The 113180-nt window shown below is 58.5% G+C and carries 111 protein-coding genes, 2 tRNA genes and 1 riboswitch (2 of these 114 cut by a window edge); of the genes, 52 read left to right on the top strand and 61 right to left on the bottom strand.

Annotation, left to right across the window (positions count from 1 at the left end):
* On the top strand, window positions 1-200 hold the 3' end of the coding sequence (gene pmbA / locus ACWJKU_RS04490; RefSeq protein WP_454146178.1) for a metalloprotease PmbA. Its footprint begins 1153 nt before the window's first position; the window shows 200 of its 1353 coding nt (coding positions 1154-1353); its start codon lies off the left edge, out of view; it ends in the stop codon at window positions 198-200.
* A 69-nt stretch (window positions 201-269) separates the two neighbouring features.
* Here the strand turns inward: pmbA and ACWJKU_RS04485 are convergent, their stop codons facing one another.
* A complete protein-coding gene (locus ACWJKU_RS04485) occupies window positions 270-1394 on the bottom strand; it encodes a glycosyltransferase family 4 protein (RefSeq protein WP_454146176.1) in 1125 nt (374 codons plus the stop codon).
* Window positions 1395-1667: 273 nt separating this feature from the next.
* Here ACWJKU_RS04485 and ACWJKU_RS04480 point away from each other — a divergent pair, with 273 nt between their 5' ends.
* The 4 genes from ACWJKU_RS04480 to ACWJKU_RS04465 all read left to right on the top strand — a co-directional run bounded on the left by ACWJKU_RS04480 (window position 1668) and on the right by ACWJKU_RS04465 (window position 6106).
* Window positions 1668-2975 carry an oligosaccharide flippase family protein gene (locus ACWJKU_RS04480; protein WP_454146174.1) on the top strand — a complete coding sequence of 436 codons (1308 nt, stop codon included), beginning with the start codon at window positions 1668-1670 and terminating at the stop codon, window positions 2973-2975.
* Window positions 2976-3028: 53 nt separating this feature from the next.
* Complete coding sequence (locus ACWJKU_RS04475) at window positions 3029-3988, top strand: class I SAM-dependent methyltransferase (RefSeq protein WP_454146172.1); 960 nt, start codon at window positions 3029-3031, stop codon at window positions 3986-3988.
* The gene (locus ACWJKU_RS04470; protein ID WP_454146170.1) at window positions 3985-5055 is read left to right on the top strand and encodes a glycosyltransferase family 4 protein; all 1071 of its coding nucleotides are present in this window, start codon (window positions 3985-3987) and stop codon (window positions 5053-5055) included. The genes ACWJKU_RS04475 and ACWJKU_RS04470 overlap by 4 nt, the downstream gene beginning before the upstream one ends.
* Window positions 5056-5137: 82 nt before the next feature.
* Complete coding sequence (locus ACWJKU_RS04465) at window positions 5138-6106, top strand: ABC transporter substrate-binding protein (RefSeq protein WP_454146168.1); 969 nt, start codon at window positions 5138-5140, stop codon at window positions 6104-6106.
* Between the two features lie 196 nt (window positions 6107-6302).
* Here ACWJKU_RS04465 and ACWJKU_RS04460 read toward each other — a convergent pair whose 3' ends face one another.
* From ACWJKU_RS04460 to ACWJKU_RS04445, 4 genes are read right to left on the bottom strand one after another with little or no spacing between them, the layout of a single operon-like run.
* On the bottom strand, window positions 6303-7964 hold the full coding sequence (locus ACWJKU_RS04460; protein ID WP_454146166.1) for an ABC transporter ATP-binding protein: 1662 nt from the start codon (window positions 7962-7964) through the stop codon (window positions 6303-6305).
* A 46-nt stretch (window positions 7965-8010) separates the two neighbouring features.
* Complete coding sequence (locus ACWJKU_RS04455) at window positions 8011-9399, bottom strand: ABC transporter permease (protein ID WP_454146164.1); 1389 nt, start codon at window positions 9397-9399, stop codon at window positions 8011-8013.
* Between the two features lie 3 nt (window positions 9400-9402).
* The gene (locus tag ACWJKU_RS04450) at window positions 9403-10380 is read right to left on the bottom strand and encodes an ABC transporter permease (RefSeq protein ID WP_454146162.1); all 978 of its coding nucleotides are present in this window, start codon (window positions 10378-10380) and stop codon (window positions 9403-9405) included.
* Window positions 10377-12617 carry an ABC transporter substrate-binding protein gene (locus ACWJKU_RS04445; protein WP_454146160.1) on the bottom strand — a complete coding sequence of 747 codons (2241 nt, stop codon included), beginning with the start codon at window positions 12615-12617 and terminating at the stop codon, window positions 10377-10379. The genes ACWJKU_RS04450 and ACWJKU_RS04445 overlap by 4 nt, the downstream gene beginning before the upstream one ends.
* A gap of 150 nt (window positions 12618-12767) precedes the next feature.
* Between ACWJKU_RS04445 and ACWJKU_RS04440 the strand changes: the two genes are divergently transcribed.
* Together ACWJKU_RS04440 and ACWJKU_RS04435 are read left to right on the top strand one after the other, a co-directional pair.
* A complete protein-coding gene (locus ACWJKU_RS04440; RefSeq protein ID WP_454146158.1) occupies window positions 12768-13550 on the top strand; it encodes an enoyl-ACP reductase FabI in 783 nt (260 codons plus the stop codon).
* Window positions 13551-13777: 227 nt separating this feature from the next.
* Window positions 13778-15154 carry a cytochrome B6 gene (locus ACWJKU_RS04435; RefSeq protein ID WP_454146156.1) on the top strand — a complete coding sequence of 459 codons (1377 nt, stop codon included), beginning with the start codon at window positions 13778-13780 and terminating at the stop codon, window positions 15152-15154.
* A gap of 446 nt (window positions 15155-15600) precedes the next feature.
* Here the strand turns inward: ACWJKU_RS04435 and ACWJKU_RS04430 are convergent, their stop codons facing one another.
* From ACWJKU_RS04430 to ACWJKU_RS04370, 13 genes are all read right to left on the bottom strand, one after another.
* Entirely contained in the window at window positions 15601-15801 is a 201-nt protein-coding gene (locus tag ACWJKU_RS04430; protein WP_454146154.1) for a hypothetical protein, read from the bottom strand.
* 236 nt (window positions 15802-16037) lie between these two features.
* Window positions 16038-16673 carry a hypothetical protein gene (locus ACWJKU_RS04425; protein WP_454146152.1) on the bottom strand — a complete coding sequence of 212 codons (636 nt, stop codon included), beginning with the start codon at window positions 16671-16673 and terminating at the stop codon, window positions 16038-16040.
* A 461-nt stretch (window positions 16674-17134) separates the two neighbouring features.
* Window positions 17135-17698, bottom strand: coding sequence for an NUDIX domain-containing protein (locus ACWJKU_RS04420; protein ID WP_454146150.1), 564 nt, complete (start codon window positions 17696-17698; stop codon window positions 17135-17137).
* A 3-nt stretch (window positions 17699-17701) separates the two neighbouring features.
* The gene (hemE, locus tag ACWJKU_RS04415) at window positions 17702-18769 is read right to left on the bottom strand and encodes a uroporphyrinogen decarboxylase (protein ID WP_454146148.1); all 1068 of its coding nucleotides are present in this window, start codon (window positions 18767-18769) and stop codon (window positions 17702-17704) included.
* Window positions 18770-18891: 122 nt separating this feature from the next.
* On the bottom strand, window positions 18892-20472 hold the full coding sequence (locus tag ACWJKU_RS04410) for an AAA family ATPase (protein ID WP_454146146.1): 1581 nt from the start codon (window positions 20470-20472) through the stop codon (window positions 18892-18894).
* Between the two features lie 64 nt (window positions 20473-20536).
* Window positions 20537-21619, bottom strand: a complete 1083-nt coding sequence (gene aroB / locus ACWJKU_RS04405) for a 3-dehydroquinate synthase (protein WP_454146144.1) — start codon at window positions 21617-21619, stop codon at window positions 20537-20539.
* Window positions 21616-22146, bottom strand: coding sequence for a shikimate kinase AroK (gene aroK / locus ACWJKU_RS04400; protein ID WP_454148040.1), 531 nt, complete (start codon window positions 22144-22146; stop codon window positions 21616-21618). The genes aroB and aroK overlap by 4 nt, the downstream gene beginning before the upstream one ends.
* Before the next feature lie 99 nt (window positions 22147-22245).
* Window positions 22246-22938 (bottom strand): reverse transcriptase domain-containing protein, encoded by a 693-nt coding sequence (locus tag ACWJKU_RS04395; protein ID WP_454146142.1) that lies wholly within the window; start codon window positions 22936-22938, stop codon window positions 22246-22248.
* Window positions 22939-23493: 555 nt separating this feature from the next.
* Window positions 23494-25737 (bottom strand): type IV pilus secretin PilQ, encoded by a 2244-nt coding sequence (pilQ, locus tag ACWJKU_RS04390; protein WP_454146140.1) that lies wholly within the window; start codon window positions 25735-25737, stop codon window positions 23494-23496.
* Window positions 25734-26279, bottom strand: a complete 546-nt coding sequence (locus tag ACWJKU_RS04385) for a pilus assembly protein PilP (protein WP_454146138.1) — start codon at window positions 26277-26279, stop codon at window positions 25734-25736. The genes pilQ and ACWJKU_RS04385 overlap by 4 nt, the downstream gene beginning before the upstream one ends.
* A gap of 25 nt (window positions 26280-26304) precedes the next feature.
* Window positions 26305-26949, bottom strand: a complete 645-nt coding sequence (locus ACWJKU_RS04380; RefSeq protein ID WP_454146136.1) for a type 4a pilus biogenesis protein PilO — start codon at window positions 26947-26949, stop codon at window positions 26305-26307.
* Window positions 26946-27530 (bottom strand): PilN domain-containing protein, encoded by a 585-nt coding sequence (locus ACWJKU_RS04375; RefSeq protein ID WP_454146134.1) that lies wholly within the window; start codon window positions 27528-27530, stop codon window positions 26946-26948. The genes ACWJKU_RS04380 and ACWJKU_RS04375 overlap by 4 nt, the downstream gene beginning before the upstream one ends.
* Window positions 27530-28591 (bottom strand): pilus assembly protein PilM, encoded by a 1062-nt coding sequence (locus ACWJKU_RS04370; protein ID WP_454146132.1) that lies wholly within the window; start codon window positions 28589-28591, stop codon window positions 27530-27532. The genes ACWJKU_RS04375 and ACWJKU_RS04370 overlap by 1 nt, the downstream gene beginning before the upstream one ends.
* A 400-nt stretch (window positions 28592-28991) precedes the next feature.
* Here ACWJKU_RS04370 and ACWJKU_RS04365 point away from each other — a divergent pair, with 400 nt between their 5' ends.
* Both ACWJKU_RS04365 and ACWJKU_RS04360 read left to right on the top strand, forming a co-directional pair.
* A complete protein-coding gene (locus ACWJKU_RS04365; protein ID WP_454146130.1) occupies window positions 28992-31277 on the top strand; it encodes a penicillin-binding protein 1A in 2286 nt (761 codons plus the stop codon).
* An 8-nt stretch (window positions 31278-31285) separates the two neighbouring features.
* Window positions 31286-31900 (top strand): hypothetical protein, encoded by a 615-nt coding sequence (locus tag ACWJKU_RS04360; RefSeq protein ID WP_454146128.1) that lies wholly within the window; start codon window positions 31286-31288, stop codon window positions 31898-31900.
* Between the two features lie 334 nt (window positions 31901-32234).
* On the opposite strand, the gene rpmE is transcribed toward ACWJKU_RS04360, so the two are convergent.
* On the bottom strand, window positions 32235-32438 hold the full coding sequence (gene rpmE / locus ACWJKU_RS04355) for a 50S ribosomal protein L31 (protein WP_454146126.1): 204 nt from the start codon (window positions 32436-32438) through the stop codon (window positions 32235-32237).
* Between the two features lie 177 nt (window positions 32439-32615).
* Here rpmE and ACWJKU_RS04350 point away from each other — a divergent pair, with 177 nt between their 5' ends.
* Both ACWJKU_RS04350 and ACWJKU_RS04345 read left to right on the top strand, forming a co-directional pair.
* Window positions 32616-33395 carry an exodeoxyribonuclease III gene (locus ACWJKU_RS04350; protein ID WP_454146124.1) on the top strand — a complete coding sequence of 260 codons (780 nt, stop codon included), beginning with the start codon at window positions 32616-32618 and terminating at the stop codon, window positions 33393-33395.
* The gene (locus ACWJKU_RS04345; protein ID WP_454146122.1) at window positions 33373-34704 is read left to right on the top strand and encodes an AmpG family muropeptide MFS transporter; all 1332 of its coding nucleotides are present in this window, start codon (window positions 33373-33375) and stop codon (window positions 34702-34704) included. Before ACWJKU_RS04350 ends, ACWJKU_RS04345 begins: the two co-directional genes overlap by 23 nt.
* A gap of 69 nt (window positions 34705-34773) precedes the next feature.
* Here ACWJKU_RS04345 and lpdA read toward each other — a convergent pair whose 3' ends face one another.
* The 3 genes from lpdA to aceE all read right to left on the bottom strand — a co-directional run bounded on the left by lpdA (window position 34774) and on the right by aceE (window position 40331).
* Complete coding sequence (lpdA, locus tag ACWJKU_RS04340) at window positions 34774-36195, bottom strand: dihydrolipoyl dehydrogenase (RefSeq protein WP_454146120.1); 1422 nt, start codon at window positions 36193-36195, stop codon at window positions 34774-34776.
* A 94-nt stretch (window positions 36196-36289) separates the two neighbouring features.
* Window positions 36290-37633: a dihydrolipoyllysine-residue acetyltransferase gene (aceF, locus tag ACWJKU_RS04335; protein WP_454146118.1), complete on the bottom strand. Its 1344-nt coding sequence runs from the start codon at window positions 37631-37633 to the stop codon at window positions 36290-36292.
* 10 nt (window positions 37634-37643) lie between these two features.
* Window positions 37644-40331, bottom strand: coding sequence for a pyruvate dehydrogenase (acetyl-transferring), homodimeric type (gene aceE, locus ACWJKU_RS04330; RefSeq protein WP_454146116.1), 2688 nt, complete (start codon window positions 40329-40331; stop codon window positions 37644-37646).
* A gap of 427 nt (window positions 40332-40758) precedes the next feature.
* On the opposite strand from aceE, the gene ACWJKU_RS04325 reads away from it, so the two are divergent.
* Entirely contained in the window at window positions 40759-41082 is a 324-nt protein-coding gene (locus ACWJKU_RS04325) for a PilZ domain-containing protein (protein WP_454146114.1), read from the top strand.
* Window positions 41083-41177: 95 nt separating this feature from the next.
* Here ACWJKU_RS04325 and moeA read toward each other — a convergent pair whose 3' ends face one another.
* Window positions 41178-42488: a molybdopterin molybdotransferase MoeA gene (gene moeA, locus ACWJKU_RS04320; protein WP_454146112.1), complete on the bottom strand. Its 1311-nt coding sequence runs from the start codon at window positions 42486-42488 to the stop codon at window positions 41178-41180.
* A 23-nt stretch (window positions 42489-42511) separates the two neighbouring features.
* On the opposite strand from moeA, the gene ACWJKU_RS04315 reads away from it, so the two are divergent.
* Both ACWJKU_RS04315 and ACWJKU_RS04310 read left to right on the top strand, forming a co-directional pair.
* Window positions 42512-43603: a PA0069 family radical SAM protein gene (locus ACWJKU_RS04315; RefSeq protein ID WP_454146110.1), complete on the top strand. Its 1092-nt coding sequence runs from the start codon at window positions 42512-42514 to the stop codon at window positions 43601-43603.
* 60 nt (window positions 43604-43663) lie between these two features.
* Window positions 43664-44275 (top strand): GGDEF domain-containing protein, encoded by a 612-nt coding sequence (locus ACWJKU_RS04310; RefSeq protein ID WP_454146108.1) that lies wholly within the window; start codon window positions 43664-43666, stop codon window positions 44273-44275.
* 85 nt (window positions 44276-44360) lie between these two features.
* Here ACWJKU_RS04310 and ACWJKU_RS04305 read toward each other — a convergent pair whose 3' ends face one another.
* The 5 genes from ACWJKU_RS04305 to ACWJKU_RS04285 are packed head-to-tail and all read right to left on the bottom strand — an operon-like array spanning window position 44361 to window position 46923.
* Window positions 44361-45338, bottom strand: coding sequence for a peptidylprolyl isomerase (locus ACWJKU_RS04305; RefSeq protein ID WP_454146106.1), 978 nt, complete (start codon window positions 45336-45338; stop codon window positions 44361-44363).
* Window positions 45339-45377: 39 nt separating this feature from the next.
* Window positions 45378-45668, bottom strand: a complete 291-nt coding sequence (locus ACWJKU_RS04300; protein WP_454146104.1) for a BolA family protein — start codon at window positions 45666-45668, stop codon at window positions 45378-45380.
* The gene (locus ACWJKU_RS04295; protein ID WP_454146102.1) at window positions 45668-45967 is read right to left on the bottom strand and encodes a YciI family protein; all 300 of its coding nucleotides are present in this window, start codon (window positions 45965-45967) and stop codon (window positions 45668-45670) included. The genes ACWJKU_RS04300 and ACWJKU_RS04295 overlap by 1 nt, the downstream gene beginning before the upstream one ends.
* Window positions 45967-46509 carry a septation protein A gene (locus ACWJKU_RS04290; protein WP_454146100.1) on the bottom strand — a complete coding sequence of 181 codons (543 nt, stop codon included), beginning with the start codon at window positions 46507-46509 and terminating at the stop codon, window positions 45967-45969. Before ACWJKU_RS04290 ends, ACWJKU_RS04295 begins: the two co-directional genes overlap by 1 nt.
* 33 nt (window positions 46510-46542) lie before the next feature.
* Complete coding sequence (locus ACWJKU_RS04285; protein ID WP_454146098.1) at window positions 46543-46923, bottom strand: hypothetical protein; 381 nt, start codon at window positions 46921-46923, stop codon at window positions 46543-46545.
* A 355-nt stretch (window positions 46924-47278) separates the two neighbouring features.
* Between ACWJKU_RS04285 and ACWJKU_RS04280 the strand changes: the two genes are divergently transcribed.
* On the top strand, window positions 47279-47494 hold the full coding sequence (locus ACWJKU_RS04280; RefSeq protein ID WP_454146096.1) for a DUF1244 domain-containing protein: 216 nt from the start codon (window positions 47279-47281) through the stop codon (window positions 47492-47494).
* Window positions 47495-47511: 17 nt separating this feature from the next.
* Here ACWJKU_RS04280 and ACWJKU_RS04275 read toward each other — a convergent pair whose 3' ends face one another.
* Both ACWJKU_RS04275 and ACWJKU_RS04270 read right to left on the bottom strand, forming a co-directional pair.
* Entirely contained in the window at window positions 47512-47856 is a 345-nt protein-coding gene (locus ACWJKU_RS04275) for a phenylpyruvate tautomerase MIF-related protein (RefSeq protein WP_454146094.1), read from the bottom strand.
* Window positions 47857-47868: 12 nt separating this feature from the next.
* Complete coding sequence (locus ACWJKU_RS04270) at window positions 47869-48267, bottom strand: flagellar basal body-associated FliL family protein (protein WP_454146092.1); 399 nt, start codon at window positions 48265-48267, stop codon at window positions 47869-47871.
* 93 nt (window positions 48268-48360) lie between these two features.
* On the opposite strand from ACWJKU_RS04270, the gene nagZ reads away from it, so the two are divergent.
* Genes nagZ through ACWJKU_RS04255 form a run of 3 tightly spaced genes read left to right on the top strand, consistent with a single transcriptional unit; the run spans window position 48361 to window position 50707 of the window.
* Window positions 48361-49407 carry a beta-N-acetylhexosaminidase gene (gene nagZ / locus ACWJKU_RS04265; protein WP_454146090.1) on the top strand — a complete coding sequence of 349 codons (1047 nt, stop codon included), beginning with the start codon at window positions 48361-48363 and terminating at the stop codon, window positions 49405-49407.
* A complete protein-coding gene (locus tag ACWJKU_RS04260) occupies window positions 49404-49955 on the top strand; it encodes a hypoxanthine-guanine phosphoribosyltransferase (protein ID WP_454146088.1) in 552 nt (183 codons plus the stop codon). Before nagZ ends, ACWJKU_RS04260 begins: the two co-directional genes overlap by 4 nt.
* Window positions 49956-49969: 14 nt before the next feature.
* Window positions 49970-50707, top strand: coding sequence for an S-methyl-5'-thioinosine phosphorylase (locus tag ACWJKU_RS04255; protein ID WP_454146086.1), 738 nt, complete (start codon window positions 49970-49972; stop codon window positions 50705-50707).
* A 12-nt stretch (window positions 50708-50719) separates the two neighbouring features.
* Here the strand turns inward: ACWJKU_RS04255 and ACWJKU_RS04250 are convergent, their stop codons facing one another.
* A complete protein-coding gene (locus ACWJKU_RS04250) occupies window positions 50720-51172 on the bottom strand; it encodes a thiosulfate oxidation carrier protein SoxY (protein ID WP_454146084.1) in 453 nt (150 codons plus the stop codon).
* A gap of 76 nt (window positions 51173-51248) precedes the next feature.
* Between ACWJKU_RS04250 and soxZ the strand changes: the two genes are divergently transcribed.
* On the top strand, window positions 51249-51560 hold the full coding sequence (soxZ, locus tag ACWJKU_RS04245) for a thiosulfate oxidation carrier complex protein SoxZ (RefSeq protein WP_454146082.1): 312 nt from the start codon (window positions 51249-51251) through the stop codon (window positions 51558-51560).
* Window positions 51561-51565: 5 nt separating this feature from the next.
* Here soxZ and ACWJKU_RS04240 read toward each other — a convergent pair whose 3' ends face one another.
* Window positions 51566-53146, bottom strand: coding sequence for a peptide chain release factor 3 (locus ACWJKU_RS04240; RefSeq protein ID WP_454146080.1), 1581 nt, complete (start codon window positions 53144-53146; stop codon window positions 51566-51568).
* Between the two features lie 240 nt (window positions 53147-53386).
* Complete coding sequence (locus tag ACWJKU_RS04235) at window positions 53387-53551, bottom strand: entericidin A/B family lipoprotein (RefSeq protein ID WP_454146078.1); 165 nt, start codon at window positions 53549-53551, stop codon at window positions 53387-53389.
* 1212 nt (window positions 53552-54763) lie between these two features.
* Between ACWJKU_RS04235 and ACWJKU_RS04230 the strand changes: the two genes are divergently transcribed.
* Together ACWJKU_RS04230 and ACWJKU_RS04225 are read left to right on the top strand one after the other, a co-directional pair.
* Entirely contained in the window at window positions 54764-56407 is a 1644-nt protein-coding gene (locus ACWJKU_RS04230) for a M12 family metallo-peptidase (protein ID WP_454146076.1), read from the top strand.
* Between the two features lie 400 nt (window positions 56408-56807).
* Window positions 56808-56895: riboswitch (cyclic di-GMP riboswitch) on the top strand.
* 86 nt (window positions 56896-56981) lie between these two features.
* Window positions 56982-58829 carry a M12 family metallo-peptidase gene (locus ACWJKU_RS04225; RefSeq protein WP_454146074.1) on the top strand — a complete coding sequence of 616 codons (1848 nt, stop codon included), beginning with the start codon at window positions 56982-56984 and terminating at the stop codon, window positions 58827-58829.
* Window positions 58830-59069: 240 nt separating this feature from the next.
* On the opposite strand, the gene ACWJKU_RS04220 is transcribed toward ACWJKU_RS04225, so the two are convergent.
* Window positions 59070-59768 (bottom strand): cistern family PEP-CTERM protein, encoded by a 699-nt coding sequence (locus ACWJKU_RS04220; RefSeq protein WP_454146072.1) that lies wholly within the window; start codon window positions 59766-59768, stop codon window positions 59070-59072.
* Window positions 59769-60369: 601 nt separating this feature from the next.
* Here ACWJKU_RS04220 and ACWJKU_RS04215 point away from each other — a divergent pair.
* Together ACWJKU_RS04215 and ACWJKU_RS04210 are read left to right on the top strand one after the other, a co-directional pair.
* The gene (locus ACWJKU_RS04215) at window positions 60370-60747 is read left to right on the top strand and encodes a (2Fe-2S) ferredoxin domain-containing protein (RefSeq protein WP_454146070.1); all 378 of its coding nucleotides are present in this window, start codon (window positions 60370-60372) and stop codon (window positions 60745-60747) included.
* Window positions 60748-60888: 141 nt separating this feature from the next.
* The gene (locus ACWJKU_RS04210; RefSeq protein ID WP_454146068.1) at window positions 60889-61380 is read left to right on the top strand and encodes a septal ring lytic transglycosylase RlpA family protein; all 492 of its coding nucleotides are present in this window, start codon (window positions 60889-60891) and stop codon (window positions 61378-61380) included.
* Window positions 61381-61636: 256 nt separating this feature from the next.
* Here the strand turns inward: ACWJKU_RS04210 and rsfS are convergent, their stop codons facing one another.
* Together rsfS and ACWJKU_RS04200 are read right to left on the bottom strand one after the other, a co-directional pair.
* Window positions 61637-62008 (bottom strand): ribosome silencing factor, encoded by a 372-nt coding sequence (gene rsfS / locus ACWJKU_RS04205; protein ID WP_454146066.1) that lies wholly within the window; start codon window positions 62006-62008, stop codon window positions 61637-61639.
* 142 nt (window positions 62009-62150) lie between these two features.
* Complete coding sequence (locus ACWJKU_RS04200; RefSeq protein ID WP_454146064.1) at window positions 62151-63089, bottom strand: S1 family peptidase; 939 nt, start codon at window positions 63087-63089, stop codon at window positions 62151-62153.
* 95 nt (window positions 63090-63184) lie between these two features.
* On the opposite strand from ACWJKU_RS04200, the gene ACWJKU_RS04195 reads away from it, so the two are divergent.
* The gene (locus ACWJKU_RS04195) at window positions 63185-64561 is read left to right on the top strand and encodes a phenylacetate--CoA ligase family protein (RefSeq protein ID WP_454148038.1); all 1377 of its coding nucleotides are present in this window, start codon (window positions 63185-63187) and stop codon (window positions 64559-64561) included.
* Window positions 64562-64617: 56 nt separating this feature from the next.
* On the opposite strand, the gene ACWJKU_RS04190 is transcribed toward ACWJKU_RS04195, so the two are convergent.
* Window positions 64618-66324, bottom strand: coding sequence for a LysM peptidoglycan-binding domain-containing protein (locus ACWJKU_RS04190; RefSeq protein WP_454146062.1), 1707 nt, complete (start codon window positions 66322-66324; stop codon window positions 64618-64620).
* Window positions 66325-66382: 58 nt separating this feature from the next.
* Between ACWJKU_RS04190 and ACWJKU_RS04185 the strand changes: the two genes are divergently transcribed.
* The 7 genes from ACWJKU_RS04185 to ACWJKU_RS04155 all read left to right on the top strand — a co-directional run bounded on the left by ACWJKU_RS04185 (window position 66383) and on the right by ACWJKU_RS04155 (window position 71008).
* Window positions 66383-67114 carry a class I SAM-dependent methyltransferase gene (locus ACWJKU_RS04185; protein ID WP_454146060.1) on the top strand — a complete coding sequence of 244 codons (732 nt, stop codon included), beginning with the start codon at window positions 66383-66385 and terminating at the stop codon, window positions 67112-67114.
* A gap of 7 nt (window positions 67115-67121) precedes the next feature.
* Window positions 67122-67610, top strand: a complete 489-nt coding sequence (rnhA, locus tag ACWJKU_RS04180) for a ribonuclease HI (RefSeq protein WP_454146058.1) — start codon at window positions 67122-67124, stop codon at window positions 67608-67610.
* Entirely contained in the window at window positions 67591-68307 is a 717-nt protein-coding gene (gene dnaQ, locus ACWJKU_RS04175; protein ID WP_454146056.1) for a DNA polymerase III subunit epsilon, read from the top strand. The genes rnhA and dnaQ overlap by 20 nt, the downstream gene beginning before the upstream one ends.
* A gap of 58 nt (window positions 68308-68365) precedes the next feature.
* A tRNA-Ser gene (locus ACWJKU_RS04170) sits at window positions 68366-68455 on the top strand.
* A 46-nt stretch (window positions 68456-68501) separates the two neighbouring features.
* The gene (locus tag ACWJKU_RS04165) at window positions 68502-69149 is read left to right on the top strand and encodes a response regulator (RefSeq protein WP_454146054.1); all 648 of its coding nucleotides are present in this window, start codon (window positions 68502-68504) and stop codon (window positions 69147-69149) included.
* Window positions 69150-69165: 16 nt separating this feature from the next.
* Window positions 69166-69253: transfer RNA gene (locus tag ACWJKU_RS04160), tRNA-Leu, on the top strand.
* A gap of 297 nt (window positions 69254-69550) precedes the next feature.
* Window positions 69551-71008, top strand: coding sequence for a TrkH family potassium uptake protein (locus tag ACWJKU_RS04155; protein ID WP_454146052.1), 1458 nt, complete (start codon window positions 69551-69553; stop codon window positions 71006-71008).
* A gap of 18 nt (window positions 71009-71026) precedes the next feature.
* On the opposite strand, the gene ACWJKU_RS04150 is transcribed toward ACWJKU_RS04155, so the two are convergent.
* The 5 genes from ACWJKU_RS04150 to ACWJKU_RS04130 are packed head-to-tail and all read right to left on the bottom strand — an operon-like array spanning window position 71027 to window position 75106.
* On the bottom strand, window positions 71027-71602 hold the full coding sequence (locus ACWJKU_RS04150; protein ID WP_454146050.1) for a YbhB/YbcL family Raf kinase inhibitor-like protein: 576 nt from the start codon (window positions 71600-71602) through the stop codon (window positions 71027-71029).
* Between the two features lie 40 nt (window positions 71603-71642).
* On the bottom strand, window positions 71643-72080 hold the full coding sequence (locus tag ACWJKU_RS04145; RefSeq protein WP_454146048.1) for a universal stress protein: 438 nt from the start codon (window positions 72078-72080) through the stop codon (window positions 71643-71645).
* Between the two features lie 26 nt (window positions 72081-72106).
* Window positions 72107-72607: a hypothetical protein gene (locus ACWJKU_RS04140; protein ID WP_454146046.1), complete on the bottom strand. Its 501-nt coding sequence runs from the start codon at window positions 72605-72607 to the stop codon at window positions 72107-72109.
* A gap of 34 nt (window positions 72608-72641) precedes the next feature.
* Window positions 72642-74531 carry an ATP-binding cassette domain-containing protein gene (locus ACWJKU_RS04135; protein ID WP_454146044.1) on the bottom strand — a complete coding sequence of 630 codons (1890 nt, stop codon included), beginning with the start codon at window positions 74529-74531 and terminating at the stop codon, window positions 72642-72644.
* 53 nt (window positions 74532-74584) lie between these two features.
* Window positions 74585-75106 carry a YcxB family protein gene (locus ACWJKU_RS04130; protein WP_454146042.1) on the bottom strand — a complete coding sequence of 174 codons (522 nt, stop codon included), beginning with the start codon at window positions 75104-75106 and terminating at the stop codon, window positions 74585-74587.
* A 167-nt stretch (window positions 75107-75273) separates the two neighbouring features.
* Here ACWJKU_RS04130 and bfr point away from each other — a divergent pair, with 167 nt between their 5' ends.
* On the top strand, window positions 75274-75741 hold the full coding sequence (gene bfr / locus ACWJKU_RS04125; RefSeq protein ID WP_454148036.1) for a bacterioferritin: 468 nt from the start codon (window positions 75274-75276) through the stop codon (window positions 75739-75741).
* A gap of 127 nt (window positions 75742-75868) precedes the next feature.
* Entirely contained in the window at window positions 75869-76075 is a 207-nt protein-coding gene (locus tag ACWJKU_RS04120; RefSeq protein WP_454146040.1) for a (2Fe-2S)-binding protein, read from the top strand.
* A gap of 165 nt (window positions 76076-76240) precedes the next feature.
* On the opposite strand, the gene ACWJKU_RS04115 is transcribed toward ACWJKU_RS04120, so the two are convergent.
* The 3 genes from ACWJKU_RS04115 to ACWJKU_RS04105 form a co-directional block, all read right to left on the bottom strand.
* Window positions 76241-76543, bottom strand: a complete 303-nt coding sequence (locus ACWJKU_RS04115; protein ID WP_454148034.1) for an outer membrane beta-barrel protein — start codon at window positions 76541-76543, stop codon at window positions 76241-76243.
* Window positions 76540-77511 (bottom strand): porin, encoded by a 972-nt coding sequence (locus tag ACWJKU_RS04110; RefSeq protein WP_454146038.1) that lies wholly within the window; start codon window positions 77509-77511, stop codon window positions 76540-76542. The genes ACWJKU_RS04115 and ACWJKU_RS04110 overlap by 4 nt, the downstream gene beginning before the upstream one ends.
* A 246-nt stretch (window positions 77512-77757) precedes the next feature.
* Window positions 77758-78459 (bottom strand): DUF2959 domain-containing protein, encoded by a 702-nt coding sequence (locus ACWJKU_RS04105; RefSeq protein ID WP_454146036.1) that lies wholly within the window; start codon window positions 78457-78459, stop codon window positions 77758-77760.
* 301 nt (window positions 78460-78760) lie between these two features.
* Here ACWJKU_RS04105 and ACWJKU_RS04100 point away from each other — a divergent pair, with 301 nt between their 5' ends.
* Window positions 78761-78928, top strand: a complete 168-nt coding sequence (locus ACWJKU_RS04100; protein ID WP_454146034.1) for a hypothetical protein — start codon at window positions 78761-78763, stop codon at window positions 78926-78928.
* Here ACWJKU_RS04100 and uvrA read toward each other — a convergent pair.
* Window positions 78921-81791, bottom strand: a complete 2871-nt coding sequence (gene uvrA, locus ACWJKU_RS04095) for an excinuclease ABC subunit UvrA (protein ID WP_454146032.1) — start codon at window positions 81789-81791, stop codon at window positions 78921-78923. The two genes, ACWJKU_RS04100 and uvrA, sit on opposite strands and share 8 nt — an antisense overlap.
* A 71-nt stretch (window positions 81792-81862) precedes the next feature.
* On the opposite strand from uvrA, the gene ACWJKU_RS04090 reads away from it, so the two are divergent.
* The 4 genes from ACWJKU_RS04090 (at window position 81863) to ACWJKU_RS04075 (ending at window position 84954) form a co-directional block, all read left to right on the top strand.
* Window positions 81863-83254: an MFS transporter gene (locus ACWJKU_RS04090; RefSeq protein WP_454146031.1), complete on the top strand. Its 1392-nt coding sequence runs from the start codon at window positions 81863-81865 to the stop codon at window positions 83252-83254.
* 136 nt (window positions 83255-83390) lie between these two features.
* Window positions 83391-83867 carry a single-stranded DNA-binding protein gene (gene ssb / locus ACWJKU_RS04085; RefSeq protein ID WP_454146030.1) on the top strand — a complete coding sequence of 159 codons (477 nt, stop codon included), beginning with the start codon at window positions 83391-83393 and terminating at the stop codon, window positions 83865-83867.
* A 304-nt stretch (window positions 83868-84171) separates the two neighbouring features.
* Entirely contained in the window at window positions 84172-84450 is a 279-nt protein-coding gene (locus ACWJKU_RS04080; protein WP_454146028.1) for a hypothetical protein, read from the top strand.
* Between the two features lie 15 nt (window positions 84451-84465).
* Window positions 84466-84954 carry a hypothetical protein gene (locus ACWJKU_RS04075; protein ID WP_454146026.1) on the top strand — a complete coding sequence of 163 codons (489 nt, stop codon included), beginning with the start codon at window positions 84466-84468 and terminating at the stop codon, window positions 84952-84954.
* 48 nt (window positions 84955-85002) lie between these two features.
* Here ACWJKU_RS04075 and ACWJKU_RS04070 read toward each other — a convergent pair whose 3' ends face one another.
* A complete protein-coding gene (locus ACWJKU_RS04070; RefSeq protein ID WP_454146024.1) occupies window positions 85003-85734 on the bottom strand; it encodes a Crp/Fnr family transcriptional regulator in 732 nt (243 codons plus the stop codon).
* 378 nt (window positions 85735-86112) lie between these two features.
* On the opposite strand from ACWJKU_RS04070, the gene ACWJKU_RS04065 reads away from it, so the two are divergent.
* The 10 genes from ACWJKU_RS04065 (at window position 86113) to ACWJKU_RS04020 (ending at window position 96874) form a co-directional block, all read left to right on the top strand.
* A complete protein-coding gene (locus ACWJKU_RS04065; protein WP_454146022.1) occupies window positions 86113-86697 on the top strand; it encodes a uracil-DNA glycosylase in 585 nt (194 codons plus the stop codon).
* A gap of 144 nt (window positions 86698-86841) precedes the next feature.
* Window positions 86842-88131: a YihY/virulence factor BrkB family protein gene (locus ACWJKU_RS04060; RefSeq protein WP_454146020.1), complete on the top strand. Its 1290-nt coding sequence runs from the start codon at window positions 86842-86844 to the stop codon at window positions 88129-88131.
* Window positions 88132-88289: 158 nt separating this feature from the next.
* On the top strand, window positions 88290-89423 hold the full coding sequence (locus ACWJKU_RS04055; RefSeq protein ID WP_454146018.1) for a sensor histidine kinase: 1134 nt from the start codon (window positions 88290-88292) through the stop codon (window positions 89421-89423).
* A complete protein-coding gene (locus tag ACWJKU_RS04050) occupies window positions 89398-90159 on the top strand; it encodes a LytR/AlgR family response regulator transcription factor (RefSeq protein ID WP_454146016.1) in 762 nt (253 codons plus the stop codon). The genes ACWJKU_RS04055 and ACWJKU_RS04050 overlap by 26 nt, the downstream gene beginning before the upstream one ends.
* Window positions 90160-90197: 38 nt before the next feature.
* Window positions 90198-91121: a hydroxymethylbilane synthase gene (gene hemC / locus ACWJKU_RS04045; protein WP_454146014.1), complete on the top strand. Its 924-nt coding sequence runs from the start codon at window positions 90198-90200 to the stop codon at window positions 91119-91121.
* 3 nt (window positions 91122-91124) lie between these two features.
* On the top strand, window positions 91125-91934 hold the full coding sequence (locus tag ACWJKU_RS04040; RefSeq protein ID WP_454146012.1) for a uroporphyrinogen-III synthase: 810 nt from the start codon (window positions 91125-91127) through the stop codon (window positions 91932-91934).
* 71 nt (window positions 91935-92005) lie between these two features.
* Window positions 92006-93259, top strand: a complete 1254-nt coding sequence (locus ACWJKU_RS04035; RefSeq protein ID WP_454146010.1) for a uroporphyrinogen-III C-methyltransferase — start codon at window positions 92006-92008, stop codon at window positions 93257-93259.
* Window positions 93256-94542, top strand: a complete 1287-nt coding sequence (locus ACWJKU_RS04030) for a heme biosynthesis HemY N-terminal domain-containing protein (protein ID WP_454146008.1) — start codon at window positions 93256-93258, stop codon at window positions 94540-94542. Before ACWJKU_RS04035 ends, ACWJKU_RS04030 begins: the two co-directional genes overlap by 4 nt.
* A 162-nt stretch (window positions 94543-94704) precedes the next feature.
* A complete protein-coding gene (locus tag ACWJKU_RS04025; protein ID WP_454146006.1) occupies window positions 94705-95508 on the top strand; it encodes an FRG domain-containing protein in 804 nt (267 codons plus the stop codon).
* Between the two features lie 139 nt (window positions 95509-95647).
* Window positions 95648-96874, top strand: a complete 1227-nt coding sequence (locus ACWJKU_RS04020) for an ABC transporter ATP-binding protein (protein WP_454146003.1) — start codon at window positions 95648-95650, stop codon at window positions 96872-96874.
* A gap of 37 nt (window positions 96875-96911) precedes the next feature.
* On the opposite strand, the gene ACWJKU_RS04015 is transcribed toward ACWJKU_RS04020, so the two are convergent.
* From ACWJKU_RS04015 to ACWJKU_RS04005, 3 genes are all read right to left on the bottom strand, one after another.
* Window positions 96912-97721, bottom strand: a complete 810-nt coding sequence (locus tag ACWJKU_RS04015; protein WP_454146001.1) for an endonuclease/exonuclease/phosphatase family protein — start codon at window positions 97719-97721, stop codon at window positions 96912-96914.
* Between the two features lie 84 nt (window positions 97722-97805).
* Complete coding sequence (locus ACWJKU_RS04010; RefSeq protein ID WP_454145999.1) at window positions 97806-98453, bottom strand: thiol:disulfide interchange protein DsbA/DsbL; 648 nt, start codon at window positions 98451-98453, stop codon at window positions 97806-97808.
* A gap of 162 nt (window positions 98454-98615) precedes the next feature.
* The gene (locus ACWJKU_RS04005) at window positions 98616-99221 is read right to left on the bottom strand and encodes a c-type cytochrome (protein WP_454148032.1); all 606 of its coding nucleotides are present in this window, start codon (window positions 99219-99221) and stop codon (window positions 98616-98618) included.
* Between the two features lie 119 nt (window positions 99222-99340).
* Here ACWJKU_RS04005 and yihA point away from each other — a divergent pair, with 119 nt between their 5' ends.
* Window positions 99341-99958, top strand: a complete 618-nt coding sequence (gene yihA / locus ACWJKU_RS04000; RefSeq protein WP_454145997.1) for a ribosome biogenesis GTP-binding protein YihA/YsxC — start codon at window positions 99341-99343, stop codon at window positions 99956-99958.
* Between the two features lie 243 nt (window positions 99959-100201).
* On the opposite strand, the gene polX is transcribed toward yihA, so the two are convergent.
* On the bottom strand, window positions 100202-101926 hold the full coding sequence (gene polX, locus ACWJKU_RS03995; protein ID WP_454145995.1) for a DNA polymerase/3'-5' exonuclease PolX: 1725 nt from the start codon (window positions 101924-101926) through the stop codon (window positions 100202-100204).
* Window positions 101927-101935: 9 nt separating this feature from the next.
* Window positions 101936-103009 carry an RNA 3'-terminal phosphate cyclase gene (gene rtcA, locus ACWJKU_RS03990; RefSeq protein WP_454145993.1) on the bottom strand — a complete coding sequence of 358 codons (1074 nt, stop codon included), beginning with the start codon at window positions 103007-103009 and terminating at the stop codon, window positions 101936-101938.
* A gap of 223 nt (window positions 103010-103232) precedes the next feature.
* Here rtcA and ACWJKU_RS03985 point away from each other — a divergent pair, with 223 nt between their 5' ends.
* From ACWJKU_RS03985 to ACWJKU_RS03975, 3 genes are all read left to right on the top strand, one after another.
* Entirely contained in the window at window positions 103233-103577 is a 345-nt protein-coding gene (locus ACWJKU_RS03985) for a hypothetical protein (RefSeq protein ID WP_454145991.1), read from the top strand.
* A gap of 192 nt (window positions 103578-103769) precedes the next feature.
* Complete coding sequence (locus tag ACWJKU_RS03980) at window positions 103770-104453, top strand: TVP38/TMEM64 family protein (RefSeq protein ID WP_454145989.1); 684 nt, start codon at window positions 103770-103772, stop codon at window positions 104451-104453.
* Window positions 104454-104555: 102 nt separating this feature from the next.
* The gene (locus tag ACWJKU_RS03975; protein ID WP_454145987.1) at window positions 104556-104948 is read left to right on the top strand and encodes a hypothetical protein; all 393 of its coding nucleotides are present in this window, start codon (window positions 104556-104558) and stop codon (window positions 104946-104948) included.
* Between the two features lie 77 nt (window positions 104949-105025).
* On the opposite strand, the gene ACWJKU_RS03970 is transcribed toward ACWJKU_RS03975, so the two are convergent.
* The 9 genes in view from ACWJKU_RS03970 to ACWJKU_RS03930 are tightly spaced (at most 40 nt apart) and all read right to left on the bottom strand, a layout consistent with a single transcriptional unit that may run on beyond the window.
* On the bottom strand, window positions 105026-105823 hold the full coding sequence (locus tag ACWJKU_RS03970; protein WP_454145985.1) for a hypothetical protein: 798 nt from the start codon (window positions 105821-105823) through the stop codon (window positions 105026-105028).
* Complete coding sequence (locus ACWJKU_RS03965; protein ID WP_454145983.1) at window positions 105820-106575, bottom strand: type III pantothenate kinase; 756 nt, start codon at window positions 106573-106575, stop codon at window positions 105820-105822. Before ACWJKU_RS03965 ends, ACWJKU_RS03970 begins: the two co-directional genes overlap by 4 nt.
* Window positions 106576-107565, bottom strand: coding sequence for a biotin--[acetyl-CoA-carboxylase] ligase (locus ACWJKU_RS03960; protein ID WP_454145981.1), 990 nt, complete (start codon window positions 107563-107565; stop codon window positions 106576-106578).
* A gap of 24 nt (window positions 107566-107589) precedes the next feature.
* Entirely contained in the window at window positions 107590-108225 is a 636-nt protein-coding gene (locus ACWJKU_RS03955) for a PilZ domain-containing protein (protein ID WP_454145979.1), read from the bottom strand.
* Between the two features lie 20 nt (window positions 108226-108245).
* Window positions 108246-109523: a replication-associated recombination protein A gene (locus ACWJKU_RS03950; RefSeq protein WP_454148030.1), complete on the bottom strand. Its 1278-nt coding sequence runs from the start codon at window positions 109521-109523 to the stop codon at window positions 108246-108248.
* A 40-nt stretch (window positions 109524-109563) separates the two neighbouring features.
* Complete coding sequence (gene lolA / locus ACWJKU_RS03945; protein ID WP_454145977.1) at window positions 109564-110187, bottom strand: outer membrane lipoprotein chaperone LolA; 624 nt, start codon at window positions 110185-110187, stop codon at window positions 109564-109566.
* Window positions 110188-110201: 14 nt separating this feature from the next.
* Window positions 110202-111563, bottom strand: coding sequence for an adenylosuccinate lyase (gene purB, locus ACWJKU_RS03940; protein ID WP_454145975.1), 1362 nt, complete (start codon window positions 111561-111563; stop codon window positions 110202-110204).
* Window positions 111564-111598: 35 nt separating this feature from the next.
* Window positions 111599-112723, bottom strand: a complete 1125-nt coding sequence (gene mnmA / locus ACWJKU_RS03935; protein WP_454145973.1) for a tRNA 2-thiouridine(34) synthase MnmA — start codon at window positions 112721-112723, stop codon at window positions 111599-111601.
* Between the two features lie 4 nt (window positions 112724-112727).
* A protein-coding gene (locus ACWJKU_RS03930; protein ID WP_454145971.1) for an NUDIX hydrolase crosses the window boundary here: on the bottom strand, window positions 112728-113180 show its 3' portion. Its footprint extends 27 nt past the window's final position; the window shows 453 of its 480 coding nt (coding positions 28-480); its start codon lies beyond the right edge, outside the window; the stop codon is at window positions 112728-112730.

The raw sequence follows: 113180 nt of genomic DNA, 5'->3' as shown, positions 1-113180 counted from the left end.
CCGGCGATTACTCGCGCGGCGCGTCAGGTTTTTGGGTGGAGAACGGCGAGATCCGGTACCCGGTGGAGGAAATCACCATCGCCGGCAACCTGCGCGACATGTTCATGAACCTGCAGGCGGTCGGAAACGATGTCGACCTCCGGGGCAACACCCGGACCGGATCGATTCTGCTCGAAAAGATGACGGTGGCGGGGAATTGAACCCCGCCGGCGGACGGAGCGCCGATTTCGAAACGAGGTCGAGCCGCCCGCCATCGGCCGCCGCGACCTTCAGGCCAGAAGCGATCGATAGACGGCGAGCGTTTCCGTAACGACCTTTTCGATCCCGAACTCGGCCTCCGCGATTTCCCGGCCGCGGCGCCCCATTCTCTCCCGAAGCTTTTCATCCGCGATCAGGGTTTTCAGCGCCCGGGCCAGGGCCTCGGCATCCCGCGGCGGCACGAGCAGTCCGTTCTCTCCATGTCGAACCACTTCCCGGCAGCCGGGCGTGTCGGTCGTCACGATCGGCTTTCCGGCCGCGGCGGCTTCGAGCAATACTTTCGGCAATCCTTCGCGGTACGAGGGTAAACAGACGATGTGGGCGCCGGCCAAAATTTCCGGCATGTTCTCCCGCCTGCCCCACCACTCGATAGACCCCGAGCGGTTCCAGGATTCCAGTTGAGCCGCGGGAACGACTGCCGGATTCTCCTCGTCTCCGTCGCCGACCAAAACGAATCGGGCATTGATGCCTTCTTCGCCGAGCCGCTGCGCCGCCGTCACAAATTCTCCGACGCCCTTGTCCCACAGCATGCGCGACGCCAGCAAAACCAGCGGAACCCGGCCGGATTCGGGACGGGCGCGAAACTGCTCCAGATCGACCCCCGAGCCCTTGATCAACACTGCGGTATCCGGCCGCAACGATGCCGCCGTCACGAGCAAGCGGTAATCGTCCGGATTCTGCAAAATGACCCGCCCTCCCCGGCGGCTCAAAAGCGCCCGAAAAGCCAGCTTGGCAAAAGGGCGCATCAGCGCCGCCCGCCGGTCCGCCGAGGCGAACAGATAACCCAATCCGGCCAAGGCATTCACCACGCGCGGTATGCCGCACAACAGCGCCGCCAGGGTGCCGTAGAGGATGGGCTTCAAGGCCACGTGATGGACCAGGTCGGGCTTCTCCCGCCAATAAATGGCGCACAGCGTCCGGAACGAACGCCATTCCTTCCACGGATTCTTTCCCCGCCGCGACAGTTCCAAAGGAATCAGCCGAATGCCGCACGATTCGATGCGTTCGCCGTGCTCGCGCACCCGCGTGACGACCGCGACGTCGTAGCCTGCATGCTTGGCAGCCTTGGCGAGCGGCAGGCGATGAGAGCAGAAATACCAGTCTTCGGTAACGAAAAATAGAATTTTTTTGTTCACAACGCCCGGTCCGATAATTTGGAAAGATGGATTGGATGCCGTTTTTTCCGCCGCTCGACGCTCCGCCCATCCCGGCTCGCCCTTCCGCGCTTAGGGAGGCGCCGGCCGCCGGGCGTATATCTCGCGAACGGGGACTCGAGAAAATAGGCGGTATAATAACCGATGACGCCCATTTGATCGGTTCAGGATCGACGCCCGCCGCGTTCATGCCGCAACCGGAAAAATAACCGGTGGCCCGTTCGTTCAAACCTTATTCGAACCCTGTCGGAGTCGATGATCGCCAAGCTGGGTCTCGCCGGAGACCGGACCTTTTTTTATCTCATCCGCAGCGCGATAGGCAGCTTCGGCCTCCGACTGGCCGGCATCGGCCTATCGTTCGCGGCCCAAGCGACTACCGCGCGGTTCATGGGTTCCGACAATTACGGGCTGTTCGTGTATGCCTTCGCCTTCACCCCGATTTTGGCCTGGCTGGCCCAACTGGGCCTGGTGCAGACCTCGATACGGTACGTCTCGATTTACAACTCGCAGCAAGACTGGAGCGCCATCAGAGGCTTCATCGCCTTTGCCAACCGCAGCGCGCTTGCGGCCTGCCTGGCCGTCGGACTTGCGGTCGCGGCGGTCGGCTGGATAGCGGGCGACGCCCTGGACGGGCCGCGCCTCCAGGTCTTCGTCCTGACTCTGCTTCACGTGCCCTTTCTGGCGCTGTCCGAACTGCGCGTGGGCGTTCTCCGCGGCCTACTCAAGGTCAGTCTCGCCGAATTGCCGGAAAACCTCGTCCGGCCGATACTCCTGATCATTCTGCTGGCGACGGCCTATTTCGGGTTTCGAGACCTGGTCGATCCCGTCACGGCGATGCTGATCAGCCTCGCCGTGACGATGACCAATTTCGCACTGGGCAGCGCGTGGCTTCGACAATCCCTTCCGGAAGGCGTTTCCGCCAGTTCGCCGACATATCGGAAGCGGGAATGGCTGAGCATGGCCGTACCCATGTTCGTCGTCGTCGGCATCCAGCTGCTCATCGGCCAACTGGATATCCTGCTGGTCGGATCGATGGTGGGCACGCGGGAAGCCGGTTCTTACGCCGTGGCCGCCAGAGTCGCAAATTTCGCGGCGCTCGGCCTGGTGGTAGCCGCCGGCGTAACCTCGCCTCTATTCGCAGCCCACTGGAACAACCGGGCGATCCCGGAACTCCGGCGCCTGCTGAAAATCACCACGATGGGCAATGCCCTGTTCGTTCTGGCGGCCGCCTCGCTCATCACCGGAGCAGGGAAATACATACTCGGCATCTTCGGATCGTCATTCGTCGGCGCCTACCCGCTCCTGCTCGTGCTCCTGGCCGGAAAATCCCTGCATGCCGTGACCGGCATCGGAACCATCCTGCTGACGATGACAGGGCATCAAAAAGAGGCTACATGGCTCATGGGCAGCGGCTTGGCCGTGCAATTGCCCTTGACGCTGTATCTCGTCGGCGAATACGGATCCATGGGCGCGGCCCTCGCCAGCGTTCTTGCGATCGCCTGCATCAACGTATCGGCGCTGGTCGTCGTCAAAATCAGGTTAAAATTGAGCCTTATCGGCTGACCGCCGGACAGCGAAAATCACCCATCCTCGATACTCTCATCGGGCATTAAGCCATGACACCTGATATACCGGATTCCGTCGTCCTTGAAAGCAAATCCTGTCCAATGGGCTGCGACGACCGCGATGAGCGGGTGCTGCAAGGAAGGGACCGGCTGCACGATCTGGCCGGCACCTATTCCGTGGTCCGATGTTCCGGGTGCGGGCTATTGCGCACCGATCCGAGACCGACGGCGGACACCATCGGCTATTACTATCCCGAGGACTACGGGCCTTACGCCGGAACCCGTATTACCAATTCCGGCTTCAAAACCGTGGTAAATGCCGTCAAGACGTTCGCAAGAAGCCTGTTGAGGACTCGCAGTCTGTCCCTGCCCCCGCTGGAACCGGGACGAATGCTGGAAATCGGCTGCGCTTCGGGCGCTTTTCTGGCTCGTATGGCCGGCAAGGGCTGGCAAGTGGAAGGCATCGAATTTTCGCCCGCGGCCGCGAAGAATGCTCAGGACGCGGGCTTCTCGGTTCATTGCGGAAGCCTGGAATCGGCGCCGGACCCCGCGGAACAGCTCGATCTGGTGGTGGGCTGGATGGTTCTGGAACACCTGCACGACCCCGTGCTCGCGCTCGACAAGCTGCACCGCTGGACCCGAAAGGACGGCTGGCTGGCCATCTCGGTTCCCAACGCGGCCAGCTTTCAACTCGCCTTGTTCGGGCCGCGATGGTATCCCCTGCACTTGCCCGCTCATTTGTACCACTTTACCCCGGAGACTCTGAAAGCCCTGCTGAACGCCGCCGGCTGGCGCATCGAGAAAATCCATTACCAGCCGGTGATGACCGATTTCGTGGCGAGCACGGCCTATCTCCTCGAAGATAGATGGCCGAACGCCTTCGTTTCCCGCTTTCTCAAGCGGCATCCGGGGATTTTCAACCTGCCGCTTTATCCGGTTGCCCTGCTTCTGGGCCGGCTCGGCCAAACCGCGCGAATGACGGTCTGGGCCAGACGCGTCGATCGATCATGAAGGTCCTGCTTCTCAGCCGATACGGCCGGCTCGGAGCCAGCAGTCGGCTGCGCTCGTATCAATACCTGCCCTATCTCGAAAGCCAAGGGTTCCGGATCACGGTAGATCCTTTCTTCAAGGATGCCTATCTCGAACGGTTCTACGCCGGACGAGGAAAGCCCCTGCGCTACCTACTCGACGGCTACGGCAGGCGGATCGTCTCCCTGTCGGGATTGCGCGCATTCGATCTGGTCTGGATTCAGGCGGAAGCGTTCCCCTGGCTTCCGGCCTGGGTCGAAACCGTCATGGAGAAGACCGGAATCCCTTATGTCGTCGACTACGACGACGCCATCTTCCATCGCTACGATCGCCATGCCAATCCGGTCATCCGCAAAATCCTGGGCGACAAGATCGATCGCGTCATGCGCCATTCCAAAGCGGTCATCGCGGGAAGCGAATATCTGGCCGAGCGGGCGACTCAAGCCGGCGCCGCTCGCGTTGAACTCATTCCGACCTCGATCGATTTGAACCGTTATCCTCAACATCCGGCCGAACCCGGTGCGGTTTTCACCGTCGGCTGGATCGGTTCACCCACCACGGCGCAGTATTTGCGAAGCCTGAACGAGGTTTTTGCGGCGATAGCGCGGGATCATCCCATACGGGTAAAAGTGGTCGGAGCGGGAACTTCGCATGTGCAGCCCGCCGATTTCGAGATCGAGTACCGCGACTGGTCGGAACGAACCGAAGTGGACGACATCCTGAGTTTCGACGTCGGCATCATGCCTCTGTCCGATACGCCTTGGGAAAGGGGGAAATGCGGTTATAAACTCATCCAGTACATGGGTTGCTATAAGCCCGTGATCGCCTCGCCGGTCGGAGCCAATCTCAGGATCGTCGAACACGGCGTCAACGGCTTTCTCGCCTCCGCCGAATCGGAATGGAAAGCCGCCTTGTTGGAACTGCTGCACGACCCCGGACTGCGCGCGCGCCTGGGACAAGCGGGCCGCGCCGCGGTCGAGCGCGAATACTGTACCGACGTCAACGGCCCCAAACTGGCAAAAATCTTGAGCGAGGCGTCCGAACGATGACGCACAGCCGCTTCGCCCCGAAGTTATCGGCTCCCAATATTACGAATCGTTAAAGTCACTCTTTGGCAACGGATAAAACATCATGCGCAACCGAATCATCCTCTCGATTTGCCTCGTCCTGACCACCGTCGGCCACGCATGGGCCGAAACCGCCGATCGCAAGATCAGGATCGGCATGCTCGCCTTCGGCACGCTCAATTGGGAGCTTGCCGTGATTCAGGACGAAAAACTCGATCAAGCGCAGGGGATCACCGTTGAGACCACGCCTCTCGCCGGCTCCGAAGCCGGAAAAATCGCCCTGCGGGGAGGAAGCGTCGACCTGATCGTGTCCGATTGGATCTGGGTGGCCAATCAGCGCGGACAAGGCACGGACATCACTTTCCTGCCCTATTCCACCAACCACGGGGCGTTGATCGTGCCGGCCGACTCTCCCATCCGCGGGATCGCCGACCTCGAGGGAAAGCGGCTCGGCATCGCCGGAGGCGGCCTGGACAAAAACTGGCTGCTGCTGCGTGCCCTGGCTCAAAAAGAGCATGGCCTGGACCTCGACCGGTCGACCGACAAGGTTTTCGGAGCGCCGCCGCTGCTCAATCGACAGTTGCAGCAAGGCCAATTGGACGCCGTCCTGAACTACTGGAATTTCGCGGCGAAACTGGAAGCGCAGGGCTACCGCCGCCTGCTGGACGGGCGCGGCATACTCCAGGGTTTGGGCATAAACGCCGATGTGCCGAGTCTCGGTTATGTTTTTCGGGAAGGCTGGGCCAGGTCTCACGAAACGGCGCTTTTGGGATTTTTGAAAGCGGCGGACGCGGCCCAGAAATCGATCTGCGAGTCGGACGCCGTTTGGCGCAAAGTCGTCCCGCTGACGCAGGAGACGGACGAGCGGGTGCAGAACAATCTGCGGCGGCACTACTGCGACGGAAGAGTCAAAAGCTGGGGCGAAGCCGAGAAAAAGGCCGCCGCCGAAATTTATGCGCTGCTGCACCGATCGAGTGCCGGCCAACTGACCGGAAAATCCGGAAAATTGCCGGAAGGGGTGTTTTGGCACTGACCGGTTTCCGTCTTGCGAAGAAAAATATCGGATACAGGATTTTTCTGCATGAAACCCGATTCCGGCTTATCGACAACGCTTTTCTACAACCGCGGAACAGCATGGCCCGCCCGTCATCGCACGCCTTTCTTTAAGCCTCCGAATCCAAGGCAGAATCCCGCTTCCAGCCGCCGACGCCTGCCGGGGAAACCGTTTTTTACGCCTTTCTCAACGTGGGTACGGCCTCCAGCAGGCGTTTGGTGTAAGCATGAGCCGGCTTGAAAAGAACCTGCCGAGTCGGCCCCATCTCGACGATCTTGCCCTGGTGCATGACCGCCACCCGGTCGGCCAGTTCGGCCACGACGGCCAGATCGTGGGTGATGAACAGATAGCTGAGGCCCCGACGGTCGCGCAGATCCCGCAATAACTTCAGGATTTGCGCTTGAACCGAGACATCGAGGGCGCTGGTCGGCTCGTCGCACACGATCAGTTTGGGATCGACGGCCAGTGCCCGCGCGATGCAGATGCGCTGCCGCTGTCCGCCGGAAAATTCGTGCGGATAACGTAAGCGCGCATCCTTCGGCAAGCCGACGTTCTGAAGCAAATCCTCCACACGCTCGCGGCGTTCGGTTTCGGTCATCGACGGATGCAGGGCCCGCAGCCCCTCCTCGACGATATCGCCCACGATCATGCGCGGGTTCATCGAGGAATATGGGTCCTGAAACACGATCTGCATTTCGGCGTAACGTTTCCGTCTTTCCTCGCCGCGCAGATCCGTGATATCGGCGCCGCCGAAGCGGACCCGCCCGCCGGTAGACTCGATCAGATTGAGAATCCCCTTGCCCAGGGTCGTCTTGCCGCATCCCGACTCGCCCACCAGGGCCAAAGTCTCGCCCTGCGCCAGCGAAAACGAAACGCCGTCCACCGCCCGCACGCAATCCACGGTCCGCTGAAAAATGCCGCGCTTGATCGGGTAATGGACCTCGAAGTCTTCCACGGCCAGCAGCGGAGCCGAATGATGCGTTTCCGGCCGGGCCAGGCAGGCGTCCAGGCGGGGCATGGCCGTGAACAGCTCGCGGCTGTAAGGATGCTCCGGCTTTTCGAAAAACTCTCCGCGGCCGCTCTGTTCCACGATCCTGCCGGCGCGCATGACCGCCACGCGGTCGGCCAGTTCCGCGACGATGCCGAGATCGTGGGTGATCAGCCAGAGCGCCATGCCGCTTTCGCGCTTCAAACGCTCGAGAAGCTCCAGGATTTGCGCCTGAATCGTCACGTCCAAAGCGGTGGTCGGCTCGTCGGCGATCAGGAGATCCGGCTCGCCGGCCAAGGCGATGGCGATCATGACACGTTGCCGCATGCCGCCGGAAAGCTGATGCGGGTATTCGTCCAGATGCCGCTCGGGGTTCGGCAATCCCACATGATCCAGGAGTTCCAGCGCGCGATTCCTCGCCGCCTGGCCTTGCAGGCCGCGCTGCAAGCGCAATACTTCGCCGATCTGCCGCCCGACCGTCATCACCGGGTTCAGCGAACTCATCGGGTCCTGGAAGATAATGCCGATCCGTAAGCCCCGGATGGCGCCCATGGCGTATTCCGGCAGACTGAACAAATCGGTGCTCCCGAGCATGACCCGGCCTTTCGTGATTCGCGCGCTGTGGGGCAACAATCTCAATACCGACAGCGCCGTGACCGATTTTCCCGAACCCGATTCGCCGACCAGCGCGAACGTCTCGCCCTTGTCGATATGAAACGACACCCCGCCGACGGCGGGTACCAACTCCGCCCCCTGGCGGAAGCTCACGTGAAGATCGGATACGGACAAAAGCGCATTGGCGGCTCGCTGCTCCGCGCCGGGTTCCAATCGCTCAGAGACGACGCTCACGATTCATGCTCCGAAATTGCGGCCGCCTTGAACACTCGATGATCCATCACTCCGCCCGCCTCGGATCGAAAGCGTCCCGCACCGCATCCGCGAAAAGATTGGCGGCGAGCACCAGGGTGAACATGAACAGAAACGCGGCCGCGAGAGACCACCAAACCACCGGATCCCGCGCCATCTCGAGCCGGGCGCTGTTGATCATATTGCCCCAACTCTCCATGGTCGGATCGACACCGATATTCACATACGACAGTACGGCCTCGGCCAACACCAGCGAGCTGAAATCCAGGGCTACCGAAATCAGCACCAGATGGAATACATTCGGCAGGATATGCCGTACCAGGATGGTACCTTGCCTGACGCCCAGCGCTCGAGCCGCCTGGACGTACTCCATCTCGCGCAGCTTCAAGGTTTCCGCCCGCAGCAAGCGGCACAAGCCGGTCCAGCTTGTCATGCCGAGGATCAGGCAAAGAAACAGCAGCCTGAAATCGGCGCGCAGCGCCAGACTGGCGAAATCGTCCTCGTGCCGGGCCATGTACACCTGCATGATGAGCATCGCGGCGGCGATGAGCAGCACGCCGGGAATGGAATTGAGCGTGGTGTAAAGATACTGGATCACGTCGTCGACCCAGCCGCGGAAGTAGCCGGCCAAAATGCCGAATCCCAGAGCCAGCGGCAATGTGGCGAAGGTGGTCAGCGTGCCGATCAGGAGTCCGGTCCGGATGCTCTTGAGGCTTTGGTAGAACACGTCCTCGCCGACCTTATCCGTACCCAGCACGTGATAGTAGAGGCCGAGTTCTCCGAGCATGCCGCCGACTCCCAAAATGAGGAACAGCGTCAGCAATGCGGCGCGCCACGGAACTTCCGTTCGGCCGCGGGCGATGCGCGTCAAGCTCTCCGCTAAACCGATGCGGTCCCGGCGGCTGCGCCAGACTGCCAGGAGAAACGCCGACACCAGCCAGACCGAAGCGCCCTTCGCCAGTCCTTTCATGCCGGTCGCCAGGATATCGGCCGTCTTTTCATGCGACGGGTCGGAGAGATGCGCGCCGCCGTAGCGCAAACGGGGATAATCCCAGACCTGGGTGCCGTCCGGCCGGCGGATCATCTCCTTGGCATAGGCATAGGACGAGAAAGGCGCCGAATAGGTTTTCTCCACGCGCGTCCGGATCCGCGTCATCCAGCTATCCAGCACGCTGATCACTTCGCCTTGGTATTGGCCGTTTTCGCCTTCGATCCGCGGATGAAAGTGGATCGAATCCAATACGGCAATGAAAAGGTAAGCCAGCAGGATCACCAGCGACGCCACGGCGCTGCGGCTCCGCGCCACCTTGCGCCAGGGCCGCCGCAAATGCTCGCGCCGCCTGGCCCGGACGATGGCCACGGCAAACCCCGCCAGCAGGATGAAGAACAGTATGTCGGTCCAGAGCAGCTTCAACATGGCTTAACCGAGCCGCACGCGGGGATCGACCAGCGTATAGGAAAGATCGGTCAGCAGCAGGCCGAGGATGTACAGCGCGGAGCCCAAGAACACCATGGCGCGCACGATGGCGAAATCCTGCTGGCTGATGGCATCGATGGTATAGCTGCCCAGCCCCGGAATGGCGAAGAACGATTCGGTGATCAGGCTGCCGGTGAACAGCAGGGGCAGCACCACGACCACCCCGGTCAGAATGGGAATCATGGCGTTCTTGAGCACATGCCCGAACAGCACCTGTGGCTCGGACAGCCCCTTGGCCCGCGCGGTGCGGACATAATCCTTCTCCACTTCTTCCAGGAACAAGGTTCTGTACCAGCGCACGCCGGACCCGATGCCGGCGACCACGCTGATGGCCAGGGGCAGGATCAGGAAGCGGACGGCGTTGATCCCGGAGTCGTAACCCGAAATCGGGGTGAGTTGCAGCAGTTTTCCCAGCACATATTGCCCGCCGATGATGTAGAACAGGAACGAAACGGACATCAGCGCGACGCATAGGGCGATGCCCCAGAACTCCAGATACGTCAGCCGAAAAAATACCAGGAGCAAGGCCAGGCTGATGTGCACCAGCAGTCCGACGATGAGCGAGGGCGCCGCAATGGCGAGTGAAGGCCACATGCGCTGGCGAATATCGGCGCCGATTTCGCGTCCGCTGTCGGAACGCCCGAAGCGGAACATGAACAGACCCACCGATTTCTGATAAAAGATCGTCCGGGTCGCTTTCCCGGCGCCTTCCGCCCGGTCGTTCCAGAACAGCGGCAAATCGTAGCCGCGCTCGTGCTTCCAGGCTTCGACCGCCTCCCGGGTGACATGCTTCTGCCCAAGGTGCATGCGCGCCATGTCGTCGGGCGTATTCACCACGAAGAACAGCAGAAAGGTCAGGATGTTCACGCCCAAAAGCAGCGGGAGGGCATAGAGCATGCGGCGAACGATATAGCGGATCATAACGCAGTGGACCTCATGCGGCGTCGATAGGCCGAATAGGCCGGGACGATCGCCGAGGCCAGCAGCGCCGACCCGGCGGCCAGTGGCCAGTAAACCGGCCGGTTCCACTCCGCCCGTTTTTCCTCCCGCTGCCCGGCGGCTATGCGCCGGTACTTGAGTCCGTTGTTGGCCATCAGATTGGGTTTGAGATTGCGATACCAGGCATGACGCAGCGAAAAAGCCTTGGGGTGATAACCGAATAGCCAGGGCGAATCGTGCCGGAGAATTTCCTGCATGGCTTGAATGATACGGAAACGCTCCGCGCCGTCGTCCATGTTGCGCATGCGCTCGAACAAGCGGTCGAATTCGGGGTTCTCGTAGTTCGCCGCATTCTCGCCGCCCTTGCCCACCTTGGCGTTCTCGCCGTACAGCAGAAAGAAGAAGTTCTCCGGATCGGGATAATCGGCGTTCCAGCCCCACATGAAAATCTGGGCGTTGCCGTTCAGCATTTTCTGCTGGAACTGGTTGTAATCGGTGGTGCGCAGCACCAGTTGGATGCCGAGTTTGGCGAATTGCTTCCGATACCAGTTCAGAATCGATTTGTCGTCGGGCCCCCGCGCCACGGTATCGAGATAAAGCACCAGAGGCCTGCCGGACTTGGCATCGGCGCCGTTGGGATAGCCGGCCTCGGCCAGAAGCTTTTTGGCAACGTCTATGCTCTTGCGGCGCGGCGCGGCGTCCGCCCAGTCGTACACGTAAGGGTTGATCCCGGCCTTGCCCTCGACGTGGCCGAAGATGTCGGGGGGCAAGATCCCCTGGGCCGGTACGCCGCGCCCGTTGATGAATATGTCGATGTACTCCTCGTAATCGACCGCGATGTTGATGGCCTGGCGGAGCTTGGCCTTGACCTCGTCCAGCCCGCCCACCACGGGATCGAGCATATTGAAGCCCATGTAGAAAATGGTCGTCGTGATCGCCGTTTCCAACCGGATGTCCTTGGCCTTCATCTCCGGCGTCAGTTCGGCATCGTTCTGTCCGGTGAACTGGATGGCCTGGTCGAAATTGTCCGAAGCGATCCCCGAAGCGTCGTAATAGCCCTGCAAGAACTTGTTCCAATAGGGGATGGTTTCCTTTTCCAAGGTGAACACCACCTTCTCGATGAACGGCAGCTTCTGCCCGGCATCCTTCAAGTAACCCCTTGCGGCATCCTCCGGCTCGCCCTCGGCCGGATAGAACTCATCGTGGAAATTGGGATTCTTCTGCAGCACCATGCGCCGGTTGGGATTGTTCTCCGTCAGCATGTAAGCGCCGGTGCCGACCGGGTACCAATCGAGGGTGATGTTCTTTTCGATGAGACCCCGCTGGGCGTAGAACGCATCCGCTTCCCACGGCATGGGGGCGAAGAACGGCATGGCCAGCCAGAAACGGAACTGGGGATACTTGCCGTGCAAGCGGATCTTCAGGCGGTGCGCATCGGCGACCTCGATGCCGTCCACGGCGTAGGCGCGGATGTCGAAGAACGCCGACTTGTCCGGCCGCGCCTCGAAATCTTTCGCCATCCGCTCGCCCGTCTCCTTGAGACCGACGATATGGCCCTTCATCATCTCGGCGATCGGCGAATGCAGTTGGGGATGAACCAGGCGCTTGATCTGATAGGCGTAATCCTCGGCGGTCAGCTCGCGGGTGCCGGTTTCGGCAAAATCGGCGATCGTTCCAATTTCCGACAATTCGCCTTCGGTCAGCGCGTGATAGCGATAGCGCCCATCCTGGGTTTTGGCGAATGCCGGATGGGGCTGGAACAAGATGTTGGAACGAAGGCGAATGTCGTATTCGCTGTACGCGATCCGATCCTCCGGCGCATCGTCCGGCAGCGGCTGGAGGTCCTTGTCGAGATACGTCACGACCGGCAGAGCTTCCGCCGTGAGCGGCTCGAGCCGGTAGGGCCGCTTCAGATAGGCGTACTGCAACGGCGGCTCGTAGACCTGGGCGATGATCTCGTATTCATTGGAAGCATAGGACCGCGCCGGGTCCAGGTGCTTGGGACGCTCGGTGAACGAGGTGTACAGGATGTTCCTGTCCTTGTCCTCGGCCGGATAGGGGTTGTTCAAAGGACTGCCGCAGGCGGCGAGCAGGAAAGCCAGAAGAAAGCCCGCGGCCGGCCGGAGTAAACGAGGAAGGCTTCGACTCGCCCCGAAAAGCTCACCGATGGAGCTTGCCGGGCCGAAAAAACGATGTACCGATTCTTGCCTGATCGCCATGGACGGCCATTATACGCGAGCGAACGGTGTGATAGTCCCATCAGCTCTGGCGAAACCCGAGTACGTATCTATCCCGCGACTACGACTGGACAGCACCCGGCCTCTAGCGGATACTTTCGCGCCATTTCCAGACGAAATCGGAGATTCACCATGGGTTTCATGCAAGACAAGCGGGCTCTCATCGTCGGCGTCGCCAGCAATCGCTCCATCGCCTACGGCATCGCGGAAGCCATGCGCCGGGAAGGAGCGGAAATCGCACTGACCTATCAGAACGACAAGCTCAAGGAGCGCGTCGAAAAACTGGCCGAGGAACTGGGCGCCAAAATCGTCCTGCCTTGCGATGTGGCGAGCGATGAGGAGATCGATACGCTTTTCGACGAACTGGGCAAACGCTGGGACGGACTCGACTGCATCGTCCACTCCGTCGCCTTCGCTCCGCGCGAAGCCCTGGAAGGCTCTTACGTCGACGCGGTAACCCGCGAGAATTTCCGTATGGCCCACGATATCAGCTCCTACAGCTTCGCCGCGCTCGCGAAAGCCGGCCGCAAGCTGATGGCGGGCCGCAAGGGTTCGTTGCTGACGCTGAGCTATCTCGGCGCCGAGCGGGCCATTCCGAATTACAACGTGATGGGCGTCGCCAAGGCCAGCCTCGAAGCGAATGTTCGTTACCTCGCGGCTTCCCTCGGCCCCGAAGGCACCCGCGTCAACGCCGTCTCCGCCGGAGCCATCCGCACCCTCGCCGCCTCCGGCATCGCCAATTTCCGCGAGATGCTGGCCAAGGGCGAACAAGCGGCGCCTTTGCGCAAGAACGTCACCATCGAGGAAGTGGGCAACGCCGCCGCGTTCCTCTGCTCCGATCTGGCTTCCGGCATTACCGGAGAAATCCTGTACGTGGACGCCGGCTACAACATCGTCGGCCTCTCCGGGATCTGATTTTCGTTATCGGCAAGCCCGGACGATCGTCCGGGTTTGGCTAGCCTCGCCCCTTGAGTTTTTCGCCGGCCACCCGCGATTCGCCTCGAGAACGGATTTAAGTCCGTATTCGTACGCCTACCGCCGCCGGAACGTCTTTCATTTAATGAATCACTTCGTCTGAGAACTTCAACCGCCGCGGCTTTCGAGGCTGCCTTCAGCAAAGCGCCGACAAGGAGGAACGGACGATGCCAGAAAAAGCGCTCGAAGCGATTCTGCGTGGATTCCTCATCCCGGGCCTGACCATCGCCGGGCTCGCGATATGCTCCGCTCCGGCGAGAGCCGCCGAGGAATTTCAGCAATTCATGGCGCGCATGAAGAGCGCGAAGCCGGATGCCCTGGAACGCCATTTGAAGGTTCTCGACAAACGCTACGATCTCAGCGACAACCCCTCCAAAACGCTTACGATGACTCGCGGCAAACCCCTTCAGGAAGGCGTGCGGATCAAAATACGGGAGGTCGTCACCTGGGACGAACTGACGGAAATGACGCCCGAAGACATTCGGAAGCAAGACTTGTTTCCGGAAGGGTTCATGCCCCTGCCCCATCCCAATTCCGCCGAAGGCGGCATCGTATTCAGCAAAAACTTCGTGGAAGCCGTCGAGCGGCAAGAGGGCCGGAACCTCGCCCGTTTCGACGCGGGTTTCGACATCCCGGAGCGATTCCAGCCGGAACTTCCTCCGCCGCTCTTTCTCAAGACGCGGCCTGATCTGGGCGACGTTTCCCGAGGCCGGCTGATAACGCTCGCCAATTACCGCGAACTTTTTGACGGCATCATCAATGCGGAACAGTTGGAAGGATTGCGGCTCTTGCTCACGCCTTTCCCCCAGCAGCAATTCAACGCCACCGATGACCGCCGCACGGAACATCCGTCTCCCGGCATCGCCTGCTTCGACTGTCACGTCAACGGTCATACCGGAGCCGCCATACAGACGGCTCCGGGCTCCCGGCCGCGGGAGCCCGGCTGTCGCATCGATACGCCCAGCCTCCGCGGTATCGAGGTTCAGCAGCTATTCGGCTTCCAGGGCGGACAGAAAAGCATCGAGGACCGCTCGCGATTCGAATTGCAGACGGCTTATTTCGGCGGAGACGCCGAAGCCGCCCAAAGAACAGGAGCCCATGCGCCCGAACGAGCCGACGCAGTGCGTCTCATGGCCGAGTTTCAAAAGCTCATCGATTTTCCGCCGGCGCCCAAACTCGATACGTCGGGCAAGCTGGACCCGCAAAAAAACGACGACGAGACGGCGCGCCGAGGCCAGGAACTTTTTTTCGGCAAAGCCCGGTGCGCGACTTGCCATACGCCGCCCCACTATACCGATAACCGCACCCACGACCTGCAAGTGGAACGATTTTACCGGCCCGGAATCGCCGGCAGCCAGGCCACTTCGGCTGGAGGCCCGGTCAAGACCCCGCCTCTGCGCGGCATCAAGGATTCGCCGCCCTATCTGCACGACGGACGCTTGCTGACGCTGGATGACACGGTGGAATTCTTCAACCTGGTACTCGGACTGAAACTCACTCGATCCGAGAAAAAAGAGCTGCTCGCATTTCTGGCCACGCTGTAGCGATCCGAAAATCCGATCGTTCGACGCATGACGGCAACACTTTTTCTTTTACCCATACAGATGCTTGCGCTTCTCGATCCGCGCGAACTGAACGGACTGATCGCCGCGGGTCAGACGGATACCTACAAGCGGAATTCGGAGGGCAAGACGAAGGATGGACCTCGTCGAATCGGTTTATGGCCGGCTGAATCGGCCGGTGCCTTGCGAGAAGACTATGAGCGCGAGAGGAAGACCGGATACGGCCGTGATCTTTCCCGGCAAAACCCTGACATGGGTCATCACGCACCGGGAACGTTACCGCGTGTCGGCATCGAGCCTCTTAGCGGCCTGTGGGACCGGCATTCAACACACTTGCCTGCCGGCGAAAGGTTTCCCGGCCGGACGAGCGACCCATCCCAGCCGAAAAGACCGGGATTGGGTCGAAGCCGGCGCGGGCCGAAAAAACATCACATCGACTGGCATAACACGTCCTGCTTCTTGCCCAGACTCGGCAGGCTATGACGAACCCACAGCCCAAGCCCTGCCGCCGCCAGCACGACCCAAGGGAATTCCATGACGGCGGCCGCCGCCAGCATCAGGCCGAGCAGGACCAATCCCGCGAGCAGCAGCAGAAACGGAACGATCGCAAACAGCAACAAAATGTGCATAAACGCCTCCATAGTTTGAGTTACGGAAATAATCATAACCAAAACTCGGCGGCTGTGCGGGCTTTATTATCACCAAAATAGGAAATAATCGCTTTCATAATTCATCATAAGGCTTTTCTATGGAAATAATAGCAGCCGGCTTATGCACCCCGATTTCGACCGGAGCGCATCGGTCTCGGTACGACAGATGCGCTCCGGCAGCTTCTGCTGGACATGCAGGCGGATAACGCGCCCCCTCAGTTGTTCCGGCGACTGATAGAGCCTTGGGCCGGTTCTATACCCAGTTTTCGCAATTTGTCAGCCGCGCGCCTGCTGCCGGTTCGGAGCCAGATTTCGTAGAGTCGCATGATGTCGGTGCACGAGTTCATCGGGGTCCTTTCCCCGACTTCCGACAGTACGTCCACGAATACCTGAAATTTTTCGGAAAGCTCGCCGAAAATCGCGCAGAACGCCTTGCCCCGCAACGTGCCGCGGTTCAGATCGCACAGATACCCGTAAGCGGTGCCACCCATGGCGATGTAATAGTCGATATCGACGAGTTTGCGATTGAGGCTGGAGGAAAACAGGCCGGATATCAGTAACGCCACGTCGCCCAACCTACGCAGAATCTGGTGCCGTTCCTCCGCGCTCGCCGACTCGACGGCTTCGGCATAGATCAGTGCGAGCGGTTGCAGTGTCACGCCCTCGTCGGTGCAGGCGAACAGTTTGTCCGCCCGGGTAAAATAGGCTAGCAGGTTGACGATGTAATAGACGGTATCTTCTCCGGCATCGACTCTTTGGTTCGATAACGCCGTTTCCAGCGAATTTCTGAAGTATTCCTTCACGTTTACATCGGTAATCAAGCTCGCATCGAGATTCTCAGGCGCCATCATATCCAGACCTCCCAAGATTTAAGATTTACCAAAAGAGCAATGAACCCGCCTTCGTCATAAATCGACAGGCAGGATTCTCTCCGAGTATAGCCGGAGCCTTCAATATATCGGGGGAAGCGAGTTTATTAATCAGGCCCGTATTTATAGCCGGGTCGATAATGCTTGGACGATCGCGATGCGGTTCCGGTTCGTGACGCCTTCATCGCCTCGGGACTTCCTTGTCCTCTCGGTTCGATTTTCCGCCCATCGCCGGCGATGGCCCAGTCGGGCACTGCGGCTATCAACCGCTTATTCGAACCGGATACGAGGAAGCCCACAGCAAAACAGCGGCTTCGTCAAGCCAGACGGTTGATATCTAGAGCGTTTTCAACATGGATGTAGGGGCGACTTCAGCCGCCCCTCCCACGACATGCGACACCAGCGTTCCGCACGGAATGCCGTTAACGCGAGCTGAAAAGGCTCTAGCGATGAGCGGGAGAAAGCAAATTCCTGTGGCAGGCGAGCTTCAACAGGCCGGCCGCGCTGATCGAGTCGGTGATTTGGCCGTCCATGACCATGCGTATCGCCTCCTGCAAGGGCAGCTTCTTGATGGTGATGGCCTCCGTTTCCTCGAAGTCCGGTTCGCCCTCCACCAAATCTTCCGCAAGGAAAACATAGCCTTCCTCGTCGGTGACCGAGTTCGTGGTATGCAAATGCATGAAGAGATTCCAGTTCCTGGCGGTCAATCCGGTCTCTTCCTTGAGCTCGCGTTTTGCCGTCTCCAGAATGTCCTCGCCTTCGGGCGAACCGCCCATGGGAATTTCCCAGAAATAGGCATCCGGCACATAGCGGTATTGGCCCACTAGCCAGGTATTGTTGTCGGCATCTATCGGTATGATCCCGATAGCCTGGCTCTTGAAGTGGATTTTTCCGTAAATGCTCAATCCGCCGGACGGATTGATCACCTCATCCTCGTCCAGATGAATCCACGGGTTGTCGTAGATCTCCCGCCGCCGGATCAATTTCCAGGGATTGCGTTCCGACATGAATCAACGTCCGTGAAAGACAGGGCTGAATTCGTGCACGGCTTCGATCATCGCCTTGGCGTGCTCGGGGTCGACATCTGGAAGTATTCCGTGTCCCAGATTGAACACATGCCCCGAACCGTGACCGTATTGCTCCAGGATCCGCTTCACCTCGGCGCGTATGGTTTCGATCGGGGCATACAAGGCCATGGGATCCAGGTTGCCCTGCAAGGCGACCTGGTGTCCCACCCGGCGGCGCGCCTCGTCGATGGGCGTGGTCCAGTCCAGCCCCAAGGCGTCGTATCCGGTTTCCGCCATGGCCTCCAGCCACTGTCCGCCGCCTTTGGTAAAGAAGATAGTCGGTATGGTTTTGTCGCCGCGGCGCCTGTCCAGCTTGTCGAGCACTCGCTTCGCATAGGCCAGGGAGAATTCCGCGTAATGCGCCGCCGGCAAGATCCCGCCCCAGGTGTCGAATACCATGACCGCATCGACGCCCGCGGCGATTTGGGCGTTGAGGTAAAGAGCCACGGCATCGGCCAATTTCCCGAGGAGCTCATGGAGAATTGCGGGTTGCTCGTACATCAATCCCTTGACCTTGCGAAATTCTTGCCCGCCGCCGCCTTCGACCATGTAAGTGGCGAGCGTCCAGGGGCTGCCCGAAAAGCCGATGAGCGGAACGCTGCCGGCCAGATTCTGTTGAATCAGACGGACGGCGTCCATGACATAGCGCAAATCCGCTTCCGGATCGGGCACCGACAAGCGGTGGACATCGGCGGCGCTGCGGACCGGATTTCTGAAACGCGGCCCCTCGCCTTCGACGAATTCCAAGCCCAAGCCCATTGCATCCGGCACCGTAAGAATGTCGGAGAACAGAATGGCCGTGTCCAGGCGGAACCGGGCCAGCGGTTGCAGGGTGACTTCGCAGGCCAGCTCCGGGGTGCTGCAAAGCTTCATGAAGCTCCCCGCCTGCTCCCGGACGCGGCGATATTCCGGTAAATAACGTCCCGCCTGACGCATCATCCAAACCGGCGTTCTTTCGACGGGCTGTCTTAATAGAGCACGAATAAAACAATCATTTTTAAGTGCATTCATGGCGTCACGTAAGTCAATGGCAGTGGAGGAATCGGTTTACTGGGCGCGAAAATTCGCATTCGGGATAAGCCATTCAGCCGTATTCATAACACGCACCCTCGGAATAGGGAATTCGGTTGTTTTCAACGAGCCGGTGAATCGGCCGAAGCTCCGAGTTCGGCATGCCGCGGCATCATTCGCCGAATCTCTTGGTGAATCGATTTCATCTGCCGGGGCAAAGGCTGACCGAGGGAAGCGGGCAGCATGGCAGCAGCTTCTTTAGCGGCGGGCAAAGTGGGATAAATTCCGAAAAAAAGCGGATACAGATCGCCGCCGCCCTTGCGGGAACGAAAACTGGCCAGCTCGCTGCCCGCCGGAAATTGCTTGGCCAGCTTAACCACCGAAGCCGATCGGGAAACGGCGACAATCTGCAAGGTGTAGGCCTCAGGATTTTGCTGCATCAGCCATTCGACACTCTTGAGTCCATCCATGACGATCTCGGACGATCTTGAACGCTGGCGCTTTTCGCTCGGCGCGTCCGCCGCCGCCAAGTCCGGCCGCTTCGTTTCGGATGCGCTCACGGAATCGGCCGGCTCAGGGCGAACCGACGAGGCCCCGGCCTGCGAATCCGGCGCATTCGCCGGCGCTTCCGTAACCGCGGACGGCGGCGGCTCGCGTCGACCCTCCGTTTCCGCGAGCATCGTCTGGTCTTCGGCCATCTTTTCCGCGTCCGTTTCCGATAGCGAAATCGGAGCAGCCGGAGGCTGATCCGGCACGGCCACGGTTGCCGGCAGGAATTCCGCCTTTTCGCTCTCGGATGCCGGAGGACGGGGAACGGCAAGGTTTGCGGCCGCCGTCGGCGGTGCCTGAGCTTCGGCCGGCGGGTTCGAGGCCGCGGCGCCCTGGGCCTTTGCCGTGGCGGGGAGCGCCACGACGCTACCAGGCTTTGCAAGAGCAGCCGCATGATCGGGAAGGGGTTTCTCCTGCGGCGGCGCCTGTCTCGAGAACAATGGTAAGAAGCCGTATGCCGTCACGCCGGCCAAGGCCAAAAGCCCGGCTCCGGTTATCCAACCGAAGCGGGTCAAGGCCGCCGCTTTTGCCGTTCCGTGCGGCGATTTCAGAATCTCGATCAACTTGCCCGGAATGCCCTGGCTTCCCGAGTACAGTCGCTTCACGAAAGATTTCGTCATCCCCTGGCCGATCATCGATCCGGGCAGCTTCGCCGCCAATCGATGCGCATAAGACGCGCATTCGTCTTGCGATAGCGCGGGAATATCCAGAACGAACGCCTCGCCGAACGCGGACCGATCCATACCGGACTTTTGCAACGCCTCGTCGGAGCGCATCGCCAGTATCAGCCGCAAGGCCGGATGGCCGCTCGCGAACTGCCATAGCGCATCGAGAAGTCCCGGCGCGAGCGCGCCGGCATCATCGAGCAGCAGAACGAGATTTCGATGCTCCTTGGCATAGCCGGCCAAGCAATCGGTCAAGCGCGATCCCGAAACGGCCGATCCCGCCTGATTCAAGGCGCGCAACAACTCGTCGAAAATGTATTCGCGGCTCGTTCCCGGCGTAGAAACCAGATAACGAACCGTTGCGAGCGGCGCCAGGCGAGCCTCCAGAAGGCGCAGAAAAGTCGTTTTACCGACGCCTTTCGGCCCGCAGATGACGATGGGTTGAGCCAGGTTCACCGCCAGATGCGAAAGCAAATCGAACTTTTGCATGCGCGCCGCGGAAAGCAGCGGCAAAGGCCGAGCGCCCTCTCGGCCGCCCGTGGGTGAAAGAACTTCAGCCGCGCCCATACTCATTCAACGTGGCTCGAAGCGGCTCGATATCGATCTTCATCGGCAAAGTGGCCTGGCCGATTTTTTCGAGCAAGATCAGTCGCAGCCTGCCTTCCACGTTCTTCTTATCGACCGCCATCAGTTCCAGGTAGCGGTCGGCATCCAGATCTACCGGCGGGATCAGCGGCAACCGGGCCTGCCTGAGCAGCGCGATGATGCGCTCGATGCTGCTCGCGTCGAGCCGACCGAGACGCCGCGACAGATCGGCGGCCTGACAGATCCCGATGGCCACCGCTTCGCCGTGCAGATAATTTCCGTACCCCATGCCGGTTTCTATGGCATGTCCGAAGGTATGCCCCAAATTGAGCGTTGCGCGCGCTCCCGATTCGCGCTCGTCTTCGGCCACGACTTCCGCTTTGTTGAGGCAGGACCGTTCGATGGCGTAGGCCAGGGCATCCTTATCCCGGGCCAGAAGTCTTTCCATGTTGGCTTCCAGCCAGACGAAGAATTCGAAATCGCGAATAAGTCCGTATTTGATCACCTCGGCCAATCCGGCGCTCAACTCTCTATCGGGCAAGGTATCGAGCGTCGCAGTATCGGCTATCACGCATTGCGGCTGGTAAAAAGCCCCGATCATGTTTTTGCCGCGCGGATGATTGACCGCGGTTTTGCCGCCCACGGAAGAATCCACCTGCGCCAGCAGCGTCGTCGGAATTTGAACGAACGGCACGCCTCGCTGGTAACATGCGGCGGCGAAACCGACCAGATCGCCGATCACTCCGCCGCCGAGAGCGATGAGCGATGCGTCGCGGCTGAATTTTCCGGCGAGCAATTCATCGAAGAGGATCATTGCCGATTCGATGCTTTTATAAGACTCGCCGTCCGGCAAGATCACCTCGGCGACCTGCCTGTTTTTCAGGTTTCGCCTGACCCGATCCAGATAGAGAGGCGCTACCGTTTCGTTGGTAACCACCATGACTTGGCTGGAACTGATATGCCTGGACAGGAGTTCGCCGGACTCCAGGATTTGCGAGCCGATGTAAATCGGATAGCTGCGTTCGCCCAGGCTGACGGTCAGAGTTTTCATGAATTCGCGTTTGCTCGATGATAGGCTTTCAAAATCTGACGAACGGCGCTGCGACTGGAATGTTCGCCCGTATCCACGATGAAATCGGCCAAGGAGCGATAGAGCGGCTCCCGCACTTGTAGCAATTCCTGCAATTTCTGCCGAGGGTTTTGGGTCTTGAGGAGCGGGCGGTTGGAATCCTTGTGAGTTCTTTCAAGCTGCTTCTCGACCGAACACTGTAGGTAAACGACAAATCCCCGCTCATGCAGGACCTCGCGATTCTCCGGCAAGAGGATCGATCCCCCTCCGGTAGCCAATACGATTTCGTCCTTGCCGCATAGATCGGCCAGAACCTCCGCTTCTCGGCGCCTGAAACCTTCTTCGCCTTCGTACTCGAAAATCATCGGAATACTGACGCCGGTACGCTGTTCGATCTCTCTGTCGCTATCGACGAACCGGACATCCAGAGTTTTGGCCAAAAGTCGCCCAATCGTCGTTTTGCCCGCCCCCATGGGCCCGATTAGATGAATATTGCGCGTGTGTCTCATGCCGTCCGAGGTGAGAAATCGGATCATCATACCATGTGTGTCGAAAATACCGGGCAGGAACGCTCGTAATCGGCCCGACATCGGGATAGGGGGCAGCCATTATAGGCTGCGCGCCTCCCCACCACCCGGCATGCGGGTCCGCACCGGGCGGTTCGAGGAGTACCTCAGGAGAGACGGGGCAAGCCGAGTTGGTCGAAATAGGCGACGGTGAGCACCCGATTGAGTTCTCCCGCGCTGTTTCGCCACCAGCATTGCGCATTCTGCGCCACGCGTCTCGCCACCTGCTCGGCTGCGCACATATACGTTGCAGTCATCGGCGTGGCGCACAAAGCAGTGGCCGTGCGTCTCCAGTTCTTTATCCACTTCATCCAGCAGCACGTTGGCCAAAAGCGGCGACAGCGGCCCGCCTGGCGCCGTGCCCTGATACCGTTCCAGCACGACGCCATCGCTCAGGATGCCGCTGCTGAGATAGGCACGGATCAGCCGGATGACTCCGGCATCGTCGATGCGCTTCCTCAGCCGGTCGATGAGGATGTCGTGATTGTCGTGGTCGAAGAACGTCTCCAGATCAACATCCACCACGATGCGCCGCCCCGATTGCACGTACGCTTGCGCCGCAAGGATCGCGTCGTGCGCACGGTCGCCCAGAGGTCGAAAGCCATAGCTGTGTTCGCTGAAGGTCGGGGCGAGTCGCGGTTGCAGCACTTGCAGCAGCGCTGGCTGGATCAGCCGATCCGTGACCGTCGGGATGCCAAGCTCACGGCTGCCTCCATCCGGTTTCAGGATCGTCACCCGTCGTACCGGACTGGGCCGGTACGTCCCCCGCAGCAGTCGTTCCCGTAGTGCCGGCCACGCCGTGACGAGGTGACGTGCCGTCTGGTCGATGTCCAGTCCGTCCACGCCTGCCGCGCCCTTGTTGGCATGGTCTCGAACACGCCTTCTCGTTCGGCCCTTCGCCCCCTTGCTGGCGCTACTACGGCCTCTGCTGACTTCTCGCTCCGCGTCTCCACGTCGCCCTTTCAGGCATAAGGCGAGATCTCTCCGGGTAAGAACGCACGCCTTCGCTGCACAACCGCCGGATTTACGCCACTTCGCCTTGATCACAAGAGCTTCACGGAATCTTGCCCGCTCGCCCCGCTTGGCAGCGCCTTCTATCCGGTTCTTGTCCATCGGCTCGCAGCTTCGCTCCACGCTTCCTCCCCACGCTCGGTCACCCTCATGCAGTTGCGCTTCGCTTCGTTCGCTGTGATCAACTTACGGCGGGACTTGCTTGCGCCCGTGCCGGGCGCACAAGAAAAAGGCGCAGCCCTTTCAGGCCACGCCTCGATGGGCCATTCCGGCAAAAAATCAGCGAAGGGCGAGATCCTGCTTGAGAATTTTCGGGGTGATGAAAACCAGCAGCTCTCTTTTCGAATCTTCAACGCTGTTTCTGCGGAACATGTACCCGATGCCCGGCAGATCGCCGAAAAACGGTACTTTATCGGTGTTATTGCGTTTTGCTCCCTCGTAAACGCCGCCCAGAACCACGGTTTCTCCATTGGCGACCTGGGCCTTTGTTTCGATCTCGCGCTTATCGATCGCCGGGCCGATAGGCGTCTGCTGGCCTTGTTCATCTTTCCTGATCAACAACTCCATCAGCACTTGGTCGTCGGGCGTGATGTGCGGTGTCACGTTCAGTTCGAGCACCGCCGGCTTGAAGGTTATGTTGGCCGCGTTTCCCCCGCCCGCGACAACCGTGGTTTGGTATGGAATCTCGACGCCTTGCTTGATCACCGCCTTGGTCTGGTCCGAGGTGATCAGCCGGGGATTGGATACCGTTTCGCTGCGGCCTTCTCTCTGGGCGGCCGACAATTCGAGATCGAGCAGATAATCGCCCGCTTTGATGAGCGTGAACCCGAGAGCGCTCATGCCCCCCGTCGCGGCAGTCGCCGCGCCTTTGGCGGCGAGATCCACGAGAACATCGGTGTTGGTCGACTTTTCGCCTCCTGCGGCGGGTCGCCGAAAGATGATGCCATCGGTCTGAGAGCCTGAACCGCTCGTAGAAAAAGAACTGGCCCCTCGTGCATTAACCAGCCTGTTGACTTGGAGCCGACTGCCCAAATCTCTGAGGAAATCGTTGCTGGCAATGACGATCCGAGATTCGATCAAGACCTGGCGAATGGGCTTGTCGAGCTGGCGGACGAGGTCGCGGACCCGCTCCAGGTTGCGCGGAGTATCTTTCACGATCAACTGATTGGTCCGAGGGTCGACGGTTACGTTACCCCGCCCGGACAAAACCGATTGACTCACATCGAGCGTCGATATCGCCGTGGACGACGTCGCTCCCCCGATGCCAGCCGGATCAGACATGGATTGATTGGTGCGCTCCGTGGTACCGACCAGGACCTTCTTGATATCTTCGGCCGTGGTGTAGTTGATCTGGATGATTTCCGTCCGCAGCGGCTCCAGATCTTCCACCACTTTTTGCGCTTCGAGCTCCTCCTTCTCCTGTTTATTGATTTCTTCCAGCGGCGCGACGCGGATGATATTCCCCTCTTCCCGTTTACCCAATCCCTTGGATTTGAGGACGAGTTCCAAGGCCTGATCCCACGGAACGTCATTGAGCCGAAGCGTGACATTGCCTTGCACCGTATCGCTGGCCACGATGTTCTTACCCGTGAAATCGGCCAGGATCTGGAGAACGGAGCGCGCCGGAATATCCTGGAAATTCAGGGTCAGCTTTTCCCCCGAATACGTGAAATTTTTCTTCTTGATTTCTTCTTTTTCCATTTTGGTCAGCGGACGAAATTCGACCGTCAGGACATCATCGGTCTGATAGGAGGAATAGTCGTATTCGTCCGAAACGGTAGCCACGGCCATCCGCGCATGGGTCCCCTCCATAGTAGCCTCGATGGAACGGACGGGCGTGGCGAAATCCATGACATCGAGCCTGCGCACCCATTGTGGCGGCAGATTCGTGTCGGCAAACCTGACGACGACCTTTTGCCCTTCTTCGTGGATATCGACCAAGGACTTAGGGTCGCTCAATTTCACCAGAAGCCGCCCTTCGCCCTTTTCACCGCGACGGAAGTCGACGCTTTCAATTCGCCTGTCGCTGACGGCGAGCGGCCGGTCGATGAACCGAGGTTTCGCCGGGGCCGAATTCGCGGCGGCAACGGGCGTGGCGCCGCTTTGCAGCGTGATGAGGATATTGTTGCCGTCCACCCGACTGGTGTAAGGCATCATATTGGTCAAGTTGATGACCACGCGGGTGCGGCCGGCCGATTCCACCGCTTGAATGCTTTGGGCTCCGCCCACATTGATCGGCACCGATTTCTTTTCCAAGCCATTGGTCACGCCGGGCAAATCGAGCGCTATGCGGGCGGGGTTTTCGGTATGAAAAATTCTCGGTTCTGCGGCCGGTCCGCTCAAACCCAGCAATAACTGCAAGTTGTCCCCGGGCAGGATCGAAAAATCCACGGATTTAAGTACGCGTTCTTCCGCTCGACTGACGGACAGATGCAGAGACAAGCCGATCAGAATAAGGCTTATTGCTCTTCCGTATCGCCGCCAGGCGGGCGAAGTAATACCGATGCCTCTTACCGTTCTCATTTCTTTTCCCCCGCTTCCGCCAGATCGAGAATCGCCTTGCGTTCGCGCCACGCCCCGGGACTGTCGGATATGATTTCTACCAATTCGATCGAGTTTTCTTTGATATCGATGATCTTGCCGAAATTCTTTCCCATGTGATTGCCGGCACGCACCCGGTAAATCGTTCCGTCGGCGGATTTCACCAGCCCCCAGAGTATGCCTTGCTGATTCACCGTTCCAACCATGCGCAGGGCATCGAGCTCATAAGATTCCAGCTCTTCCTTGGGCCGGTCGGTGTCCGGCCGGATGCCGTCGGTACCTTTCGTATCCTCGGCCTCCTGGACTTTTTCATCTATGATGAAGGGATCCCGCAAATCTTCCGGATTGAATACGAACGGCTCCACCGCCTTGACTTCCGGCAGAGGCTCCACCGCCCCTTTCTGCCGCGCCTTGACCTCTGCGACATAGGTCTGCAAATCCGTCAAATCGCCGCCGGCGCATCCGCTCAATCCGATGGCGACCAACCACGAAACGAGATACCGCGAGCGGTATGGAGGTTTCAAAAACTTTACGCGCCGGCTCATAGTGCTACTTTTTTTGTTGAGGCTTTTTGACTTGATTCGCCGGAACCGTTCCGTCTTCCAAGTACCGGTAAGTCCTGACCAGCGCGCTCATGACCAAAGGCTCCTTTGCGGTTTTCCTGCTTCCCGCATTCTTGTTATATGCTGCGATCTTGACGTTATGTATCGTTACGATGCGCGGCAACGAAGCCAGCCCGCTGATGAAAGCGCCGAACTCCATGTAGTCGCCGATCACTCGGATTTCTATAGGCAATTCCGCATAGAACTCTTTGGTAATCTCGGCCCCGGGTTTGAAAAGCTCGAACTCCAAGCCGGCCGCCAACCCGGTTTGGGAAACATCCACCAGCAATTCGGGAACCTGGGTTTTATCGGGTAGCTGTCTGAGCAAATCGCCGAAACTCTTCTCCATTTCCGCCATTTGTTCCTTGTATTCTTCGAGATTGGCCGCCTTCTTTTGCCGTTGCTCGAATTTGTTTTTGAGCTCCTGCTCTCTGCCTTCCTCGGTTTCGAGTTGCGCGATTTGGTCCTGCGTGTCGAGGTAGTACCACAAGCCGCCCAGTATCAGGCACAGCAGGACAATGATCGCCGCCTTGACCGGCACCGGCCAGGCGCCCGCGTTTTCTATGTCCCAGTCGATATTGGAAAGATTCATGACGACTTCTTCCCCTGGTCGTCCGCCTTGTCTCCTCCCTGCTTGACCTGAAGCGTAAAGCGGTTGCCCTGCGGCTTTTTGGCTTCCTTGGGTTCCTGTTTGGTTTCGATGATGTTTAATAGAGGCTCCTTCATCCAGGGCGAAGACTCCAGATTCCGCATGTAAGCGGATACGCGCGCATTGGATTGAGCCATCCCGTTCATCGTCAGATTGCTGTCCAGCTGGGTCAAATCGGTTAGATAAACGCCTTCCGGAATGGTGCGCGCCAATTCATCAAACAAATGCACGATCTCGGGACGGCTCGCCTGCAATTTCTGAATGATTTCCATCTTGGCGATCAGACGGTTTTTCTTTGTTTCCAGATCCTCGATTTCCTTGATTTTCTTGTCGAGCAATGCAATTTCGGATTCCAAATACTGATTACGCTGGCTTTGATAATCGATCATGCTGCCGATGTAGTAATGCACGAAGCACAGAATCGCTCCGGTCGACAACAGCGCGGCCAAGGCGATACCGATGAACTCCTTTTGCCGTTGCTTGCGAAGTTCGGCGCGCCAGGGAAGAAGATTGATTCGGGCCATTAGTCCAAGCTCCTTAACGCCAATCCGCAGGCGATCATCAATGCCGGCGCATCGTTGCTCAAACTTTGCGGTTTGACGCGCGGCGCAAGAGACATGTCGACAAACGGATTGGCGGCGGTGGTGGGGATGCCCAGAATGTCTTCCACGAAACGATCGATACCCTGTATCGAGCCGCATCCGCCCGCCAATACCAGCCCGTCGATGGTTCGATGCGAGCTCGAAGAAAGGAAAAATTGCAGCGAGCGGCCGATTTGCTGCGCCATGGCCTGCTTGAAAGGCTCCAATACTTCGATCAGATAATTGTCGGGAAGACCGCCATGCTTTTTGGCCAAACCGGCTTCCTCGTAGGAAAGCCCGTAACGGCGCTGGATTTCTTCCGTCAACTGTTTACCGCCAAAGCCCTGTTCTCGGGTATAAATGATTCGGCGGTTGTGGATCACGTTAAGGGTCATCATGGTCGATCCGACGTCGGCCACGGCGATCGCCTGTTCCGGATTGTAGTTGGGCAGCTGATCCAGAATCAGATTGCACGCATTCTCCAGAGCGTACGATTCCACATCGACGATTTCGGCCTTTAGCCCGGCCATCTCCAAAGCCGCCACACGATCCTCCACGTTTTCCTTGCGGGAGGCGACCAGCAGCACATCGACCATCTCCGGATTTTTCTCGGCCCTGCCCTGCACCTCGAAATCGAGGCTGACCTCGTCCAGCGAGTACGGAATATATTGATCCGCCTCCAGTTCGAGCTGCCCCTCCAGCTCATCTTCACTCAAAGAGGCCGGCATCGAGATCACTTTGGTTATTACCGAGGAGCTCGGCACGGCCACCGCAGCGTGCTTCAGGCGGGTACCCGATTGTTTGACGACCGATTTGATGGCGTTGCCGATGAGTTCGACCTTGGCAATGTTCTTATCGATCACGGCATCGAGCGGCAGCGGAGCTACCGCATAGCTCTCGACCCGGTAGCGCTGTCCGTTTCTGCTTAATTCCAGCAGCTTGACCGCCGCCGTGCTGACATCGATGCCAAGCAGCTGCGGCTTCTTGCGGTTCAAAAAAAACATCGATAACTTCCTGAACTACTGTAACTTCACGTAAACGATGCCGGGTTTCAATGCCGTTTCTCGTCGCCCGCCGGACTCTGGACTGTAGTATAGTAGGGATTCAAACTTTGCCCATGACACGCCAATTACCGATCAACCGAGTCTTTCAGAACCGCCATCCGGCGCTGATTTCGCTGGCCGCAGACGCTGAAAAACCCTTTTTTGATTGCTTTGTCGAGTGAGAAGCCGCAACAGTCGACGCAAAAAACGCTCTCGTTCAGCGCGCGTCATCAAGCTAATCGTTATCCTCCTGCTTGCCGGATTCGCGAGTCTGTCTCTGGCCGTATTTCTGCTTTATCGCTTCATCGAGCCTCAGCTTCCGGACATAGACGTTCTGCGTGACGCCCGGTACCAGACTCCGATGAACATTTACAGCAAAGACGGCTTGCTTATCGCCCAATACGGCGAAATGAAGCGCAGCCCGGTCAGCTTTTCCGATGTTCCGAACAAAGTGATCCAGGCGTTCCTGGCTGCCGAGGACAACCGGTTCTTCGATCACCCGGGCGTGGACTATCAAGGCTTGCTGCGAGCGACGTTTTCCTTTCTCCGGACCGGGAAGAAGAAGCAAGGCGGCAGCACGATCACCATGCAGGTGGCCCGCAATTTCTTTTTGAGCAGCGAAAAGACCTTCTTCCGCAAAGTTAAAGAAATCGTGCTGTCGTTCAAAATCGAATCGGAATTGACGAAAGAACAGATCTTGGAGCTGTATTTGAACAAGATCTACTTCGGACATCATGCATATGGCGTCGTGGCCGCGGCCCAGGTCTATTACGGCAAAGCGATCTCCGAGCTTGAACTGGACGAGGTCGCCATGATTGCCGGTTTGCCGAAAGCGCCTTCCGCTTTCAACCCGGTCACCAATCCGGATCGGGCGCTAAGCCGGCGAAACTACGTCTTGCGGCGAATGCAGAAGCTAGGATTCATCGACGATCAGGCTTATCAAGACGCGATTGGCCGGCCGGTTACCGCAAAACTTCACACGACGCCGATCGAATTGAATGCGCCTTACATCGCGGAATCGATTCGTAACGAGATCTATCAACAATACGGCGAAGCGGCTTATAGCAACGGTTACAGGATATACACCACCATCGACAGCCGCTTGCAGCTGGCCGCCGACAAAGCCCTGCGCCTCGCGCTGCACGATTATGACGAGCGTCATGGCTTTCGGGGCGTCAAGCAGCGGGTGGATTTGACCAGAAACAAAAACCCCAAAGATTGGGACGAGCGCTTATCCGGCCTTCCTAAAGCCGGAGAAACCGTGCCCGGACTGGTGCTCGCCGTCAGTGACGCTTCCGCGGAAATCTATCTCGGCAACTCACAGCGAATCGCCCTCGATTGGGACGGCCTCAAGTGGGCACGCAAGTACGTTACCGAAAACGGACAAGGACCCGCGCCGCGAAGCGCCAAAGAGATACTGAGGGCCGGCGATCTCATCAGGCTGCGCAAAGACGGCGACAATCACTGGAAGCTCGCTCAGATTCCGGAAGTCGAGGGCGCCTTGGTTGCGTTGAATCCGGCGAGCGGCGCCGTAGTCGCGCTGGCGGGAGGTTATGATTTTGCTCTCAGCAAGTTCAACAGAGCGACCCAGGCACAAAGACAGCCCGGCTCCGGTTTCAAACCCATACTCTACGCCGCGGCATTGACCGAGGGGTATACGCCTGCAAGCGTGGTCAATGACGCGCCCATCGTCTATTCCGATCCGTCCCGGGACGGCGGGCTCTGGCGCCCACAGAATTACTCCGGCCGGTTTTACGGCCCGACGCGGCTCAGGGTGGCTTTGGCCAAATCGAGAAACCTGGTCTCCATTCGACTGCTTCAAAGCATCGGTCTTAAAAAGGCCATCGACATGGCCAAGCGCTTCGGCTTCCAACCCGAAGAATTGCCTCGATCGCTCCCGCTGGCCTTAGGCAGCGGCACCGCAACGCCCCTCAGGATGGCGCAGGCCTATGCCGTGTTCGCCAACGGCGGCTTCCGCGTCGAGCCTTATTTCATCGAGCGGATCGAGACCGAAGCCGATAGCACCATCTTCCGCGCCACTCCGCAAGTGGCATGCGCGAACTGCATCGGCTCCGACGACCATCAAACGAATTTTGCGCCCCGTACGCTATCTCCCCAGGTTCATTACATGATGAACTCCATGCTCCAGGACGTGGTGCGAACCGGAACCGCGACCCGCGCCCTGGAATTGGGACGTCACGATGTCGCAGGGAAAACCGGCACGACGAATGAATACAAGGACGCCTGGTTCAACGGTTATGTCCCCGCCCTGACGACCGTCGCCTGGCTTGGCTTCGATGCCTCGAAGTCCCTGGGCGAACGCGAGACCGGCGGAAAAGCCGCGCTTCCCATGTGGATGTACTTCATGCAGGAAGCCCTCAAAGATGTCCCCGAACAGACCTTTCCGCTTCCGAACGGATTGACGACGGCCCGCGTGGATCCGGATACGGGACTGCTCGCTCTGCCCGGTAGCCCGAATGCCATCTTCGAGGTTTTTCCGTCGGAGCGGACCTCCCGCTATTACGCCGCGCCGCGCACAAGCGAGCCCTCCCCGCCAGAAGCCGGCGAGGACGAAGACCGGCCGGCATTGCCCGAACCGCCGCCGCGACGGGCCACGACCGAAAAGCCGATCGAATCGCTGTTTTGATCTCCGTCATGTCCACGAGAGATAAAGCTCGACTGCTCATTGCCCAGGAAGCCGCGAGAATCATGGCCGAAGAGGGCGTAACCGATTATCTTCCGGCAAAAAATAAAGCGGCCGCCCGCCTGGGAATCGCCAATGCTCGAAATCTTCCTCGCAACGAGGAAGTCGACCAGGCCTTGAAGGAATACCATCGACTCTACCGGGCAGAAACGCAGCCGCTCTACGTTACTCATCTGCGGAAACTCGCAGTAGAGGCCATGCGCTTCTTAAAGGAATTTTCGCCTCGACTGATCGGCGGCGCGCTGGACGGCAGCGCCGGCAAATACAGCCCGATCATCTTGCATGTCTATCCCGAGACCCCCGAGGACATCATCAAGAAATTGGCGGAAGCCCGTATCCCGTTCGAAGAAAAATCCTTTTCGTTCAATTTGGGACCGAAGCGCGGGGTCGCCTATCCGGCGCTGGAATTTCTAGTGGATGGAATCCGCCTGGAGTTGGTGATGCTCCCCCCCGAATTGAAAGGGCAACGGATCAATCGAAGGGAAAAGGCGATTCCCGGGGCGCCTCTCCGGGAGGTCGAGAAACTGATTGACGACGCCTCGCCGTCGGAAGCCCGGCTTACTTAAATTTAGGATGGCGGCGAGCGCCGCTCGAATCTCGCGTCAGGTCGGCAATCGTTTTTTACGGAACGGCAGCCGTGATTGGGCCGAACTGCTCGCGCTAGGACGGATACCGCTCTTTCACAACTCTGCCTTGGCGCGCAAACCGGCTTGCCGGAGAGCAATGAAAAGCACGTTCGGCGACGTACGCGGCACAGGCCTCACGTGCCCCCGAGCACCGGAACCGTACGTCTGCTCGCGCCTATTGGAATAATGCGATTTCGGAACCGAGAGCGTTCCTTGAACGTCGCCATAAAATAGATGCGCAGGCCGGCTTCGTGGGGCACGGATAAGAGGGAAATCAGCCCCGGCCGTATTTGCGACGGAACTTGTCGACGCGGCCCGCAGTGTCGACGATCTTCTGCTTGCCCGTATAAAATGGATGGCAAGCGGAGCAGACTTCAACCTGCAAGTCCTTGCCAAGCGTCGACTTGGTCTCGAAGGCATTGCCGCAGCTGCAATGGACGGTAATAGACTTGTATTCGGGATGAATATCCGGCTTCATATTTAAGTACTCTCCAAGAAATCAGAACAGAGGGACGACAAATTTTTCATGGTACTCAAATCGGCCATTCACCGCAAGATGGACACATTCTTTGGCAGAGAATTCCCTGCCCCGAATATGTTTCGTTCTCGGCTGCAAAAGCCCCGCCGTCATAGATCCGTCTGAGATATAAACCGTATGCGGATAGTTTCCCTCAACGTTAACGGCGTGCGCTCGGCCGCGCGCAAAGGTTTTTTCCACTGGATGGATGCACAGAATGCCGACATCGTCTGCCTACAGGAAACCAAGGTTCAGACACACCAATTGGAAGATGCCGTCTACTGGCCCCAAGGCTATCGGTGCTACTACCTGGATGCCGTCAAGAAAGGTTATAGCGGCGTTGCGCTGTACAGCCGCCGGGAGCCGGACGAGGTCATTCAAGGCATCGGCTGGCCGGATATGGACGCCGAGGGACGCTATCTGGAGGCTCGATTCGGCGATCTCAGCGTCGTCTCTCTTTATTTGCCCTCCGGCTCGTCCAGCGAAGAACGACAAGCGGTGAAATTCGATTTCATGAACCGCTTCCTGCCCTATCTTCGGGATTGCGCGCGGTCGGGACGCCATTATATTTTTTGCGGCGACTGGAATATCGCCCATAAACCCATCGATCTCAAGAATTGGCGATCCAATCAGAAAAACTCGGGATTCCTGCCCGAAGAACGCGCCTGGCTGGACGCGGTATTCGATGAGGACGGATGGATCGATGTCTTTCGCGCCGTCAATCAGGAGCCTGAACAATATACCTGGTGGTCGAACCGCGGCCAGGCCTGGGCCAAGAACGTGGGCTGGCGCATCGATTATCACGTGGCCAGCCCCGCGCTCAGGGATACCATCCGCGCCGCCCACATTTACAAGAACGAGCGCTTTTCCGACCACGCTCCGCTCACCGTAGATTATGACTACCCTTTCCTGGCGTGAAGCGCTGTTCAACCGGCGGATGCTGATCTGCATCCTTACGGGTTTTTCCTCGGGATTGCCGCTATTCGTGCTGATCAGCCTGATTTCGGTCTGGCTGCGCGAAGGCGGTGTCGACCTCAAAGAAATCGGGCTGCTGGCCCTGGTTCAATTTCCCTATATCTGGAAATTTTTGTGGGCGCCGCTCTGCGACCGCTACGGCCTTCCCATGGGGCGGCGCAGGACCTGGATGCTGGTGACCCAAATCGCACTGCTGTTCTCGATCCCGGCCTTCGGCTGGCTCGCACCCGTGCCCGACATGGCCACGATCCGCTGGCTGGCGGTGGCGGTGGCGCTGTTCTCGGCGACCCAGGACATCGCGATCGATGCTTTTCGTCGGGAAATCCTGCGGGACGAGGAACAGGGACTCGGCAACGTCATCCACGTGAATGCCTACAAAGTGGCGGGACTCATACCCGGATCGCTGTCGCTGATCCTCGCCGACCACTTATCCTGGAACGCCGTCTATTCGATCACCGCGCTGTTCATGCTTCCCGGCCTCCTCTTGACGCTGATCGGAACCGAACCGGAGTCATCCGGCCGCGCGCCTCTCTCGCTGCGCCACGCCTTGGTGGATCCTTTTCGCGAATTCGTTCAGCGAAAAGGCTGGAGCGGCGCATTGACGGTTCTAGGATTCATCTTCTTTTACAAGCTGGGCGATAGCATGGCAACGGCGCTGGCCACGCCCTTTTATTTGGATATGGGCTACAGCAAGACGGAAATCGGCACGATCGCCAAACATGCCGGACTCTGGCCGAACGTTGCAGGCGGCATTCTAGGCGGAATATGGATGGTTTCCCTGGGGATACATCGATCCCTGTGGATATTCGGCGCATTACAGGCCTTGGTGATTCTCGGCTTTGCCTGGCTGGCCACGGCCGGTCACACCTTAACGGGCCTGGCCGCCGTCATCGGCGCGGAGGCATTCGGCGTCGGATTAGGCACGGCGGCATTCGTCGCCTATATCGCCACGGCCACCAATCCGGCGTACACCGCCACTCAATTCGCGCTTTTTACCAGCCTGGCCGCCACGCCACGGACGCTGGCCAATGCGTTCACCGGTTTTCTCGTCGAAGGCGGGGATATCAAGATGGGAAACCTGTCATTGCTTCACATCGAAGCGCTCGGCTGGGAACGCTTCTTTTGGGTATGCTTTGCGCTCACCCTCCCGGGCATGCTGCTACTGTTCAAAGCGGCTCCCTGGAACGGCGGCGACGGAGTCCGGGATCCCGATCGCCTTGAACCCCAAGCCGATTCGCAGCCGTCCGACTGAAACGGCTGCCATCGAAGGAGAGGCCGACGGGCGGATGGCCGGCGCCCTCTCCTTAGACCCGAATCCAGCTTACTTCCGAATGTAAAGGTCCGTAATACTGCCTTCCAGCATTTCGGCGGCAAAGGCAAAGGTTTCGGACAAGGTCGGGTGCGGGTGAATGGTCAAGGCAATGTCTTCCATGTCGGCGCCCATCTCGAGCGACAGAACGGCCTCGCTGATAAGCTCCCCCGCATTCGGACCGACGATGCCCGCCCCCAGAATCCGCTTGGTCTCCTTATCGCACAGAATCTTGGTGATACCCTCCTTGCGATCGATGCCCAAAGCCCGTCCGCTCGCCGCCCAGGGAAATGCGGCTTTGTCGTAGGCGATGCCCTGAGCTTTCGCCTGATTCTCCGTGAGTCCCATCCAGGCCACTTCCGGATCGGTATACGCTACCGAGGGAATGGTCAGGGCTTGAAAGGCGGAGCGCTGCCCGGAAATGACTTCCGCGGCTACTTTAGCCTCATGGGTCGCTTTGTGCGCCAGCATCGGATTGCCCACGATATCGCCGATGGCATAGATATGGGGCACATTGGTTCGCTGGCAGTTGTCCACCGGGATAAATCCCTTCTCGTCGACCCTGACGCCGGCATTTTCCGCGCCGATCAGATTACCGTTCGGCCGCCGTCCGATAGCGACCAGAATACGGTCGAACAAATCGGATTCCGGAGCGCCTTCGCCGCCCTCGAAATAAGCTTGCAGCCCTTCCGATTTTGCCTCGATGCGCGTCACTTTCGTCTTGAGGAAGATATTCTCGTACTGTTTCTTGATGCGCTGATGCAGCGGCTTCACCAGATCCGCATCGCAGCCCGGAATGAGCTGGTCCATCAACTCGACGACCGTAATCTTCGAACCCAGCGCATGATAAACGGTGGCCATCTCCAAGCCGATGATGCCGCCACCGATGATGAGAAGGTGCTTGGGAATCTCGACCAGTTCCAAGGCATCGGTAGAATCCATCATGCGTGGATCGTCATGAGGAAACCCGGGAATCTTCACGGCCTGCGAGCCGGCGGCAATAATCGCATGATCGAAATTGATCGTTTTTGGGCCTTCGGCCGTTTCGATCCGTAGCGATCTTTCCGAAGAAAACCGGCCCACTCCGTTCACGACAGTGACTTTGCGCTGCTTAGCCAGACCTGCAAGTCCCGTAGTGAGGGTTTTCACCACCTTGCCTTTCCAGTCGCGCAGCTTGGCCAAGTCGATGCTCGGCGTACCGAAATCCAACCCGAAATGCGAAGCCTCCCGCGACTCCTGGATGATCTTGGCTGCATGCAGCAATGCTTTCGAGGGAATGCATCCGACATTCAGGCAAACGCCGCCCAACACAGGATAGCGCTCGACCAAAACCACCTGCCTGCCCAAGTCGGCGGCTCGAAAAGCGGCGGTGTAGCCGCCGGGACCGCCGCCCAAAACGACGACTTCGGCATGTAGATTAGAGGCATCGGACATCGATTGTGTACCTTTTATGAAGAAATTCCAGGTTAGCGTTCCGTCGCGGTTGTATTACGCCGGCTTGCCGGAAAACCTCGAAGCGTCCTTGCTTCTACAAGAGGACTCGCCGCAACTCGGCCAGCAATCCTGCCAGATAAACCGTGAACCGCGCCGCCTCGGCGCCGTCGATCACGCGATGATCGTACGACAGGGACAGCGGCAGCATCAGGCGCGGCACGAACTGTCCGTCCAGATAAACCGGCTTGGCCTGCGCGCGGGATAAGCCGAGTATCGCCACCTGGGGCGGATTGATGATGGGCGTGAAGGCCGTGCCGCCGATCCCGCCGAGGCTCGACAGCGTAAACGATGCCCCTTCGAGATCGTTGCCGCGCAGTTTCTTGCCGCGGGCTTTTGCGCCGAGTTCGGCCAGTTCTTTAGCCAAATCGAAGACGCCTTTTTGATCGACATCCCGCACCACGGGCACCACCAATCCTTCCGGGGTATCCACCGCCACCCCCATGTGATAGTACTTTTTCAGGATCAGTTCTTCGCCGTTGGCCGCAAGGGACGCATTAAAGGTCGGAAACTCTTTGAGCGCAGCCGCCACGGCCTTGATGACAAATGGCAGAAAAGTCAGTTTTACATTCTGCTTCTCCGCTTCGCCCTTGAGCGACCGGCGAAACTCTTCCAAGTCGGTGATATCGGCTTCGTCGTGCTGCGTGACATGGGGAATGCTTACCCAGCTCCGAAGCAGATTCGGACCGGAAAGCTTCTTGATGCGCGACAGAGGCTGCCGATCGATGGCGCCGAATTGAGCGAAATCGATCTCCGGCTGAGCCGGGATCGCGAAAACGCCACCGGTCATCGCTTGTTCGGCCCGCTTCAAGCTGGCTTTCACGAATGCCTGGACATCCTCCTTCAAAATACGGCCTTTCGCCCCCGTACCCCGGATTTTTTGGAGGTCCGCGCCCAATTCGCGGGCGAACTTCCGAATCGACGGGCTGGCATGAGGAGGATGCGCGCGCTCCTCGGCGGCTTCCAAAGACCGCTCGGCAACGGCCGGCGAGGGCACAGGCCCTTGTTTTCTCTCCGGCTCGCTCACCGCGGGGGGCGCAGGCGGCTCGACAGCGGGCTCCGGCTTGTCGGCAGCGACATGTTTCGCTCCCGCCTCGGCGGCCGGCGGAGCCTTCTCCGCCCGTTCCGGCTCGGCCTGATCCGTAACCTCCAACTGCAAGATCGGCGAACCCTTGCTCACCCGGTCACCGACATTGACCTGCATGGCTTTCACCACGCCGGAAAAAGGCGAAGGCACTTCCATCGCCGCCTTATCGCTTTCCAGCGTAATCAGAGAATCGTCGGCCTGAACCACATCGCCCGGCTTGACCAGCACCTCGATGATCTCGACGTTCTTGAAATCACCGATATCGGGAACTGCAACTTCTTTTAGTACTGCCATAGCGTTTCCTTTACATCTGCACTGGATTGGGCTTTTCCGGATCGATGCCGTACTTGGCCATGGCTTCCGCGACGGTGGAAAGCGCCACGCTTCCTTCATCGGCCAAAGCTTTCAATGTGGTATATGCGATGTAATGCCGGTCCACTTCGAAAAATCTCCGCAACTCGGAACGCTGATCGCTGCGACCGAAACCGTCGGTCCCGAGCACCGTGTAAGACCTGGGTACGAATTGCCGAATTTGATCGGCATGCGTCTTGATATAGTCGGATGCCGCGACGACCGGCCCCTGGGTTCCGGTCAGGCATTCCTCCACATAACTGATGCGGGGCGGCCGGTCCGGGTGCAACAGATTCCACCGCTGCTTGTCCAGGCCGTCGCGACGCAGCTCGGTGAAGCTGGTGACGCTCCAAATGGTCGTTTTTATGCCGAAGTCCTGTTCCAGCAGCTCCGCAGCCGCAATGGCCTCGCGCAGTATCGTGCCGCTGGCCAAGATCTGGGCCTGGGCCGATTTGCCCGCATCTTTGAACTTATACAGGCCCTTGACGATGCCTTCGCGGGAGTCGGCCGGCATGTCGGGATGGGTATAGTTTTCGTTCATCACCGTGATGTAGTAGAAGATGCTCTCGCCCTCCTGATACATCCGCCGCAGACCGTCCTGGATGATCACCGCCAGCTCGTAAGAAAAACACGGATCGTAGGCGACGCAATTGGGAATCGCCGACATATTGACGTGACTGTGCCCGTCCTGGTGCTGCAAGCCTTCGCCCGCCAGCGTGGTGCGTCCCGCCGTGCCGCCCATCAAAAATCCGCGCGCCTGCATGTCGCCGGCCGCCCACATGAAATCCCCGACTCGCTGATAGCCGAACATCGAGTAGTAGATGTAGAACGGAATCATCTGGACGTTGTGATTGGTGTAGGCGGTGCTGGCCGCGAGCCAGGAGCACATGGAACCCGCCTCGTTGATGCCCTCCTCCAGGATTTGCCCCGATTTATCCTCCTTGTAGTACATCACCCCGCCGGCATCCGCCGGCACGTACAGTTGTCCCACGGAAGAATAAATGCCGTACTGGCGGAACAATCCTTCCATGCCGAAGGTCCGGGCTTCGTCCGGAACGATGGGCACCACGTACTTGCCCAGCTTTTTGTCCCGCAGCAGCAGGGTCAGCATGCGCACGAACGCCATGGTGGTCGACATTTCCCGATCTTCGGTACTCTTCAGCAGAGCTTCGAAAACATCCAGATCCGGCACCTGCAACAGGGGCGCATCGCGTCGGCGCTGCGGCACGTATCCGCCCAAGGCTTGCCGGCGCTCGTGCATGTAGCGTAGCTCCGGACTGTCTTCCGGCGGTCTGAAATACGGCAGTTCTGTCAGCTTGTCGTCGGGGATGGGAATGTTGAAGCGATCGCGGAAAGCCCGAATCGCGTGCTCGTCCATTTTTTTCTGCTGGTGCGTGGTCATGAGCCCTTCGCCCGCACTGCCCATGCCGTAGCCTTTGACCGTTTTGGCCAGGATCACCGTGGGCTGCCCGGTATGGCGCACCGCCGCGTCATAGGCGGCATACACCTTGTGCGGATCGTGCCCGCCGCGGTTCAAGCGCCAAATGTCCTCGTCGGACATGCTGGCCACCATTTCCTTCAGCTCCGGATATTTGCCGAAGAAATGCTCGCGCGTGTAGGCGCCGCCCTTGGCCTTGTAGCTCTGGTATTCGCCGTCCACCGCTTCTTCCATGCGCCTTCTCAGCAGACCGTCCTTATCTTTGGCGAGCAGGGGATCCCAGTACGAGCCCCAGATCACCTTGATGACGTTCCAGCCGGCGCCGCGGAATTCCGCTTCGAGATCCTGGATGATCTTGCCGTCGCCCCTGACCGGGCCGTCCAGCCGCTGCAAGTTGCAGTTGATGACGAAGATGAGATTATCCAGCTTTTCCCGCCCGGCCAGCCCGATCGCTCCCATGGACTCCGGCTCGTCCATCTCGCCGTCGCCGCAGAAACACCAGATCTTGCGCCCGGCGGTATCGAGAATGCCGCGGTCCTGGAGGTATTTCATGAAACGCGCTTGATAAATCGCCATCAGCGGGCCGAGCCCCATGGATACGGTCGGAAACTGCCAGAAATCGGGCATCAACCAGGGGTGCGGATAGGAAGAGAGGCCGTCGCCGCCGATTTCGGCGCGAAAACGGTCGAGTTGTTCCTCGGTCAGCCGCCCTTCCAGATAAGCGCGGGCATAGATACCCGGCGCCGCATGTCCCTGGAAGTAAATGAGGTCTCCGCCGTGGTTCTTGTCGGCGGCGTGGAAAAAGTGATTGAACCCTACGTCGTAAAGCGTCGCAGCCGAAGCAAAGGTGGCGATGTGCCCGCCATATTCGCTCGTCTTGCGATTGGCCCGAACGACCATAGCCATGGCATTCCAGCGGATATAGGAGCGGATGCGCTGTTCCAAGCCGGCATCGCCCGGCAAGCGGGGCTCCAGATGGGGCGGAATGGTATTGATGTATGCCGTATTCGCCTTATAAGGCAAGTTCGCCCCCGCCCGGCGAGCCTTGTCGACCAAACTTTCGATCAGGAAATGGGCCCGTTCGATGCCTTCAGTCTCGATGACCGCCTCCAAGGCCTCCAACCACTCACGGGTTTCTTCGGGATCGATGTCGTTGGCACTCTTAACGTTTTGCAATGGGTGAGACGGACTCACGGCGGACATAGGAAAGCTTCCTCCACTGATTAAGGTCTTCCAGTCAATTTTTTCGAATAGAATCAAGCAAATTCCAAGTCATCTATTGAATTCCGACCTGTGGCATTGCTTGGAACGAAAGAATTTCTGGCATGTTTGTTGAGTCGTTGATCCAGTGATACAAAATCGTGCAATTCTGACTTTGCCATCCGAACAAGGTCAACGTTTGTATTCTGAGAAAAAGGTCCAATCGGAAAATGTTACAGATAACGAATCGATTACGCTACCAAAGCCCGTCTGAAAAACGGTCCGATTAACGATTTTATGCGCTTTGATCGCCTGGTATCATCGCCCTGTAGCTGCATCCGAGGCACGCAACGTATCGCCCGCTCATCAACGGACGCGATCGATCAGCGTTTGTGAGCGCACCCATATCCACGACAACCGGGCACCCCATATGATAGGAAGCAAAATAAATTCAGAGAAGGAACGTCGGCGCGCGCCGCGGCTGGATTCGCAAATTTCCGCCTATTTGATCATGCCGTCGAGCGCCCCTTTACGAGGGGTCGCGAAAAACATCAGCCGTTCAGGCGTTTTCATCGAAACCAAGGAACCGCTGAGAAAGCTCATCGGAGAACCGGCCCGGTTGATTTTCACGCTCAGGCACGGGAATCTGGTGCGGCTGGCTCGTTATTCGGTCATTATCGTACGAGAATCGCGGCACGGCATCGGCCTCGGCTTCTGGCATCCGGTCAAGGCGGCGGATTCGCGCAAAATCTAGCCGTCGATTCCTCTGCATCCGAGATCGAGACAGGGCCGCCCGATCGGGCCAAACCGAGGCTGCGTTCCTCAAAGCGCGGATCAGCCTCTCGCAGGCTACATCAGACAGGCAAAAGGCAACACTTCGACCGTTTCGCCGGGTTCCACGGCCGCGCGGTCGTGCTCCAGGACGATCAGGGCATTGGCCAGACTCATCGAGCGAAGAATGCCGGAACCCTGTTTGCCGCTCGCGCGGACCAGCCAGTCGCCGGTTCGGGTTCTTTCGAGAATTCCCCGCTGATATTCCGTACGACCGGGCTTCTTGGCGAGCCGTTCAATGCACGTGGCTTTCAACGTGGGAATGACCGGCCGCTCCAGAATTCCCATTTTTTTCTCGAGCAGCGGAAGGACGAATTGATAGAAACCCACCATCGTGGCGACCGGATTGCCCGGCAGCCCGATGAAAGTCGATGCGCCGATGGTTCCGAAAGCCAGGGGGCGTCCCGGCTTCATAGCGACCTTCCAAAAACCGATATCGCCTATCGAAGACAGCACATCCTTGACGAAATCGGCCTCCCCCACCGACACGCCTCCCGAGGAAATGACCACATCGGCAGCAGCCGCGCTTCTCGCCAAAGCTTCTCGCAGCAGTTCGGGATCGTCGGGCACGATGCCTTGGTCCATCACCTTGACGCTCAACCGTTTCAACGCCGAATGGAGCGTATACCGGTTGCTGTCGTATATGCCGCCGACGCCCAGCGGCCGGCCGATTTGATGCACTTCGTTTCCGGTCGACAAAAGTGCGACCCGAGGCCGCCGCTTGACCTTGATCTCACCCACGCCCAAAGAGGCGATCAGTCCGATATCCGGCGGCGTCAGATAGCGCCCCTGGTTCAGAACCGTTTCACCTCGCCCGATGTCTTCGCCGGCCATGCGGACATTATCCGCGGTGCGATGCCGTCCCCCGGCGATGCAAACCCAATCCCCGTCGATATCGACATGCTCCTGCATCAGCACGGTATCGGTCCCGGCCGGCATAGGCGCGCCAGTCATGATGCGCACCGCCTGGCCCGGGGGCACGGTTCCGGCAAACGGTTTTCCCGCCAGAGCCGCACCCGCCACCCGTACTCTCGCAACCTCCCCCAATGGCGGCAAATCGTTCCCGCTTACGGCATAACCATCGACGGCCGCATTGGTATGCGGCGGGACATCGAACGGCGAGACCACCGGTTCGTGCAAAACTCTGGCAACGGCCTCAAGGATGCCGACCTGCTCATAGCCCTTGACCGAAGATACGGCGTCCAGCATACGCCTTAACGCCTCGTCGACATGAAGCGCGTCGCGTTCCTCATCGTCGCTGCAACTGGGGCGGTCAATCGAAGTCGTCGTCATGGCAAGACCAAGCTGGAAATTATTCGGCGCTGGCATGAATGGTACTATTGGTGCCAAGAATGAGCGACGATAAATTCGACAAAAAAAACGTTCCGAATTCACCGATCAAAGGCCGGGGAGCCATCACGAACCGAGAGTCCCGCTACTCCGAAACCGCTCGTGAAAAGATCGACGATGGCTGGTGGTCCGAAGAAGCGCCTCCGCCAAAAACCACGGTAGCTTGCGAAACCGCCCGAAGCATTATCGCCCGCAACCGATCGCCGGACATCCCGTTCGATCAGTCGATCAATGCCTACCGGGGCTGCGAGCACGGCTGCATCTACTGCTATGCGCGGCCCACTCATGCTTACCTGGGATTGTCGCCGGGCCTGGATTTCGAAACCCGGCTGTTCGCCAAGCCCGATGCGGCGGCTCTGCTGCGCAGGGAATTGGCCAGGAAGACCCACTGCCCTTCCCCGATTGCGTTGGGCGCCAACACCGACCCCTATCAACCCATCGAGAAGGAATGGCGCATTACCCGGCGGGTCCTCGAGGTGCTTTACGAATACCGCCATCCGGTCAGCATCACGACCAAATCGGCCCTGATCGAACGCGATCTCGAGATCCTTTCGGCGATGGCGCGGGAACATCTGACCCAAGTCCAGATTTCCATCACCACGCTCGACAAAGACTTGGCCCGAATCATGGAACCGCGGGCCGCCAGTCCGCAACGCCGCCTTCAAACGGTCCGCCTGTTGGCGGATGCCGGCATACCGGTTACCGTACTGATCGCTCCGGTGATTCCGATTCTGACGGATGCGGAACTTGAAGGCATTATCGATCGAGCGGCGGCCCATGGTGCCGTTCGAGCCGATTACATCATGCTGCGGCTCCCTCTCGAACTGGAGGAGTTATTTCGCGAATGGCTGGAAGCCCGCTTTCCGCTGAAGGCCAAGCACGTGCTGGCGCGGCTGCGCGATATTCATGGCGGCAAACCGTACGAATCGAGCTTCGGCATTCGCCAGTCCGGATCGGGCCTTTATGCCGAGCTCATCCGGAAACGATTTCTGCTGGCTCTCAAGAAAACGGGACTCAACGCCACTGAAATCCGCCTAAACACGGATCTTTTTCGGCGCCCCGACGATGCACCGGTACAGACCAGCCTGTTTTGACGCTCGCCCGAGCCTGCAAAACAATTTGCAAGCACCGACACGGCTCGTTTTTGCGGACAGATGGCGACGGATTTTCCGGGCCGCCTGGCGTGCGTGCTCAGCGTATGCCCGGAAAACATTCTGAACTTCGAGCTGCCGCGAAGAACCAGCCTGATCGACACGCCCACCGGCCTCGACAATCGGCGTTATTTCGAACAACGCGCCAGCGAAGAGGTCGGCCGGGCGCTACACAGCGGCGAATGTCTGTCATGTTTGTTTTTGGACGTCGATCGCTTCAAGGCGATCAATGATACCTATAGGCATCAAAGCGGCGATCGAGTATTGATCGAAGCGGCACGGACCCTCCGCTCCATGCTGCGCAACAACGACATATTGGCGCGCCACGGCGGCGAAGAATTCGTGGCGCTTCTCTCTACGGGAACGGACGATCGGGCTGCCATCGGCGTCGCAGAACGAATCCGCAGGCGCATCGCCGACCGCGCGTTTTACGACAAGGACGGCGAGACGCTGAAGCTAAGCCTGTCGATCGGCGTAGCCACTTTGGATCCGGGCAAGGTCAGAGGGATCGATGCCGCCGAATCGCGACTTGTCGAAGCGGCCGACAAGTCCCTGTATCACGCCAAAAACAACGGCCGAAATCGTGTCACGTGTCATCAGCAGCGGATTTGTTAAACCGAGCAAAAGACAGACCTCGCGACAATACGCCGCCAACTGTTAGAGCCGGAGAACATCCCCGGCTCCAGCAGTCGGTACGGGTTTACTCGGCGGGCTTCTGCGATTCGGGCGTGCTTGTTTCCGGGCTACCTTCCGGCTGCTGTTTTGACGGATCGGCCGCGGGACTTGGCGCCGGCGCCTCCGGTTGCGGCTTGCCCGCCTCCGGAGCGGCGCCGGGTTGCTGCGACGAATCGGGCGCAGGCGCCTCTGCCGGTTGCGGTTTCTGGAACTGCTCTATCTTTGCCTTATTTTTCAGCTCGGCAATGTGCTGTTGCAGCTTTTGGGTTTGCACCATGGACCGCAATTGATCTTTAACATCCTCAAAAGGCGGTGGCGGCTGGTCTCGCGAATCTTCGCGCTGGATCACATGCCAGCCGAATTGAGTCTGAACCGGAGTTTGGGTCAATTCGCCATTCTTGAGCGCGACCACGGCATCCGCGAAAGGCGGCACCATTTGTTGCGGGTTAAACCAGCCCAAATCGCCGCCGCTTCCCTTGGAACCCGGATCTTTGGAAAGTTTTTTTGCCAAATCGGCGAATTTTTCCCCTTTTTGCAGCCGCTTTATCACATCCTTCGCCGCATCTTCGGTATCGACCAGAATATGCTTGGCCTTGTACTCGGTCAGCTTCATCGAGCCGATCCGCTGATCATATTCCTTCTTCAAATCTTCATCCGTGATCGGAGCGGTGTTAAGAAAATGCTCTACGGCGATTTGCGACAACACCATGCGGTCTGCATTTTCCACGCGTGCGGCGTACTTCGGATCTTTAGTCAGTTGCTGAGCCTCGGCTTCCTGGCGGAGCAATTCGCGCTTGATCAGCTCATCAACAATCTTGTCCTCCGGTACGCTGTTTTCGCCGCGGCGCTGAGCCAGTTCCGACGACAAAATCTCGACCGCGGGCCTGCTGATCGCCTTGCCGTTGACTACGGCGACCGAATTTTCAGCCGTCGGGGCCTCTGCCGTGCTTGTCGCACCCTTTTGAACCTCGGTGCCAACGTTGTTGCATCCGGCGATGACCACTGCGCTGGCGATGGCTGCGACAAGTGAGTATGTCTTCATTTATGAGTTTCCTTCTTGTTGAAATTCAAGGGGAGTGAAAGCCTTGATGTTAAGGGCGTGTATCTCTTTCTGCATCAGATCGCCCAGCGCACGATAAACCAACTGGTGCCGCTGAACCGAACTCTTTCCTTCAAAAGCCTCGGACACGATAGTCGCATAAAAATGTCCGCCGCCGGTTTCCATGGCGCCCGAATGGCCGGCGTGCGCCAGACTGTTGTCCACAATATCCAGATGGACCGGCGAGAGCGCATCTTTCAATCGACTCCTGATTTTTTCGACTCGACTCGTCATTAAGGAAATACCTTCTTGAATGGTTTGACTGTCACTCGCGCATAGACTCCGGCCTGGCGATAAGGATCCTGATCCGCCCAAGCCTGGGCCGCGGCCAAAGTAGGGAACTCGGCGACGATCAAGCTGCCGGTAAATCCGGCTTCGCCCGGATCTTCGCAATCGACGGCCGGATGAGGACCTGCCAGGATCAACCGCCCTTCGGCTTGCAACGCTTTCAACCGTTCGAGATGCGCCGGGCGCGTCTCCTGGCGAAACGGAAGACTGCCTTCGGCATCTTCACAAATAATGGCGTAAAGCATTACTCCTCCGGCTTGGGCTCGGGCAAAAAGCGGGATAGATAGAAGGACTGGGCGACGACAAACACGAAGGTCAGCCCCAACAGGCCGAAAAGCTTGAAGTTGACCCAGGTTTCCGTATCGAAATTGTATATAACAAACAGATTGACGCCACCAAGAGCGACGAAGAAGAACATCCAACTTAGATTCAATCTGCGCCAAACTGATCCCGGCAGTTCAATCTGACCGCCCAGCATGCGTTCTATCAGCGTTCGCTTGCTAAACAGGTGGCTGGCCAGAAAAGCTACGCCGAACAGCCAGTTGAGCACGGTCGGCTTCCATTTGATGAACAGTTCGTCTTTCAAAAACAGCGTCGCGCCGCCGAAAATAACGATGATCGCCAGCGATACCAGGTGCATGGGCTCGACTTTGCGCGTCCTGAACCAGGTGACGCCCACCTGAACGACGGTAGCGACGATAGCGGTGAGAGTCGCGGCATAAATGCCGGAAACTTTAAACGCAATGAAAAAAAGGAAAATCGGAAAAAAATCGAACAGTAACTTCATGGTTCGGATACGGGTGAAGGACGAGATTCCAAATCAGGCGTAGTCATCCACGCCCAACATTTGGCTGAGAGCGTTTTTTGCCTCGTATTGCGGCAAATCGGATTGCGCTAGATAGGCGTTGAGCGCGTACTTCGTTCTGGCGCTCGGGATCGTCTGGTATTGCCCGGCTCGCTGCTCTTCCGCCTTATCTCGCAGCTTGGCCAATTGATCGAGGTGATTGAGAACGGCTTTCAGCGTATCCGGTGCGGCAACACCGCCTGAATTGCGAGTCTCCGCTCCAATATCGCTTTTTTCGCTCCCGATCCCTGTTCTTGACCTCGACGGGCCGGCATTCCGGGCAACCGCAGGCTCGGGCAGCTGTTTTATTTCAGCCAGTACGCGAGCCGAGTAGGCGGTGACTTTTTGAATATCCATTGTCACGAGGCACCTAGGACTTTACCTATCCAATCCCTTATCATACATAATATTTCATAGAACTTTATGCTCCACAACACCCTGCCGGCCTATACTAAAACCCAAATCCTCGACAACGTGCGCATGGAAAACGCTCCGGGCGTTACCGGGAGTCCTTCGAACGGATACGGCGCGATTTCCTTATCGAGTCGTTGAGCTATTCCAAGGTTCCTGGTCAAATGTTCAAACAGACTTCAGCCAAGCAGACACAACCGGACCTATGGACGAACAAACCCGAATCGAACTAGAAGCAGCTACTTTCCGACGTTTGCTGCAGCATCTGAGAGACCATTCCGACGTACAGAACATAGATCTGATGATTCTGGCGGGTTTCTGCCGCAATTGCCTGGCCAAATGGTACAGCGCCGCGGCCAAGGAACGAAATGTCGACATGGATTATCCGGCAGCGCAAGAAGTCGTTTACGGCATGCCATACGCCGAATGGAAGGCCAAGTATCAAAGAGAGGCCACGCCGGAGCAACTCAAGGCCTTGGAGGACATTCAGCGCCGCGAGGAGGCCGCCGGGCACTAGCCCCGCGGAGCGGCGCTTTAAAACGTTCCGCCGTTCCAGCCCCAATGGCTGCCCTTAATGTCGGTAAATTCGATATAAACCCGCGCCGGGGAAATATTAAGCTGCTGCTCCAGCAAGCCGCTGATCTCCCGGGACAGCGACTTGATCTGAGCGGCCGGCAGCCCGATGCTCTTGAGCTCCAGATAGGCCGCCAGCTCGCCGGTGCCGGCGAACAGCATAGGAACATCGCCGATCAAACTCACCATGACATACGCTTCGGGCTTTCCAAGTTCCTTCGCCAACAGGCTCGAAGCCGCAACCAAAAGCCTCTCGCGCCGGTCGGGAGAAACCGATCGATTGGTTCGTATCGTCAGATAAGGCATAGCGCAACTCCTCTACTGGACAAGAAAGTCGGTAAAAAACAAATCCTGTAATCCTTCGCTCACGCCGTATTTTTCCAGAATTTTGGTAACGTCCCGCAACGCCGCCTGGCGAAGCTTCTCACGCTCATCGGCCGCGGAAAGCTGTTCGGGATTGCGATTGGAAAAAAGCATGATCAAGGCATGCCGGATCGGCGGCGTGTGCATTTTGATTTTTTCCGCGTGTGCCTTGCTATCGACCAGCAGTTGAATCTCGGCCCTAAGATAATGGCGCCGGCCCTCGAGATTTACCAGCACCGACTCCAACGGCAAATATTCGACCCCGCCTCCCTCGCCGTCTTCGCCGCTCGAGGCATAACCGAGCGGGCTCAGAAAAAAAAGAAGAAACGAAGCCAGAATTCTCGATCTTCCCACGGCAGATTCCCCAATGGCTTTTGGTCAACGCTCGTCGCGTTCGCCCGATTATAGTTTAAAATCGTGGGCCTTCAGTATTTACGGCCGACTCTCATGAGACCACCTAAACTTTTGGGTCCTGTGATGCTCGATCTACAGGGTCTCTCTCTAAGTTCCGATGAGAAGGACAAATTGACCCACCCGGCCGCGGGCGGACTCATCTTGTTCAGCCGGAATTACGAGTCGCCGAGTCAACTCATGAATCTGGTGCGCGAAATCCGCGCTTTGCGCCCAGAAATCCTGATCGCCGCGGATCACGAAGGCGGCCGCGTGCAGCGTTTCCGCGAAGGATTTACGCGATTGCCGCCCGCGGCCCGTTATCGCGAGGCCGCGAACGGGCAACCGGAACTCGCCGAGGCGATGGCCGAAACCGCCGGCTGGGTCATGGCGGCCGAACTCCGGGCGGTCGATGTCGATTTCAGTTTCGCGCCCGTTTTGGATGTCGACTCCGGCATCAGCGAGATCATCGGCAACCGCGCATTTTCCCGCGATCCTTCCGAAACCGCGGCGCTCGCCCGAGCCTTTGCGAGAGGCATGCGACGAGCCGGCATGGCGGCCGTGGGCAAGCATTTTCCCGGACACGGCGGCGTGGCGGAGGACTCCCATCTCGCATTGCCGGTTGACCGTCGCCGCCTGGATGACATCGAAGGACGCGACTTGCAGCCCTTCCGAGCCTTGATCGAATTCGGGCTGGAAGGAATCATGCCGGCCCATGTGATTTACGCGGCCAGCGATGAGCGGCCGGCCGGCTTCTCGCCGTTTTGGATTCGGGAAGTTCTCCGCCGTCGGCTCGGATTCGGCGGAACCGTGTTCAGCGACGACCTGTCCATGGCCGGCGCCGCCTTTGCCGGAAACCATGTCGACCGCGCCCGGCTGGCGCTCGAAGCGGGCTGCGACATGGTCCTCGTCTGCAACATGCCCGATGCTGCCAGCGAAGTCCTCGAATCCTTGCGGAATCATTCCGGCGCGGACCGCGAAGCCCGCCTTCAGCGCATGCGGGGCCGCTTTCCCGTGGATCGAGACGACTTGTTGGCCGGCAAGGACTGGCGGCGCGCCGCAGACCTGATCGCATCCATCAACGAACAACCGGGATTCGCATGAACAAATCCGAAGAAATCGAACGAGTGATCGCCGAAGCCGACCGCCTTTTTACCGGAAGCGAGGTCGAAGCCGCTATCGACCGCATGGCGGCCGAAATCACCGCATTGATCGGCGATAAAAGCCCTCTGCTGATTTCGGTTCTCAACGGCGGCATCATTCCCACCGCGGAGCTCGCCCTGCGCCTGCGTTTTCCCTTGGAAATCGACTCCATCAAAGCCGGGCGCTATCAGGGAGAAACCCGCGGCAGCGAGATTCGCTGGCTCTTGAAACCGACCATTCCTCTCCGCGGCCGAACCGTACTCGTCATCGACGACATCCTGGACGAAGGCATTACGCTGGCGGAGATTCGGAAATTCTGCCTGGAAGAAGGCGCCGAAGCCGTGTATACGGCCGTCATCGTAGACAAGAAGCTGGACAGGGAAAAGCCATGTCGCGCCGATTTCATCGGATTGGAAGCCGAAGACCGCTATCTGTTCGGGTTCGGCATGGACTATAAGAGCTATCTTCGCAATTGGCCGGGCATCTTCGCCTGCAAGCACGTGTACTGATAAAGAGAACCGTCATGACTCTAATGGCCATCATCGGGGGAACCGGCCTCACACGGCTCCCCGACCTCACGATCGTCCGCCGCGAACGAATCGCCACGCCGTATGGAGACCCGTCCTCGGAACTGGTTTTCGGCCGCCTTCACCAGCAGGAGTTGGTGTTTCTGGCGCGCCACGGCAACCCGCACATCATTCCGCCGCACAAGATCAATTACCGCGCCAACATCTGGGCGCTGAAAGAAGCCGGCGTCGCCAGTATTTTGGCAGTCGCCGCGGTAGGCGGCATTCGCGCCGACATGGTACCGGGAAAAATCGCCATCCCTCGTCAGATCATCGACTACACCTACGGACGGCCGCACACGTTCTTCGAGACCGATCTCGAACTCGTGACCCACGTCGATTTCACCCACCCCTATAGTCCCTGGCTGCGGGAAAAGGTTTTGACGGCAGCGCAGGTCGCCGGAGTCAGCGCCATCGACGGCGGCGTATACGGCTGCACGCAGGGACCCCGGCTGGAAACCGCGGCGGAAATCAGCCGCATGGAGCGCGACGGCTGCGACCTCGTCGGAATGACCGGCATGCCGGAGGCCGCCCTGGCGCGCGAACTCGGACTCGATTACGCCTGCTGCGCCGTGATCGCCAACTGGGCGGCGGGAAAAACGGCCGCCGAGATCACCATGACGGAGATCGAAGCGAACCTGGCGGCCGGAATGGCCGATCTGACATCGATCTTGAGGCATTTCGTACAGGCCTGAGGCACCGGCGGTCTAACCGCAGCCGCCGACCATGACCTTCACCGTCTTTTGCGTTCCGAAAAACTTTCCCTCCGACTCCGCAATGACCAGAATCGGGCCGGTCCCGTTCATCTTCAGGCGCAAGGATGCGAACCCGTCGGTCCCGGGTTGGAAACGAATCTGAGCCGCCAGGGGCGTCGGATTCTTTTCCACAAAGATGAGGATGCGCGAGGTGTTCGGAAGCTGGCTTTCGACCGAAACCGGCACGATCGCCCCGTTCTCGGCCAGGTCCGGCACATCGATCGCGATTCGATCGGTTTCGGTCCATGACGCTCCCGCCAACACATCGGCGAGCAATCGGCTGAAACCGTTCTCCATGCGTTGAGGCGCTTTCGATTTTGCCGCTCCGAGCACGGCCGCCCAAGGCCCGGACAGCACGACCGAAGCCGCCAACGCCCGAAAAAAATTACGTCTGGATTGCGCCATTTCGTATCCCGGCTTGAATCCGAGTACTCTGCTGATAACCTTAAACTTTGACCTTGCCCGATCTCGGTCGCCGAAAATGTCCAACATCAAAATACGCGCCAAGCACGAAAACGGCCTGACCACCGTCCGCATGCTCATCACCCATCCGATGGAAACCGGACGCCGCCGGGATGACCTGACGGGAAGAACCGTTCCCGCTCACTTTATCCGAGAAGTGAGAATAGAGTGCAACCGACACCTGATCGCAAGCTGCGAACTCAGCACGGCCGTATCCAAAGATCCCTACATCGCGCTCCGATTTCGCGGCGGGAAAACCGGTGACGACATCCGTGTCACCTGGACGGACAACTTAGGGATCACCGGCAGCGCCGAAAGCACGGTCGGTTAGCCTTCTTACAATTCGCGGGTCGCGCTGAAGCGGATATCCGGCCAGCGCTCCTGGGTGAGCTGCAAGTTGACCCGGCTGCTCGCCAGATAGACCAGATAACCGCTGCCGTCTTCGGCCAAATTGTCGAAGACCTTGCGCTTGAACTCTTCCAGCTTCTTCGGGTCGTCGCATCCGACCCAGCGCGCCGTGGTGACCGGCACGTTGTCGTAAACGCACTCCACGTTGTACTCGGATTTCAAGCGGAAGGCGGTCACGTCGAACTGCAGCACGCCCACGGCGCCCAGAATGAGATCGTTATTTTTGAGCGGCCGAAAGAGCTGGGTCGCACCTTCTTCGGTCAACTGCTGCAAACCTTTTTGCAAGGCTTTGGCCCGGAGCGGGTCCTTCAGCACTACCCGGCGGAACAGTTCGGGAGCGAAATACGGCACCCCCTCGTATTTGAGCGTCTCGCCCTGGCTGAAGGTATCGCCCACCTGGATCGTACCGTGGTTGTGCAAGCCGATGATGTCGCCCGGATACGCTTCATCGACGTTGGTGCGGGAATCGGCCTGAAACGTGATGGCATTGGCGATCTGCACGGTCTTGCCGGTGCGGACGTGATGCATTCGCATGCCCTTCACGTATTTGCCCGAACAGATCCGCAAAAAGGCGATGCGGTCGCGGTGCGCCGGATCCATGTTCGCCTGAATCTTGAAGACGAAGCCGGTGAATTTTTCTTCATCGGGCTCCACCGCGCGCTCGCGGGCCTGCCGCGATTGAGGCGGCGGCGCATAGTCCGCAAATGCGTCCAATAATTCCAGCACCCCGAAGTTGTTGATCGCCGACCCGAAAAATACCGGCGTCTGCTTTCCGGCAAGGTACGCTTGAAAATCGAACTCGTGACTGGCGCCGCGTACCAGTTCGATCTCCATCCGCAACTCGTCGGCCTGATCCCCCAGTATGTCGTCCAATCGAGGATGGTCCAGCCCCTGGATCACCTCTCCCTCGACGATGCGGTCGCCGTGGGAAGGGCTGAACAACTGAACCGCATCGGAATATAGCTGATATACACCCTTGAAACGCTTGCCCATGCCGATGGGCCAGGTCATGGGCGCGCATTGAATCTTCAAGACGCGCTCGATCTCGTCCAGCAGTTCGATAGGCTCCCGCCCTTCCCGATCGAGCTTGTTGATGAAGGTCAGAATCGGGGTGTCCCGCAGCCGGCATACCTCCATGAGCTTGATGGTTCGTTCCTCGACGCCCTTGGCGCTGTCGATCACCATCAGGGCGGAATCCACCGCCGTGAGCGTCCGGTAGGTATCCTCCGAAAAATCCTCGTGCCCCGGGGTATCCAGCAGGTTGAAAATTTTGTCCTTGTGTTCGAACTGCATCACCGAAGTCGTCACCGAGATGCCTCTTTGCTTTTCCATCTCCATCCAGTCCGAGGTGGCATGGCGAGCCGCTTTGCGGCCTTTGACGGAACCGGCAAGCTGGATCGCGCCGCCGAACAGGAGGAGCTTTTCGGTCAACGTGGTTTTACCGGCGTCCGGATGGGAAATGATGGCGAAGGTGCGGCGGCGGCTTAATTCCGAGAGAAATTCAGACATCGAAAGTTGCAACGAAAAAGGAGAATTATATCGCGCTCGTCGCCGGCGACGGCACCTGGACGCGCCGTCCTCGGCAAAAGAGATCGGGGTCTTGCCGTAGCCGTCGCTCGAAGCGTTTCAGGGAAGCTCCGAAAAAGCCTTTCCCCTCTGAGAGAAGGCTGTTAGATCAATCGGTTGCCCAGTCCAATCCTCCGGATTGGAGATGTGATCAGAGCTTTCTTAGGGAAAGGTGAATTCAAGTTATCTGTTGTGCCGGTCGGCGGCATCTTCCATTTTTCTGCCGAGCTTTTGAACATCTTTACCAAAGCCCGACACGGTATTGCACCCGGCGAGCGCCGCGACCACCAGCCCCATCAGGACGCCAAGAGCGAATTTCCTCACAAATGCCCCCGTAGCAAAATTCATCCGGCCACTATAGGGGGTAGTCGCGGCTGATTTCAATACCTTGGCTCTACAGGCCAGGTTCGGCGGACTTATCTTTTCTACCTGCCGAAAAACGCTCGACCGGTCAGATCGATCCCGGGTGAGGCAAGCGCTTACCGATGAATTTCCGGCTCTACGCGCCCTGTATTTGTTTTTTTACAACAGCGTCGTGTTTTGGCGACTCGTCGGACGGGGCAGTATCGGCGGGTCTCCATGAGCGGCTTTTTGCGGGCTGTTTCGTGGCAATCGCAACATTCTGCCCGTTCCTTTCCGGCGACATCGGAGGCCCAAAAACAACAATCGACCCGCTTTATCCATTTACCAATTAACCTCTTACAAACATGGCTCAAATAATGCTTCAGGCCGACCGCGCCGCGACGGATATGCATTACACAAGAAGAACCGTTACGGACGATAAACAAATTCCGTGCGCCACCGGGGGCTCTGGCAATTGTCAGGCTACGTGACCATAACCACTATCTCGAGCCATGTCGTCATGACGAAAAAGAATCGAACCTTCGCCTTACTGCCGATCCCGACAAGCGCCGCGACGCTCCCGCCCACTCCGCCTTTAAAGACAAACCTCGAAGCCCTCGAAATCGGCTTACTGAATTAAGCCACTCGATTCGAAAGCAGCGAAGCCAGCGGTCGACCGGCGATCGTCCGATGACGGCAAGATTACCGCATCGAGTCATGAGCCGCGCCCCGGGTACGTTTCTTCGTTGCCACGGATTTCCGAAAGACCGCCATGCGGCAACAGAGTTCAAAAACAGCCAACCCGATACGCCATGCGCAAACGGCTTGATACCGCCTGCCGCACGCTTTCGATCCCGAATGTCAGGGCATTAGGGCGCCTCGAAAAACCGACTCCGTTCAGGCTTCGACAGGCTCGGCACGAACGGAACCGATCGATCTGATTAGAGCCGTTTGCACCGAGCTTGCCGAAGTGCACGGTTTTTCGAGGTGCCCATTAGCGGCTACATCAACCTAATCCGCTCGCCGGAATCAGGCCCGAAAGCTCTAACGCTGCTCAAAAGCGCTTTCGCTTCGGCTTGATTCCTGCCGCTTACGAACCGCTTTGCCGACTGTTTTTGGACAACTCTAGAGGGGGGATTCAAGGAACCGCGCGGCCTGTCCAGCCGATCTTCAAACTTTTCCGTGCCTGCTTTTGCTACCTATTAGGAGCTAAGAAAAATGAATAAACACTTTATCCTGCCCCCGTTATATCTGTCTCTGGCCTTGTCGGGAGTCAGCCATACCGCCGTCGCCGAGCGGAAATTACCGGAGGATTTATTTCAGGATGTCTGGAGCGCGATACCCGATACCCGCCTTCCTTCCCACGTTAAAAAAGGCAGGCATCGTCCAGTCCAGCTCAACCTCGACAGGCTAAAAGCAGACGCCATAAATCTGAATATTTTCGATGACACGCTTCTGATCGCGGAAAAGGATCGCATCGTCGACAATGTTCAGGGCCATTCCGCTTGGGTGGGCCATATTCAGGGAGAACCCGGCAGCGAAGTCATCTTGGCCGTGACCGGAGATGCGATGTCCGGAACCGTCAAACGCGAGAATGGAGAAGTTTACGAGATTCTGTATAACGAAGATGGGACTCATGCCGTGCGGCAGGTTGATCCCAAAAAGATTCTGCCGCACAAGCATCCGATCCCCGAAGCCAAAATCGATCCGGGCTTGGCCGGCGCGCCGGCCGCTTCGGAAGCGCCGGCCGCCGCCGGCGAGCCGCCGATGGCGGCCGCGGGGACCGACACGATCGTCGACCTGATGGTGGTCTATACGCCCAAGGCGCGCGCCAATGCCGGCGGCGCCTCCGGCATCCAAGCCAAGATCGTGAAAGCCGTCGAGGCGGCCAATCAAGCCTATATCAACAGCAAAGTCCATATGAAGCTCAATCTGGTGCGCATGGCCGAAGTCAGCTACACGGAAAGCGGCGACATGGCCCGCACGCTTACCGATCTTCGGGGCACCACCGACGGCAAAATGGACATCGTGCATTCCTGGCGCAACCAATACGGCGCCGACCAGGTGGCTCTGGTTTCCGCGGATGCGAACTATTGCGGCATCGCCTACCAGATGACGCGACTGAGCAGTTCTTTCGCCCCTTATGCCTTCGCCGTGGTCCACGACGACTCCAAAGCGTACTGCCTCGCCGCGCAGACCTTGGCGCACGAATTGGGTCACAATCAGGGCAACTCCCATGACCGCGCCAACTCAGGCTTTGCCGGCATTTATCCCTACTCCTACGGACATCGCCTATGTCAGAGCGGCGGTTTCCACACGATCATGTCTTATGCTTGCAGCGGGGCAACGCGCATCTCGAATTTCGCCAATCCCACCGTTTATTACAATGGCAAGCCCACAGGAATCGACCCGAACATCAATCCGTCGAATTCCGCCGCGACCGCCTGGTCCATGGAAAAAGCGCGATCTACGGTTGCCGCATGGCGCGCGAGCAAAGTGGCCGCAGCCGCTCCCACCGCGCCAAGTTCGCTGGCGGCATCCGCCCGATCCAATGACCGGATCGCCCTTCGCTGGACGGATAATTCGAACAATGAGGAGGGATTCAAGGTGGAGCGCTCGCGCGACGGAGTCAACTGGGAAGAAGTGGCGTTATTGGGCCCGAATGTCACCAGCTTTTCGAACTCGGGACTCAATCCGAACGGAGAATACTCGTATCGCGTGTCGGCCTATAACGGCGTAGCGGAATCCAGAGGCGGCGAGATAGCGACGGCAATCACGCCGACGACCGACGGCTCGACCGGAAAGACCGATAGCGGCGCCGGCGAAGAGCGTCGGAGAAACCGTTCCGATCGCCGCATGTAAGCAAACGCTACGGCGGCACCGCGAGGTTGCGCTTTATCTATCCGGCGTGAACAGCCGCTGCCGGCAAAATTTGCAGCCGAAGCCCGAGCTCGCCCGCCTATCGAAGGGCGTGCGGGCTCGGCCCGGAGCCATGCCACAACAATTATCCTTGTCTATCCTTGTCGGCGCTCTTCTCGCCCAACCCCCATTTCGCCGCCTGCTCGCAGGATTCTTTCGCATGGATTCCTTTCGGTTGCTTTTGCATTCGACACCGCTGCTTTATCATCGGGAATTTTGGCATCCAATGTTTACGGCCCGTCTCGCGATCAACAACTTTTTTCGATTCGATCTCACAAATTCCGAAGTTTTAGACCATTCTTATCTCGACACGCAGATTAAGCCGCCGACTCAATGCCGCTTGATCTGAAAAAGGCAAAACCATCGAAAGGTGGTGACGCAAAGTTACCGGTCTACGGGAGCCTGACTCCTATGACAGCGGGATTGCCAGTTCGAGCCAAACCGGCTTCGGTTTGCCCAATCCCCGCGGGTTCCTCAAGACCATCGCCGTCAACTCGACTCGTAGGGGATAAAAAATATGAGCAGCAAGACTCGGCACTCCAAGTCCATCATCACCCGCCGCAAAAGCATTCTCGCCCTGGCGGGCGCATTGGTAGCCGCGACATCCGCTACGGATGCCGCCCGCGCGGCGCCGCCTCAACGCTTATTCAGCAACACGACCCTAACCCTTCCGGCGCAAGCCAAGGCTCCGCTCAAAGCCATCAAGGGCCGCAGCCAGGGCGTAGCCATCGATTTCGGCGCACTCGATGCCGATACGCTCACCCTTGAGTTGCTCGACGACACCACGGTTACCGCCGTGCGCGACCGCATCGAAGACATCGATGGCCGCCTGTCTTGGGTCGGCCATATCGAAGGACAAGAGGGCAGCAGCGAAGTGGTCCTGGCCGTTCGCGGGCAGGCGATGATGGGCAGCATCACGTTGGATGACGGAAGAACTTTCGAGATCGTCTACGCCGGCAACGAAACGCATGCCGTTCGGGAGATCGATCCCACTAAAGTCGCTCCGCACTCCGACCCTCTCGATCCGGATGTGAATGCCGCCGGGGAAGCGGCCGGCACGACAACTTCCTCGGACAGCCCCTCCACCGCAGCAGCCAGCACCGGCCAAGTCATCGATCTGATGGTGGTCTATACGCCCAAGGCGCGCGCCAATGCCGGCGGCGTTTCCGGCATCGAGGCGAAGATCGTCAACGCCGTCACCAAGGCCAATCAGTCTTACCTGAACAGCCAAGTGGATATGCAGTTGAACTTGGTAAAAATGGCTGAAGTCAGCTACACCGAAACCGGCAATATGTCGACCAGCCTGACCGATTTGCGCGGCACCTCCGACGGCAAAATGGACATCGTGCATTCCTGGCGCAACCAGTACGGCGCCGACCAGGTGGCGCTGGTAACGGCCGAAAGCAACTATTGCGGCATCGCCTATGTGATGACCAGCCTCGGCACCTCGTTCGCGCCCTATGCTTTCGCCGTGGTCCACGACGATTCCAAGTACAACTGCCTCGGCAGCAATACCCTGGCCCACGAACTGGGCCACAATCAGGGCAACATGCACGATCCGGACAACTCCTCCTACGCCGGCGTATACCCCTACTCTTATGGTTATCGGATCTGCGGCGTGTTCCATGACATCATGTCTTACAGTTGCAGCTCGCCGCGGATTCCGTATTTCTCCAATCCCAACGTTTACTACAACGGCCAGCCGACCGGGGTAGCAAACTATCAAGACACGGCCCGCTCGATGAACGGCACCAGCGCTACCGTCGCCAGCTTCCGCGCGTCAGCCACGACGATCACCACGACTACGGTTCCGACAGCCCCGGCAAACTTGACGGCAACCGCCCAATCGTCCGGCAGCGTCGCCCTGACCTGGGCGGACAAGTCCAGCGACGAAACCGGCTTCAAAGTACAGCGCTCTCAGGATGGCGTGAATTGGAGCGAAATCGCCTCGCTCGGCAGCAATGTCACCAGCTTCACCAACACCGGCCTCAGCGCGAGTACCACCTACGCCTATCGTATCTACGCCTACAACAGCGTTGGCAACTCGGAATTCTCCAATACCGCCTCGGCAACCACCTCAGCCAATACCGTCGATACCACGCCGCCCACGGTCAAAATCACCAGCCCCTCCAACGGCGAGAAGCTCCGTAACTCGACGAAAATCGCCGGCTCCGGCAGCGACAACGTTAAATTGCAAGGACTGAAGCTGGCCATCGACGGCGCCGTCAAAGCCACAACGGGCAGCAGTTCGATCTCCTACAACTGGAACACCAAAAACATCGCAGCGGGCGCTCATACGGTCACACTCATCGGTACCGACGCGGCCGGCAACACTAGCCAAACCTCGATCCAGGTTTATAAATAATAAAGATTGCTATAAAAGAGCGATTTTCAGCATCGTAGGATGCGGTTCCTTCATAGCCGCATCCTACGGAACGGCCGGCGAAAGCCAAAACCGAACCGAAACGGACAGCGCGCTCCTATCCGAACCGGTTACGCAAACGCCCAAGGCCAGCTATGCGGCTGAGGCCGGAACAATAGAAGAATGCCGGCTTTAAGCCGGCATTCTTCCAAAACTAAAACGGACGATTCCAAGCGATTCCATTTATCCGGCGTATCTGTTTTTTCCCACAAGACGCCATCCCAGCAAGCCACCGCCTAATAGCCATAACATGCCAGGTTCCGGGACTGGATTGGGATTGGGATCGGGATTTGGATTGGGATTTGGATTGGGAACAGTAGCCGCAAACTCATAGGAGCCGTTTTGGGTCTGAAACTTGATTGCAAAATTATTCGCATCAGCGAAAGAAAGCCCGTTCGTGAAATCTCCAGACAAAGTCAGCGTAAACAGATCTGTCTGCTGATTTTGAAGCCCGGCATTGATGTTACCTCCTTGACACTGGTTTCCCGCATAAATACAGATATCCACATTGAGAAAACCGCCGGGAAAATTTACTCCGGAACTGTTTAAGCTCCACGTTGCGCCAGTCGCATTATTCGTAATCGAAGCGCCGGTCAAGTTTTGATCGACATACACTCCCAAAGCCAGGATCGCAGCCTGAAAGTTGCTGGGATTGGTCGTATTGGACAGCGTGATATCGAAGACAACCTGGTTACTCGTGAAGTTTGTCACATCCCACGATGAAGTTGCCTGTAACGTCGCGCCGGTTATTGCCTTGTTCCAGGTAAGAGAAAAATCATCGGACGTGCCGTTTACCAGAATAGCCTGGGCAGGCCCCGAAGCCATAGCGCATGCAGCCACGGCCGCCGCCGATAGGCGATTCTTTAAAAGTTGTTTAATCACACTCGTTTACCCTGATGAGTAGCATAGTTTTGTTTATAGCGCCAAAATTGCGCGTTCAAGTAACACACTATTGTTCTAGCAATATGCGGACCACATTTCGCACATATAAGCCAAGAGAAAAACCAGGGCTTGATTTCGATAATGGCATACGCAAGGGAGAATCAGCGGCAGCGGCGATCCGCACAAAAGAAAAAATTCGATTTCGTGGCTGGAAAGCCCGGTTTTTCTGGCCTGGAAGCAAAATCAACCTGCCGGCAAATCGCCTGGGCATCCACGCATGTATCAAACCTACCCGTATCCATCCTGGCTTGCACAGAACTTACATCTCACGTCTCTTGTGCTACGCAAAATTCACAATGTGTAAAAATTCTTGACACGATCGGCAAAAAAATCGGGATCGGCGGGGCGTTCACCTGAGCGAATTCGAGAGATTTCGATAATTTTCAAATGAAAACAAGGATATAAGCTTGTAAAATTTCTTGACAAAAACGATAGGAAAAACTTAGATGCGAACAGAAGAGCATCGGCTGCAAAAAAGCGGATGCCCGATACGGACCGCTGTCCGCGGCTGTTTTTCCTCTTTTCTCAAGCCGAAAAACCAATGACCGAAACCGACATCGACCAAAGCTTGCGCACCATCGCCAAGACTCTTGACATCCCCGCAACCCGAAAACACATCTTTCTTTGTTGCGATCAAACCAAACCAAAATGTTGCAGCAAAGAAGCAGGGCTTGAATCCTGGGATTATTTGAAACGCCGGCTGGATGAATTAAAACTGACCGGTTCGGCCGGAATCCAGCGCACCAAGGCCAATTGTCTGAGAGTATGCCGCAACGGGCCGATCGCCGTCGTCTATCCGGAGGGCGTGTGGTATCACTCTTGTTCGCCGGAAGTTCTTGAGCGAATCATTCAAGAACATCTGATCGGAGGAAAGCCGGTGGCCGATTATGTATTTGCAATACGGCAAACCTATAAATAAATTCGCCGTGCTGCATGCAGGTGCCTCCGCGTCGAAACCGGCGCCATCGATAACCAAGTGCAAAGCTGACTTTACAATAACTGCGCTACCACGCTGCGCTCGCAGCCTAGGCCGGCGGAATTGGAAATCAGAACCACGACAATGAGACAAGCCAGAACAACGGCATTGAAAGCCGGATCGCTCTTGCTGGGAGCCATACTGCTGCCGGGGTGCGCCACACAGTCGGATGACCGATCTTTCAAATCTTCCAAAGGCGCCACCGCTATAGAGCGATACGCCGGAAAACAGGGCTATAACCGACCGTATCGGGTAAAAGGAAAGACGTATTACCCCTTGAAAAGCGCAAAAGGCTACAGGGCCCAAGGGGTGGCATCCTGGTACGGCTGGGAGTCGGGTAACCGGACGGCTACGGGAGCGCGCTTCAACCCCGGCGCGCTAACCGCCGCGCACCGCACTCTGCCCTTGCCATCCCGGGTGCGGGTCACCAATCTGGCAAACAAGCGATCCGTGGAGGTGACCGTCAACGACCGCGGGCCGTTCGTCAAAAATCGGTTGATCGATCTGTCCTACGGGGCCGCCAAGGCGCTTGGGATAAAAGGAACGGCACGCGTGGAGATCGTGGCGCTCGAGTAGATCCGGCCGCTTACAACGCAGTTAAAGCTTGGAGATACTCTCGAAACGGCCGGGCTCATGAAGCAATTGTCGGAAGCCACGGGCCCGGCCTTTGCCGCACCCTCTTGAAGGCTTCCAAAACAAGCGGGCGCATACGAATGCGCCCCGATCTTGCAGACAGAATACGAAATCCGGCAAGGAATGGGTAAACCGGCAGTCCTGCCGGTTTACCGCTCGTCACGCCGCTTGCGCCCCAAGAAGGGCGGGCGCGCGTCACTCAGCGTGCCGCGCCGGCTGCCGCATAAACCGGCGAATAGTCGCCTTGCCAGAACTTCTCGATCTGATAAAACTCCCGCGTCTGCGGCTTCATGACATGAACGATCACGTCGCCCAAATCGACCAAGACCCATTCTCCGCCCCCCTGCCCTTCGACGCCCAAAGGCTGAACTTCGTTATTTTTAGCTTCTTCAACCACGTGATCCGCCAGCGATCTTACGTGCCGCTCCGAGGTGCCGCTGACAATCACCATAAAATCCGCGATATTGGTCTTTTTACGCACGTCTATCACTTTGATATCCCTACCTTTTCCATCATCCAAAGCCAGCAATACGATCTGCAACAATTGATCTGTAGTCATGTGTTTATGCAAAAGGATTCTCTCCCACGTAAATCATCGTCATTTCTAGGACTCGAAAAGCCGCAAAAGTCTCCCTTATGCGCGGCGCCGACTCGGAATACATCCAAGCGCTTCACCCGAATCGAAATTTTGGATTTGCCGGATGCCGGACGGTTCACCGGTTTATGCCTTTCTCTTTCAACAAGCTTATCGCGTACCTGATGGGTATCGCGTAACTGATCCCACTCGGCCGCTCCAGCAGATTTTCCTTGGTCTCCTGCACGAAAACCTTGTTGATTATTCCAATGACCTCGCCACTGCCGATATCGTACAACGGGCTCCCGCTGTTTCCCGGATAAGCCGTCGCGTCGAGTTGAAAGACATCGTAAGCCTCGGCCAATCGACGGATCATTTTAGAATTCAGGCGCTGAGAGCCATGGGCCGGGATCGCGATGGGGCTTATCGCGGAAATGATTCCGCGATGCGTGACCGGGTTGAGCCCCAGAACCATGCCAATGGGATATCCGGTAAAGGCATACTGTTCCCCCTCCCTAACCTTGCCTGAATTTCCCAACTGCATGGATGGCAAAGGCGAGCCGCCGATTTTCAGTAAAGCAATGTCATGAGATTCGTCGGCGGCGATTTCAAGCGCCTGCCGCACGCTTTGCTTTTCGCCGTCGCGGGTGAATACGGCCAAGGTCTCGAATTTTGTCTTGTCGACTGCTTCCGGAATAACGTGCGCATTCGTCAGGACATGCAAGCCGTCGCCAATGACGAATCCGGTCCCTCTAAATATCGCCGGCGGCGTTCGTGTTCTCTGATAGGTCCCGATGCCGACGATGGCCGGTTTAATCTTTTCTAGGGTATCCGGCAATTCACTGGCCTGGGCGCCCATATCCAGGCACGCACCAAAAACGCCGGCCCCTATCAGCAATAGATTCTTAAATCGCACTTCAAGCAACTGGAGTAACTGACGAATATCAACAATTATCCGATAAACCGGCGGATTCCGTTCGAAAAACGCTGCGCTTGCCGCAAGCAGGCGAGCTTCTGCCTGCCCTGGACTTTCTTTGCAAAAATGACCTTTATGCAGCGTAACATACCATCGCGACAACCCGCCGAGCTACGGTACTATTTCGATGCGCGCATGACGCTCGGCCGTCGCGCGCAAGCGCATAAACAATCATTCCCAAGCAGCACTTGTCTACCATGCATCCGAACCTGGTCAAACATATTTTCTACCCCGCCCATGAACGACTGGTAAACCGCCCCACCTTCAGTTACCTAACCGAGTTGGAACGGACGCAATGGCTTTCGCGTGAAGCCATCGAGCGACTGCAGCTGGAAAAATTGCGGGCCTTGCTCCAAGTCGCTAACGATCATTGCCCCTGGCATGCGGAACGGATCGTCGCTTCCGGCATCAGCCTGGCCACGGACCGGAGCCTGACCTTCGATGATCTTCGCCGCCTGCCGACAATGAACAAAGCGGATGCATCCGCCAATCGAGACCGCATGGTCTGGAGAGACGTCCCAGGGGGCGCATTCCGTTACAACACGGGGGGGTCGAGCGGCCAGCCGTTGATTTTTTATTTCGGTAAAAAACGCCAGGCGGCTGATACGGCTTCTCGCATGCGCGCACGCCAATGGTGGAAGGTCGAAGTCGGCGAATCCGAAGTCTTTTTGTGGGGAGCCCCTGTGGAACTCAATAAAACCGATCTCGTTAAAAAGATACGGGACCGGCTGTTTAACCAATTGCTTCTGAATGCTTTCGATATGTCGGAGAGCAGAATGAGCGATTATCTCAAAACGATACGATCCTTTAACCCTGCCTGCATCTACGGTTACGCGAGCAGCCTGAGTCTTTTGGCCTCTTACGCGAAGAGCCATCGCCGGATTCCGAAATTGCCGCGTCTTAAAGTGGTTTGCACCACGGGAGAACCCTTGTTTCCCGAACAACGGGCGCTGATCGAGGAAGTCTTCGACAAGCCCGTGTCGAATGAATACGGATGCCGTGACGGTGGATTGATTGCGCTCGAATCGCCGCAAGGCCAGATGCTGGTTAACAGCGAAAGCGTGATCGTCGAGATTTTGGACGATAACGGAACCCCCGTCGCTCCCGGCGTCGTTGGAGAAGTCGTTATCACGAATCTGTGTTCGGACGCTCAACCGTTCATTCGTTACCGCACCGGCGACATGGCCCGCCAAACGGGTGATTCGTGCAACGGAGGACGCGGTTTGCATGTAGTATCGGAAATCATGGGCAGAACCACGGATTTCATCGTCCGCCCCGATGGAACGATCATGCACGCGCTAGCGGTAATCTACGTGTTGCGCGCGATCGAAGGGGTTCACGAGTTCAAGATTATCCAACGCTCGACGAACCGCATAGACGTTATGGTCGTCCCGAGTTCCCTGTGGCGCGAGAGCGCAAAGGATGAAGTCGTAAAACAGTTGCAAGATCGGATGGGACGAGATGTAACGATCAATGTCAGCGTGGTGGACAAGATACCGCCGGAGGCTTCAGGAAAATACCGCTACGTCGTCAGCCACGTGCCCTTGCCGGAACGGCTGGATATCCGATCCTAGGCGCCCTTTAGCGCCAGGGCAATATTTTCAACAACCACAAAACGCCGATCTCTCCGCTAATCCCTTTCTATCTGAACCATGATATTCGTGCCCGGTTGAATCTGCTTCTCGATCTTGGAGCCATTCCACTTGCGCAAATCGGCTACACTGACTTTAAACCGTTTCGAAATGGAAAACAGCGTATCGCCTTGCCGAACGGTATAACTGATGGATTGCGAGGGCTTAATCCCGGAGCTGGCGATCGGCAGCTTCTTGGCGGCGTCCTTGTTCCAAAGCACCAAATTCTGGCCCGCCCTGACTCCTTTCTTCTCCGACAAGTTATTCCACTTGGCCAGTTGCTCGACATCAACGGAGTTTTTCTTTGCAATGGACCAAAGCGTATCGCCCTCCTGAACAGTGTAGGCCGATCGCTTGCCTGGCGATTCCGCGAGCTTGCCTTTTATGGAAGCAGCGGCAACATTGTCTTCGTTTCTGATTTTTTGGATGATCTTAGCCGAGGATTTGGACGCAACGGATTCAATGTTTCGATCAGGCGCCCCTTTTCCTTTACCTTTTCGTTCCTTCTGAAAAGATTCGAGCGCATGGTTCCTGTCGGAGCGAATGGCGCGACTCTTGCTTACGCTTGCCGTATCCAAATCTCGCGCAGCAATCAAGTCATCGGCAATCGATGGACGATCCCGGCCGGGCGGCTGGCTTTGCTGGGCTAATCGCTCCAACTCTTGCTTAAATTCCCTGATTTTTTTGCCGGCAGGAATAAAAAGCCTATAACTTCCTTCTACATCAGCGTATTGGCGCTTAAAGCCCGGATTCAGCTCATAAAATTTGTCTAGAGAAATATCCGCCGCATCGGCCGCGAGCGCCAAATCCACCTGCGTGCTTATCTTGACCGGCTTGAACAATCTTTTGTTCGGAATGTGATACAAGTCTATGCCGTACTGTTCCGCCTCGGCGAATAATTTCGCGACAGCCAAAAGACGGGGGACGTAGGAACGCGTTTCCCCCGGCAAATCCAGCGACCAGAAATCCGTAGGCAAATTCCTGGCCGCGTTTTTTTGAATTGCCCTGGCGACCGCGCCCTCGCCGCAGTTATAGGCTGCAATTGCGAGCAGCCAATCGCCATTGAAATCGGAATGAAGTTTCTTGAGATACTTGATCGCCGCTCGAGTGGAAGCGTAAACGTCGCGCCGTCCGTCGTACGAGCGGCTTTGCTTCAAACCGTACATACGTCCGGTGGAGGGGATGAATTGCCAGATGCCGGCGGCATTTGCCGGGGATACCGCATGAGGCTGAAACGCGCTCTCGATGACGGGCAATAGCGCGAGCTCGCCCGGAATATCATTTTTTTCGACCTGTCGCACGATAGAGTACAGAAAAGGCTCCGCCCTCTTCTGTACGCGCTCCACATAACCCGGATGGTTTACGAACCATTCAAGTTCGCGATCGATATCCTCATGCTCGACAGGCGGCAAACTGTAAGAATCGAATAGCCGGTCCCACAAACTATCATACTCGGCCGGACTCTTGTCGCCATTGCGCAGCCCTTTTTCGAAGGTTCCGTCCTTTTTCCTAAACCAGCGACTCGTGCTCTTTGAGATATGAAAGATTCGCGACTTTTTGCCGCTTGACGTTGGCGCCGACTGAGAATTGTCGGTTAAACTATTATCCGATTTCGGTTTCCCGGCGTGATGCGTACAGGCGCTTAGGGACAAGGCAAAAACTGATGCGTAACAGAGCAACTTTACATCGCGTTTTGGCCGTCTCATCGCATCTACCTCAGAGTTCTATCGGGGGATTTATAGCGGCATATCAGCACTTCAGTCAATGAAAACCAAACAAGCGCCGTCGCCCCACCTTCGCCAGGTATTTCTGGAGTGGTATCACACCACAGCTCTAGGGCAAATTCTGCAAACCATCGAGGCATCCTACCTCCAGGCATCGCTAAATCCTACTTATAATCAAAAAATATTACAAGTTGGCCTGTTGGGATGCGAGAACTTATATATCGATGAGACATTCGTCCGCAATTTCACTCTTGTCAGCGCCGAGCATAGAAGCGAATCCGGCAACAAGCGCGTCATCGCTGCCTGTCCGACCGCGCTACCTATCGCCAGCGCCAGCATCGACATCTTGATCCTGCCTCACGTCATCGACTTCGAAGCCAATAGGCATCAAGTCTTGCGCGAGGTCGAGCGCGTCCTAAAACCTGATGCCCGACTCTTTCTCTTGGGCTTGAATCCCTGGAGCATGCACGGCATCCTTCAGTACCTCCCCCGCCGCGCCTCTTTTTGGAAGACCAACTTCATCAGTAGCCACCGTTTATTAGATTGGCTAAGTCTCCTAAAATTCGATGCCGAGTACAGCGCGGCGTTCAGTATCGCGTCATCCAAAGTGATACAAAGACCCGATTCATTTTTTAGCAGGTCTCGCGCTTATCTATCGTTCGCTTTCGCTATCAAGGCCATCAAGAGAACTTACACGGTAATACCCATCGAACCCAGATGGATCGGCGCGCCGGATCTGGTGCCCGGCCACATGTTCAAATCTATACAGTAAAACAGCGGTGAACAACACGGTTAACATCTATACGGACGGCGCTTGCCGCGGCAATCCGGGCCCCGGCGGGTGGGGCGTAGTTCTGAAGTACAAAGACAAAGAAATGGAACTCTACGGGGGCGAGCCCGACACGACCAATAATCGCATGGAACTCATGGCCGCGATCAGAGGATTGGAAGCCTTGAAGCGCCCGAGCAAAGTCTGCGTCACTACGGACTCTCTTTATCTGCTCAAGGGCATTTCCGAGTGGTTGCCGGACTGGATCCGAAGAGGGTGGAAAACCGCCGCAAAGAAGCCGGTCAAGAATGTAGATCTTTGGCAGCGTCTCGTAGCGGCGCAACAGGGGCATGGCGTCGAATGGAAATGGATCAAGGGCCACGCCGGGCATATCGAGAATGAACGCGCCGACGCGCTCGCCAATCGAGGAATCGACGAATTGCTAAAACCCGCAAAACCGGAACACGGCACGAAGACTCATGCGACAAGTCGTACTTGATACCGAAACGACCGGGCTCGACCCGGCGGAAGGACACCGCATAATCGAAATCGGTTGCGTGGAACTCATCAATCGCAGGTTAACGGGAAACCGCTTTCACGTTTATCTGAATCCCGAGCGGGACATCGACCCGGGAGCCGTCGAGGTACACGGGCTGAGCGCCGAATTTTTGGCGGACAAACCCCGCTTTGCCGATATCGTCGAAGACCTTCTGGCGTATATCAAAGGCGCAGAACTGATTATTCACAATGCTCCGTTCGATATCGGGTTTCTCAATCACGAACTGGGGCTGCTGTCCAACCGTTTTGCCGGCGTCACCGAGTATTGCACTGTCCTCGACACCTTGATGCTCGCCAGAAAGAAGCATCCCGGACAGCGCAACAATCTGGATGCATTGTGCAAGCGATACGATGTCGACAATCGACATAGAGAGTTGCACGGAGCCTTGCTCGATGCCGAAATTCTGGCCGAAGTCTATCTCGCGATGACCGGCGGCCAAACCTTACTGGTACTGGAGCCGGAACCGGCAGTTGAAAGCAACGCCCAGTTACTACAGCAAAAGCCAAAATCGACCGTCTTGGCAAATCGTCCACGGCTTAAAATAATCCGTTGCAGCGAAGCGGAACTCCAAGCGCATGCCTCGAGGCTCGAAGCCATCGCCAAGGCAAGCAACGGAAAATGCCTCTGGAAAACCTAAAGATAGAACCGGAGAAGCTTATGCGTTATCCTTATACAGGATAAGGATGACGAATCGAGGAGAGGTGGCTGAGCGGTTTAAAGCGGCGGTCTTGAAAATCGTTGACGGTTGATCCCGTCCGGGGGTTCGAATCCCTCCCTCTCCGCCATATAAGCAAGAAGGTAAGCGCCAGCCCAGCTTTCACCATTGACATTATGATCGGCATCCTTTTAGTAGATGATCATGAACTCGTTCGAACAGGCATTGAGCACTTACTGAACGAAACCGAGGACATGAAGGTAATCGGCGTGGCCCGTTCGGGCGAAGAAGCCATAGAGCAAGCCGACCGACTGAGACCGGATGTTATTTTGATGGATATCAATATGCCGGGTATCGGCGGAATAGAAGCGTGCAGGAAGATCAGCCAGAAATACCCGCAGGTCAAAATCGTGGCTTTGAGTGTGTATGTTGACAGCCCTTTTCCGCATCAACTTCTGAACGCAGGCGCCCACGGCTATGTCTCGAAAAGCTGCCCCATCGGAGAACTAACCCATGCCATTCGCGCGGTGACCGACGGCAAACGGTATCTCAGCCAGGACGTCGCCAGTAAAATGGCCTTGGCTAAGCTGTCCAACCTATCCTCGTCTCCGTTCAACGAATTGTCCTACCGTGAACTGCAAATCGTTATCATGACGCTGCAAGGCCGATCGATTCAGGACATGGCAGACATGCTAGCGATCAGCCCCAAAACGGTAAATACGTATCGGTATCGGGCGTATGACAAATTGTCGGTCAAGAATGACGTGGAACTGACCCGATTAGCGACACGATACTATCTTATCAGCGACATACCCTCTCGATGAGGGTACAAATCCATTTGCCTCGGTGGTGGAATAGGTAGACACACGGGACTTAAAATCCCGCGCCCTAACCCGGCGTGCCGGTTCGATTCCGGCCCGAGGCACCAATCCTTGCATTTCGTAAACAGTTCATGCTGCATCCGAAAACTCGGTATATCGTTATTGGCGTTATCCTGATGCGCCCTCCAACCATCACCCGCGGCCAATGCTCTCGGCCCGATATTATCCCGGAATTTCCGCCTTTCGATCGCGCCGTTTGACCCGACATGTTGCACGGCGCCTCTAACGATCATTAAGGTGGTACCGGTTGCAGACCAGCACAACTCCACCCCTCCGATCATGGATCGAGAATGTCCTCTAGCCAGATCTTCTCAAGCAATTCAGCGTTATAGGGTTCTTGCAAGATGAACCGATTTTTGTCCCTCGCCAGAGTTTTCGGCTTGATGCTGATGGTTTTCAGCATCACTTACGCATTCCCTATCGCAACTTCCCTGATCTACCGTGACGGCACCGTCTTTTTGTTCGTCGAGGACATGCTGCTGACTCTGGGCGCAGGTGTTTTTTTGTGGATTACGACCAAAAAATTTCAGCGCGAATTGAAAGCCAAGGAAGGATTCTTGCTGGTGGTGCTCGCCTGGACGGGAATGGCCGCATTCGCAACATTTCCCTTGATATCCTACCTGCCGGATTTGTCCTTTACCGACGCCTACTTTGAAGCCATGTCCGGACTCTCCACCACCGGAGCGACGGTACTGGTAGGACTGGATCAACTACCGCCGGCCATCAACTTATGGCGACATGAACTCAACTGGCTGGGCGGCATGGGCATCATCGTACTGGCGGTGGCGATTCTTCCCGTTCTCGGCGTAGGCGGCCGCCAGTTGTTCATGGCCGAGACGCCGGGGCCGATGAAAGACAGCAAGCTGACACCGAGAATCACCGAGACGGCAAAAAATCTGTGGCTGGTTTACGCCGGGATCACGACGGCGTGCATTCTAGCCCTAAAGCAAGCCGGAATGAGCTGGTTCGATGCCGTTTGCCATGCTTTTGCCGCCATGGGCCTGGGCGGCTTTTCGACCCACGACGCCAACGTGGGCTATTTCGACTCGCCGGAAATCGAAGCGGTACTGATCGTATTCATGCTGATCGCGGGTATGAATTTCGCCACCCACTTCTTAGCCATCCGCAGCCGGAGCTTTAATCCTTACAAGCACGATATCGAAGCGGCGCCTTTTCTGATCCTGGTTATAGGCAGCTGCTTGGGCATAGCCCTTTATCTTTGGTGGGAGGGAACCTATTCCGATTATTGGGCGGCTCTCCGGCACACCAGCTTCAACCTCGTATCCATCGCTACCGACTGCGGATTTTCTAGCGTCGATTTCAACCAGTGGCCCATTTTCGGGCCGCTGTGGATGCTTTTCCTGAGCTGCGTATCGTCATGCACCGGTTCAACGGGCGGCGGCATCAAGATGATGCGAACCATGATTCTGGTCAAACAGAGTCAGTTACAGATGTTCATCCTTACCCACCCGACTGCCGTCAACCCGCTCAAGCTGGGCAACATGGTCATTCGGTCGCCGATTGTTCTGTCGGTGCTTGGATTCATCTTTGTGTATTTCATGAGCATCGTAGTCCTGACCTTAATGCTCGTGATCAGCGGCCTCGACTTCCTATCGTCCTTCTCGGCCATCATCGCATGCATCAACAATGCCGGCCCCGGCCTGAACCAGGTCGGACCTGCCACCAACTACAGCGCATTAACCGATATTCAGACGTGGATTTGCATCTTGGCCATGTTCCTCGGCCGCATCGAAGTATTCACGGCGCTCATCTTGTTCACGCCCGCATACTGGCGGAAATAAAAAAGGCCGGAACGAAATTCACTTGGCCCGCCAATAAAAACCAATCAGTTCGGCTTGCGCCAGTACATGTCCCTGCATGGCTTTTTCGAGCCGGGCCTTGGTCGGCTTATGCAGGTCGGGCAAAACGGTATCGAGCGCATAAAGCTTATGAAAATAGCGATGCCGGCCCGTCGGCGGGCAAGGCCCACCGTAGCCCGTCCGCTTCCAATCGTTGATTCCCTCGGCGGTCCCGGCAGGCAAAGCGCCCTCCGCGCTTCCTTCCGGCAAACCGGTCGAGGTCGGCGGAATGTTGTAGAGCACCCAGTGGACCCAAGTCATTTTAGGCGCTTTCGGGTCCGGAGCATCGGGATCGTCCACGATCAGCGCCAAGCTTTTGACGCCCTCGGGCACGCCGGTCCAGGACAACGGCGGCGACAAATCTTGACCGTCGCAGGTAAAGCGCGTCGGGATATCGCCGTTATGGGCAAATGCGGATGATTCGATCTTCATGGACATACCCTGCCCTCCGTCGGATTCCATCGAAACGATAGCGTGACTGAAGATGAACAGCGTGCTGCCGAGCAGCCTTCGCGCCCAATGCCGATTTAGATTCATAAACTTGGCCTCCTTGCCCGTCAGTGGAGAGTAACGCTCTTTAACCCCGAAGACGGACAGCCAAGACGTCGCACTCGGCGTGGTGAATCACGCTGGCGGCCGTGGAGCCGAGCAATAAACCGATGCCGTGCCTTCCGTGCGAGCCTATGACGATCAGGTCCGCCTGCTGCTCTTTGGCAATGCGAATAATCTCCACCTTGGGACTTCCGATTTCAACCCATCGGCGGTCTTGCGGTATCGCCAAGCGGTCGGCAATCTCGGCCAGACGCTTCCGAGCCGCACCCACCATCTGATCGGTCAAGTCGATATCGAACGGCACAATGGGCCCATACGACGAATCCATGATCGGCATACTTTCCACCACATGGATAATGTCGAGCCTGGCCCCGTATCTTTCCGCCAGTTCATGAGCCCGACGGACCACCTGTTCGCCGTGCTCGGAAAAATCGGCTGCCAATAAAATCTGCCGGTACGCCATCGCGAATCTCCTATTCTCTTCAGCGGTCACAGAGTCTTGTCGAACAGCATCATCATGATCTGATAGCTTACGACCACGTACCCGAAAGCCAGCCCTACACCGAAAAAGAATGGAATGGCCAGCGCGTGTCGCAAGATGTGTCCGACTACGGCCAAGTGCCAGAGCATCAAGGCCATCAAAACAATATAAACCGCTTTCGCGTCCGGCGTCACCAGCAGCCAGGCGAGAAGCGGAACGGCGGCCGCGCTGATCAAAGCGTCACAAGCGTATACGGCGGTGGCCGTTTGCAGAAGGCGGGAAGTCTTTTTGCCCAGATAGAGCGCCGCATAAAGGAAGCCGAACAACATCAAGCCTTCGGCCGCGGCCTCGACTAACGCTCCAGCCCAATCGCCCTCCAGCCCGAGCAACACGATGCCTGCGATCAAATAGGCGAGAACCGAGAACCCCAGCAGCACGTTCGAGGCAGGCGTATCCTGGGGCCCCTTATTAAAGAAGCAGATATCGAGAAACAGCTTGATCAGCGGCATATTTATCCTTTCGGCGACAAATTCGTATACGCGCTCAAATCTCACCGGCCACCGATTCCAAAGCTTCGCTCGCTTCCAACCAGGCAGACTCCGCTTCGGCTATTTGCCGGTCGATTTCGGCCTTCTCGAGCAACAAAGCCTGCAATTCCGTCTTGGAGTCGCTCTCGTAGAGCACCGGATCCGACAATCGTTCGTCCAGGCGTCGCTTTTCGGAGGTCAATTTTTCCAGACGGATTTCAGCACGCTCCAGCGCCTGTTGAAAAGGCCTCAACGCGCGGCGTCGCTCCGCATCCAGGCGGCGCTGATCTTTGCGGGAAGGAGCCGGTTTATTTTCGGCCGGAGCCTGAGATGTCGCGCGACGATTGCTCAACCATTGCCTATAGTCGCCCAGATCTCCGGCAAACTTTTCGACCTTTCCGTCGGCGACCAGCCAGAAATCGTCGGCAACCGTCCGGAGTAAATAGCGATCGTGGGAGACGAGCACCATCGCTCCCTGATAATCCTGCAAGGCTAGCGTAAGCGCGTCGCGCGCGTTCAGATCGAGGTGGTTGGTAGGCTCGTCGAGCAACAGCAGATTCGGCTTTTGATAAATCAAAAGAGCGAGCGCGAGCCGGGCCCGTTCTCCACCGGAAAAAGGCGCGACCGACTCCAGGGCCTGATCGCCGCAAAAACCAAAACCCGCGAGAAAGTTACGCAAATCCTTTTCTGTGGCATTGGAGTCGAGTCGCTGCAAATGCTGGAGCGGGCTTTCGTCGGTCCGCAACTGTTCCAACTGATGTTGCGCAAAATAACCGATCCGAAGGTCCTGCGCCTCCAAGCGCTCTCCGGCAGACGGGCTCAAGACTCCCGCCAACAATTTGATTAAGGTGGATTTGCCGGCGCCATTCGCACCCAAAAGCCCGATCCGTTCGCCTGGATTCAAGGTCAGATCGACGTCGCTCAAAATCGCCTTCGTCCCGTACCCCGCACCGGCCTCGTCCAGCTTCAACAACGGGGAAGGCAGTTTATCCGGCTGCCGAAAAGAAAATTTGAAGGGCGAATCGACATGCGCCGCGGCGATCAGTTCCAGCTTGCTCAACGCCTTGAGTCGGCTTTGCACCTGGCGGGCCTTGGTGGCTTTCGCGCGGAACCGGTCCACGAACGATTGAATATGTTTGACTTCACGCTGCTGCCTTTCGTAGGCCGCTTGCTGCTGCCCCAAAAGTTCCGCACGCCTGGTCTCGAATGCAGAGTAGTTTCCGGAATAGAGCGCAACCGTCTGGTTCTCGATATGCAGCACATGATCGACGATATCGTCCAGAAAATCCCGGTCGTGGGAAACCAGCAGCAAAGTGCCGGCGTATCGGGACAGCCATTCCTGGAGCCAAATAACGGCGTCCAAATCGAGATGGTTGGTGGGCTCGTCGAGCAGCAGCACGTCGGAACGGCACATCAGGGCTTGCGCGAGATTGAGCCGCATTCGCCATCCGCCGGAAAACCGGTTTACTGTCTTGAGTTCATCGCTCGGCGAAAACCCAAGACCGTACATCAGCTTGGCGGCGCGCGACCGAGCCTCATAGCCGCCTATCGCCTCGAGCCGGGCATGGAGTTGCGCCAGTTTCGCGCCGTCGCCGCTCTCCTCCGCCTTCTGAAGGTCCGCCAGAACGCGGCGCAGCTCACGATCGCCGTCCATGACATATTCCAGCGCAATCTGGTCATTGGCCGGAGTCTCCTGGGCCACATGGGCGATATCCAGATTCGGCGGCATCGAAATTTCGCCCGCATCGGCATGAATTTCGCCCAGTATCAGGCCGAACAGACTGGACTTACCGGCCCCGTTCGCACCGGTTATACCGACTTTCTCACCACCGTGTATGGTAAAAGATGCGTTTTCGAACAGCAGGCGCTGGCCGCGCCTCAACGCAACTGACTTGAAATTAAGCATATGAATGGGGCGCCGTACCGGCGCCCGTCGATCGTCCGAAAGGAAGTGTGGGTTTAAGCGGCCTGCTCGATGCGTCGGTCCGCTTCCTTGACGAATTCATGAAGATTCCCTTTCTTGACTGTCGCTCGGGGAATGATCAAGGCCGAGTCGATGGAGACGAAAAGAAAAGCATATTTTTTAGTCGCCTCGACCCGAAGAACGTCGCTCCATTTCACCCGAGATTCGCCATTCCGATGGATTTCCACCAGTACATGCGGTTCGACCCGCAAGGTATATGTGCCGAGGATGCCGGCTTTTTCCTCTTCCGAGTACATCTTCCGGAGCTGCCTGCGCAGGCTTCCCTTGAAATAGAGCGGTGTCAAAACGCCCCATAATGCAGCAATCACCCCTACATAAATTGCTGAAAGCGTATCTTGATAATAAAACCACAGAAACAGCGCGATGAGCGCCATGATGCCGGGCAAGATGGCCTGATGGCGGCGCAAGGTTTTCTGCCAGCTTGCGGAGTTCCGCAACTGATGCTCGTTAAAGGCAACCAGATCCTGTTCACGGACTTCGTATTCTATTTGAGTCATACGTCTATCGATAGTATTTGTCGAATGCCCCACGCAGCCGAAGAACCGGCAGCCCCCCCCTGAGCGTCAAAGGATGACTAGTATACGTAATTCTGTTTCAATTTACTCACTTCGGCGGGATGGCCCTTGCCGAAGGAGGACTCGCTGCCGCATGACGGAGAATAATGATGAAAGGCAATGCAGATGTTATCGCGCGTCTAAACCACTTACTGATCGGCGAACTGACCGCCGTCGATCAGTACTCGATTCACTCGCAAATGTACAAAGACTGGGGATTTGGCCGACTTTACGAACGCACCCATCATGAAATGCAGGAAGAGCAATCCCACGCCGATCTATTGATCGGCCGGATTCTATTCCTCGAAGGCTCACCGGATCTGAGCACGCGCGACACGCTGCACGTCGGCCGGGACGTCCCCGGCATGCTCAGGAATGATCTGGCTTTGGAATACAGAGTGATAGGCGAGCTTAAAGAGGCGATAGCGTTTTGCGAAAGTGCCGGCGATTACGTTACGCGGGACATGCTTCTGGGTCTCCTTAAAGACACCGAAGAGGACCATGCGTATTGGCTGGAAATCCAACTCGGTCTGATCGAAAAAATCGGATTGCAGAACTATTTGCAGTCGCAGATATGATGTTCAGACCTTAGCCTTCCCGGGACGCCTGCCGAAATCGTCGTCCGATCAATTCAAAGCAAATCTTATTTGATAATAATTATCACTTGTACTAGTATTAGATCAAAGCTTTTCATCTGGTCTAGTCATGTACATCTGCATCTGTAAGAAAGTCACCGATAGACAAATCCGACAGGCCGTACAGGAACAGGAGATCACGAATATGCGCGGCTTGCGCGCCGCGCTGGGCGCCTGCGATCAATGCGGCAAATGCGCGGTCGAAGCCGCGCGGCTGATGCGCGAGTGCTTGCACGGAAAAGCGGCTTCGGAGCATAACCCGCGCCGGGCCGCATAAGCCCGACGCTCCGGATACGCGGCAGCGTCCGCCAAGGAAGAAGGCTGTCCCTTGATTTTCCGATTAGCGCCCATGTCGGGCCCGATAAAATACAATCCTGCCAAGGCAGAAGCGAGGGGGCGGACCTCCCTGCCCGCCACGAGAATGCTTCCCTGCGATTTGGATTTAGAATGTTATGACCACATCCGTGGAAAACAGGAATTGATCGCTCTTTTTACCGGCGAAGCCTGACGCCCCGCGGTCGTTGTCATAGGCATCCGCCTTATCCGCCCAATCGTACCGGACATTCGGGCGCACCATGAGCCAGTTCATCGGCTTCCAGTTCAAACCCGCCGTAATTGCGTAATAGCTCGACGCCGGAAGCGCTCCACCGGTTCTGGCCGGCGAAAAGACCCTGACTCCATCGTCATCGCGGAACCACTCGGCGCGGACACCAACCGCAAGTTCATCGGTCAGGTCGTAAGTCAGATAGCTATTGATGCCGTACCACGTGGCATCCTGCCCCCCAGAGCCGGCACCTTGTTTTGAAAGCCGTGGTCGTGCTGAAAGGTATAGTGCAGCCCTTCCGTGATGTCATGCTTGATCACGACGCTGTAGAGGCTCCAGTTGTTATGATCCTGTTCCGAAGTTTCGCCGGTGGTTCCTGTCAATGCAATCGAGGTTCCCTTGTCGTCGCTGACCCAAGTTACGCCGCCGATGCCGGCCCAGTTACCGAGCCCCTTGTCCCAGGCCCCATCCCAACCTCCCGTATCGCTGCCGGTCACGCCGCCCGCCGTTACCGTCCAGTTCTGATCGATCGGATAGCTCAGCAAGACGCCCGTGTGCGTGAACGGCTCTCCAAACTGCATCGTGTAGGCGTGCGAATAGAAGAAATTATCCGGTGCCGTCACCGTTTCGTTACCGATAATGGTGTAGAAATGGCCGATCTTCGCCGTGATACCGTTGCCGAAAGGCGCGAATATTTCAAAGTAGGCTTGGGGCAAAGCCATGTCATAGAAACGCTTGCTGTCGATCAAGTGCAAATCCCAATGCCCGCGGGGCGATCCGTACGCCTGCGTAAACACGGCATCGGAGCCGAACATGAAATCGAAGCGCCCGCCGAAATCCCAGGAATTCCCTTCCGTATTGACCGGACGCTGCAAATAGAAGTAGAGCTGATTCAGCTGGAATTCGGAGGCCCGATCGTTGAATGTTACCGGGCCGTTGTATCTCCCGGCGGGTTCATTCGCATTGTAGGTGATGCCGGCGTCGATCCAGCCGCCGACTTTTAAACCCAAGTCTTTCATGAACTGGGTTTCGTTGACGTCGGCGCCCAAGTAACCGAGGAATCCGGTAGACTCGCTCGCTTCCTCGGCACTGACGGAAATGGCAAAAATCGCACCGAAAAAACCTAAACGTGCGGGCTTCATTCGGATCTTGGATGGATTCTTGTACATATGGATCTCTTAGGCTTATGGAACGAGAGCTTCTGTGCAAATCCCCTGCCAAACTAAAAAACAAGACGAATTCGATCGATTGAATCATGCGTTGGCGAAATTTCGCACACGTTCGGTGCATGCATTCGATTCATTGCACCACAACGACGTCTTGCTGCCGTTAGCTCTCCGAGCTTACAAGGGCGGGCTCGGCATGCACGTAAAGGCCGAAACCCCCGCTTGGGAGCGGCGGTCACGATCGAGCCGCTAACCGGCCGGGAGCGCTTTCTGGCCGTTCAGCGAATACACGAAATCGTTCGCCCGATTGATCGAACGTTCCATCGCACCGATCAAACCCGCAACGCCAACGGTCATCGCGGCCAATTCATGCTCCAGCGAAGCAACCGCCTTCGCATTGAGATTGTGCTTCAAGAACAACACCTGGTCTTGAAATACGTTCAGCACCGGCTCGATCTTGCCCTCGGCCCGGCGCATGGCGGAGATCAGTTGTCCGTAATGCTGTTGAGTGAGCTTAAGCTTTTGCCGGCTGGCGCTTCGAAGACTGCGGTTGGTGTACAGTTCCAGCTCCGCTTCCCATTCCGCAAACAGCGCCTCGGCCACGTCCTGCACGGCCGCGATACGATCCTTGACCGCTAGAGCCTTGGCTTTGCTGTAGTCGAACTCGACTTTGATCTGTCGATACATCTCCTCGAGCTCGCCGCCCTGGAAGCACGTCAGCGCACTGAACTTATCCAGCGCACTCTGGAATTGCTCCTTGGCTTCTTCCAGACTGTCCCGCGCGCTCTCCACGCGGGTGACGAGAATGTCCCGCTTGTGGTGCCCCGCCGATTCGACGGCACGAAAATAAATCTTTTGGCTCTTCGATATCAGATAACGGGCCAACGGGCTCAGAAGCTGACGGCACAATGCCGCAAAGCTGATGGGAGTGGTCTTGGAAGATTTGCTCATGGTGCGAACTGCTCGTTTTTCGAGAGGGGCGGTCAACAACGCCCGCTATTTTAGCGCTCCCCCCGATGATTGGCAGAGCTTTGCGTCTCGATCGGCCGAATCGCCGCGAAACCGCTTGCCCGCAAGACCGTCCGCCCGCATCGAGAGTCCCCGTAAAATAGATTTGTAAGCCCATCCCCCACCACGTTATCATTCGCAGCCACAGAGCCTTTCGAAACTTTGCGCGGAATTCACCCGCGTTGCCGCCGCGCAAGCTCCGTAGGCTTTGCAATGGAGTTTCAATCAAAAAGGGAGGAATGAAATGAAAGAACTCAGCGAAAAGCATCTGGCCGTCGCAACGGCCTTGGCATTGGGCCTCGTCATCTTCTGGCTGATTGCCTCCGACTACGAAAATGCCGCGGCCCTATCCGCGACAGACAGTCCTCTGGGCGCCATCGCCGCGGCTATGGACGGACCGCCGCCTAACTGATCCCGCGAGTCGCGTCGCCATGCGGTCCGCTCGGCAGCGACCGCTTCGATAAGATCTTTTTCAAGAATACTCCGGTGTAGGATGCCTGATTTTCGGCAACTTGCTCGGGCGTGCCTTCCGCGATAATCAGACCGCCGCCTTCGCCGCCTTCCGGTCCCAAGTCGACCAGCCAGTCGGCGGTCTTGATCACGTCTAGATTGTGCTCGATGACGATCACCGTATTGCCGTGATCCCGCAGTTGATGCAGAACCCCGAGGAGTTGCCGGATGTCGTGAAAATGCAGTCCGGTCGTCGGCTCGTCCAGAATGTAAAGCGTTTTGCCGGTATCCCGCTTCGACAGTTCACGGGCCAGCTTGACGCGCTGAGCTTCGCCGCCGGACAGCGTCACCGCATTCTGGCCCAGGGTAATGTACCCCAAGCCGACCTCCATCAAGGTATCCAGCTTGCGGAAGACGGTCGGGATGGCGGAAAAAAACTGGCTGGCTTCTTCCACCGTCATTTCCAGCACTTCGTGTATCGTCTTGCCCTTGTAGCGGATTTCCAAGGTCTCGCGATTGTAGCGCTTTCCCTTGCAAACATCGCAGTGGACGAAAATATCGGGCAAGAAGTGCATCTCCACCTTGATCACGCCGTCGCCGGCGCAAGCCTCGCAGCGCCCGCCCTTGACGTTGAAGCTGAACCGTCCCGGCGAATAGCCGCGAGAGCGCGCCTCCGGGGTCGCCGCGAACAGTTCCCGGATCGGCGTGAATAGCCCGGTGTAGGTCGCCGGGTTGGATCTCGGCGTGCGGCCGATGGGGCTCTGATCGATGTCCACCACTTTGTCGAAATGCTCCAGTCCCTCGATGCCGTCGCTCAAGGCCGGCGTCGCAGCCGCTCCGTTCAATTCGCGGGCCGCGAAGCGGAACAGCGTGTCGTTGATCAGGGTGGACTTGCCGGAACCGGAAACGCCGGTCACGCAGGTAAAAAGTCCCACCGGAAACGAGGCGTCGACGCCCTTCAGATTGTTGCCGCGGGCATTCCGCAAGCGGAGCTGGCGCTCCGGATCGGGCCGAATGCGCCGCTCCGGCACGGCGATCTCGAGACGGTTGGAGAGATACTGGCCGGTGAGGGAGTTTTCGTTCGCCATGATCGCCTCCGGTGTCCCCTCGGCCACGATTCGCCCGCCGTGCACCCCCGCCCCCGGCCCGATATCGACGACATGGTCGGCGATACGGATGGCATCCTCGTCGTGCTCCACCACGATCACGGTGTTGCCCAGGTCGCGCAGCCGCAACAAGGTATCCAGCAAGCGCTGGTTATCCCGCTGGTGCAAGCCGATCGAGGGTTCGTCCAGGACGTACATGACGCCGACCAATCCGGCCCCTACCTGACTCGCCAAGCGAATCCGCTGGGCCTCGCCGCCCGACAAGGTGTCGGCGCTGCGGTCCAGAGTCAGATAATCGAGCCCGACATTGACCAGAAACCGTAAGCGCGCCGTGATCTCCTTGACGATCTTGGCCGCCACCTCGCCGCGCCGCCCCGCGAGCGTCAGTTCGCCGAAAAATTCGAGCACGCGGCGGATCGGCAAGGCCGTCAGCGCCGGCAGGGCGGAGTCGGCCACGAAAACGTGCCGTGCCGCGCGGTTCAGGCGGGTACCCTCGCATTCCGGGCACGGCTTGCTGGAAAGATATTTGGACAGTTCTTCGCGCACCATCATCGAATCGGTTTCGCGATAGCGCCGCTCCATGTTGGGAATGATCCCCTCGAAAGCATGCCGATGGACCAGCGTATCGCCGTGCGCGGTCAGAACCTTGAATGGAATCGTTTCGGCGCCGCTGCCGTACAGGATGACGTTCTGAACCGGCTTCGGCAGTCGGCCGAACGGCAGATCCGGATCGAAGCCGTAGTGCTCCGCCAGCGACTGAATCATATGGTAGTAATACGCGTTGCGCCGATCCCAGCCGCGCACCGCGCCGCCCGCCAGGCTAAGCTGCGGATTCTGGACGACGAGATGCGGATCGAAGAACTGCTTGACGCCCAATCCGTCGCAGCTCGGACACGCTCCTTTCGGATTATTGAAGGAAAAAATGCGCGGCTCCAGTTCGCTCAAGGAATAGCCGCAATGCGGGCAGGCATATTTGTCCGAATAGACCAGCTCGGTCCCGGAATCATCCATCGAAACCACCAGCGCAATGCCTTCGGCCAGCCGCAACGCGGTCTCGAACGATTCGGCCAGGCGCACCGCCAGATCCGGCCTCACCTTGAAACGGTCGACCACGACTTCGATGCTGTGCTTGCGGCGGAGATCGAGCTTGGGCGGCTCGTCCAGTTCAAAAATCTCGCCGTCGATGCGGGCGCGGATGAAGCCCTGGCTGCGCAAGTCCTCCAGCACCTGAGCGTGCTCCCCTTTCCGCTCGCTGACCACCGGCGCCAGCAGCATCCAGCGGCTGTCCTCCGGCTGGCTCAGAACGTGGTCCACCATCTGGCTGACGGTCTGCGCCTCCAGCGAAATGCCGTGCTCCGGACAGCGGGGCGTACCGGCTCGGGCGTAGAGCAGCCGGAGATAATCGTAAATCTCGGTGATGGTGCCGACGGTCGAACGGGGATTGTGCGACGTCGACTTCTGCTCGATGGAAATGGCCGGCGACAAGCCCTCGATATGGTCCACGTCGGGCTTTTCCATCACCGACAGGAACTGCCGCGCATAGGCGGAAAGCGACTCGACATAGCGCCGCTGCCCTTCGGCATAAATGGTGTCGAATGCCAGTGACGACTTGCCGGACCCGGATAATCCAGTAATCACGATCAGCTTGTCGCGCGGCAGGTCGAGATCGATATTCTTGAGGTTGTGGGTGCGGGCTCCACGGATTTGAATCGTGTCCATGCAAAATTCAAGCGCAAAAGAGAACCTGTTACTATAGGCCGATTCCCGCCACTCGCAAAGGAGCACGTTGCTTGAATCCGGCTTTGCAAATCGACGCCCCGATGACCCGCGCAGAGATGCGCGCCAGCCTGTCTCTGGCCGCCATCTACATGCTGAGGATGCTGGGCATGTTTCTGATCCTGCCGGTGCTCTCGGTATTCGCCCGCGAGCTTCCGGACGCCTCGCCGCAACTGGTCGGATTCGCCATCAGCGCTTACGGTTTGACTCAAGCGATTTTCCAGATTCCCTTCGGCCTCTGGTCCGACCGCTACGGACGAAAACGCCTGATCGTGCTCGGCTTGCTGCTGTTTGCCGCGGGCAGCGCCCTGGCCGCCGTGTCCGACTCGATCTACGGCATCATTGCCGGCCGGGCCCTGCAGGGCGCTGGCGCGGTCGCCGGCGTCATCATGGCCTTGGCCGCCGATCTCACGCGCGAAGAGCACCGCACCAAAGCCATGGCCTTGATCGGCGTCAGCATCGGGATGTCCTTTGCGCTATCGATGGTGATCGGGCCGATGCTCTCAGGCTGGATGGGGCTCCACGGCCTTTTCTGGATCATCACGGCGCTGGCTCTGCTCGGCATCGTCGTGCTGTACGGCGTCGTGCCGACGCCCGCCGTGAGCCGTTTTCACCGGGACGCGGAGGTACGTCCGGCGTCGTTCAAAGCCGTTTTGACGAACCCCGAGCTTCTGCGGCTGGACCTCGGCATCTTCTGCCTGCATCTCATCCTGACCGCCACCTTCGTGGTCCTTCCGCTGATTTTGCGCGACTCGCTGCAACTGGAAACCGCAAAACACTGGCATGTTTATTTGCCGGTTTTCGGACTCGCGCTCGCCAGCATGGTTCCTTTCGTGATCCTTGCGGAAAAGAAGCGCAAGATGAAAGCGGTATTCGTCTCGTTTATCGGACTGGTGGTCGTTTCGGACGCCGGCTTCGTCTGGGCCCAAGGTAATTTTTGGGCCGTTTTCGGCCTGCTTTACCTATTCTTCACCGGCTTCAACCTTCTGGAAGCCACCCTTCCCTCTTTAGTGTCGAAAATCGCCCCGCTCGACCTCAAGGGCACGGCCATGGGCGTTTATTCCACGACACAGTTTTTGGGCGCTTTCGTGGGCGGAGCCGGCGGCGGCTGGATTTACGGCCACTACGGAATACCTTATGTCTTCCTGTTCTGCTCCGCCGCCGCTCTGCTATGGTTTATGTTCGCCCTCGGCATGAAGCCCCCGCGCGGTTTGAGCAGCCTGCTCGTCAACGTGAGCGGGTTGAGTCACGATCAGGCGTCCAACCTCTCCCGCCGGTTGCTTCAAATACCGGGCGTTGCCGAAGCCGTAGTGCTGGCGGAAGACGGGGTGGCTTACCTGAAAATCGACAAGGAAAAGCTGGACCGCATGGCACTGAGCGGGTTGCTGCAGGACGTGGCGGCGTGAGCCTCGCGCGGCCTCCGCCGCCCTGCCCAGACATGACGACCATACGTTTTTTGCTTAAAAATTAAGAACTTCAGACAGATTGACAGGTCTAATGCCTGTCCGAATTTTCAACCGTATCATCGATCGGAGACACCTTATGGCCAGTCGCGGCGTCAATAAAGTCATACTCATCGGCAACCTGGGTTCCGATCCGGAAGTGCGTTACATGCCGAACGGCGGCGCGGTCACCTCCCTGCGCCTCGCCACCAGCGAAACCTGGAAAGACCAACAAACCGGCCAGCAACAGGAACGCACCGAATGGCATCAGGTCGTGTGCTACCGGAAGCTCGCCGAGATCGCCGGGGAATATCTGAAGAAAGGCAGCAAGGTGTATATCGAGGGCAGCTTGCGGACGCGCAAATGGCAGGACAAAAACGGCCAAGACCGCTACACCACCGAGATCATCGCCGATCAAATGCAGATGCTGGACCGCGCCGGCGGCGCTCCGGCCGGCGCGGGCGGGCGCGGCGAGTCCGAGCGTTACGCGCCTCCGTCCTCTGGACCGAAGACGGCCCCGCAACCGGAGCCCGGATTCGGCGGCATGGACGACTTCGACGACGACATCCCGTTTTAGAAAACGCCTAAATTCGGGCCGTAAATCGAGCCCCGGCCGGGCCAGTTCCGCCGGGGCTCGATTTTTTCAGGAACGGCTTGAACTCGCGCCGCCCTACTCAAGGCAACTTTCCGCTTCGTCTTCAAGTCCAATTCACAACGCTCGACCGGTCGGCGCCTCACCGGTTTTCGCAAATCGGTAAAACAGCGGACGGACCGCTCGCCGTTGATCTTTCTAAATGCTGGCGGCCTTTTAAAAGGCTAATTTGCAGTCAAACCGATTTTTATCGGCAATGGAACAACCCTGATACGGACGGAGGCTAACGATGGCAACGACGGAAGACATCACCACGGATCTGAAGCAGGATTTGGCCACTCTCAAAGCCGACATGAGCAGCCTGATGGCTGCGATGAAGGACATGGGCATGGAGCAGGGGCGAACCGCTTACGCAAAAGCTCGCGAGGTCGGCGAACGTGCCCGCGGCCAGGCCATAGCCGCCCAGGAAAGCATGGGGCAATACATCGAAGCGCGCCCTCTCACCAGCCTTCTGGTGGCTTTCGGCACCGGCTTCGCGATCGGCACGCTGCTCGGCGCCCGCCGCTGACGACGGGCGGTTGCCGTGCTGCGATCACTCACCGATCTTGTCTCTGCGGAAAAAGCAAAGCTTTGGCAGGCGCTGAGCCGGTCGGCGGTGCTGTTCTCTCTCGCGATCTTCGCGACCTTGGCCGCATTCGGCGGTCTGGTGTTCGTATTGCTCGGATTCTACCTGTCGCTGGAGGCGGCGCTGGAATCCTGGGCAGCCGGGTTGATCGTCGGCGGCGCCATGATCCTGATCGCTTTCGTCGCGTTATGGATCATCGCCCGATTGATGGCTCGGCGAGGTCGAGCGGCGACGCTGCCGCCATCGAGTGCCGCACTCGAGACGGCGGCAGCGCCCCCGGTTTACGGTAACGTCTCGGATACCGTGCGGGCGACCGTTACCGAAATGCTCGGCGCCGCCCCCATCAAGACCAGCGATATCGTGGTCGCGGCCTTGATCACGGGCCTGGTGCTCGGCGCCAGCCCACGTCTAAGGCAACGGCTGTTTCGCAGCGTCACGAAAGTGTAAACCGATCCGCCCGCCGACGTTTTTTCGTTGCGGCAGGCGGATTGCCCCTCAAATCTGAGCGACGCGCCTGAGTTCGGGCGCGTTGGTTTCATATCTTTTGGCCGGCTTGCACTTTACGGCCCGAAGCATGCGCGTGCGTTTGAATTCCGCCAAGACCCGGCTGACGCTCTCGACCGTAACGCCCAAAATCGCCGCCATTTCCTCGCAGGTCAGCAGGGTTACCGCAGTCGGCGGCGACGCGTCTTTCTGAATTTCGGCCAGAAAATTCACCAGACGCGCCACGCGGGCCTTTATCGAGCCGGTGGAAAAATCGGTAATCCAGAGATCGGCGCTCTTGAGATGCTGGTACCAACACTCGATCAGCCGACAGTACAAATACAGGTCGTCTTTTTTGAGCTGGGCGACGGCCCGCAGCGGAGCGCAAACGGCGTCCACCTGATCGACCGCCACCGCCGTATGCGGATAGGTCGGCTCGATCAATCCGCCGAGGCCGAGAAACGCGCATCTGGCATGCAGCCGAATGATGCGGGCTCTTCCGTCCGGCGAATAGCTGACGAGCTTGACCAGCCCCTGCCGGATCGCCAGCACGGTATCGGCCGGATCGCCTTCACGGAAAATGATTTGCTTGGCGGCGAACGTCTTTCGCTTGCCGCCTCGAAAAGCGGCTTCCAAACCCGCCATGTCGAGGCCCGCCAGTGGATCGCCGGCATCCTCTTCAAACAGCCGGGCCGCCCGATGATGCCGCGCGATTGAAACGCTGCCATTTCCTAAATCAGACATGTGCCACCTCTTCGTCCTGATTGAAATCATGCCTCGCAAACCGATGTCCCTGGAATCCCCTTAGGGGAGATTCCCGATTCGCGAGGAAGCCGACCATTCCTGGTCCACTTGCGGAATGGAACCAAAGCCATCCGCGTCGAGCTAGCCAATCCGAGATTAACAAATTTGCGCCGCAAACTCATCTGCCTAAAGCGGTTGTCGGATGGGTTTATGGCCTGGGGAGCGAGCTTTTAGCCCGCGATAGTCGTTCGTTCGCGGGCTAAAGCCCGCTCCTGCATAAAAGCCGTTTCCTCCGGCCGGCCGCCCGAATCGGCAGTTTGAACTTAACGCGCATCGAGCCGGTCACCGTAGTAAGGGTCGCCGGCATGGATACCGTACATGACCATAGAAGACGCATCCGAACCACTCGAAACCCTTGCAAGCGGCATTCGCCGTTGCGTCGCATGCCGCCTTCACGAAAGCCGGCGGCTGGCGGTGCCCGGCGAAGGGCCGGCGAATGCGGAGGTCATGGTGCTGGGCGAAGGTCCCGGCGGCAAAGAGGATGCGACCGGCCGGCCGTTCGTCGGTCCGGCCGGTCGCCATCTCGACAAGCTGCTTCAGAATCAAGGCATCGCCCGCGACCGGCTGTTCATCACCAATTGCGTCAAGTGCCGTCCGCCGGAGAATCGCACGCCGCGGCGCGACGAGCTGAAAACCTGCGCAAACCTGTGGCTGGAGCGGCAGATGGAACTGATCTCGCCACGCATCGTCGTACTGCTCGGCCAAGTCGCCGTGCGTCAAATGCTGGGCAATACCGCCACCGTTTCCGAGTTGCACGGAACAATGCAAGAGCGTGACGGGCGACTCTATTTCGTCACCTATCACCCGGCGGCCGCCTTGCGTTTCGATTGGGTAGCCGCCGCTCTGCGCGAAGATTTCGAAACGCTCGGCCGGCGGCTCGCTCGATCTGCCGCGCCGTCATAGCCCATCTTTCGGCCATTGTTTCCCCTACCTTCAGCCAAGCCGGAGCCGGCAACGCTCGGATGCGCGCCGCACATTCCCGCCGCCGCTCTGTCCAAAAATTATCATCGGTGCTCCTGGCAATAGGCATTGGATCGATCTCATGCGATGAAAATCCGGCCTTGGGAGTCGGTCGACCGGCCGCTGCTTCGGAACCGGCTCGCATACGTAAGCGCTTTGATCAAAAGGCTGCTCGGCGACATCCGGGAAGGCGGCCTGGATTACCGCGCCATGAGCCTCGTCTATACGACGCTGCTGTCGCTGGCGCCGCTCCTGGCCGTCAGCTTCTCGGTGCTCAAGGCTTTCGGGGTGCACAATCTGATGGAGCCGTTCCTGTTGCATTTCATGGCGCCTTTGGGAAACCAGGGTCCGGAGGTCGTCAGCCGCATCCTCGGGTTCGTCGACAACATCGAAGTCGGCGTGCTGGGCTTCGTCGGCTTCGCCATGTTGTTCTATACGGTTCTTTCTCTATTGCAAAAAATCGAGGAGTCATTCAATTACGTATGGCGAACCCAAAAATCGCGCAGCTTTCAAAGGCGCTTCAGCGATTATCTGAGCGTCATTCTGGTGGGGCCGGTATTGGTTTTTTCGGCCGTCGGCCTCATGGCTTCCATGACCAACAGCAAACTCGTGCGGATGATCATTAGCCAGGAGCCCTTCGGCACCTTGTATTACCTGGTGGGACTGATTCTGCCGTATGTTCTCATCATCGCCGCGTTCACCTTCGCTTATCGATTCATTCCGAACACCTACGTGAGCTTCCGGTCGGCCCTGGTCGGAGGCGTTGCGGCGGGGCTCGTCTGGCGGGGAGCGGGCTGGCTGTTCGCCGAATTCGTAGTCGACTCGACCCAGTACGCCGCCATTTATTCCGGCTTCGCGATTCTCATCGTATTCATGATCTGGATTTATTTCAGTTGGCTCGTCTTGCTGGCCGGCGCTCAGATTTCGTTTTACCACCAGAATCCGCGCTATATCCGCGCGGCCGAACGGGATATCAAGCTCAGCTATCAGTTGTCGGAACGCCTCGGCCTCTCGATCATGTACTTGATCGCGGAGCGCTTTCATCAGGGAAATGAGCCGTGGACCACGAACGCTCTAAGCCAGCGTCTCGGCCTGCCCGATCTCGCGACCGAAAAGATTTTGGACGTGCTGAAAAAACGGAACCTGATTCTCGTCGCGGCCCAGACTCCTGAAGGATTCGTTCCGGCCAGGGACTTATCGGCCATGACCTTATCCGAGATTATGGAAAAGCTAAGGACGTCGCCGGCCGATGCGCTGTCCCCGGATCAAGGCGATCTCTCGCTGCCCGCCGTGGATCGGCTACTGGAAAAACTGCATGCGTGCAACGCCCAGGCCACCGGCGGACTTTCTCTGAAGGACTGGATCGATGCGCGATGACGCGCCGGCAACCCCCACAAAATCCCGCGGCATGCCGGCGCCGGCCTCTAAGCGCCGAGCGCTTCCTCGTTAATCTCTCCGAAGCTTCTAAACTTTGATGGCGCGACGGAGCGCCGGCTTCTCCGGCGCATTCACCAAAGTTTCTTGGAAGGCAGTTCATGAACCGGCGGAACGCGGACGGAAGCACACGAAAATCGATCCGGGAGCGCTCGCTCCGAAAGGAGCCGCCGGCGCGCGCCGTCGACTCTTTTCTTCCCGACTTTTGCAGCCTCTCGACGGCCCTGACCCTGATCGCCTCGGCCGAATTGCTGGCTTTCGTTCTGACCCTCGCCGATGCCTCGTCCGATTACGGCTTCTGGTCCGACTTGGGACTGCGCTCGCTATTCATCGCTTGGATTGCGCTGACCAGCGGAGTCGTCCTTTGCGGCATACGCCCGCAACTCGACCGGCTCGACGCGCTATGGAGCGGAGTTGCGACCTTTTCGGTCATACAAGCCACGACCCTTCTGATCGCCTGGCTCGCTCATGAAGGACTGCCGGATCCGGCCTATTCCCCGTCGCCGGAAAACGCCGACGGCATTCATTATTTGAAAATTCTCGGCGTCAGCGGCCTGGTTACCGCGGCCTGGCTCCGCTATCTGTACGTCCAATCCCGATGGCGCCTGCAAATCCGGGCGGAGGGCGAAGCCCGGCTGGACGCGCTGCAAGCGCGGATGCGTCCGCATTTTCTGTTCAACAGCCTCAACACCATCGCCAGCCTCACCCGGAACGATCCGAAAATGGCAGAAGAGCTTCTGCTGGATTTGGCCGAATTGTTCCGCGCGGTGCTCAAAAAAGAAGCCAAATGGGTGACGCTGAAAGACGAAGTGGACCTGACCCGCCAATATCTCAACATCGAACGACAGCGCCTCGGCGAACGCCTGCGCATCGGCTGGCATCTGCAAGGCATGCCCAAGGATGCGCTGATCCCTCCCCTGAGCATTCAGCCGCTGGTGGAAAACGCGATCTATCACGGCATCGAGCCGTCTCAAGACGGCGGCGACATCGAGATCGGCGGCCGGCTGACAAAACGGCGCCTGATCGTCACCGTCAAAAACACCCTGCCGGAAGCGGACGCGCTGCGCTCGCGCCAGGGCACGCGAGTAGCCTTGGCCAATCTCCGCGCGCGTCTCGAAACCTGCTTTCCGGGCGAGGCCCGGCTGCTCACCAGCGTGGTCGACAATTGCTACCAGGTTCGAATCGTCTTTCCTTATCTCCCCAAGAGCCATGAAAATCCTGATCGCCGACGATGAGGCCCCGGCCCGCAGCCGCTTGCGAGATTTGCTCGGCGAGATCGCCCCGGAGCTGATCGTCGTCGGGGAAGCGGCCGACGGCGAAAAAGCCTTGCGGCTCGCCGCTCGAACCCAGCCCGACACGGCTCTGCTGGACATCCGCATGCCGTGGATCGACGGCATCCGGACCGCGCGCGAACTGGCCCGGATGCCCCGGCCGCCCGCCGTGATTTTTACGACGGCCTACGACGAATACGCATTGGAAGCGTTCGAGGTCAGCGCGGTCGATTATCTTCTCAAGCCGGTGCGCAAGGATCGCCTGGCCGACGCGCTGCGAAAGGCGGAAAGATTTACCGAAACCGCTTGGGAACGACTCAGGATCGCCCTGCCCGCGGAACGATCGGTCCGGAGCCATCTCGGCACCCAAATTCATGGCGAGCTTCGCTTGATTCCGCTCGACGCGGTGCTTTATTTCCGCGCCGAGCAGAAATACACGACGGTGAGAATTCCCGACAGGGAAGTGCTGATCGACGATTCGTTGAAATCCCTGGAAGAAGAATTCGGAGAGCGCTTCATCCGGATTCACCGCAATGCCCTGGTGGCGGTCGAGCACGTCGTCGCGCTGGAAAAATCGTCCCCCGGCGGCATGGCGCTTCGCCTCAGGGGTATACCCGAACCGCTGGAAATCAGCCGCCGGCATCTGTCCGCCGTGAGAGCCCGATTGAAACGACTCGCTGCGATTGGTGAGAACGGCTGATTTGGTACAATGGCCCAATTTACGCACGGTCGATACTGATGCCACAACGTATACGCATCGCCACCCGCAAAAGCGCCCTGGCCGTATGGCAGGCCGAACATGTCGCCGCACGCCTCCGGGCGGCCTGCCCCGACATCGAGGTCGAACTGGTGAAAATGGTCACGCGCGGCGACAAACTGCTCGACGCGCCGCTGGCCAAGGTCGGCGGCAAAGGACTGTTCGTAAAGGAACTGGAGGAAGGGCTGCTCGGGGAAACCGCCGATCTGGCCGTCCACTCGATGAAGGACGTGCCGGCGGAACTGCCCGAAGGCCTGCACCTGGCCGCGATCCTGCCGCGCGAAGACCCTCGCGACGCCTTCGTTTCCCTGCGCTATCCGTCGTTCGACGCCCTGCCGCCCCAGGCCAAGGTCGGGACATCCAGCCTGCGCCGGCAATGCCAGCTCAAGGCCCGCCTCCCCGAATGCGAAACGCTCAATCTCCGCGGCAACGTCGACACCCGCCTGAGCAAGCTCGAAACCGATCGGTACGACGCCATCATCCTGGCCGCGGCCGGATTGAAACGCCTCGGCTTGAGCCATCGGATCACCGAAATGCTTTCGACCAACGTCAGCCTTCCCGCGGTCGGCCAGGGCGCCATCGGCATCGAATGCCGCCGCGACGATATTTGGCTGAACGAATGCCTAAAGGCGTTGCACCATGAAGAAACGGCCGTCTGCGTCATGGCGGAGCGGGCGCTCAACGAGCGGCTGAACGGCGGCTGTCAGGTTCCCATCGCCGGATATGCGGAACTGTCCGGAGAACGCCTGACGCTGCGGGGATTGGTCGGCACGCCCGACGGCCAGTCGCTCGTTCGGGGCGAAATCGAAGGATCTCGCGACGATCCGCGCGCCCTGGGCATCGCCTTGGCGGAAGACTTGCTGGCGCGCGGGGCCGATCGCATCCTCGGCGCGCTCTACGCCTAAGCCATGGCCAACCCGACGAATGCCCCCCTATCCGGCATAGGCGTATTGATCACCCGGCCGCGGGAACAAGCCGACGGTCTCCGCGCTCTAATTGAATCTGCCGGCGGCCGGGCGCTGAGGCTGCCGTTGCTGGAGATCGTCGCCGTCGACGATTCCACGGCGGCCGCGGCGCTTTTATCCCGTCCCGATCATTGGGATTGGCTGATTTTCGCCAGTGTCAATGCGGTCCGGTTTGCCCTGGCGATTCATGGAAAGCCCTACGATCCGCGGACGCGAATCGCGGCCATCGGCCAGGCCACGGCGAAAGCGCTGGCCAAAGCCGGAATCCGGGTAGACCTGATACCCGAACCGCAGTTTAATAGCGAATCGCTCCTGGCGTCGCCCGAAATGGCCGATGTCGCGGGCAAATCCATATTGATCGTGCGGGGCGAAGGCGGACGGGAACACCTCGGAAAAACGCTCGCGGCGCGCGGTGCGGAAGTCGCCTATGCGGAAGTTTACCGGAGAATTCTTCCCGAGACGGATGTCGCCCACTGGATCGACCTCTGGCGCCAGGGCCATATCGACATCGTGACCATCACCAGCGGAGAGGCCTTGAACAATCTCGCGCAACTCCTGGGCGAGGCCAAGCCCGAATTCGCCGAGCGCACCCCGCTCGTGGTGATCGGATCGCGTATCGAAAAACTGGCTCGCGATCAGGGTTGGCGTTGCGTGGTCAGCGCGGAATCGGCCAGCGATCAGGCCATCACGGACACCGTCATCCGCCTGATCGAGGCCGAGAGAGCCGCTCAGAACGACCGGATCGACCGTTGATCGGACCCGCTGATTTCGAGTCTTTCCTCCAACAAAAGCTATTCAAGCCAAACACTTACGGGGATACTGCATTGGTTGACGAAAATAACGAATTGATGTCGGCCACGAGCCAGCCCGCCAACGGAGCGGAGACCGAGGCCGAAAAGACATCTGCCGCGCCCCCCAAAAAATCCCGCAGCTTCGCCTGGATCGGCTACCTCATATTGCTCGGCGTACTGGCTCTGATCGCCGGCGGCTGGTATTTCCTTCAGGAATTGCGCTCCAAGCAGGACGGCCTGGGCGGTCAGTTGACCAGCAAAGATCAGCAAATCACGGAATTCACGCGGCAATTGAGCGCGCTGCAATCCGAGATAGCCACGCTGCATTCCCAGATAGCCACGCTTCAATCCCAGGTGACGACGGAAGACTCGAAATTCGAGCGGCTGATCGGCGAACAGTCTGCCCAACTCAACGACAGATTGAACCTGACGCGGAACGAACTGGGCGAATCCGTCCAGCGCATCCAACGCCAGCTCAACGTAACCCGGGGCGACTTGTTGATCGCCGATGCCGAATACCTACTGAGCATCGCCAACCAAAAACTGCATTTGATCGGCGACGTGAAAGCCGTGCTCGCCGCGATGGAAGCCGCGGACGTACGCCTGCGCGATAGCGGCGATCCGGCGGTGTTCAAGGTGCGGGAGGCATTGGCCGAGGAAATCGACACCCTGCGGCGGATCGACGCGCCGGATGTCGTGGGGCTTTCCTCCAAACTGCTGGCTCTCGAAGGCCAGGTCAAAGACATCCCCTTGTTCCTGCCCCACGCCGGCAAGATAAACGAACATGCCGCCGCGCCCGAAAAAACCGAGCCCGCGGCGGAAGGCCACGGCGAAGGGCCGCTCGATTCCGCGCTGGACAGCATCAAGGATCTGGTCACGATACGCCGCACCGACCGGCCGGTAAATGCCGTTCTCCAGCCGGAGCAGGCGGAAGCGCTGCGCCAAGTCCTGTTGCTCAAGCTGGAAACCGCTCGGGCCGCCCTGCTGAGAGGCGACGAAAACCTGTACAAAGCCAATCTGGCGTCCGCCCGCGAGTGGCTGGCCGAACATTTCGACGGCGACGCGGATAAAACCCGGGAAGTCGCCGAGGAAATCGGCGCGCTGGCGGATCAGCCCATCCGCATGCCTTTCCCGGATATCAGCAAATCGCTGACCCTTTTGCGGAACATCGATAAGCTGCGCCTGGAAGCCAACGAGGCGGGAATCAAGCCCAAAAACGGGGGATCCGGCACGACTCAATCCGCAGAGCCGTCGGGCGACATGCAACCCGAGGGAGTACAGCCGTGAAAAGAACCTTCATCTATGCGCTGATTGCCCTCTCGGTCGTCGCCGGCGCGGCTTTTTTCGTTCGCCGCCAACTCATAGCCGGCGATGCGGGCTATGTCATCGTCGGCTACGACCGCTGGGTGCTGGAATCCTCGCTGCTCGTCATGGCGGTCGCCGTGGCGCTCGCGTTCATACTGTTCTACCTTTTGGTCCGCCTCGCCTCGCAGGCCATGAGCCTGCCCAAGATCCTCAAGAAACGCGGCGGCGAACTCCGCAGCAAACGGTCCCAGGAAGCGTTGATCGCGGGCCTCATCGAATCGGCCGAAGGCAATTGGGAGAAAGCGGAACGGAGCCTGATCCGCCATGCCGCCGACAGCGGCGCGCCGCTCATCAACTATTTGACGGCCGCCCGCGCCGCGCACGCCCGGGGCGCCGTCGAACAGCGGGACGAATATCTGAAACTGGCCCGGGACACCATGCCCGAGGCCGAACTCGCCGTCGGCCTGACGCGCGCCGAATTGCAGTTGTCCAACAAACAGTTCGAGGCGGCGCTGGAGTCCCTGACTCAGCTGAACAAGATCGCCCCGAGCCACGCCGCGGTATTAAGGCTGACTCACCAGGCCTACGCTCAAATGGAAGATTGGGAAGGATTGCGCCGCCTGCTTCCCGCCTTGCATAAAAACAAGGTCTTGATGGAAGCGGAAATCAAACTGCTGGAGACGGAAACCTACAGCGCGCTGATCAGGCAAAAATCCGAAATCCGCGATGTGACGGCCCTGCGGGAAATCTGGGCGACCGTTCCCGGATACATTCGCGCATCCACGGGCATCCAGTCCCTTTATTTCGCCGCCATGATCGAGGCCGGCGCCGGCGAGGAAATCGAAGACGAACTCCGCCGCGCCCTCGGCGAAGAGTGGGACGAAACCTTGCTGGTCCTTTATGGCTGCATTCAGCTATCCGACCGGGAAAAACAGATCCGACACGCGGAAACCTGGCTCGGACCGCATCCGAGAGACGCCGTGCTGTTCCGGGTGCTGGGGAAGCTCGCCATCCGCGGCAAGCTTTGGAACAAAGCCAGGGATTACCTGGAGAAAAGCCTCGAGGTGGAGCCCAGCGTCGAGGCGTATCAACTCTTGGGCGACGTGCTGCACCAGCAAAACGATTTCGCCGCCGCCTGCCACTATTACCGCAACGGACTGATGTTCGCGTCCAGCGAAGTGGTCGCCCAGATCGAGCAGAATCCGCAGGGAGAGGCGGTCGCCGAGCCGATCAAGGAGGAATTCGTCGCGAGCGCGGCTCAGTAGTCCGGAAAGCGCCGCCGGAAGTTTGTCGGCCTGCGTAGGGCGGAATAGCGTACTCGCGTATCCCGCCGGTATCGGATCTGCTCCATTCGGCGCATTACGCCAAAGTTAATGCGCCTTCCACGAACCCTTCTGCGCGACTGTCACCCTGACATGGAGGATGCCATGAACGACATTCGAGTCGCGAATTGGTACGAACTGATGCAGGCTCTGTACGATATCCCGAAAAACGCCCTCCAACGTTACCGATCGGATCTCGTCTACCGGGGTATGGCCGATGTATCGTGGGGACTCGAGAACAGCCTGTTGCGGCTGGGCGGCGACTACGTCAGTGTCGAAAAACCGATGCTGCGGGGCTTCAAGAAATATGCGGAACCCGGATCGATACCGGCGGAGACGCTTTGGGTCCAGTTGGCCGTCGCCCAGCACTACGGCTTGCCGACCCGTCTCCTGGATTGGACGATCTCGCCCAAGGTCGCGGTACATTTCGCTACGGCCGAGGAGGAATATTACGATCGGGATGCGGCGATCTGGTGCATCAATGTCGTCGAGGCCCGATCCCTACTGCCGGAAAAACTTCGCGAGGTGCTTCACCGCGAGTCGGCGTTTCTGTTCTCGGTCGAGATGCTGGAATTCATCCACTCTCTCGACGATTTCGACCGCTTGGCCGAAAACGGCAACTTCGTACTTTTCTTCGAACCGCCGTCGCTGGACGCCCGAATCGTCAACCAGGGCGCGATCATGTCGGCCATGCCCGGCGCGACCCTGGTCCTCAGCGAATTTCTTTTGAACCATCCGGCACTCTACTACCGCATCGTCATCCCGAAAGAAATCAAATGGGAAGTGCGAGACAAGCTCGACCAGGACAACGTCACCGAACGCATGCTCTTCCCGGGACTGGACGGACTCAGCCGGTGGCTCAAACGGTATTATGGACCGGGACCCTGCCGCGCAAGACGGCCCGGGTAACCCGGCGGCGCAACGGAACGCGAGCGGCTTCGTGCGGCATTTCTGCATCATCCGCCGGGACTTCGCCTGTCCCGGCCGATACAAAGCCTCGATCGCCAATATAGCCTGATTTCATTCACCCAAAACCCTCGGTCCAATCGTGTCTCATCCTGCAATCTCGTTCGACGGTGTCGGAAAAAAATTTTGCCGCTCGCTGAAGGCCGGTTTTCTATATGGCTTGCAAGACGTCTCCCGGAATGCACTCCGCCTCAAACCGCCGGAACGTCTGCGGCGCGAGGAATTTTGGGCGCTGCACGATGTCTCCTTCGCCGCCCGGCCCGGCGAATGTATCGGGATCATCGGGCCCAACGGCGCCGGAAAAAGCACCCTGCTGAAACTGGTCAACCGGGATTACCGGCCGGACCGCGGCCGCATCACCGTGCGCGGGCGGATCAAGCCCCTGATCCGGCTCGGCTCCGGGCTCCAGCCCCTGTTGACCGGCCGGGAAAACATTTACATTCAGTGCGCGCAACTGGGCCTCGGCAAACGGGAAGCCGACGCCAAACTGGACGACATCGTAGCCTTCGCCGGACTCGAAAAATCACTCGATGCGCCGGTCAAGCATTATTCCGACGGCATGTACGCCCGGCTCGAATTCTCGATCGCCACCTGCGCTCCGACCGATGTCCTGCTCGTCGACGAAGTTCTGGCGGTGGGCGATATCGCGTTTCAGTTGCGCTGCCTCGAACGGCTCAACAGCCTCAAACGCGACGGGGCGACGATTCTGTTCGTATCCCACTCGGAAATGAATATCCGGCATGTGGCCGACCGTTGCCTGCTCCTGTTCGATGGCGAAATGCTGGCCTTTGGCGAAACCGACAAACTGTTTCTCAAATATTACGAATCGGTGGGCTATTTCGACCGGCAGCTAAAGCCGCTGGGAAATACGGTCGAGATGCCGGCGGACTTCGCCGGAGCGGCCTCAATACGGACATTGGCCGTCGCAGGGCGGGAAAACGCCGTCAACGCCAGGGTTTTCACGGGGCGACCGCTGGACCTGGACGTGGATTATGTCGCGCAGGCACGGCTGGAGCCCGCCGGTTTGGTGCTTCAGTTCTGGAATTCGACGGGGGTATTGATCGCTTCGCTCGATTCCGCGCTTGAAGGCGAGCGGTTTTCGCTCCGGCCGGTCGGCGGACGGTTGCGGTTGAGTCTGCCATTTCTGTCGCTGACGCCCGGTACCTACCGCGTCGCGGGCGGCTTCGTATCGAGCGAGGGCTGGCTCGGCTATTCCGGGGACCTGCTGACGCTGACCGTCGCCCAAGGGCACGACCGAGCTTACGACGGCTTGTTCGTCATGCGCGCGAAGCTCTCGAACGCGGATTGAATCGGCCGAAGGCCCGATCCCGCCCAGGCGCGCCAAGTCAGGCCGCAAGCGCCAACTGGTCGGGTAGTTCGACTTCCATGGCAATGGGCAGATGATCCGAGCAGGCGAAATTGATCACGCGGATATTCGCCACCTGAAGGCTCGGCGTTACCAGAATGTGATCCAGCATCTTGTGCGGACGCCAACTCGGAAACGTTTTCAGCTCGCACATCGGATCGCAAAGCTCGGTTGCGGACGTCAAGAGATTGAGTTCCGGCGAATTGGGCTCGCAGTTCAAATCTCCCATCAAAACGACATGAGGCAGGTCGCGGATCAATTCGCTGACAAACGCGATTTGCTTGAGGCGCGCGCGCCGGCTCAGCGCCAGGTGCAAAACGCACAGGTATAAGGCATCGTCTCCCACGGCGCCGAACCGGGCCAGCAAGGCGCCCCGCCCCGGCAGGCCCGGCAGCTTATAGTCATGGATGAAATCCGGTTTGATGCGGCTCAACAGCCCGTTGCTGTGCAGCGCCAGATTGGCGATGCGGCGGTTGACCTGGTTGTGCCAGTAGGTGAAACCCGCCGTTTCCGCCAGATATTGGGTCTGAACGATGTGATGGCTGCGTGCGCCGCCGCCGTCCACCTCTTGCAGACCCACGACATCGAAAGACCTGAGAAGATGGGCGATCCGGATCAGATTCGGAAGCCGCTTTTCGGAAGGCCAGATATGCCGCCAACTCCCGGTAATATAGTCCCGATAGCTGGACGTCGTAATGCCGGTTTGAATGTTGAAACTCGCGAATCTTATGCGCCGCTTGTGTATCGGCGCGGCGGTTTTCGGAGAGCTTAAAACAGTTCGAGATGCCATAACGGTACTGGATGACACGATACCCCCAACCTACTCGCCGTCAATCTGGCGGCACGATGTTGATATTTTTCATGTACGCGCGGTTTACCGAGCGTTCTTCGCCCCGCTCGACTCCTTGCCGATGAGTGCGTTCGTGATCGCAAGCATCCGGGGAAACGATTTGGCTTGCTGAGGGCTGATCCGGTACTTGCCGTTGACGATGATATTGGGCGTTCCCGTTACGCCGTACCGAGCCGCCATGGTCTCGGCCTGCCTCATTTTGGTATCCACGGCAAACGATTTGTAGGCCTTGCGGAAATCGCCCTCGGCCACGCCGTGATCCGCGAAAAACTTGGCCAAGTCCGCCTCGCTTTCCAAAGCTTGCTTCTTGTTCTGGATGGCGTCGTACAAGTCGGCATGGACCTTATCCACGACGCCGAGCGCTTCCGCCGTAAAGTACGCCTTGGCATGAGCCGCCCAGCGCGCGTTGAAAACCGCCGGCTGCCGAATGAAAACGACGTTGTCGGGCTTCTTCTTCAGCCACGCGTTCAAATCCGGCTCGAAGCGATAGCAATGGGGACAGCCATACCAAAAGAACTCCATGACTTCGACCTTGTCGGGATCGACCGTCGTTTGCGGCGGGCTGACCAAATCGTAATCGACGCCTTGTTTGAATTCCTCCGCCTGAGCTTGCCCGAAAGCCAAGGCCGCAAACAACACCAAGCAAACCATTAAACCCAACGCCGATTTCATGAAAACATGCTCCGCTCTGAAATGATCCGAACCCCAAAGTTCATCAAAGGCCGAGGCGACCTTTCGCTCGGGCCCGCGCCCGAAATCATTGGAATTTTATACCGAAAAACGTGAATCATGTGCCGACAAGGCCGGTTATCGACCGATTCGGACCAGCCAGCCTCACTGCAAACTCGCCGCATAGGCGGATACGGCGGCGATTTCTTCGTCGCTCAACTTCGCCGCGATCGAGCGCATGATAGAATTCACATCGTTGGCCCGCTCGCCGGATCTGGAGTCTTTCAGGGTCTTTTCGAGATAAGCGGCATGCTGGCCGCGCAGAGCGGGAAATTTGGCGGCGGGATTGCCGGCGCCGGTCGGCCCGTGACAACCGGTGCAGGCGGGAACGCCGGTCGAGGTATTGCCGGTGCGGTAAAGAGCCTCTCCGAGAGGATTGGGCGCATCCTCCGTCTTTTCAAACACAATCTTTTGCTGGGCATAGTACGCGCAGATATCCGCGATGTCCGTGTCGGTTAAAGGCTCGGCCATGGCGGTCATCGTCGGATTGGCCCTTTTCTCGGATTTGAATTCATGCAGCTGTTTTATAAGATAAGCGGCATCCTGGCCGGCTAATTTCGGAAAGATCGGGGCGCTGCTGTTTCCGTCGTCGCCGTGGCAGCCGGAGCAGGCTTCCGCTTTTTCCTTTCCTGCCGCCGGGTTCCCTTGAGCATAAGCGAGGGAATGACTACTCAACAAAACGAAACAAACCCACAAAACACGCTTCCCCATCATTGACTCCTCGCGCTGGCGAACCAAAATAAAGCTATATCACGCCGACCTACGGCTCGTTTTAGAGCGCCAATCAAATACAGGTCAACTGCAAAAGTCAACAGATTTCCCCGATTCCCATGAATACGTCCTATCAAAACACTCATTACCTGACGAGCGCCCCGAGCGTGAGAAACGCGCCGCCGGATGAAGGCTTCGAAGTCGCCTTCGCGGGCCGGTCGAATGCCGGAAAATCGAGCGCGATCAATGTCATCACGCAGCAAAAATCGCTGGCGCGCGTCAGCAAAACGCCGGGCCGCACCCAGATGCTCAATTTCTTCCGGGTGGACGACCTGAGACGATTGGTCGATCTTCCCGGCTACGGCTATGCCCAAGTGCCGGAGACCGTCCAGAAAAACTGGCGCCAAGCCCTGGAAGCTTATTTCAGCGAGCGCCGCTCGTTACGCGGCGTGTTCCTGGTGATGGACATTCGCCATCCCCTGAGTCCGTTCGATCGGCGCATGATTGAATGGTGCCGGCATTGGGAACTCCCTCTGCACATCGCTCTGACCAAAGCGGACAAGCTGAGCCGGGGAGCCGCGCTGCAAACCTTGAGAAAGGTCGAAATCGAGCTGAACGCGCAAGAAGGGCTGATCGTCAGCTTGCAGATCTTTTCCGCGCTCAAGCGTCTCGGGTTGGAAGAAGCCTGCGCCGTGCTGGACCGTTGGCTGGAAATGCCCGCGTCGAATACGGTTTAGCGGCGATTGCGCCGGCTCGGTCTCGAAATGGCCGGTTCTACAAAAAGAAAAAGCTCCGAAGCAAATGGGGGGGAAACTGCTTCGGAGCGAAGTCCCGGCTTGGGGGATGCCGGGTGAATGACACTACTCAAAGGGAGGAGATGAGTAGTTCGCGTCGTTCCTGACACTCATTTATAAGACTTTTCCGGCCGATAAAAGTTCAACGGCTTGGCCGCAACGCGTCCTCGGCGGTTTCTTCGGACGCTAAACGGTCCGCTGAAGCAGCGGGCGCAGATCCCGCAGCCCGCGCGAGTTCAGCACGTCGCGAGGCTCCAGCCAGCCGCGCCGGGCCTGTCCGACGGCGTAGCGCAGGTTCCGGAAATCCAAGACGCTGTGCGCGTCGGAATTGAGGCTGATCAGAACGCCTTCGTCCTTGGCGATCTTGCAGTGGATGTCGACAAGATCGAGACGCTCGGGATTGGCGTTGAGTTCGAGAAAACAGCCACGCTCCCCGGCCTTGCGGATGACGCGCAGCATATCGACGTCGTAGGGCTCCCGGCGGCCGATCAGCCGTCCCGAGGGATGCGCCAGGAGGGTGAAATGGGGACGGTCCATCGCCCGCAGAATCCGCTCGGTCTGCTTGTTTCGGGGCAGATCGAAGCGGCTGTGCACCGCGCCGACCACGATATCGAGCCGACCGAGCACGTCGTCCGGCAGATCCAGTCCGCCGTCCTCCAGAATATCCACTTCGATGCCCTTGAGGACGACGATGCCGTCCAAGGTTTCGTTCAGCCGATCGATCTCGTCCGCCTGCTTGAGCAAGCGGACCGGATCGAGACCGCGAGCCACCGTCAACCGGCGGGAGTGCTCGGTGATGGCGAGATATTCCAGACCTTGTTTCTTCGCGGCTTGAGCCATCTCCGGAATGGTGTTGCGGCCGTCCGAGGCTTTGCTATGGGCATGAAGATCGCCCCTGAGGTCGGACAGCTCGATCAGCTTCGGCAAGCGTCCGGCTTTGGCCGACTCGATCTCGCCCCGGTCCTCGCGCAGTTCCGCCGGGATGAAAGGCAGTCCCACGGAGGCAAAAACCGATTCTTCGGTGTCGCCCGCAACCCGCTCGTCGCCTCGAAACACGCCGTATTCGTTGATTTTGAGATCCCTCTCCTGCCCCAGCCGCCGAATGGCGATGTTGTGCGCTTTGCTGCCGGTGAAATAATGGAGAGCCGCGCCGTAGCTTTCCGCCGGAACCACTCTGAAGTCCACTTGCAATCCGCCGCGCAGCAAGACACTGGCGCGCGTGGGACCCTGCGATAGAACCTCGGCAACGTCCTCATACTCGGCGAAACGCTGCATCACGGGGCTTCCCGCTTCCGCCGTCGCCAGGATGTCGAGATCGCCCACCGTCTCCTTGGCGCGGCGATAGCTGCCGGCGATCACCACCCGCTCGACGCCGGGAATTCCGCTCAGATAATCGAGTAAAGGCGCCGCATATTGATCGGCGATGATGCGCGTGCAGCGCCCAGCTCCGCCGCCGTGAGCTTCCAAAGCGTCGGCGATGTGTATTTCGGTCTTCTCGCCGAAGCCGGGAAGCGTCTGAATCCGGTGATCGCGCACCGCGCGCCGAAGCTGTTCCAAGGTTTGAATGCCGAGTTCGCGGTACAGCGCTCTCACCCGCTTCGGTCCCAGTCCGGGAATTTTCAAAAGCTCCGCGATGGCAGGTGGCAACCGCTTGTGAAGTTCGTCCAGCGCCTTGCAGTGGCCGGTATCGACGACTTCCTTGATCTTGCCGGCCAGGTCGGTTCCGATGCCCGGCAATTCGGTCAGATCCTCGCCCTTTTGCACCATCGCGCGCACGTCCTTGCCCAGTTCCTGGAGGACGCGGGCCGCGTTGTGATAGGCGCGAATCCGAAACGCGTTCGCGCCGTCGATTTCCAGGAGATCGGCGATTTCCTCGAAGATCCCGGCGATATCGGCGTTACGGACAGGCATAAGGGCCCCTCACGGATTCGGAAAGACGCGCACCAAACCGGCTGTGGCCGAGGTCGATATCAGTTCGACTTCGGCGATGCCGAAACGCTCCACCACCCAGGCGTTGGTCGAAAGATGCCGGGTCATCGGATCGACCCTGAAAACGGAATCGCCATCGGCCAAAGCGCAGGGCAACACCAGTTGATCCGCCAGATGCTCTTCCACCGAACCGCACGATTGATGGTGCTCCAGCAGTTTCGCGCAGACGTCTTCGGCGACTTGCTCCGCCGACTTCCCGCGTTCGCCCAAGGCGCTGAAACCGGCCAAAGACCGCTCGTAACGCGCGACGAGAAAAATCCCGGCTCCGGGACAGGCGGCCCGGACGGAGACCGGCTCGATCTCGCACGTCATGTTTTTTCGCCGCAGTACGACGAGCGCACGGTCCGCCATGCGCCCGACCACGTGATCGGGGAGATTGGCGGCCAGCGCGCGGCCGGAAACTCCGATCAGCTCGCCGCGGTCCGGCAGGTTCAGCGGGCGCAATTTCCCCCGCGCGCCGATGCCGGCTCCGCTCGTCTTCAGCAGCACCTCGCCCTTTCCGGCCGGATACCAGCCGGACCGTTCCAGGCTGAGCTCGGCGCGGATGCCCATGAGCTTCATGTAAGGCAGCCACACGTCGTGAAGATAATCGAAAGACGGGCTCAGCGGCACATGGGTTCCGCCGCGGAAAATGACGCGGGAATCGCCTTCGGCCAGCGCCAAAGGCAGCAACACCGTTTGAATCACCAGCGATACCGCGCCGGCGCTGCCCCCTTGCCGCGCCTCGGCCACGTCGAACAGATAATCGCCGGCTCTCGGCCCGGTCCGCGGCGCGAACGTCAGGGTCTTGGAGTTCAGTTCCGCGCCACCGAGTTCGGCATCGCAAAGTTTGGCGGCGGCCAGTACCGCGGTTAGATGCTGGGCCGCCAGTCCCGGTCTCTTCCGCCAGGCGCGGATGTTTTCGATACGCACCGGGCGGCCGGTGATGACGGACAGGCACAGCGTGGTCCGCAGGATCTGCCCGCCGCCTTCGCCGTAGGAGCCATCGATAACGAGGTAATCCATGCTCGATACCTTATCGTCAGACTTGCGATGAGAAGAATGAGTATTTTTCCATGTAATGGGATGTTTTTCGGTGTCTTATTAATAGGTCGGGTCGCTCGCTGCGTCCTCCCGAACCGCAAGGCAAGCACAGCGTGATCAGAAACGGCGATTTATATCTGCGAGGACGACGGCGGTCGCCGACCGATTCAGCCGTCAAACGGGCAAAGCCAAGGAGGATTTTCCCATGTCCGCGAACAGTTTCATCAAACTTCTTTTAGCCTGCCTACTGACGAGTGGCGCCTCGGTTGCCGCCGCCGCGACTCCCAGCATGTGGTGGGATCACCTGGACGGAGGCTCCATGAGCCAAGCCGATTGCGTAAACAGGGGCGAGTCCATCCTGAATTCGGAAAAAGCCGGAAGAATCAGCAAGGACGAAGACTCGGTCCGCTCATGGACCGAGCACATGACCGGCGTGGTCGAGTGTTTGAAGATGGACGGCAAAATGATGATCATGGTTTTGGTGGGAAGCGATAACACGGTTGCGGGCAATGCCTTGTTCAATGCGCTGAAAAATGGAATGAAGCCGTGATATAGGGCCTCCAGCCTACCGGATCGACGGGCGGGCTGGAGGAAAACTCCGGCTCCGTTTTTCCGTTTTCTCCTCCTCTTCCGGCAGGCGCCGGACTCGGCAGGGATTTTCCCGCGCAAAGGCCGGGCGCGCATTTTCGTCTTGTTCCGGCCGGCCGTATACTGATTCCGGTTTCCGCCCGGAGGAGAACCCGTGCTCGACGAACAAAAGCGCTTTTACGGCAGAGTCGGTCTGGCTCTGGTCTTTATCGCCGTGCTGTCCGCGTTCTTTGCTCTCGGCGGAACGCAATGGCTAAGCCTCGAGTTCGTCAAGGACCATCGGGAACGGCTTCTGGACTTCACCGCGCGGCACTATGCGCTCATGCTATTCGCCTCGACATCGATCTATATTGCCGCAACGGCATTCAGTATTCCGGGCGGCGCGATACTGTCGCTGGCAATGGGGTTGCTGTTCGGGCGCTGGCTGGGCACCTTGGTGACGGTGGTCGCGTCGACCCTGGGCGCCTTGCTGGTTTTTCTGGCGGCGCGCTTCATTTTTGCCGACCTCGCCCGCGCCAAATTAACGCGCTCTCCGATGGCCGCAAGGATAGTGCAGGGCTTCGAAGGCGACGCCTTCCGCTATCTGCTGTTCCTCAGGCTGGTGCCGCTGTTTCCGTTCTGGCTGGTCAACCTGGCGCCGGCCGCGACCCACATCAGCGCCCGCACCTATTTTCTGGCCACCGCAGTCGGCGTCATTCCCGGCAGCTTCGTTTACGTCAACCTGGGGCAAGCCCTGGGCGAAATCAGCGACATCGAAGACCTCTGGTCACCGGAAGTGATCTTCAGCCTGACGCTCCTCGGCTTCCTTGTCGTGCTTCCCGCGCTGTTGCGAAAATAACGATGCGAAAGCCGGAAGCAAGACTCGGCCGGAGCGGGAACTCATCGCCTCGCCGAGCCCTCGAAGGAACGGCGGGCGTTCAACGAGCAGCCTGGGGAGTCTATGAATCGCGCGGTCACCTTGAATTTCCGTTTTGCCGTCTGGCTGTCCATCCTGGGCGGAATCGCGGCCCTCAGCGATCTCGGCCTCGTCATTCCCGATGCGGAGGGATTCTACGGTCCGCTGCGGAACAACCTGTTCATCGTCGTCGGCTATCTGCTGATCAGCCAAACGGCTCTCTGGTACTTTCGCTATCGCCGGGGAAACCGCACAGAAGCGCTGCTGATGGGCCTCATATTTCTATTGACGGCCGGCGGCGCCGAGTTTTACGCCCTGCTCAACGATCTGCCGATCCGGCAGGCTTTCATCCTCGTCCTGGCCTATCTGGGTCTCTCGCACATTTTGTATTATCTCGGCGCGCACGGCGCGGCCGAGCCGCGCACGGAACGGCGCTAATCGGGGTTTTAGAGCCTTTTCCGATCCGTTCGGAAGAACTCGGCGGCATATGATGAGGCGTGACGACCGCGGATCGGTCAATTGCAGGGAATGGGCGGCAGGCGTTGTTCGGCCGTCCCTTTCGGGTCCGCGGATTTCAGGATTTCCTCCAACTCCGATGCGGGACGAGTCCACGGGATCCTGACCCAATAAGCTTCATTCTGCACGAGGCGAGGGACGATCTCGGTGATGATGTTCCGTTCCGTGAATCTTTTCTGAGCCTGCTCCGCCCGATTCCGGGTTTTGAAAAGGCCGAGCGATATCGCGCCCTGCAAGGGACCTTTATCGAAAAGCCACAGATCGGTCACGCCTTTTTCGAGAAGCATTTTCCGGTTCGACTTCGCCGCTTCCATGTCGTGCGCCCTGGGAAACAGAACCCACCAGCCCTCGGCCAGATCGGAAGGCTTCTTGATGAGGCTGGCCTGATCGGATCGAGCTTTCACCAGATCCAAAACATGACGTGCCCGGGTTTCGTCGATCAGAGGACCCCATTGAAAACAGGTGGTTTCCGGAATCCGCGCCTGTCCGGGCGGCGTGCCGGTTTGCGCCTCTGCTTTCGCGACCGGCGGAACCGTCTTCTGGACCGGTTCGGAAACCGATGCCGTCTTTTGGTTGGGTTCCGGCCCGGCCTCGGGCGCGGACGCTTTCGCCAACGCCGCGTCGGAGGTCTTCTCGGGCGGCGCGGCGCGCTCGCTGAGCAATGCAATGCGCTCTACGGTATGGGGAAGCCGCAATTCCCGATAGGAACCGTCGGCATAGCCCCGCCCGGTGATATTGCTTTCCCACAGGAAAAAGACGACGTTCGCCAGAATCAGAATGTAAAACGCATACTTCATGAAACGCTTCTCGCGATACGGAGCAGGCCCCGCAAAACCAGATCCGGAATAACTTTACTCGGCATGTCGAGCGCAGCGGCGACGATCTGCGCATCCCCGCCGGTCAGCACCAGGTCCGGTTCGCAGCCCAGTTCTTTCGCTGCGTTTCGGGCCGATCTCTCGATCAATCCCGCACAGGCCGCCAAGACGCCGCCTTCCACGGCGGCGGCCGTGGTCCGCCCCAGGCCGCCGCGGCGGTCGTGGGCGACGTCCTTGATACCCTTGGTTTCCTGCACGAGCGCCCGTTTCATCATCGCCGCACCGGGAGCGATGAGGCCGCCGAGATGTCGGCCTTGCGCGTTCAGCACATCGAACGTCAACGCCGTACCGCAATCGGCGACGCATACCGGCCGATCGCCGAACTCCCGCGCGGCGATCAGGCTCACCCAGCGATCGACGCCCAGCTTTTCCGGCTTTTCATAGCCGTTCATCACGCCGTAGCCTCGAGCCGCGGAGCGGACGAACTTCGCCGAGATCCCCCAGCGTTTTTGCACCCATCCGGCGACCGCCCGCTCCGTCCCGGCGCCGGCCACATTACAGGCATACACGAGAACCGGCGCGGAGAGCGGCTGCCAGCGGCAATCGAGCGATTCTTCGAGCGACCCGCCATCCGAAGGAAAAGGCTCGCCCGAAACGATCCGATCGTCCTGCGCCGTTCCCCATTTCACGCGGCTGTTGCCGATATCGACCAGAAGCAGCATTCCGTCAGACACTCAATCGGCGATTCGGAGCCGCACATCGCCGGATGCGAACTCGCGGCGCCGACCGTCCTTGCATTGCAAAACCAGCAGTCCCGCGTCCGTGATATCCACAACCTGGCCTGGCGTTGCCATATCGCCCTGATGAACGACCACTTCGCGACCGGTCAGACGATGATAGCGGCGCCACTCCGGAAGATAGGGCGCGAGCCCGGTCTGCTGAAAATCGCCCAGCATGGGCAGAAGCTCGCCCAATATCGCAGCGACCAGGCGGTTTCTCGCGGGGGCGGAAGCGCCGGCCACGGCGGCGAGGTCGACCCATGCCTGATCTATCGCGTTCCCCACCGCGGGAGGAATGTAGCGGTTGACCCCCAAACCGACGATGACGGCGCATCCGCCGTGGGCTTCCCCGGTCACCTCCAGCAAGATCCCTCCCAGCTTGCGATCTTCCCACAAAAGATCGTTCGGCCATTTGAGCCCGACTCCATTGACGCCCGCCCGGTCAAGAACCCGAATCAGTGCCACCCCGACCGCCAGGCTCAGACCGGCCACAACGGAGTGATCGTCGAAACGCCACAGTACCGAGAGATAGACGTTCGCCCCCAAGGGCGAAATCCAGGGGCGGCCAATCCGCCCTTTGCCGGCCGTCTGCGTTTCGGCCAGGCATACCGTCCCCGAAGGAGCTCCCTCCGCCGCGAGGTGCATCAAATGCGTATTCGTCGAGTCGAGTTCGTCGTAGATGTGCAAGCCGCCGAGCAGCCGGCCGGCGTCGCCGGTCAGCGACGATCGGATGGCCGTTTCGCTGAGCAACTCCAATGGCTGCGCCACTCGATAGCCCTTGCCGGGCAAGGCGTTGATTTCGATCCCGCGCCATTGTAGGGCGCGAACGGCATTCCACACGGAAGTTCTGCTGACGCCGAGGCGACTCGCCAGCTCCGCTCCGGAGTGGAAGCCGTTGTCGGACAGCACGTGAAGCAGGGTCTTGGTCAGCGCATCGTAGTGCATGAAGAAAAAGGCAATCGGAAGCGCTTACTCGGACGGCTGTTTTTTGTTTCTAAGCTGATGCAGTTGCCGCCTGACGACGTGCCGGATCAGCAATTCCCGATCGCTGTCGCACAGGCCGACGAAATCGACGGAAATCTGATAGGGAAGCTCGGAACCGGCATCGTTCTTTTTGCAATAAACGATGCGCCCGTACGCGATGAGCCCGACCCAATTCGGCTGTAAAACCATCTTGAGCTCCAGCACTTTGCCGGGAACATAGGGATCTTCCGCATCGAAAGACAAGCCGGAGGCGCTCAGGCTGACGCGTTGGGCGGTCTGTTCCGGCAGATTGGCTTCGTAGCTCAGGAACGCCCGGCCCACGAGATCGATTTTGCGCTCCAGAATCTTTAAAAAATCGCCGATATCCGGAGAATCCCTCTCGATTTTCCGCAGCAGCTTTCGAGACTCCTGAGTGAGCAAGTCCAAACCGGCCGACAAGGCGAAAGAATCCAGCGGAAAATCCGGCGGGCTCCGATTGACGGGAATGTCATCGGGCGCTATTTCCCTAAAGAAAAGAATAATCTCGTCTTCGATCCGGAAATATCGCCTGCGCTCCTTTTCCCCGCCCCTGTCGCTCATCGGGGCGATGTCCTCCTCATGATCGGGTTGATGGTCAATCATAAAAACGCTTTCGATGCCAACTATGTCTTATCCGCAGCCGCTTTGTCCAAAGCCTTCAACCGTTCCAATTTCTCGGCGATCTTGATTTCCAGTCCTCTTGGAGCCGGTTTGTAGTACTCACGGGGCGCAAACCCTTCGGGGAAATAATTTTCGCCCGCCGTATAAGCGTCGGGTTCATCGTGAGCGTAGCGATAGCGTTTCCCGTAATCGAGTTCCTTCATCAATCGCGTGGGAGCATTGCGAAGATGCGTCGGCACCTCCTGACTGCCGGTTCTGGCCGCATCGGCACGAGCTGTATTATAGGCGACGTATACGGAATTGCTCTTGGGGGCGCAGGCCAGATAGAGAACGGCTTGCGCCAAAGCCAGCTCGCCTTCCGGACTCCCGAGGCGCTCCTGCGCCTCCCAGGCATTCAGGGCCAGATCCAGCGCGCGCGGGTCGGCGTTGCCGATGTCTTCGCTCGCGATACGGACGATGCGGCGGGCGAGATAAAGCGGGTCGCAGCCGCCGTCCAGCATACGGCACAACCAATACAAGGCCGCGTCCGGGGCGCTGCCGCGCACCGATTTGTGCAGCGCGGAAATCTGGTTATAGAAATCCTCGCCCTGCTTGTCGAATCGCCTGGCGCCGCCGCCGGCGAGCACTTCCCGGGCGATGTCCGGGGTGACTTCGTTCTGCCCGGCTTCCAGCAGATCGAGGGTGATCTCCAGCAGACTCAGAACTTTTCTGGCATCGCCGTCGGCCGCCTTGGCATACCAGCGGCGCAACTCGTCCGGAAATGCGAGATCGGGCCGACCGACGCCGCGCTCGGAATCCGACAGCGCCCGCCCGATGAGATCGAGCAAATCGTCTTCGGACAAGGACTTCAACAGGTAGACCCGGGCGCGCGACAGCAAGGCGTTGTTCAACTCGAAAGACGGATTCTCGGTGGTGGCGCCGATGAAATAGATCGTGCCGTCTTCGACGTGAGGCAGAAAGGCGTCCTGCTGGGATTTGTTGAAACGGTGCACCTCGTCCACGAACAAAATGGTGCGCCGGCGGCGTTCGGTCAAAATCCGCTTCGCCTCCGCCACCGCCTCGCGGATTTCCTTGACGCCCGCCAGTACCGCCGAAATCGGCAAAAACTCGGCATCGGCGTGGCGAGCGACGATTCGCGCCAGAGTCGTCTTGCCGGTGCCGGGCGGCCCCCAGAAAATCATCGAATGAAGCTTGCCGGCTTTGACGGCTTCGTAGAGAGGCTTGCCGGGCGATATCAAATGCCGCTGGCCGACGTATTCGTCCAGACTGCGCGGCCGCATCCGGTCGGCCAGAGGTCTCTGAAGATCCCCGTTCACGCGCTTATTTTTCCTCGAACACGTCGACTCCGGGGGGAGGCCGGAATTCGAACAGATTGCGGTCCAGCTTGAGCCCCGTTTTCACGCCAGTGAAATAGATGCGCGTGAGCTGGCCGAAGTTGTCGCTGAGCTCCATCCCGGCAAGCGTGTCGCCGTCCAGGCCGATCAGGACATACTTGAATCCGCTGTCCTCGGACTTCGGCACCAGCTTGATCCAGAACAAGCCTTCGTCCATGCCTTGCTTCTCGATCTTGAAGTTGGTTTCCAGCGATACTTCCCCGCTCAGCAGCAAGGCCGGCGTGGAACCGATCGCGGTGTCGAGGCGCTTGGCGGTCACCTGTTCGAGATCGACGTCGTAAAACCAAACCTTGCCGCCGTTGGAAACGATTTCTTGATGGTACGGCTTCTTGTAATCCCAGCGGAACTTGCCGGGCCGTTGGAGATAAAACGCGCCGCTGCTGCGCTGCCCGGGGTTGCCCGCTTCGTCGATGACGACCTGGGAAAACTCCGCCTGCAGTGTGTTCGCCCTCGCGAGAAAGGCCCGGAGCCTTTGGACCGGCGCCTCTTCCGCCGTTGCCGGGAAAATCGGCAGAGCGATCAGAAAAAGAAGTAGTGCTTTTTTGAACATGGACCGTCCGTCACTCAAGCGTTCTTCGCCAGCATTTCCGCATAACCGGTGTAATCGCGAGGCGTCAGCGCCAGCAGGCGCTGCTTCGCTTCCTGCGGAATATCGAGTCCCAGAATGAATTCGGAGAGCGCCTCCGGCTCGATGCGCTTGCCGCGGGTCAGGTCCTTGAGCTTCTCGTAAGGTTTTTCGATGCCGTAGCGGCGCATGACCGTCTGTATCGGCTCGGCCAGTACTTCCAGATTGGTGGCGAGATCGGCTTCCAGAGCGCCCGCGTCGATTTCGAGCTTCCCGAGTCCCTTGAGGGTCGACTGCAGCGCGATCAGGGTATGGGCGATCCCTACGCCGATGTTGCGCAGCACGGTGGAATCGGTCAGATCCCGCTGCCAGCGGGAGATCGGCAGCTTTTCGGCAAGATGGCCGAAGATCGCGTTGGCGACGCCCAGATTGCCCTCCGAATTCTCGAAATCGATGGGATTCACCTTGTGCGGCATGGTCGACGAGCCCACTTCGCCCGCCACGGTTTTCTGTCGATAGTAGCCCAGCGAGACGTAACCCCAGACATCGCGGTTGAAGTCGATCAGCACCGTGTTGAAGCGCGACAGGGCGTGGAAGAACTCGGCCAGATAATCATGGGGCTCGATCTGGGTGGTATAAGGGTTGAACGTCAATCCCAAGGACGTCACGAAGTTTCGGCCAAACGTCGGCCAGTCGACTTCGGGATAGGCAACCCGGTGGGCATTGTAATTGCCGACGGCGCCGTTGATCTTGCCCAACAGCTCGATCGACGCCAACTGCCCGAGTTGCCTTTCGAGGCGAGCCGACACATTGGCGAACTCCTTGCCCATCGTCGTCGGCGTGGCCGATTGCCCATGCGTGCGCGACAGCATCGGCTGGCCTGCGTAGGTCGCCGCCTTGTCCCCGATCGCCGCAACCAATTGCCGGATCAGCGGCAGCAGAACGCCGTCCCGGGCTTCCTTCAGCATCAAGGCGTACGCCAGGTTGTTGATGTCCTCCGAGGTGCAGGCGAAATGGATGAATTCGCTCACCGCGGCCAGTTCCGCATGATCGGCGATCTTTTCCTTGAGGAAATACTCCACCGCCTTGACGTCGTGATTGGTCGTCCTTTCGATCTGTTTCACGCGCTCCGCATCGCTCACCGAGAAGCCGTTCAAGATGGCTTCCAGACGATCGTTGGCGCTCTCGCTCAGCGCCGGCACTTCGCCTATCGCCGGCTCTCCGGCCAAAGCTTGCAGCCACCGGACTTCCACCAGCACCCGGAAACGGATGAGACCGTATTCGCTGAGTATCGGGCGTAACGCGTCCGCTTTATCGGCATAGCGTCCGTCGATGGGAGAAAGACAGGTGAGAGACGTCATTCAGAAACCTTCTGGATATAATCATGTTGGGAAACTCAGGCCACGGCCTGAAAAACTGAGGTCGAGCCAGACGCAATATCCGCGGCGCGTTCGATGATTCCGCCCCCGAGGCACTCCTCGCCCTGATAGAACACCACCGACTGGCCCGGCGTCACGGCGCGCTGAGGGCGGTCGAAGACGACCCGGATTCTCTGCTCGTCGAGCGCCTCGATAGTACAGTCCTGATCCGGTTGACGATAACGGATTTTTGCCGAGCACCGGACGGGACCATTGGGCGCCAGACCGTGCACCCAGCTCAAATTTCCGGCTTCCAGCCCGGTACGGAACAGCATCGGATGGTCGTGCCCCTGGCCGACGACCAGGACATTGCGCTCCAAATCCTTGGCCAATACGTACCACGGCTCTTCCGACGCGCCTTTCATGCCGCCGATGCCGAGCCCTTGCCGCTGCCCCAGGGTGTAGTACATCAGCCCGTCGTGCCGCCCGATGACCTGACCGTCCGGCGTTTGAATCTCGCCCGGCTGGGCCGGCAAAAACCGCTGCAAGAATTCTTTGAAACGGCGCTCGCCGATGAAACAGATGCCGGTGCTGTCTTTCTTCTGATGATTCGATAACCTCGCTTGCTCGGCGCGCTTTCTGACTTCGGACTTTTCCATGTCTCCGATCGGAAACAAAACGCGGGCCAACTGCGACTGCCCAAGAGTATAGATAAAATAGCTCTGATCCTTCTGCCGATCGATTCCCTTCAACAGCGCGTAGCCGCCGTCTCGCCGACCGACCCGCGCGTAATGCCCCGTCGCGATCAGGTCGGCGCCGAGATCCGCCGCATAATCCATAAAGGCCTTGAACTTGATCTGCTGATTGCAGAGGATGTCCGGATTGGGCGTGCGTCCTGCCCGATATTCGCTCAGAAACACCTCGAACACTTCATCCCAGTATTCGGCGGCGAAGTTGACCGCGTGCAGCGGAATACCCAATCTGTCGCAAACGCCTTTCGCGTCGGCGAAATCCTGCGGTGCGGTGCAAAGGCCGGTGTGATCGTCTTCCTCCCAATTCTTCATGAAGAGACCGATCACCTCATAGCCCTGCTCCAGGAGCAGCAAAGCTGTGACGGAGGAATCCACTCCGCCCGACATACCGACAACGACCTTTTGTAACATTAGTTCAACTCAGCAAGGATTTAAGCACCGACAAGGGATAACGCTCGCCGCTGAGATAATCGTCGATGCATTTCATGACCAAAGGACTTCGAAGACGTATTTTTTCGCTCAAAAGTTCCTCTCGGGTCAGCCACAAACTCTGCACGATGCCTTCGTCCAGAGGGCTATCCGGGTCGTGATCATCGACCGACCCGGCAATTCCGATCCGAAGAAAACCAACATTTCCGCCGGGCTTGCGCCACAAATAGATACCAACCAGAGCTTCGGGCCGAAAACGCCATCCGGTCTCTTCGAAGGTCTCGCGGATGACGGCCGCGATGACGCTCTCTCCGCCTTCGACATGGCCCGCCGGCTGGTTGATCACCAGCCCGCCGTCGGTAGTTTGCTCTTCGACGACGAGAAAACGTCCGTCCCGCTCGACGATGGCCGCCACGGTCACGCGCGGCCTGGCGCTCCT

It is taken from the genome of Methylocaldum sp. MU1018 (genome assembly GCF_053646775.1).
This window is presented reverse-complemented; position numbering and strand designations above follow the sequence as displayed.

What these genes read in the sequence shown, in the direction of transcription:
- ACWJKU_RS04480 (WP_454146174.1), top strand. Translation starts at nt 1,668, where the DNA reads ATGATCGCCAAGCTGGGTCTCGCCGGAGACCGGACCTTTTTTTATCTC.
- ACWJKU_RS04475 (WP_454146172.1), top strand. Translation starts at nt 3,029, where the DNA reads ATGACACCTGATATACCGGATTCCGTCGTCCTTGAAAGCAAATCCTGT.
- ACWJKU_RS04470 (WP_454146170.1), top strand. Translation starts at nt 3,985, where the DNA reads ATGAAGGTCCTGCTTCTCAGCCGATACGGCCGGCTCGGAGCCAGCAGT.
- ACWJKU_RS04465 (WP_454146168.1), top strand. Translation starts at nt 5,138, where the DNA reads ATGCGCAACCGAATCATCCTCTCGATTTGCCTCGTCCTGACCACCGTC.
- ACWJKU_RS04455 (WP_454146164.1), bottom strand. Translation starts at nt 9,399, where the DNA reads ATGTTGAAGCTGCTCTGGACCGACATACTGTTCTTCATCCTGCTGGCG.
- ACWJKU_RS04450 (WP_454146162.1), bottom strand. Translation starts at nt 10,380, where the DNA reads ATGATCCGCTATATCGTTCGCCGCATGCTCTATGCCCTCCCGCTGCTT.
- ACWJKU_RS04445 (WP_454146160.1), bottom strand. Translation starts at nt 12,617, where the DNA reads ATGGCGATCAGGCAAGAATCGGTACATCGTTTTTTCGGCCCGGCAAGC.
- ACWJKU_RS04440 (WP_454146158.1), top strand. Translation starts at nt 12,768, where the DNA reads ATGGGTTTCATGCAAGACAAGCGGGCTCTCATCGTCGGCGTCGCCAGC.
- ACWJKU_RS04435 (WP_454146156.1), top strand. Translation starts at nt 13,778, where the DNA reads ATGCCAGAAAAAGCGCTCGAAGCGATTCTGCGTGGATTCCTCATCCCG.
- ACWJKU_RS04430 (WP_454146154.1), bottom strand. Translation starts at nt 15,801, where the DNA reads ATGCACATTTTGTTGCTGTTTGCGATCGTTCCGTTTCTGCTGCTGCTC.
- ACWJKU_RS04425 (WP_454146152.1), bottom strand. Translation starts at nt 16,673, where the DNA reads ATGATGGCGCCTGAGAATCTCGATGCGAGCTTGATTACCGATGTAAAC.
- ACWJKU_RS04420 (WP_454146150.1), bottom strand. Translation starts at nt 17,698, where the DNA reads ATGTCGGAACGCAATCCCTGGAAATTGATCCGGCGGCGGGAGATCTAC.
- hemE (WP_454146148.1), bottom strand. Translation starts at nt 18,769, where the DNA reads ATGAATGCACTTAAAAATGATTGTTTTATTCGTGCTCTATTAAGACAG.
- ACWJKU_RS04410 (WP_454146146.1), bottom strand. Translation starts at nt 20,472, where the DNA reads ATGCAAAAGTTCGATTTGCTTTCGCATCTGGCGGTGAACCTGGCTCAA.
- aroB (WP_454146144.1), bottom strand. Translation starts at nt 21,619, where the DNA reads ATGAAAACTCTGACCGTCAGCCTGGGCGAACGCAGCTATCCGATTTAC.
- aroK (WP_454148040.1), bottom strand. Translation starts at nt 22,146, where the DNA reads ATGAGACACACGCGCAATATTCATCTAATCGGGCCCATGGGGGCGGGC.
- pilQ (WP_454146140.1), bottom strand. Translation starts at nt 25,737, where the DNA reads ATGAGAACGGTAAGAGGCATCGGTATTACTTCGCCCGCCTGGCGGCGA.
- ACWJKU_RS04380 (WP_454146136.1), bottom strand. Translation starts at nt 26,949, where the DNA reads ATGAATCTTTCCAATATCGACTGGGACATAGAAAACGCGGGCGCCTGG.
- ACWJKU_RS04375 (WP_454146134.1), bottom strand. Translation starts at nt 27,530, where the DNA reads ATGGCCCGAATCAATCTTCTTCCCTGGCGCGCCGAACTTCGCAAGCAA.
- ACWJKU_RS04370 (WP_454146132.1), bottom strand. Translation starts at nt 28,591, where the DNA reads ATGTTTTTTTTGAACCGCAAGAAGCCGCAGCTGCTTGGCATCGATGTC.
- ACWJKU_RS04365 (WP_454146130.1), top strand. Translation starts at nt 28,992, where the DNA reads ATGAACATTTACAGCAAAGACGGCTTGCTTATCGCCCAATACGGCGAA.
- ACWJKU_RS04360 (WP_454146128.1), top strand. Translation starts at nt 31,286, where the DNA reads ATGTCCACGAGAGATAAAGCTCGACTGCTCATTGCCCAGGAAGCCGCG.
- rpmE (WP_454146126.1), bottom strand. Translation starts at nt 32,438, where the DNA reads ATGAAGCCGGATATTCATCCCGAATACAAGTCTATTACCGTCCATTGC.
- ACWJKU_RS04350 (WP_454146124.1), top strand. Translation starts at nt 32,616, where the DNA reads ATGCGGATAGTTTCCCTCAACGTTAACGGCGTGCGCTCGGCCGCGCGC.
- ACWJKU_RS04345 (WP_454146122.1), top strand. Translation starts at nt 33,373, where the DNA reads ATGACTACCCTTTCCTGGCGTGAAGCGCTGTTCAACCGGCGGATGCTG.
- lpdA (WP_454146120.1), bottom strand. Translation starts at nt 36,195, where the DNA reads ATGTCCGATGCCTCTAATCTACATGCCGAAGTCGTCGTTTTGGGCGGC.
- aceF (WP_454146118.1), bottom strand. Translation starts at nt 37,633, where the DNA reads ATGGCAGTACTAAAAGAAGTTGCAGTTCCCGATATCGGTGATTTCAAG.
- aceE (WP_454146116.1), bottom strand. Translation starts at nt 40,331, where the DNA reads ATGTCCGCCGTGAGTCCGTCTCACCCATTGCAAAACGTTAAGAGTGCC.
- ACWJKU_RS04325 (WP_454146114.1), top strand. Translation starts at nt 40,759, where the DNA reads ATGATAGGAAGCAAAATAAATTCAGAGAAGGAACGTCGGCGCGCGCCG.
- moeA (WP_454146112.1), bottom strand. Translation starts at nt 42,488, where the DNA reads ATGCCAGCGCCGAATAATTTCCAGCTTGGTCTTGCCATGACGACGACT.
- ACWJKU_RS04315 (WP_454146110.1), top strand. Translation starts at nt 42,512, where the DNA reads ATGAGCGACGATAAATTCGACAAAAAAAACGTTCCGAATTCACCGATC.
- ACWJKU_RS04310 (WP_454146108.1), top strand. Translation starts at nt 43,664, where the DNA reads ATGGCGACGGATTTTCCGGGCCGCCTGGCGTGCGTGCTCAGCGTATGC.
- ACWJKU_RS04300 (WP_454146104.1), bottom strand. Translation starts at nt 45,668, where the DNA reads ATGACGAGTCGAGTCGAAAAAATCAGGAGTCGATTGAAAGATGCGCTC.
- ACWJKU_RS04295 (WP_454146102.1), bottom strand. Translation starts at nt 45,967, where the DNA reads ATGCTTTACGCCATTATTTGTGAAGATGCCGAAGGCAGTCTTCCGTTT.
- ACWJKU_RS04290 (WP_454146100.1), bottom strand. Translation starts at nt 46,509, where the DNA reads ATGAAGTTACTGTTCGATTTTTTTCCGATTTTCCTTTTTTTCATTGCG.
- ACWJKU_RS04285 (WP_454146098.1), bottom strand. Translation starts at nt 46,923, where the DNA reads ATGGATATTCAAAAAGTCACCGCCTACTCGGCTCGCGTACTGGCTGAA.
- ACWJKU_RS04280 (WP_454146096.1), top strand. Translation starts at nt 47,279, where the DNA reads ATGATTCTGGCGGGTTTCTGCCGCAATTGCCTGGCCAAATGGTACAGC.
- ACWJKU_RS04275 (WP_454146094.1), bottom strand. Translation starts at nt 47,856, where the DNA reads ATGCCTTATCTGACGATACGAACCAATCGATCGGTTTCTCCCGACCGG.
- nagZ (WP_454146090.1), top strand. Translation starts at nt 48,361, where the DNA reads ATGAGACCACCTAAACTTTTGGGTCCTGTGATGCTCGATCTACAGGGT.
- ACWJKU_RS04260 (WP_454146088.1), top strand. Translation starts at nt 49,404, where the DNA reads ATGAACAAATCCGAAGAAATCGAACGAGTGATCGCCGAAGCCGACCGC.
- ACWJKU_RS04255 (WP_454146086.1), top strand. Translation starts at nt 49,970, where the DNA reads ATGACTCTAATGGCCATCATCGGGGGAACCGGCCTCACACGGCTCCCC.
- ACWJKU_RS04250 (WP_454146084.1), bottom strand. Translation starts at nt 51,172, where the DNA reads ATGGCGCAATCCAGACGTAATTTTTTTCGGGCGTTGGCGGCTTCGGTC.
- soxZ (WP_454146082.1), top strand. Translation starts at nt 51,249, where the DNA reads ATGTCCAACATCAAAATACGCGCCAAGCACGAAAACGGCCTGACCACC.
- ACWJKU_RS04240 (WP_454146080.1), bottom strand. Translation starts at nt 53,146, where the DNA reads ATGTCTGAATTTCTCTCGGAATTAAGCCGCCGCCGCACCTTCGCCATC.
- ACWJKU_RS04235 (WP_454146078.1), bottom strand. Translation starts at nt 53,551, where the DNA reads ATGAATTTTGCTACGGGGGCATTTGTGAGGAAATTCGCTCTTGGCGTC.
- ACWJKU_RS04230 (WP_454146076.1), top strand. Translation starts at nt 54,764, where the DNA reads ATGAATAAACACTTTATCCTGCCCCCGTTATATCTGTCTCTGGCCTTG.
- ACWJKU_RS04225 (WP_454146074.1), top strand. Translation starts at nt 56,982, where the DNA reads ATGAGCAGCAAGACTCGGCACTCCAAGTCCATCATCACCCGCCGCAAA.
- ACWJKU_RS04215 (WP_454146070.1), top strand. Translation starts at nt 60,370, where the DNA reads ATGACCGAAACCGACATCGACCAAAGCTTGCGCACCATCGCCAAGACT.
- ACWJKU_RS04210 (WP_454146068.1), top strand. Translation starts at nt 60,889, where the DNA reads ATGAGACAAGCCAGAACAACGGCATTGAAAGCCGGATCGCTCTTGCTG.
- ACWJKU_RS04195 (WP_454148038.1), top strand. Translation starts at nt 63,185, where the DNA reads ATGCATCCGAACCTGGTCAAACATATTTTCTACCCCGCCCATGAACGA.
- ACWJKU_RS04190 (WP_454146062.1), bottom strand. Translation starts at nt 66,324, where the DNA reads ATGAGACGGCCAAAACGCGATGTAAAGTTGCTCTGTTACGCATCAGTT.
- ACWJKU_RS04185 (WP_454146060.1), top strand. Translation starts at nt 66,383, where the DNA reads ATGAAAACCAAACAAGCGCCGTCGCCCCACCTTCGCCAGGTATTTCTG.
- dnaQ (WP_454146056.1), top strand. Translation starts at nt 67,591, where the DNA reads ATGCGACAAGTCGTACTTGATACCGAAACGACCGGGCTCGACCCGGCG.
- ACWJKU_RS04165 (WP_454146054.1), top strand. Translation starts at nt 68,502, where the DNA reads ATGATCGGCATCCTTTTAGTAGATGATCATGAACTCGTTCGAACAGGC.
- ACWJKU_RS04155 (WP_454146052.1), top strand. Translation starts at nt 69,551, where the DNA reads ATGAACCGATTTTTGTCCCTCGCCAGAGTTTTCGGCTTGATGCTGATG.
- ACWJKU_RS04150 (WP_454146050.1), bottom strand. Translation starts at nt 71,602, where the DNA reads ATGAATCTAAATCGGCATTGGGCGCGAAGGCTGCTCGGCAGCACGCTG.
- ACWJKU_RS04145 (WP_454146048.1), bottom strand. Translation starts at nt 72,080, where the DNA reads ATGGCGTACCGGCAGATTTTATTGGCAGCCGATTTTTCCGAGCACGGC.
- ACWJKU_RS04140 (WP_454146046.1), bottom strand. Translation starts at nt 72,607, where the DNA reads ATGCCGCTGATCAAGCTGTTTCTCGATATCTGCTTCTTTAATAAGGGG.
- ACWJKU_RS04135 (WP_454146044.1), bottom strand. Translation starts at nt 74,531, where the DNA reads ATGCTTAATTTCAAGTCAGTTGCGTTGAGGCGCGGCCAGCGCCTGCTG.
- ACWJKU_RS04130 (WP_454146042.1), bottom strand. Translation starts at nt 75,106, where the DNA reads ATGACTCAAATAGAATACGAAGTCCGTGAACAGGATCTGGTTGCCTTT.
- bfr (WP_454148036.1), top strand. Translation starts at nt 75,274, where the DNA reads ATGAAAGGCAATGCAGATGTTATCGCGCGTCTAAACCACTTACTGATC.
- ACWJKU_RS04120 (WP_454146040.1), top strand. Translation starts at nt 75,869, where the DNA reads ATGTACATCTGCATCTGTAAGAAAGTCACCGATAGACAAATCCGACAG.
- ACWJKU_RS04110 (WP_454146038.1), bottom strand. Translation starts at nt 77,511, where the DNA reads ATGTACAAGAATCCATCCAAGATCCGAATGAAGCCCGCACGTTTAGGT.
- ACWJKU_RS04105 (WP_454146036.1), bottom strand. Translation starts at nt 78,459, where the DNA reads ATGAGCAAATCTTCCAAGACCACTCCCATCAGCTTTGCGGCATTGTGC.
- ACWJKU_RS04100 (WP_454146034.1), top strand. Translation starts at nt 78,761, where the DNA reads ATGAAAGAACTCAGCGAAAAGCATCTGGCCGTCGCAACGGCCTTGGCA.
- uvrA (WP_454146032.1), bottom strand. Translation starts at nt 81,791, where the DNA reads ATGGACACGATTCAAATCCGTGGAGCCCGCACCCACAACCTCAAGAAT.
- ssb (WP_454146030.1), top strand. Translation starts at nt 83,391, where the DNA reads ATGGCCAGTCGCGGCGTCAATAAAGTCATACTCATCGGCAACCTGGGT.
- ACWJKU_RS04080 (WP_454146028.1), top strand. Translation starts at nt 84,172, where the DNA reads ATGGCAACGACGGAAGACATCACCACGGATCTGAAGCAGGATTTGGCC.
- ACWJKU_RS04070 (WP_454146024.1), bottom strand. Translation starts at nt 85,734, where the DNA reads ATGTCTGATTTAGGAAATGGCAGCGTTTCAATCGCGCGGCATCATCGG.
- ACWJKU_RS04065 (WP_454146022.1), top strand. Translation starts at nt 86,113, where the DNA reads ATGACCATAGAAGACGCATCCGAACCACTCGAAACCCTTGCAAGCGGC.
- ACWJKU_RS04060 (WP_454146020.1), top strand. Translation starts at nt 86,842, where the DNA reads ATGAAAATCCGGCCTTGGGAGTCGGTCGACCGGCCGCTGCTTCGGAAC.
- ACWJKU_RS04055 (WP_454146018.1), top strand. Translation starts at nt 88,290, where the DNA reads ATGAACCGGCGGAACGCGGACGGAAGCACACGAAAATCGATCCGGGAG.
- ACWJKU_RS04050 (WP_454146016.1), top strand. Translation starts at nt 89,398, where the DNA reads ATGAAAATCCTGATCGCCGACGATGAGGCCCCGGCCCGCAGCCGCTTG.
- hemC (WP_454146014.1), top strand. Translation starts at nt 90,198, where the DNA reads ATGCCACAACGTATACGCATCGCCACCCGCAAAAGCGCCCTGGCCGTA.
- ACWJKU_RS04040 (WP_454146012.1), top strand. Translation starts at nt 91,125, where the DNA reads ATGGCCAACCCGACGAATGCCCCCCTATCCGGCATAGGCGTATTGATC.
- ACWJKU_RS04025 (WP_454146006.1), top strand. Translation starts at nt 94,705, where the DNA reads ATGAACGACATTCGAGTCGCGAATTGGTACGAACTGATGCAGGCTCTG.
- ACWJKU_RS04015 (WP_454146001.1), bottom strand. Translation starts at nt 97,721, where the DNA reads ATGGCATCTCGAACTGTTTTAAGCTCTCCGAAAACCGCCGCGCCGATA.
- ACWJKU_RS04010 (WP_454145999.1), bottom strand. Translation starts at nt 98,453, where the DNA reads ATGAAATCGGCGTTGGGTTTAATGGTTTGCTTGGTGTTGTTTGCGGCC.
- ACWJKU_RS04005 (WP_454148032.1), bottom strand. Translation starts at nt 99,221, where the DNA reads ATGGGGAAGCGTGTTTTGTGGGTTTGTTTCGTTTTGTTGAGTAGTCAT.
- yihA (WP_454145997.1), top strand. Translation starts at nt 99,341, where the DNA reads ATGAATACGTCCTATCAAAACACTCATTACCTGACGAGCGCCCCGAGC.
- polX (WP_454145995.1), bottom strand. Translation starts at nt 101,926, where the DNA reads ATGCCTGTCCGTAACGCCGATATCGCCGGGATCTTCGAGGAAATCGCC.
- rtcA (WP_454145993.1), bottom strand. Translation starts at nt 103,009, where the DNA reads ATGGATTACCTCGTTATCGATGGCTCCTACGGCGAAGGCGGCGGGCAG.
- ACWJKU_RS03985 (WP_454145991.1), top strand. Translation starts at nt 103,233, where the DNA reads ATGTCCGCGAACAGTTTCATCAAACTTCTTTTAGCCTGCCTACTGACG.
- ACWJKU_RS03975 (WP_454145987.1), top strand. Translation starts at nt 104,556, where the DNA reads ATGAATCGCGCGGTCACCTTGAATTTCCGTTTTGCCGTCTGGCTGTCC.
- ACWJKU_RS03970 (WP_454145985.1), bottom strand. Translation starts at nt 105,823, where the DNA reads ATGAAGTATGCGTTTTACATTCTGATTCTGGCGAACGTCGTCTTTTTC.
- ACWJKU_RS03960 (WP_454145981.1), bottom strand. Translation starts at nt 107,565, where the DNA reads ATGCACTACGATGCGCTGACCAAGACCCTGCTTCACGTGCTGTCCGAC.
- ACWJKU_RS03955 (WP_454145979.1), bottom strand. Translation starts at nt 108,225, where the DNA reads ATGATTGACCATCAACCCGATCATGAGGAGGACATCGCCCCGATGAGC.
- ACWJKU_RS03950 (WP_454148030.1), bottom strand. Translation starts at nt 109,523, where the DNA reads ATGCGGCCGCGCAGTCTGGACGAATACGTCGGCCAGCGGCATTTGATA.
- lolA (WP_454145977.1), bottom strand. Translation starts at nt 110,187, where the DNA reads ATGTTCAAAAAAGCACTACTTCTTTTTCTGATCGCTCTGCCGATTTTC.
- purB (WP_454145975.1), bottom strand. Translation starts at nt 111,563, where the DNA reads ATGACGTCTCTCACCTGTCTTTCTCCCATCGACGGACGCTATGCCGAT.
- mnmA (WP_454145973.1), bottom strand. Translation starts at nt 112,723, where the DNA reads ATGTTACAAAAGGTCGTTGTCGGTATGTCGGGCGGAGTGGATTCCTCC.